Annotated in this window: 131 protein-coding genes, 1 other RNA gene, 8 pseudogenes and 1 riboswitch (2 of these 141 cut by a window edge); of the genes and pseudogenes, 43 read left to right on the top strand and 97 right to left on the bottom strand. The window is 44.2% G+C overall.

All coding sequences use genetic code 11. The features are described from left to right. The 6 genes from AADZ70_RS05575 to cdaS form a co-directional block, all read right to left on the bottom strand. Nucleotides 1-1297 carry the 5' portion of a VWA domain-containing protein gene (locus tag AADZ70_RS05575; RefSeq protein ID WP_342007849.1) on the bottom strand. It extends 620 nt beyond the left edge of the window, so only the first 1297 of its 1917 coding nucleotides appear in the window; the start codon lies at nt 1295-1297; the stop codon falls past the left edge of the window. 10 nt (nt 1298-1307) lie between these two features. Further along, nucleotides 1308-2198 carry a MoxR family ATPase gene (locus AADZ70_RS05580; protein ID WP_342007850.1) on the bottom strand — a complete coding sequence of 297 codons (891 nt, stop codon included), beginning with the start codon at nt 2196-2198 and terminating at the stop codon, nt 1308-1310. 77 nt (nt 2199-2275) lie between these two features. Beyond that, nucleotides 2276-2866 carry a superoxide dismutase family protein gene (locus AADZ70_RS05585; RefSeq protein ID WP_342007851.1) on the bottom strand — a complete coding sequence of 197 codons (591 nt, stop codon included), beginning with the start codon at nt 2864-2866 and terminating at the stop codon, nt 2276-2278. A 79-nt stretch (nt 2867-2945) separates the two neighbouring features. Then, nucleotides 2946-4187, bottom strand: a complete 1242-nt coding sequence (locus AADZ70_RS05590; protein WP_342007852.1) for a LysM peptidoglycan-binding domain-containing protein — start codon at nt 4185-4187, stop codon at nt 2946-2948. 321 nt (nt 4188-4508) lie between these two features. Then, nucleotides 4509-5720, bottom strand: a complete 1212-nt coding sequence (locus AADZ70_RS05595; protein ID WP_342007853.1) for a macrolide family glycosyltransferase — start codon at nt 5718-5720, stop codon at nt 4509-4511. Between the two features lie 118 nt (nt 5721-5838). Beyond that, nucleotides 5839-6465 (bottom strand): sporulation-specific diadenylate cyclase CdaS, encoded by a 627-nt coding sequence (gene cdaS, locus AADZ70_RS05600; protein WP_016936614.1) that lies wholly within the window; start codon nt 6463-6465, stop codon nt 5839-5841. A 277-nt stretch (nt 6466-6742) separates the two neighbouring features. Here cdaS and AADZ70_RS05605 point away from each other — a divergent pair, with 277 nt between their 5' ends. Both AADZ70_RS05605 and AADZ70_RS05610 read left to right on the top strand, forming a co-directional pair. Beyond that, entirely contained in the window at nt 6743-8104 is a 1362-nt protein-coding gene (locus tag AADZ70_RS05605) for an MATE family efflux transporter (RefSeq protein WP_016936616.1), read from the top strand. Nucleotides 8105-8117: 13 nt separating this feature from the next. Continuing rightward, entirely contained in the window at nt 8118-8954 is an 837-nt protein-coding gene (locus AADZ70_RS05610) for an STAS domain-containing protein (RefSeq protein WP_016936617.1), read from the top strand. A gap of 38 nt (nt 8955-8992) precedes the next feature. On the opposite strand, the gene bshB2 is transcribed toward AADZ70_RS05610, so the two are convergent. The 4 genes from bshB2 to rarD all read right to left on the bottom strand — a co-directional run bounded on the left by bshB2 (nt 8993) and on the right by rarD (nt 11211). Further along, nucleotides 8993-9658: a bacillithiol biosynthesis deacetylase BshB2 gene (bshB2, locus tag AADZ70_RS05615; RefSeq protein ID WP_015417637.1), complete on the bottom strand. Its 666-nt coding sequence runs from the start codon at nt 9656-9658 to the stop codon at nt 8993-8995. A 17-nt stretch (nt 9659-9675) separates the two neighbouring features. Next, the gene (locus AADZ70_RS05620; RefSeq protein WP_016936618.1) at nt 9676-10026 is read right to left on the bottom strand and encodes a YojF family protein; all 351 of its coding nucleotides are present in this window, start codon (nt 10024-10026) and stop codon (nt 9676-9678) included. Next, entirely contained in the window at nt 10023-10301 is a 279-nt protein-coding gene (locus AADZ70_RS05625) for a hypothetical protein (protein ID WP_049628634.1), read from the bottom strand. Before AADZ70_RS05625 ends, AADZ70_RS05620 begins: the two co-directional genes overlap by 4 nt. A gap of 67 nt (nt 10302-10368) precedes the next feature. Continuing rightward, complete coding sequence (gene rarD / locus AADZ70_RS05630; RefSeq protein ID WP_231595088.1) at nt 10369-11211, bottom strand: EamA family transporter RarD; 843 nt, start codon at nt 11209-11211, stop codon at nt 10369-10371. A 151-nt stretch (nt 11212-11362) separates the two neighbouring features. Here rarD and AADZ70_RS05635 point away from each other — a divergent pair, with 151 nt between their 5' ends. Next, nucleotides 11363-11827, top strand: coding sequence for a hypothetical protein (locus AADZ70_RS05635; RefSeq protein WP_016936621.1), 465 nt, complete (start codon nt 11363-11365; stop codon nt 11825-11827). 34 nt (nt 11828-11861) lie between these two features. Here the strand turns inward: AADZ70_RS05635 and AADZ70_RS05640 are convergent, their stop codons facing one another. After that, the gene (locus AADZ70_RS05640; RefSeq protein ID WP_049628635.1) at nt 11862-12098 is read right to left on the bottom strand and encodes a hypothetical protein; all 237 of its coding nucleotides are present in this window, start codon (nt 12096-12098) and stop codon (nt 11862-11864) included. A gap of 82 nt (nt 12099-12180) precedes the next feature. Between AADZ70_RS05640 and AADZ70_RS05645 the strand changes: the two are divergent. Beyond that, nucleotides 12181-12537 (top strand): annotated as a pseudogene (locus tag AADZ70_RS05645) (hypothetical protein). 38 nt (nt 12538-12575) lie between these two features. Here the strand turns inward: AADZ70_RS05645 and AADZ70_RS05650 are convergent. Continuing rightward, complete coding sequence (locus tag AADZ70_RS05650; RefSeq protein WP_016936623.1) at nt 12576-12920, bottom strand: winged helix-turn-helix transcriptional regulator; 345 nt, start codon at nt 12918-12920, stop codon at nt 12576-12578. A 129-nt stretch (nt 12921-13049) separates the two neighbouring features. Between AADZ70_RS05650 and AADZ70_RS05655 the strand changes: the two genes are divergently transcribed. Then, nucleotides 13050-13658: a nitroreductase family protein gene (locus tag AADZ70_RS05655; protein ID WP_016936624.1), complete on the top strand. Its 609-nt coding sequence runs from the start codon at nt 13050-13052 to the stop codon at nt 13656-13658. Between the two features lie 44 nt (nt 13659-13702). On the opposite strand, the gene AADZ70_RS05660 is transcribed toward AADZ70_RS05655, so the two are convergent. Both AADZ70_RS05660 and AADZ70_RS05665 read right to left on the bottom strand, forming a co-directional pair. Beyond that, a complete protein-coding gene (locus AADZ70_RS05660) occupies nt 13703-14305 on the bottom strand; it encodes an alpha/beta hydrolase (RefSeq protein WP_342007854.1) in 603 nt (200 codons plus the stop codon). A 2-nt stretch (nt 14306-14307) separates the two neighbouring features. After that, nucleotides 14308-15231 carry a ring-cleaving dioxygenase gene (locus AADZ70_RS05665; protein WP_342007855.1) on the bottom strand — a complete coding sequence of 308 codons (924 nt, stop codon included), beginning with the start codon at nt 15229-15231 and terminating at the stop codon, nt 14308-14310. Between the two features lie 185 nt (nt 15232-15416). Here AADZ70_RS05665 and AADZ70_RS05670 point away from each other — a divergent pair, with 185 nt between their 5' ends. Then, complete coding sequence (locus tag AADZ70_RS05670; RefSeq protein WP_003153716.1) at nt 15417-15617, top strand: DUF3311 domain-containing protein; 201 nt, start codon at nt 15417-15419, stop codon at nt 15615-15617. After that, nucleotides 15617-17107: a sodium:solute symporter gene (locus AADZ70_RS05675; protein ID WP_049628638.1), complete on the top strand. Its 1491-nt coding sequence runs from the start codon at nt 15617-15619 to the stop codon at nt 17105-17107. Before AADZ70_RS05670 ends, AADZ70_RS05675 begins: the two co-directional genes overlap by 1 nt. Before the next feature lie 34 nt (nt 17108-17141). Here the strand turns inward: AADZ70_RS05675 and AADZ70_RS05680 are convergent, their stop codons facing one another. Beyond that, nucleotides 17142-18620, bottom strand: a complete 1479-nt coding sequence (locus tag AADZ70_RS05680; RefSeq protein ID WP_342008044.1) for a glycoside hydrolase family 30 beta sandwich domain-containing protein — start codon at nt 18618-18620, stop codon at nt 17142-17144. A 100-nt stretch (nt 18621-18720) separates the two neighbouring features. Next, nucleotides 18721-20163, bottom strand: a complete 1443-nt coding sequence (bglA, locus tag AADZ70_RS05685; protein WP_064778108.1) for a 6-phospho-beta-glucosidase BglA — start codon at nt 20161-20163, stop codon at nt 18721-18723. Nucleotides 20164-20404: 241 nt separating this feature from the next. Between bglA and AADZ70_RS05690 the strand changes: the two genes are divergently transcribed. Beyond that, entirely contained in the window at nt 20405-21130 is a 726-nt protein-coding gene (locus AADZ70_RS05690; RefSeq protein ID WP_016936631.1) for a GntR family transcriptional regulator, read from the top strand. A gap of 54 nt (nt 21131-21184) precedes the next feature. Here AADZ70_RS05690 and AADZ70_RS05695 read toward each other — a convergent pair whose 3' ends face one another. Next, nucleotides 21185-22591, bottom strand: coding sequence for a S41 family peptidase (locus AADZ70_RS05695; RefSeq protein ID WP_016936632.1), 1407 nt, complete (start codon nt 22589-22591; stop codon nt 21185-21187). Between the two features lie 146 nt (nt 22592-22737). Here AADZ70_RS05695 and AADZ70_RS05700 point away from each other — a divergent pair, with 146 nt between their 5' ends. Further along, nucleotides 22738-23439, top strand: a complete 702-nt coding sequence (locus AADZ70_RS05700) for a class I SAM-dependent methyltransferase (RefSeq protein ID WP_045926155.1) — start codon at nt 22738-22740, stop codon at nt 23437-23439. Nucleotides 23440-23531: 92 nt separating this feature from the next. Continuing rightward, a complete protein-coding gene (locus AADZ70_RS05705) occupies nt 23532-23786 on the top strand; it encodes a hypothetical protein (protein WP_016936634.1) in 255 nt (84 codons plus the stop codon). Nucleotides 23787-23830: 44 nt separating this feature from the next. Here AADZ70_RS05705 and AADZ70_RS05710 read toward each other — a convergent pair whose 3' ends face one another. Both AADZ70_RS05710 and deoD read right to left on the bottom strand, forming a co-directional pair. Continuing rightward, entirely contained in the window at nt 23831-24649 is an 819-nt protein-coding gene (locus AADZ70_RS05710) for a M15 family metallopeptidase (RefSeq protein WP_045926154.1), read from the bottom strand. 83 nt (nt 24650-24732) lie between these two features. Continuing rightward, entirely contained in the window at nt 24733-25431 is a 699-nt protein-coding gene (deoD, locus tag AADZ70_RS05715) for a purine-nucleoside phosphorylase (protein ID WP_047474591.1), read from the bottom strand. Between the two features lie 136 nt (nt 25432-25567). Here deoD and AADZ70_RS05720 point away from each other — a divergent pair, with 136 nt between their 5' ends. Next, nucleotides 25568-25693 carry a hypothetical protein gene (locus AADZ70_RS05720; protein WP_003153701.1) on the top strand — a complete coding sequence of 42 codons (126 nt, stop codon included), beginning with the start codon at nt 25568-25570 and terminating at the stop codon, nt 25691-25693. 40 nt (nt 25694-25733) lie between these two features. On the opposite strand, the gene AADZ70_RS05725 is transcribed toward AADZ70_RS05720, so the two are convergent. From AADZ70_RS05725 to AADZ70_RS05735, 3 genes are all read right to left on the bottom strand, one after another. Next, entirely contained in the window at nt 25734-26054 is a 321-nt protein-coding gene (locus tag AADZ70_RS05725; RefSeq protein ID WP_003153700.1) for a YodL domain-containing protein, read from the bottom strand. A 59-nt stretch (nt 26055-26113) separates the two neighbouring features. Beyond that, entirely contained in the window at nt 26114-26725 is a 612-nt protein-coding gene (locus AADZ70_RS05730) for a phosphatase PAP2 family protein (RefSeq protein WP_095241682.1), read from the bottom strand. A gap of 74 nt (nt 26726-26799) precedes the next feature. Continuing rightward, on the bottom strand, nt 26800-26973 hold the full coding sequence (locus tag AADZ70_RS05735) for a YozD family protein (RefSeq protein ID WP_013352563.1): 174 nt from the start codon (nt 26971-26973) through the stop codon (nt 26800-26802). Between the two features lie 119 nt (nt 26974-27092). Between AADZ70_RS05735 and AADZ70_RS05740 the strand changes: the two genes are divergently transcribed. After that, nucleotides 27093-27236: a hypothetical protein gene (locus AADZ70_RS05740; protein ID WP_014418137.1), complete on the top strand. Its 144-nt coding sequence runs from the start codon at nt 27093-27095 to the stop codon at nt 27234-27236. Here AADZ70_RS05740 and AADZ70_RS05745 read toward each other — a convergent pair. The 14 genes from AADZ70_RS05745 to cgeC all read right to left on the bottom strand — a co-directional run bounded on the left by AADZ70_RS05745 (nt 27233) and on the right by cgeC (nt 38349). Continuing rightward, nucleotides 27233-27913, bottom strand: coding sequence for a hypothetical protein (locus tag AADZ70_RS05745; RefSeq protein ID WP_016936639.1), 681 nt, complete (start codon nt 27911-27913; stop codon nt 27233-27235). The two genes, AADZ70_RS05740 and AADZ70_RS05745, sit on opposite strands and share 4 nt — an antisense overlap. Before the next feature lie 147 nt (nt 27914-28060). After that, nucleotides 28061-28285 (bottom strand): YozE family protein, encoded by a 225-nt coding sequence (locus AADZ70_RS05750; protein ID WP_016936640.1) that lies wholly within the window; start codon nt 28283-28285, stop codon nt 28061-28063. 74 nt (nt 28286-28359) lie between these two features. Beyond that, nucleotides 28360-28638 carry a YokU family protein gene (locus AADZ70_RS05755; RefSeq protein ID WP_016936641.1) on the bottom strand — a complete coding sequence of 93 codons (279 nt, stop codon included), beginning with the start codon at nt 28636-28638 and terminating at the stop codon, nt 28360-28362. After that, nucleotides 28635-30056, bottom strand: a complete 1422-nt coding sequence (gene ablA, locus AADZ70_RS05760) for a lysine 2,3-aminomutase (RefSeq protein ID WP_016936642.1) — start codon at nt 30054-30056, stop codon at nt 28635-28637. Before ablA ends, AADZ70_RS05755 begins: the two co-directional genes overlap by 4 nt. Before the next feature lie 12 nt (nt 30057-30068). Further along, the gene (gene ablB / locus AADZ70_RS05765; RefSeq protein ID WP_342008045.1) at nt 30069-30911 is read right to left on the bottom strand and encodes a putative beta-lysine N-acetyltransferase; all 843 of its coding nucleotides are present in this window, start codon (nt 30909-30911) and stop codon (nt 30069-30071) included. Continuing rightward, a complete protein-coding gene (locus AADZ70_RS05770) occupies nt 30889-32196 on the bottom strand; it encodes a peptidase (protein WP_342008046.1) in 1308 nt (435 codons plus the stop codon). Before AADZ70_RS05770 ends, ablB begins: the two co-directional genes overlap by 23 nt. Beyond that, on the bottom strand, nt 32162-32857 hold the full coding sequence (locus AADZ70_RS05775; protein ID WP_326351966.1) for a 3-oxoacid CoA-transferase subunit B: 696 nt from the start codon (nt 32855-32857) through the stop codon (nt 32162-32164). Before AADZ70_RS05775 ends, AADZ70_RS05770 begins: the two co-directional genes overlap by 35 nt. Then, nucleotides 32842-33531, bottom strand: coding sequence for a CoA transferase subunit A (locus AADZ70_RS05780; RefSeq protein WP_342007856.1), 690 nt, complete (start codon nt 33529-33531; stop codon nt 32842-32844). The genes AADZ70_RS05775 and AADZ70_RS05780 overlap by 16 nt, the downstream gene beginning before the upstream one ends. Nucleotides 33532-33537: 6 nt before the next feature. After that, nucleotides 33538-34869 carry an aspartate aminotransferase family protein gene (locus AADZ70_RS05785; protein WP_342007857.1) on the bottom strand — a complete coding sequence of 444 codons (1332 nt, stop codon included), beginning with the start codon at nt 34867-34869 and terminating at the stop codon, nt 33538-33540. A gap of 231 nt (nt 34870-35100) precedes the next feature. Beyond that, the gene (locus AADZ70_RS05790; protein WP_316936458.1) at nt 35101-35511 is read right to left on the bottom strand and encodes a GyrI-like domain-containing protein; all 411 of its coding nucleotides are present in this window, start codon (nt 35509-35511) and stop codon (nt 35101-35103) included. A 171-nt stretch (nt 35512-35682) separates the two neighbouring features. Beyond that, on the bottom strand, nt 35683-35820 hold the full coding sequence (locus AADZ70_RS05795) for a YjcZ family sporulation protein (protein ID WP_016936649.1): 138 nt from the start codon (nt 35818-35820) through the stop codon (nt 35683-35685). Nucleotides 35821-35896: 76 nt separating this feature from the next. Further along, complete coding sequence (locus AADZ70_RS05800; RefSeq protein WP_016936650.1) at nt 35897-36676, bottom strand: GNAT family N-acetyltransferase; 780 nt, start codon at nt 36674-36676, stop codon at nt 35897-35899. A 38-nt stretch (nt 36677-36714) separates the two neighbouring features. Then, complete coding sequence (locus AADZ70_RS05805; protein ID WP_188154155.1) at nt 36715-37986, bottom strand: glycosyltransferase family 2 protein; 1272 nt, start codon at nt 37984-37986, stop codon at nt 36715-36717. Nucleotides 37987-38049: 63 nt separating this feature from the next. Beyond that, a complete protein-coding gene (gene cgeC, locus AADZ70_RS05810) occupies nt 38050-38349 on the bottom strand; it encodes a spore maturation protein CgeC (protein WP_016936652.1) in 300 nt (99 codons plus the stop codon). A gap of 208 nt (nt 38350-38557) precedes the next feature. Here cgeC and AADZ70_RS05815 point away from each other — a divergent pair, with 208 nt between their 5' ends. Together AADZ70_RS05815 and AADZ70_RS05820 are read left to right on the top strand one after the other, a co-directional pair. After that, nucleotides 38558-38989, top strand: a complete 432-nt coding sequence (locus tag AADZ70_RS05815; RefSeq protein ID WP_016936653.1) for a hypothetical protein — start codon at nt 38558-38560, stop codon at nt 38987-38989. A 6-nt stretch (nt 38990-38995) separates the two neighbouring features. Next, nucleotides 38996-39952 (top strand): DUF3880 domain-containing protein, encoded by a 957-nt coding sequence (locus tag AADZ70_RS05820; RefSeq protein WP_064778491.1) that lies wholly within the window; start codon nt 38996-38998, stop codon nt 39950-39952. A 49-nt stretch (nt 39953-40001) separates the two neighbouring features. On the opposite strand, the gene phyC is transcribed toward AADZ70_RS05820, so the two are convergent. After that, complete coding sequence (phyC, locus tag AADZ70_RS05825) at nt 40002-41153, bottom strand: 3-phytase (protein ID WP_342007858.1); 1152 nt, start codon at nt 41151-41153, stop codon at nt 40002-40004. A 318-nt stretch (nt 41154-41471) separates the two neighbouring features. Between phyC and AADZ70_RS05830 the strand changes: the two genes are divergently transcribed. Continuing rightward, nucleotides 41472-41897, top strand: coding sequence for an SDR family NAD(P)-dependent oxidoreductase (locus AADZ70_RS05830; RefSeq protein WP_016936656.1), 426 nt, complete (start codon nt 41472-41474; stop codon nt 41895-41897). A gap of 33 nt (nt 41898-41930) precedes the next feature. Here AADZ70_RS05830 and sprB read toward each other — a convergent pair whose 3' ends face one another. Both sprB and AADZ70_RS05840 read right to left on the bottom strand, forming a co-directional pair. Next, a complete protein-coding gene (gene sprB, locus AADZ70_RS05835; RefSeq protein WP_016936657.1) occupies nt 41931-42107 on the bottom strand; it encodes a recombination directionality factor SprB in 177 nt (58 codons plus the stop codon). Nucleotides 42108-42109: 2 nt separating this feature from the next. Continuing rightward, nucleotides 42110-42229: pseudogene (locus tag AADZ70_RS05840) on the bottom strand (hypothetical protein); the annotation flags it as partial. Between the two features lie 127 nt (nt 42230-42356). Between AADZ70_RS05840 and AADZ70_RS05845 the strand changes: the two are divergent. Further along, nucleotides 42357-42446: pseudogene (locus AADZ70_RS05845) on the top strand (ATP-dependent DNA ligase); the annotation flags it as partial. A 124-nt stretch (nt 42447-42570) separates the two neighbouring features. Here the strand turns inward: AADZ70_RS05845 and AADZ70_RS05850 are convergent. Further along, complete coding sequence (locus AADZ70_RS05850) at nt 42571-43971, bottom strand: MFS transporter (protein WP_342007859.1); 1401 nt, start codon at nt 43969-43971, stop codon at nt 42571-42573. A 129-nt stretch (nt 43972-44100) separates the two neighbouring features. Then, a complete protein-coding gene (locus AADZ70_RS05855) occupies nt 44101-44673 on the bottom strand; it encodes a cysteine hydrolase (protein ID WP_342007860.1) in 573 nt (190 codons plus the stop codon). Nucleotides 44674-44787: 114 nt separating this feature from the next. On the opposite strand from AADZ70_RS05855, the gene AADZ70_RS05860 reads away from it, so the two are divergent. Next, nucleotides 44788-45396 carry a TetR/AcrR family transcriptional regulator gene (locus AADZ70_RS05860; protein WP_064778497.1) on the top strand — a complete coding sequence of 203 codons (609 nt, stop codon included), beginning with the start codon at nt 44788-44790 and terminating at the stop codon, nt 45394-45396. A 133-nt stretch (nt 45397-45529) separates the two neighbouring features. Here the strand turns inward: AADZ70_RS05860 and AADZ70_RS05865 are convergent, their stop codons facing one another. Continuing rightward, on the bottom strand, nt 45530-46366 hold the full coding sequence (locus tag AADZ70_RS05865; protein WP_342007861.1) for an SDR family oxidoreductase: 837 nt from the start codon (nt 46364-46366) through the stop codon (nt 45530-45532). 95 nt (nt 46367-46461) lie between these two features. Here AADZ70_RS05865 and AADZ70_RS05870 point away from each other — a divergent pair, with 95 nt between their 5' ends. Beyond that, on the top strand, nt 46462-46842 hold the full coding sequence (locus tag AADZ70_RS05870) for a MerR family transcriptional regulator (RefSeq protein WP_342007862.1): 381 nt from the start codon (nt 46462-46464) through the stop codon (nt 46840-46842). Nucleotides 46843-47106: 264 nt separating this feature from the next. Here the strand turns inward: AADZ70_RS05870 and AADZ70_RS05875 are convergent, their stop codons facing one another. Further along, the gene (locus AADZ70_RS05875) at nt 47107-47421 is read right to left on the bottom strand and encodes a hypothetical protein (protein WP_342007863.1); all 315 of its coding nucleotides are present in this window, start codon (nt 47419-47421) and stop codon (nt 47107-47109) included. Nucleotides 47422-47653: 232 nt separating this feature from the next. On the opposite strand from AADZ70_RS05875, the gene AADZ70_RS05880 reads away from it, so the two are divergent. Beyond that, nucleotides 47654-48028, top strand: coding sequence for a YoqO family protein (locus tag AADZ70_RS05880; RefSeq protein ID WP_342007864.1), 375 nt, complete (start codon nt 47654-47656; stop codon nt 48026-48028). Nucleotides 48029-48313: 285 nt separating this feature from the next. On the opposite strand, the gene AADZ70_RS05885 is transcribed toward AADZ70_RS05880, so the two are convergent. The 3 genes from AADZ70_RS05885 to AADZ70_RS05895 are packed head-to-tail and all read right to left on the bottom strand — an operon-like array spanning nt 48314 to nt 51048. Continuing rightward, a complete protein-coding gene (locus AADZ70_RS05885; protein ID WP_342007865.1) occupies nt 48314-48772 on the bottom strand; it encodes an SMI1/KNR4 family protein in 459 nt (152 codons plus the stop codon). 2 nt (nt 48773-48774) lie between these two features. Beyond that, entirely contained in the window at nt 48775-50583 is a 1809-nt protein-coding gene (locus tag AADZ70_RS05890) for a T7SS effector LXG polymorphic toxin (protein WP_342007866.1), read from the bottom strand. A gap of 30 nt (nt 50584-50613) precedes the next feature. Continuing rightward, nucleotides 50614-51048: an SMI1/KNR4 family protein gene (locus tag AADZ70_RS05895; protein ID WP_342008047.1), complete on the bottom strand. Its 435-nt coding sequence runs from the start codon at nt 51046-51048 to the stop codon at nt 50614-50616. A 261-nt stretch (nt 51049-51309) separates the two neighbouring features. Here AADZ70_RS05895 and AADZ70_RS05900 point away from each other — a divergent pair, with 261 nt between their 5' ends. Further along, the gene (locus AADZ70_RS05900) at nt 51310-52275 is read left to right on the top strand and encodes a thermonuclease family protein (RefSeq protein ID WP_342007867.1); all 966 of its coding nucleotides are present in this window, start codon (nt 51310-51312) and stop codon (nt 52273-52275) included. A gap of 125 nt (nt 52276-52400) precedes the next feature. On the opposite strand, the gene AADZ70_RS05905 is transcribed toward AADZ70_RS05900, so the two are convergent. Further along, nucleotides 52401-52721: a hypothetical protein gene (locus tag AADZ70_RS05905; RefSeq protein ID WP_016936670.1), complete on the bottom strand. Its 321-nt coding sequence runs from the start codon at nt 52719-52721 to the stop codon at nt 52401-52403. Between the two features lie 23 nt (nt 52722-52744). Then, entirely contained in the window at nt 52745-53371 is a 627-nt protein-coding gene (locus AADZ70_RS05910; protein ID WP_016936671.1) for a hypothetical protein, read from the bottom strand. Between the two features lie 720 nt (nt 53372-54091). Here AADZ70_RS05910 and AADZ70_RS05915 point away from each other — a divergent pair. Together AADZ70_RS05915 and AADZ70_RS05920 are read left to right on the top strand one after the other, a co-directional pair. Continuing rightward, a complete protein-coding gene (locus AADZ70_RS05915) occupies nt 54092-55759 on the top strand; it encodes a recombinase family protein (protein ID WP_016936672.1) in 1668 nt (555 codons plus the stop codon). Beyond that, nucleotides 55752-56372: pseudogene (locus AADZ70_RS05920) on the top strand (polysaccharide biosynthesis protein); the annotation flags it as partial. The gene AADZ70_RS05915 and the pseudogene AADZ70_RS05920, both read left to right, overlap by 8 nt. A 41-nt stretch (nt 56373-56413) precedes the next feature. Here the strand turns inward: AADZ70_RS05920 and msrB are convergent. Next, entirely contained in the window at nt 56414-56848 is a 435-nt protein-coding gene (msrB, locus tag AADZ70_RS05925) for a peptide-methionine (R)-S-oxide reductase MsrB (protein ID WP_016936674.1), read from the bottom strand. A gap of 1 nt (nt 56849) precedes the next feature. After that, nucleotides 56850-57383 (bottom strand): peptide-methionine (S)-S-oxide reductase MsrA, encoded by a 534-nt coding sequence (gene msrA / locus AADZ70_RS05930; RefSeq protein WP_016936675.1) that lies wholly within the window; start codon nt 57381-57383, stop codon nt 56850-56852. 133 nt (nt 57384-57516) lie between these two features. Between msrA and AADZ70_RS05935 the strand changes: the two genes are divergently transcribed. Further along, nucleotides 57517-57942 carry a MarR family transcriptional regulator gene (locus AADZ70_RS05935; protein ID WP_013352592.1) on the top strand — a complete coding sequence of 142 codons (426 nt, stop codon included), beginning with the start codon at nt 57517-57519 and terminating at the stop codon, nt 57940-57942. 51 nt (nt 57943-57993) lie between these two features. Here the strand turns inward: AADZ70_RS05935 and AADZ70_RS05940 are convergent, their stop codons facing one another. The 5 genes from AADZ70_RS05940 to ilvA all read right to left on the bottom strand — a co-directional run bounded on the left by AADZ70_RS05940 (nt 57994) and on the right by ilvA (nt 61692). Further along, nucleotides 57994-58557, bottom strand: coding sequence for a DUF2140 family protein (locus AADZ70_RS05940; protein WP_016936676.1), 564 nt, complete (start codon nt 58555-58557; stop codon nt 57994-57996). Between the two features lie 9 nt (nt 58558-58566). Next, entirely contained in the window at nt 58567-59322 is a 756-nt protein-coding gene (locus AADZ70_RS05945; RefSeq protein ID WP_016936677.1) for an SGNH/GDSL hydrolase family protein, read from the bottom strand. A 77-nt stretch (nt 59323-59399) separates the two neighbouring features. Further along, the gene (locus AADZ70_RS05950; RefSeq protein ID WP_029575231.1) at nt 59400-59981 is read right to left on the bottom strand and encodes an SCO family protein; all 582 of its coding nucleotides are present in this window, start codon (nt 59979-59981) and stop codon (nt 59400-59402) included. A gap of 98 nt (nt 59982-60079) precedes the next feature. Next, on the bottom strand, nt 60080-60331 hold the full coding sequence (locus AADZ70_RS05955; RefSeq protein WP_016936679.1) for a DUF2535 family protein: 252 nt from the start codon (nt 60329-60331) through the stop codon (nt 60080-60082). Nucleotides 60332-60423: 92 nt separating this feature from the next. Beyond that, nucleotides 60424-61692: a threonine ammonia-lyase IlvA gene (ilvA, locus tag AADZ70_RS05960; protein ID WP_016936680.1), complete on the bottom strand. Its 1269-nt coding sequence runs from the start codon at nt 61690-61692 to the stop codon at nt 60424-60426. 184 nt (nt 61693-61876) lie between these two features. Between ilvA and AADZ70_RS05965 the strand changes: the two genes are divergently transcribed. Then, nucleotides 61877-62863 carry a sigma 54-interacting transcriptional regulator gene (locus tag AADZ70_RS05965; protein WP_016936681.1) on the top strand — a complete coding sequence of 329 codons (987 nt, stop codon included), beginning with the start codon at nt 61877-61879 and terminating at the stop codon, nt 62861-62863. 15 nt (nt 62864-62878) lie between these two features. Then, a complete protein-coding gene (locus AADZ70_RS05970; RefSeq protein ID WP_016936682.1) occupies nt 62879-63517 on the top strand; it encodes a hemolysin III family protein in 639 nt (212 codons plus the stop codon). Between the two features lie 41 nt (nt 63518-63558). Here AADZ70_RS05970 and AADZ70_RS05975 read toward each other — a convergent pair whose 3' ends face one another. The 9 genes from AADZ70_RS05975 to AADZ70_RS06015 form a co-directional block, all read right to left on the bottom strand. After that, entirely contained in the window at nt 63559-64179 is a 621-nt protein-coding gene (locus AADZ70_RS05975; protein ID WP_188154162.1) for a lysophospholipid acyltransferase family protein, read from the bottom strand. A gap of 15 nt (nt 64180-64194) precedes the next feature. Further along, nucleotides 64195-64680 (bottom strand): dihydrofolate reductase, encoded by a 486-nt coding sequence (locus tag AADZ70_RS05980; protein WP_095241690.1) that lies wholly within the window; start codon nt 64678-64680, stop codon nt 64195-64197. Continuing rightward, nucleotides 64677-65471, bottom strand: a complete 795-nt coding sequence (locus AADZ70_RS05985; protein ID WP_016936685.1) for a thymidylate synthase — start codon at nt 65469-65471, stop codon at nt 64677-64679. Before AADZ70_RS05985 ends, AADZ70_RS05980 begins: the two co-directional genes overlap by 4 nt. 99 nt (nt 65472-65570) lie before the next feature. Beyond that, nucleotides 65571-66179, bottom strand: a complete 609-nt coding sequence (locus tag AADZ70_RS05990; RefSeq protein WP_188154163.1) for a YpjP family protein — start codon at nt 66177-66179, stop codon at nt 65571-65573. A gap of 263 nt (nt 66180-66442) precedes the next feature. Then, on the bottom strand, nt 66443-67213 hold the full coding sequence (locus tag AADZ70_RS05995) for a class I SAM-dependent methyltransferase (RefSeq protein ID WP_342007868.1): 771 nt from the start codon (nt 67211-67213) through the stop codon (nt 66443-66445). Nucleotides 67214-67252: 39 nt separating this feature from the next. Next, nucleotides 67253-67687, bottom strand: a complete 435-nt coding sequence (locus AADZ70_RS06000; RefSeq protein WP_003153619.1) for a BrxA/BrxB family bacilliredoxin — start codon at nt 67685-67687, stop codon at nt 67253-67255. Nucleotides 67688-67768: 81 nt separating this feature from the next. Further along, the gene (gene ilvD / locus AADZ70_RS06005) at nt 67769-69445 is read right to left on the bottom strand and encodes a dihydroxy-acid dehydratase (RefSeq protein ID WP_016936688.1); all 1677 of its coding nucleotides are present in this window, start codon (nt 69443-69445) and stop codon (nt 67769-67771) included. Between the two features lie 258 nt (nt 69446-69703). After that, complete coding sequence (locus AADZ70_RS06010) at nt 69704-70837, bottom strand: conserved virulence factor C family protein (RefSeq protein WP_016936689.1); 1134 nt, start codon at nt 70835-70837, stop codon at nt 69704-69706. A 28-nt stretch (nt 70838-70865) separates the two neighbouring features. Next, nucleotides 70866-71042: a hypothetical protein gene (locus AADZ70_RS06015; protein WP_342007869.1), complete on the bottom strand. Its 177-nt coding sequence runs from the start codon at nt 71040-71042 to the stop codon at nt 70866-70868. A 1313-nt stretch (nt 71043-72355) separates the two neighbouring features. Between AADZ70_RS06015 and AADZ70_RS06020 the strand changes: the two are divergent. From AADZ70_RS06020 to cspD, 4 genes and pseudogenes are all read left to right on the top strand, one after another. Beyond that, nucleotides 72356-73012: pseudogene (locus AADZ70_RS06020) on the top strand (homoserine O-succinyltransferase); the annotation flags it as partial. 224 nt (nt 73013-73236) lie between these two features. Continuing rightward, nucleotides 73237-74379, top strand: coding sequence for a diglucosyl diacylglycerol synthase (locus AADZ70_RS06025; RefSeq protein ID WP_264818615.1), 1143 nt, complete (start codon nt 73237-73239; stop codon nt 74377-74379). A gap of 87 nt (nt 74380-74466) precedes the next feature. Further along, nucleotides 74467-74578 (top strand): annotated as a pseudogene (locus AADZ70_RS06030) (hypothetical protein); the annotation flags it as partial. 15 nt (nt 74579-74593) lie between these two features. Next, a complete protein-coding gene (gene cspD / locus AADZ70_RS06035) occupies nt 74594-74794 on the top strand; it encodes a cold-shock protein CspD (RefSeq protein WP_003153604.1) in 201 nt (66 codons plus the stop codon). Between the two features lie 51 nt (nt 74795-74845). Here cspD and AADZ70_RS06040 read toward each other — a convergent pair whose 3' ends face one another. Next, the gene (locus tag AADZ70_RS06040) at nt 74846-75028 is read right to left on the bottom strand and encodes a hypothetical protein (protein WP_012117812.1); all 183 of its coding nucleotides are present in this window, start codon (nt 75026-75028) and stop codon (nt 74846-74848) included. Between the two features lie 159 nt (nt 75029-75187). On the opposite strand from AADZ70_RS06040, the gene AADZ70_RS06045 reads away from it, so the two are divergent. Then, entirely contained in the window at nt 75188-75445 is a 258-nt protein-coding gene (locus AADZ70_RS06045) for a DUF2564 family protein (protein ID WP_016936693.1), read from the top strand. 26 nt (nt 75446-75471) lie between these two features. Here the strand turns inward: AADZ70_RS06045 and AADZ70_RS06050 are convergent, their stop codons facing one another. Continuing rightward, on the bottom strand, nt 75472-75654 hold the full coding sequence (locus tag AADZ70_RS06050; RefSeq protein WP_099745046.1) for a zinc-finger domain-containing protein: 183 nt from the start codon (nt 75652-75654) through the stop codon (nt 75472-75474). A gap of 2 nt (nt 75655-75656) precedes the next feature. Next, nucleotides 75657-76331, bottom strand: coding sequence for a ribonuclease H family protein (locus AADZ70_RS06055; RefSeq protein WP_064779102.1), 675 nt, complete (start codon nt 76329-76331; stop codon nt 75657-75659). Nucleotides 76332-76412: 81 nt separating this feature from the next. On the opposite strand from AADZ70_RS06055, the gene AADZ70_RS06060 reads away from it, so the two are divergent. Genes AADZ70_RS06060 through sspL form a run of 3 tightly spaced genes read left to right on the top strand, consistent with a single transcriptional unit; the run spans nt 76413 to nt 77671 of the window. Next, a complete protein-coding gene (locus AADZ70_RS06060) occupies nt 76413-77093 on the top strand; it encodes a queuosine precursor transporter (protein ID WP_016936695.1) in 681 nt (226 codons plus the stop codon). Nucleotides 77094-77099: 6 nt separating this feature from the next. Continuing rightward, complete coding sequence (locus AADZ70_RS06065; RefSeq protein ID WP_029575232.1) at nt 77100-77492, top strand: reverse transcriptase-like protein; 393 nt, start codon at nt 77100-77102, stop codon at nt 77490-77492. A gap of 50 nt (nt 77493-77542) precedes the next feature. After that, nucleotides 77543-77671 (top strand): small, acid-soluble spore protein L, encoded by a 129-nt coding sequence (sspL, locus tag AADZ70_RS06070; RefSeq protein WP_064779101.1) that lies wholly within the window; start codon nt 77543-77545, stop codon nt 77669-77671. Nucleotides 77672-77676: 5 nt separating this feature from the next. On the opposite strand, the gene AADZ70_RS06075 is transcribed toward sspL, so the two are convergent. The 7 genes from AADZ70_RS06075 to AADZ70_RS06105 form a co-directional block, all read right to left on the bottom strand. Beyond that, entirely contained in the window at nt 77677-78564 is an 888-nt protein-coding gene (locus AADZ70_RS06075) for a 5'-3' exonuclease (protein WP_016936697.1), read from the bottom strand. Between the two features lie 95 nt (nt 78565-78659). Continuing rightward, nucleotides 78660-78803, bottom strand: a complete 144-nt coding sequence (locus AADZ70_RS06080) for a hypothetical protein (RefSeq protein ID WP_003153570.1) — start codon at nt 78801-78803, stop codon at nt 78660-78662. A gap of 76 nt (nt 78804-78879) precedes the next feature. Further along, nucleotides 78880-79137 carry a YpbS family protein gene (locus AADZ70_RS06085; protein WP_016936698.1) on the bottom strand — a complete coding sequence of 86 codons (258 nt, stop codon included), beginning with the start codon at nt 79135-79137 and terminating at the stop codon, nt 78880-78882. 67 nt (nt 79138-79204) lie between these two features. Next, on the bottom strand, nt 79205-82786 hold the full coding sequence (locus AADZ70_RS06090; RefSeq protein WP_342007870.1) for a dynamin family protein: 3582 nt from the start codon (nt 82784-82786) through the stop codon (nt 79205-79207). Nucleotides 82787-82968: 182 nt separating this feature from the next. Continuing rightward, nucleotides 82969-83064, bottom strand: coding sequence for a Fur-regulated basic protein FbpC (gene fbpC, locus AADZ70_RS06095; protein WP_095241696.1), 96 nt, complete (start codon nt 83062-83064; stop codon nt 82969-82971). 71 nt (nt 83065-83135) lie between these two features. After that, nucleotides 83136-83642 (bottom strand): isoprenylcysteine carboxyl methyltransferase family protein, encoded by a 507-nt coding sequence (locus AADZ70_RS06100; protein ID WP_064779099.1) that lies wholly within the window; start codon nt 83640-83642, stop codon nt 83136-83138. Continuing rightward, nucleotides 83642-84742: a 3-oxoacyl-[acyl-carrier-protein] synthase III C-terminal domain-containing protein gene (locus AADZ70_RS06105; RefSeq protein WP_342007871.1), complete on the bottom strand. Its 1101-nt coding sequence runs from the start codon at nt 84740-84742 to the stop codon at nt 83642-83644. Before AADZ70_RS06105 ends, AADZ70_RS06100 begins: the two co-directional genes overlap by 1 nt. A gap of 165 nt (nt 84743-84907) precedes the next feature. On the opposite strand from AADZ70_RS06105, the gene AADZ70_RS06110 reads away from it, so the two are divergent. Beyond that, nucleotides 84908-85516: a GNAT family protein gene (locus AADZ70_RS06110; protein WP_342007872.1), complete on the top strand. Its 609-nt coding sequence runs from the start codon at nt 84908-84910 to the stop codon at nt 85514-85516. Between the two features lie 27 nt (nt 85517-85543). On the opposite strand, the gene AADZ70_RS06115 is transcribed toward AADZ70_RS06110, so the two are convergent. Next, entirely contained in the window at nt 85544-85852 is a 309-nt protein-coding gene (locus AADZ70_RS06115) for an MGMT family protein (protein WP_016939045.1), read from the bottom strand. A gap of 230 nt (nt 85853-86082) precedes the next feature. Between AADZ70_RS06115 and AADZ70_RS06120 the strand changes: the two genes are divergently transcribed. Both AADZ70_RS06120 and AADZ70_RS06125 read left to right on the top strand, forming a co-directional pair. Further along, the gene (locus AADZ70_RS06120) at nt 86083-86352 is read left to right on the top strand and encodes a hypothetical protein (RefSeq protein WP_060962487.1); all 270 of its coding nucleotides are present in this window, start codon (nt 86083-86085) and stop codon (nt 86350-86352) included. Between the two features lie 514 nt (nt 86353-86866). Beyond that, nucleotides 86867-87450, top strand: a pseudogene (locus AADZ70_RS06125) (YetF domain-containing protein). 121 nt (nt 87451-87571) lie between these two features. Here AADZ70_RS06125 and AADZ70_RS06130 read toward each other — a convergent pair. Then, nucleotides 87572-88138, bottom strand: coding sequence for a cysteine hydrolase family protein (locus AADZ70_RS06130; protein ID WP_342007873.1), 567 nt, complete (start codon nt 88136-88138; stop codon nt 87572-87574). A 343-nt stretch (nt 88139-88481) separates the two neighbouring features. On the opposite strand from AADZ70_RS06130, the gene AADZ70_RS06135 reads away from it, so the two are divergent. Then, nucleotides 88482-88769 carry an LCI fold-containing protein gene (locus AADZ70_RS06135; protein ID WP_269774898.1) on the top strand — a complete coding sequence of 96 codons (288 nt, stop codon included), beginning with the start codon at nt 88482-88484 and terminating at the stop codon, nt 88767-88769. A 582-nt stretch (nt 88770-89351) separates the two neighbouring features. Here the strand turns inward: AADZ70_RS06135 and pbuX are convergent. The 5 genes from pbuX to AADZ70_RS06160 all read right to left on the bottom strand — a co-directional run bounded on the left by pbuX (nt 89352) and on the right by AADZ70_RS06160 (nt 95394). Continuing rightward, nucleotides 89352-90656, bottom strand: coding sequence for a xanthine permease PbuX (gene pbuX / locus AADZ70_RS06140; protein ID WP_342007874.1), 1305 nt, complete (start codon nt 90654-90656; stop codon nt 89352-89354). Continuing rightward, the gene (gene xpt, locus AADZ70_RS06145) at nt 90653-91237 is read right to left on the bottom strand and encodes a xanthine phosphoribosyltransferase (protein WP_060964925.1); all 585 of its coding nucleotides are present in this window, start codon (nt 91235-91237) and stop codon (nt 90653-90655) included. The genes pbuX and xpt overlap by 4 nt, the downstream gene beginning before the upstream one ends. 98 nt (nt 91238-91335) lie before the next feature. After that, nucleotides 91336-91435: riboswitch (purine riboswitch) on the bottom strand. Between the two features lie 123 nt (nt 91436-91558). Then, complete coding sequence (locus tag AADZ70_RS06150; protein WP_342007875.1) at nt 91559-93061, bottom strand: carboxypeptidase M32; 1503 nt, start codon at nt 93059-93061, stop codon at nt 91559-91561. Nucleotides 93062-93180: 119 nt separating this feature from the next. Next, entirely contained in the window at nt 93181-95100 is a 1920-nt protein-coding gene (locus AADZ70_RS06155; RefSeq protein WP_045927221.1) for an ATP-dependent DNA helicase, read from the bottom strand. A gap of 102 nt (nt 95101-95202) precedes the next feature. Beyond that, nucleotides 95203-95394, bottom strand: a complete 192-nt coding sequence (locus AADZ70_RS06160) for a hypothetical protein (RefSeq protein WP_049628671.1) — start codon at nt 95392-95394, stop codon at nt 95203-95205. A 164-nt stretch (nt 95395-95558) separates the two neighbouring features. Here AADZ70_RS06160 and AADZ70_RS06165 point away from each other — a divergent pair, with 164 nt between their 5' ends. After that, nucleotides 95559-95711 carry a YpzG family protein gene (locus AADZ70_RS06165; protein WP_003153548.1) on the top strand — a complete coding sequence of 51 codons (153 nt, stop codon included), beginning with the start codon at nt 95559-95561 and terminating at the stop codon, nt 95709-95711. 39 nt (nt 95712-95750) lie between these two features. Here the strand turns inward: AADZ70_RS06165 and AADZ70_RS06170 are convergent, their stop codons facing one another. The 9 genes and pseudogenes from AADZ70_RS06170 to AADZ70_RS06210 form a co-directional block, all read right to left on the bottom strand. Beyond that, nucleotides 95751-96917: a class I SAM-dependent RNA methyltransferase gene (locus AADZ70_RS06170; protein WP_316099219.1), complete on the bottom strand. Its 1167-nt coding sequence runs from the start codon at nt 96915-96917 to the stop codon at nt 95751-95753. Between the two features lie 97 nt (nt 96918-97014). After that, an RNA gene (gene rnpB / locus AADZ70_RS06175) (RNase P RNA component class B) lies at nt 97015-97396 on the bottom strand. 55 nt (nt 97397-97451) lie between these two features. After that, nucleotides 97452-97751 carry a cell division regulator GpsB gene (gpsB, locus tag AADZ70_RS06180; RefSeq protein ID WP_003153541.1) on the bottom strand — a complete coding sequence of 100 codons (300 nt, stop codon included), beginning with the start codon at nt 97749-97751 and terminating at the stop codon, nt 97452-97454. Nucleotides 97752-97830: 79 nt separating this feature from the next. Then, on the bottom strand, nt 97831-98379 hold the full coding sequence (locus tag AADZ70_RS06185; RefSeq protein WP_029575374.1) for a DUF1273 domain-containing protein: 549 nt from the start codon (nt 98377-98379) through the stop codon (nt 97831-97833). Nucleotides 98380-98467: 88 nt separating this feature from the next. Continuing rightward, complete coding sequence (gene cotD / locus AADZ70_RS06190; RefSeq protein ID WP_076982573.1) at nt 98468-98710, bottom strand: spore coat protein CotD; 243 nt, start codon at nt 98708-98710, stop codon at nt 98468-98470. An 83-nt stretch (nt 98711-98793) separates the two neighbouring features. Beyond that, nucleotides 98794-98901, bottom strand: a pseudogene (locus tag AADZ70_RS06195) (hypothetical protein); the annotation flags it as partial. Between the two features lie 121 nt (nt 98902-99022). Next, on the bottom strand, nt 99023-100261 hold the full coding sequence (locus AADZ70_RS06200) for a ribonuclease H-like domain-containing protein (RefSeq protein ID WP_342007876.1): 1239 nt from the start codon (nt 100259-100261) through the stop codon (nt 99023-99025). A gap of 19 nt (nt 100262-100280) precedes the next feature. Continuing rightward, nucleotides 100281-102527 (bottom strand): DEAD/DEAH box helicase, encoded by a 2247-nt coding sequence (locus tag AADZ70_RS06205; RefSeq protein WP_342007877.1) that lies wholly within the window; start codon nt 102525-102527, stop codon nt 100281-100283. Between the two features lie 98 nt (nt 102528-102625). Then, nucleotides 102626-103132, bottom strand: a complete 507-nt coding sequence (locus tag AADZ70_RS06210) for a PTS glucose transporter subunit IIA (RefSeq protein WP_016939058.1) — start codon at nt 103130-103132, stop codon at nt 102626-102628. Nucleotides 103133-103269: 137 nt separating this feature from the next. On the opposite strand from AADZ70_RS06210, the gene AADZ70_RS06215 reads away from it, so the two are divergent. Further along, on the top strand, nt 103270-103683 hold the full coding sequence (locus AADZ70_RS06215; RefSeq protein ID WP_045927220.1) for an Hsp20/alpha crystallin family protein: 414 nt from the start codon (nt 103270-103272) through the stop codon (nt 103681-103683). Between the two features lie 29 nt (nt 103684-103712). On the opposite strand, the gene AADZ70_RS06220 is transcribed toward AADZ70_RS06215, so the two are convergent. After that, nucleotides 103713-104186: a YppG family protein gene (locus tag AADZ70_RS06220; protein ID WP_064779092.1), complete on the bottom strand. Its 474-nt coding sequence runs from the start codon at nt 104184-104186 to the stop codon at nt 103713-103715. Nucleotides 104187-104373: 187 nt separating this feature from the next. On the opposite strand from AADZ70_RS06220, the gene AADZ70_RS06225 reads away from it, so the two are divergent. Then, nucleotides 104374-104556, top strand: a complete 183-nt coding sequence (locus tag AADZ70_RS06225; protein WP_003153532.1) for a YppF family protein — start codon at nt 104374-104376, stop codon at nt 104554-104556. A 37-nt stretch (nt 104557-104593) separates the two neighbouring features. Here AADZ70_RS06225 and AADZ70_RS06230 read toward each other — a convergent pair whose 3' ends face one another. Together AADZ70_RS06230 and AADZ70_RS06235 are read right to left on the bottom strand one after the other, a co-directional pair. Further along, nucleotides 104594-104962 carry a YppE family protein gene (locus AADZ70_RS06230; RefSeq protein WP_045927218.1) on the bottom strand — a complete coding sequence of 123 codons (369 nt, stop codon included), beginning with the start codon at nt 104960-104962 and terminating at the stop codon, nt 104594-104596. A gap of 45 nt (nt 104963-105007) precedes the next feature. Further along, complete coding sequence (locus AADZ70_RS06235) at nt 105008-105253, bottom strand: DUF5446 family protein (protein ID WP_016939062.1); 246 nt, start codon at nt 105251-105253, stop codon at nt 105008-105010. A 204-nt stretch (nt 105254-105457) separates the two neighbouring features. Between AADZ70_RS06235 and sspM the strand changes: the two genes are divergently transcribed. Continuing rightward, nucleotides 105458-105562: an acid-soluble spore protein SspM gene (sspM, locus tag AADZ70_RS06240; protein ID WP_016939063.1), complete on the top strand. Its 105-nt coding sequence runs from the start codon at nt 105458-105460 to the stop codon at nt 105560-105562. Nucleotides 105563-105600: 38 nt separating this feature from the next. Here sspM and AADZ70_RS06245 read toward each other — a convergent pair whose 3' ends face one another. Then, the gene (locus AADZ70_RS06245; protein WP_342007878.1) at nt 105601-106563 is read right to left on the bottom strand and encodes a DUF2515 domain-containing protein; all 963 of its coding nucleotides are present in this window, start codon (nt 106561-106563) and stop codon (nt 105601-105603) included. Between the two features lie 41 nt (nt 106564-106604). Between AADZ70_RS06245 and recU the strand changes: the two genes are divergently transcribed. Next, nucleotides 106605-107213 carry a Holliday junction resolvase RecU gene (gene recU, locus AADZ70_RS06250; RefSeq protein WP_029575375.1) on the top strand — a complete coding sequence of 203 codons (609 nt, stop codon included), beginning with the start codon at nt 106605-106607 and terminating at the stop codon, nt 107211-107213. Between the two features lie 38 nt (nt 107214-107251). After that, the gene (locus AADZ70_RS06255) at nt 107252-110032 is read left to right on the top strand and encodes a PBP1A family penicillin-binding protein (protein ID WP_342007879.1); all 2781 of its coding nucleotides are present in this window, start codon (nt 107252-107254) and stop codon (nt 110030-110032) included. Nucleotides 110033-110109: 77 nt separating this feature from the next. Here AADZ70_RS06255 and AADZ70_RS06260 read toward each other — a convergent pair whose 3' ends face one another. The 3 genes in view from AADZ70_RS06260 to dnaD are tightly spaced (at most 18 nt apart) and all read right to left on the bottom strand, a layout consistent with a single transcriptional unit that may run on beyond the window. Beyond that, complete coding sequence (locus tag AADZ70_RS06260) at nt 110110-110601, bottom strand: YpoC family protein (protein ID WP_342007880.1); 492 nt, start codon at nt 110599-110601, stop codon at nt 110110-110112. Continuing rightward, the gene (nth, locus tag AADZ70_RS06265; RefSeq protein ID WP_016939068.1) at nt 110598-111257 is read right to left on the bottom strand and encodes an endonuclease III; all 660 of its coding nucleotides are present in this window, start codon (nt 111255-111257) and stop codon (nt 110598-110600) included. The genes AADZ70_RS06260 and nth overlap by 4 nt, the downstream gene beginning before the upstream one ends. An 18-nt stretch (nt 111258-111275) precedes the next feature. Next, nucleotides 111276-111812, bottom strand: the 3' portion of a protein-coding gene (dnaD, locus tag AADZ70_RS06270) for a DNA replication protein DnaD (protein ID WP_016939069.1). It continues 162 nt past the right edge of the window; the window shows 537 of its 699 coding nt (coding positions 163-699); its start codon lies off the right edge, out of view; it ends in the stop codon at nt 111276-111278.

Genomic DNA, 111812 nt, shown 5'->3' on the forward strand with positions numbered 1-111812 from the left:
TATAGAAAAGGCGCGGATTCCGTTCCGTAAAGTAGCGGAGCAGCTTGCGGTTCAGCCTGCCTGCATGAAGATCGGTCCGCGGGAGCGTTTTTTTGTGCTCAAGTGTTTTTTGTATCATCTGCTTCAGGCGCTTTTGATATGATTCTATCGTTTTCGCCTGCTCTTTATAAGACTGTTCATCTTCCAGAGACGCTTTGTGCGGTGTTTGGTAAACCGGGAAGGCAAATTTGTTTTCTTTTCCGTCAGCCAGTCCCGCTCCCCCGTGTTCATCCTGTCTGGATTCAAGCGCTTCCAGCTGGGAATAATCCTCTCTTTTCGTCTGGCGTGCTGAGCCTTGAACGGAGCCGAGCGCCTGATCACCGTCATCGCCTTCTCTGGCGGCGTCATTCCCAAGGTCTGATTTCGCGCCGTGTTCAATATCAAATTGAAGGAAACTTTTTGACGGCGCTTCAGTTTCCCGGTGCCACGTATTCATTTTCTCTTCATGGATATCTTCATCTCCGTCGGAAGACTCAGGAAGCGTGATATCGTCGCTTAATGACGGCGCTCTTTTGATGCTTTCGAATAAAGGCTCTTCAGCCGCTTTCTCGTAATCAAGTTCCGGCAGAAAGAAATAGGTGTTCAGCATATCTTTCTCCAGCACTTCATCAAGGCCTTCCATGAGGTCTTCTGTTATTTTTGCGATCTGTTGCGTAGATTCGGCCTCATACACCCGGATGAGCTGGCGTTCAATATACGGTATCATCATATCAATATCTTCCTGCATGGAGGGAATGCCTTCAAGCGGAGACTCAGCCGTCAGTTTGACAAACATCGCGCAATACAAAGCGTCGGTGAAAATACTCCGTTCCAAGTTCAATGTCAGCTGTGTTGTGAAGTATTTCCTGTACATTTCTCTCCGCTTCTGAAATACAGGTTTCGTTCCCGGCCGCTCTTTTTTGATCAGCTCTTCAATTCTGATATCTTCAAGCAGCATGAACAGCTGCTTTGCAAAGCTTTGGCGGGTGAAGTGCCGGCGGACATCATTTAAAAACCCTGCAAATTCACGGAATGAGCTGCTGCGTGTTCCGACAGCACGCAAATACACATCGCTTTTCAAGCCGGCTTCCATATCCCCGGCTGATCTGTCTTTCCAAAAGTGGCTCATGTAAATTTTCTTTTCAAAGGGATTGTAGTAAGACTGCACACCGTATTCTACTTCCACTTCACTGCTTCTGGTCAGTGTTTTGGCCAGATCAGTCAGCATCATGAACAAAAATGAATCGATCGTGCTGTCGTTAAATTTGATAAACTTCATTGTATATCCCTCATTCGAACAGCGTTTCTGCAATATTTCTGACAGCGGCTTTCTCTCTGTCGTCATCAAGCTTTTCCACGATGCCTCTTTCAATCGCCCGTTTCGGCGGAATATACGCAGCCAAGTCGCACGTATCAATGAGAGCCCTGATTGACGCGGCTTCCTCTGACACTTGTCCGTTATGCGCTTGTGCGATTAAATCAGAAGACAATGTCATGAAACGCTCAATTAATTTCTCATCTTTTAAGACAGACTGAGAGGTCAGAACCTGCTTCAGAAGGCTTCCTTTAATATACGGAACATCAATAATGACAAAGCGGTTTTTAAGGGCTTCGTTCAGCGGCACGGTGCCGACGTAGCCTTCATTAATGGCGGCGATGACACCGAATCCTTCGCTCGCCTTAATTACTTCTCCTGTAAACGGATTCGTCATCATTTTTCTATAATCAAGCACGCCGTTTAAAATCGGAAGGGTTTCAGGCTTTGCCATATTGATTTCGTCAATGTATAAAAAATGCCCCTCGTTCATTGCCGTTGTTACCGGTCCGGGAACGAATTCAATTGTCGCCTGTCCGTGTTCATTTTCAATCGTTTTATAACCGACAAGCGCTTCTGCATCAAGGTCTACGGAGCAGTTGACGCTGTGCATCGGTTTATGAAAATAGTTCGAAAGCGTTTCCGCCAATTTTGTTTTCCCTGAACCCGTAGGTCCTTTTAATAAGATATTTTTTCCCATTGTCAAAGCGATGATCGCATCGAATATAATCGCTTTATCTTCGGCCTCATAGCCCGATGATCCGATTAAATTCTGAAATTCTTGGGAAACGGGATGATTCTGATAAGCTTGCAGTTTGTTTTGTATATCTTGGGGCAGTGATAAGTGCTGTAATTCTGAAGTCATAGGTGATGTTTCCTTTCCATTCATATTCCATAACCGAGTATACTAAAAAAGCCCTTGTATACTCAATACAAAAGGGCTCATTCCCTGCGGGCGCTTTTTGTCAGAGGAGCGCAGGCGATTCTGGCTCCGGAATTTCCGCTCGGGTTTGTTAAATAATCATCCGTATGTTCATGAATGACGAACGTGCTCCCGTCCCGGTCAAGCAGGCTGAGTCTGCTTCCTTCTTTTAAAGAAGTCTGCGGCGCGTTCATTATGACATCCACTTTACCGTCAGCCCCCACTTCAAGATTGGGGAGATCCCCGGCGTGATGCCCCATCGGATTGTTGAAGCCGTGCTCTTTGTTCAAAGGGTTGAACGGGCCGCCGGCTGATTCGAAATCAGGTGTCTGGCACACCCCTTTATCATAAATATGAAACCCGAGAGAAGCGCCCGGCGGCAGATGTCCTGCTGATATATGGATGTCTGACCCTTCCTCATCAGAATCTTTCACTTCAATATATCCGATGTTTTTACCTTTTTGATTGATGAGTCCGGCATGCTCGCGGTATGCTGACGCTTCCAATGCGCGGCTTTCTTCATGTTTTTTAGGAGGAACTGGAGCGTTCCTGCCTCCGCAGCCGCCAAGCGTGATTGATGCGAGCATGAGAAAAAGCAAGAGACGGTTCATGCTTTCTCCCCCTTATTTTTATCAATCAGTCTTGTCAAAACATAAATATGGTAAACAAAAAAAGCCCCGAAAGGCTTTTTTAAAAATAACTGCGCGCTCCTAAATAAGCTTTTTTCCAATATGGATTGCTTAAGTTTGAAATTTCAACCCCGGAGGAACTTGCGTGAATGAAATCTCCTCCGCCCAAATATATTCCCATATGAGAAGGACCTGATTTATATGTCGTAAAGAAGACGAAGTCTCCTGCTGACGGCTGGCTGATTTGTTTCATTGTATTCCAGTATCCGGCGGTGCTCAGACGGGAAACAGAGCTTACCTTATTTAAAAGGTAATAGATATAGCCGCTGCAATCGAATCCCGCAGGCGTATTGCCTCCCCATCGGTAAGGCACGCCGACATATTTTTTTGCTTCGCCTATCATTCTGTCAATCTTCGACCCTGTCACCGGAGGTTCGGGAGTATGAGGTTTGTTTGGCTTTGCCGGCTTGTTTTCCGGCTGGCGCCCAGGGTCTTCTGTTTTTTCCGTCCCGTTTATCACGAGAACTTGTCCGATTTGCAGCACATCCGTTGTCAGTTTATTTTTTTCTCTGATGAGCTGGGCGGTGATGCCGAAACGATTGGCAATTTTCCAGAGGGAATCGCCTGCTTTTACTTTGTATGTGGACGGCTTCTCAGAAGGGTTTGGATGAGATGGCGGTGTCGTGCCGCTGTTTCCGTTATGTGGAGAGCCTTTGGTTTTTAACACTTGGTTCGGATACAGCAAGTCTGACGTTAATTGATTCAGCTTTTTCAGTTCAGCGATGGTGATGCCGATTTGATTGGCGATTTTCCACAGCGAATCACCCGGTTTTACAGTGTAAGTCCCTGATGCGGCTTTATCAGGTTTGGTCTGTTTGCCGCCTCTGTCCGTGCCGGGGGCAGACCCTTTAATTTTCAGTTTTTGGCCCGGATAGATGACATCTGAGCTCAAACGGTTCAGGCTTCTCAGCTCCGAAACACTCATGCGGTATTTTTTTGCGATCACCCATAAGGAATCTCCGTATGTAACCGTGTAAGCGCCCGTGCTTCGTTTTTCCTTTTGATTTGTTTTATGTGTGCTGCTGCCGTCTGGAATGTTCAGCCGCTGTCCGGGGTAAAGTATCGTTGATTTCAATTTGTTTTCCGCCTGGAGGGCTGAAATGCTTGTATGATATTGCCGGGAAAGCTTCCAAAGAGAATCGCCGCTTTTTACTTGAATGGTTTTTGCTTCAGCGGGATGCACGGCGAAGGTTGAAGTCATTACTGCAGATACAGCCAGACCGGCTGCGATTTTTTTCTTCATATAACGAAAAACCTCCTATTTATCATTGCTGAAAGGGGCGTTCCTTTTCTTCAAACGCCGCCTGTTATACAGGATTCATGCAGAAGTCGACATCATTTCCGTTTCATTTACACCTTAAATCATCACTAATGCCACACATTTTACATAAATAGAGACCATTTCACAAAAGACTTTGGAATCATTTTCATAACATGGCTTATTTCCGCGACATTCCACCTTTCTTGTCTGTTTTTCATACAATTCTCTTTGCGGCAGGAAAAATCCTCCCGAAAAGCAAGCAAAAAAAGCCCGCTTCCTTTAAAGGAAGCAGGTAATGAGCGATTACAGCACCCGGGTCACGGCAGTTTTCACGTCTTCTAATATCAATTCCGCTGCACGCTGTGCTCCGCCGGCCGCTTTCAGGGATTCTCCGATTTCATCAGCTTTTTTCTGGTATTCAGGATTTTCACTCAATTCTTTTATTGCTTCAGTAAGCAATTCCACTGTCACATTTTCTTTTTTAAACATCTTGCCCGCTCCCGTTTTTTCCACTTGGCTTCCGACGGCGAACTGATCTGCGCCCATCGGAATGACGATCATCGGGGTTTTGTAGTAAAGGCCTTCGCTCGTACTGTTCATTCCGCCGTGCGTGATAAATAAGTCCGCTCTCTTTAAAATCTCAAGCTGCGGAACATAAGGCTTTACAATGACATTCTCCGGAATTTCATCCAGTTCAGCCGGGTCAAGATGTTTGCCGATTGACATGACGGCTTTCCCGTTAAAGCTTCTGGCTGCTTTTAAGCATTTATTAAACAATTCTTTCTGGTTGTTAAAAATAGTTCCCATTGAAATAAACAGGACGTTATCCCCTTCAAGCTGTTCAAACGGGAAATCATGGGACGCCTCCCTGTCGGTTATGGACGGACCGACAAAGAGATAAGAATCTCCGAACTCTTCTTCTTTCGGCTGAAACGCTCTTGAAGTAAACACGATGGTTTTTCTGCCGTCATTTGAGAAAATATCATACGGCGTATTAATGTCTGTGCTGAATTCTTCGTTGAGCTGGCTGACCGCTTCGGTATAAGCCGGATAATGGGATGATTCCTCTGATACAAGGTTTATATTTGAGAAGACTTCTTTAATAAATGCTTCATTCATCGCAAATGTCGTACAAAGTGAATATGCCGGCAGTTTCAGCATGTTTCTCACAAGCCTGCCTGCCAGAAAATGATGATCGTATATGATGTAGTCATAGGATTCATCTTTTACATCCTCAAGAATGCGGAGTGCGGCTTTTTTGGAAGTCTCAATCATTAATAGTAAAAACTCTGTAGCGTCCCGCTGTTCATCACCCGTTGCGTTTTTTCCGAATTCATCTTTTCGGAAATCCTCATATTCACGGAATTCCGCTCCGCTTGACACGATTTTATTCTCATATTCCTTCACGCCGTAATATACGACATGTTCCCCTCTTGCCTTCAATTCCTTTACGACGCCTAAAGACGGATTGATATGGCCTTCTCCCGGAAAGCCGATCATCAATACATGTGCCATCTTCCCACTCCCTATTCTTTTAAATTTTATGTATATTTAAACGATAACACCAATACAGAAAAAGGTAAAGATGTTCACCTTATTAATATTAAATGGGTACAATATTCCCATTTTCTTATTATTTCGTATGAAGCGCCCGCGGCGAAACAAGCGGATACAGCCCGCCGTCTTTAGCAAAGGACATTTTCCCCGTTTCTTCTGAAACAACGAGCACGAGCGCATCAGTCACGGCCGAAAGACCCATCGCGGCCCTGTGGCGTGTCCCGTATTTGACGCCGACATTTTTTGTTGTGAGCGGAAGCACATTGGCCGCCGATATAACCCGGTTTTCTCTGACCAATACGGCTCCGTCGTGAAGCGGATTACCGGGGTAAAAAATACTCTCAATTAAAGCTGAACTGATTTCAGCATGCAGACTTGTCCCTTTTTGTATCATTCCGTCCAGCGGATCTGCCCGTTCAATCACAATCAGCGCTCCGTGCTTCTCTTCTGCCAGGTGCTGCACGGCTCTCGCCAGCTCTGTATAAGAAGGCGTGAAATGTTCGATATATGTCTGCAGGTAAAATGACGAAGCGACAGCCTGCATTTCCTGAAACGTATGTCCAAGTTCATCTAGTTCGCAAAGCAGGCATTGATCTTTTTCATCCAATGTCCGCAGTATCATTGCGGCATCCTCCGTAATTTGTTTCAGATACGTTTGGACGGCAGCGGTAAACGCACTTTCCGTCATTTGAGTGTGGCGCATGTCACATCAGCTCCTTTTCCTTATTTTCTGCATCGCGCGCATGGATATGCGCCTCAATGCGCACGATAATCAAGAAAGGAGGCGGGATTTGTATGGAACTCACAAGGCTGCTGCAGTATATCTGCACCTTTTTAGGCGTCATTTCACTTTCATTCATTTATGCCAAAATGTTTAAAAAGCCGAAACCGGATAAAAAAGAGTAGGCCGGGTTTCATTGCTTTTTATACATAAAATGTTATAATTTCTCTCGTTAAAATAAAGAAACGGGGAACCTAACTTGAGAGAAACGAACACGATCGGCCAAAAGGTCAGACAGCTGTTACATATCTTCATTCCGATTTTGATAACACAGGTCGGTCTTTCTTTGATTACCTTTTTGGACACGGTGATGTCAGGGAAAGTGAGCGCCGCGGATTTAGCCGGCGTTGCAATCGGTTCAAGCCTGTGGACACCGGTTTATACGGGACTGGCAGGAATTTTGATGGCCGTTACGCCCGTTGTGTCGCAGCTGTTAGGAGCAGGCAGACAAAAGGAAGCGCCGTTTTCCGTCATTCAGGCCGTTTACGTAGCGGCCATTCTCAGTGCGGCGGTCATCCTTATCGGCTTTTTCACTGTTGATGTGATTTTGGGACATTTGGGCCTGGAACCTCGTGTCCGGACGATCGCCAAACACTTTTTAGGGTTTTTATCCCTTGGCATTTTCCCTTTGTTTGTGTACGCCGTTTTGCGCTCGTTTATCGATGCACTGGGCAAAACGAGAGTCACTATGCTTATTACGCTCTGCTCACTGCCCATCAATTTTGTCTTGAATTATGTGTTTATTTTCGGGAAATTCAACATGCCGGCATTGGGAGGAGTCGGTGCGGGGCTTGCTTCCGCCCTGACTTACTGGTGTATTTGCGTTATCAGCTTTTTTATCGTCTCAAGATTTGAGCCGTTTGCCGGGTACTCTGTATTTCGGAAACTGTACCGGTTTTCTCCGTCTGAATGCAGAAAGCTTTTGAAAATCGGTTTGCCTATCGGTTTTGCCGTATTTTTTGAAACGAGCATTTTTGCGGCTGTCACACTGCTTATGAGCCATTTCCAGACGGTGACGATTGCAGCCCACCAAGCGGCAATGAATTTTGCTTCCCTCTTGTATATGCTGCCGCTCAGCGTATCCATGGCGCTGACCATATTAGTCGGCTTTGAAGCAGGGGCAAAGCGCTACAGGGATGCCCGGTCATACAGCTATATCGGCATTGTGATGGCCCTTTGTTTTGCTTTATGCACGGCTGCTTTCATTTTGCTGTTCAGACCGCAAATCGCCGGAATGTATACATCAGAACCGGACGTGCTTATGTTGACGCAGCACTTTTTAATCTATGCTTTGTTTTTCCAGCTTTCTGATGCCGTGGCAGCTCCGATACAAGGCGCTCTGAGAGGATATAAGGATGTCAATTATACACTCGGTGCGGCTTTTGTTTCGTATTGGATCATCGGGCTTCCTCTCGGTTACGCAGTCGGCACTTATACGAGCCTCGGGGCATACGGCTACTGGATCGGTTTAATTGCGGGACTCGCCGCAGGTGCTGTCGGATTATTCTTCAGACTGCTCAAGCTGCAAAAGCGTGATGTGAAAAAAATGATGATTTCATAGAGGAGGAACAGAAATGCCAACACATAAACTGCTGTACGATTATTTAACCGAACGGGCGGAGGAAATCAGTCAGACATGGTTTGATACCCTTCATGATACGGATCCTGATTCTGTTTATGCTTCTTCTGACCCGGCGGTAATCACGAATCTGAAAAAACAAAATCTGACGTTTAATTATCAAATCAATCGGATTTTTTCTGAGAAGAAGGAAGTTTATACAGCGGCATTGGAGAAGTGGGCGTTCGAAGCCGCACAGGATAAAGAACATTTAAAAACTCCTATCCATTACATCATTCGCGAGTTTATCAGAGTTCGTGATTTGTATGTCGGCCATGTAAAGCAGTTTACCAAACTGCATTCAGACACCGTCACAGAAGAAGATGCTGAAGATATATTCCATACGCTGATTAAATCATTTGATGTGGTCATTCATATTTTCATAGAAGAGATGTATAAAAACACACACATTCAGCTTGAAGCGCAAAAGGAGTTGATCACTGAGCTGAGTTCGCCTGTCATAGTGCTGTTTGACAATGTCGGACTGCTGCCGCTGATCGGGGATATTGACACGGCAAGAGCCAAAATGATCTTAGAAAATACGCTGCACCAATGTTCTGAGAAACGGATCACGCAGCTGTACATTGATTTATCAGGCGTGGCCATGATTGATACGATGGTTGCCCAACAGCTTTTCACTTTAATTGAATCACTCGGAATGCTCGGCGTGAAAGCGACATTATCCGGAATCCGGCCTGAAATCGCCCAAACCGCGGTGCAGCTCGGCCTGAGTTTTTCAAATTTATCAATACGGTCTTCGCTTGCGGAAGCGATCGCTTCCGATCTGACATAAAAAAAGGATAAGGCTGAAACGCCTTATCCCTTTTTTTATCAGTCTTTCCACGGATATGTCCAATACACTTCTTCTTCAAACCAGGTTTGGAGAACCGGCTCGTTATTTTTTATTTTTTCTTCCAGCTCTCTCAGCATACCTTCTGTTTGAGTGCGGTGCGCTTTTAAGGCATTCATTTTAATATCGGCGACCTCTTTAATATCAAGAATGACATCAGGCTTGCCGACGGCTTCCTCCCTGTTGCGGGTGATGGCCATGCAAAGCGTGCGCGGGCGGTCCTCTTTTTTCTTTCTGTAAAGCGCTCTGATGACCGCTTCGCCGCATGCATCATGATCCGGATGGACGCCGTGTCCCGGATAGAATGTGACAATCAGACTCGGTTTTACATCGTCGATAATCTCTTCCATCATATCCGCGAGCCACTCGTCATCTTCAAATTCAAGTGTTTTATCACGAAGCCCGAGCATTCTCAGGTCAGTGATATCCATTGCTTTACATGCGTCTATCAGCTCTTGCTTTCTTAACAGCGGCAATGTTTCACGGTTTGCGAAAAAGGGATCCCCCATGTTTCTGCCCATTTCTCCAAGCGTTGCGCATGCATACGTAACGGGAATATCTTTTTGTCTGTGTAAAGCAATCAGCCCTGCCACTCCGTATGATTCATCATCAGGGTGAGGCAGGATGACGAGTACGTGTTCTTTCATGATTTTCACCCTTTTCTTTAAACTGTAAACGGCTTTTCGCTGATTTGAAGCGAAATCGCCAATTTTCCGCCCGGCAGATGCCCTGCCATTAACAGACGGTCTTCGTCATCTACTGTATATTCAGTCAGGCCTTCTGCATAAATCCAGCCCTCTTCAGTTTTCAAACCGACGCGGTACGGGCCGTTCCCTTTGATTTTCGCCTGATGGTACGTCACTTTTGCATTGCGTATATAGGCTACAACCGTCATGTTTTTCTCATTCAGATGCGCTGAATAAGAACCGGTCGTTGTTTCCAAATGGATATATACAGGACGATCGGCAAATCGTTCTAAAGAAGTTTGCACATCTTCTTTTATGATCGCTTTCATAGCTGCTCCCCTCTTTCTTCTTTTAAAAATTGCAATCGCTTCGTATGTAGTTCAACCAATTCATATTTCTCAATCGGCTGCAGCCGGGAATCTACAATTCGCTGCACCGCCAGAGCAAACTTTTCCTCGGGCGTCTTTCGGAGCCTCGGATGTGTTCTTTGATCAAGCAGTTCCAGATCAATTGCCTTCTCCGCTTCTTCAAGGGTTGAAGCCGGGAGTGTGCGATTGTTCCACAGCGCCTGATAGGCTTTTACGATGTGTTTATCAGTGCCCATTGTACAGCTCCTTTACATACTCGTAATGATTATACATAATTTAAGCTATCACTGGAAAGCGAAAGGCTTAGCGGCTTTTTAACGGCCGTTTCCATTTTATCTGTGAAAAGGTAAACAAGAGCAATGCTGCCCATATACAAATGAAGGTAAACGCTTTTTGCCCGGAAAACGGCTCATGATATACAAATACGCCGAGCATAAGGGTAATGGTGGGCGATATATATTGCAAAATGCCGACTTGATACAGCGGCAATCGCTTTGCCCCTTCTGCAAACAGTAACAGCGGCAGGGCTGTAAATACGCCTGCGAAAAAAAGGAGCGCCCATGTTTCTGCACCCAAGGACCCGGAAGTGCTCCCGTCAGCCGCATAACCTAAATAAATAAGAGCAGCCGGAGTAATCAGAAGCGTTTCCAAAGTCAGTCCGATTGTGCTGGACATGCGGGTTCTTTTTTTGCATAGGCCGTACAGGCCGAAACTGAACGCGAGCAGCAACGCGATATAAGGAACTGCACCATACTGAAACGCAGATATGATCACGGCCGCTCCGGCAATCGAAACGGCTGCTGTTTGCAGTCTGTTCAGCTTTTCTTTAAAAAATAGGATGCCCAAAAGAACGGAAACGAGCGGATTAATATAGTAACCGAGACTTGCTTCAAGCAAAAAGCCGTGGTTAACTGCCCATATGTACACAAACCAATTAATGGATATTAAAACAGAAGCGAAAAAAAGCGCCAGCAGGCCCCCTTCAGATTTTAAAAGACACAGTTCACGCCATCCGGTTTTCCATTTTTTAAGCACAGTTAAAAGCACACACATGAAAACAAACGACCATATAATTCTGTGAGCTAAAATGTCCAATGCGGGTATATGTTCAAGCAGCTTCCAATAGACCGGAAACAGTCCCCACATGGCAAATGAACAAGCGGTATAAATAATCCCTTTTCTTGCGGTATTCCCTTGCACGGCCTTCCCCTTCCTTTCTGTAAACAGATTATATTATATCACGGGAAGGTTATGGCGGGCATATACTATGTTGTCCGTTAAGAAAGGGTGAGATGCCGTGTTTGATTGGAACAGATATTTTCCCTTCCAAAATCAGTTCTCTAAGGAAACGTTTAAAAATGCAGATCCGAAAGATGTGGAGACATATGTCAACCGAGTAATGGAAAGTGTATTCGGCGCCGGTTATGCCGGGCAGTTCCCTTTTCGCGACCCGATGTCCCAAAAGGCCGAGCCGGTCGAAGCAGAACCGCCCAAGCCGGAAATTGACCTGTTTGAAACATCCGATCATGTTTTTGCGAAAATTCCCGCTGAGCAGGATGAACTCGACCGGATCAGGATTAAGCATACGTCACACAGCCTCGTGGTAGAGAACAGCAGTCTGGCGGAAGGAAAAAAAGAAATTGTTCTTCCGAGCCTCGTCAAACGGAAAGGAACAAAGGCAGTCTATAAAGACGGGATGATTGAAGTCATGTTTTCAAAACTGGAAGACTACAATTTATCGGAAGTGGAGATTTTAAGATAAAAAAACGGCCCGCGTGATGCAGGCCGTTTTTTCTTTAATAAAATGGCGGGTAACCGCCGACTCCCGGCCCGAAACCGCCATATGGGCCTCCGTATCCGTAACCGGCGAAACCGTACGGATACCGGGGTCTCGTAAAACCTGTGGCAATCACGCCTCCTAGAAGACCGCCTAAAAATCCGCCGAATAAAGGAGCGCCGAACAAAAAAGGACTTCTCACCGGAAATCCGGCAGGTCCGAAATTCCCGCGATACAACGCATGACGAGGGTACATGTTTTTCCTCCTTTATGTCTGCTTATTCTTAAAGGTATTCATAAAGTGCGGAAATTGATTGGGCGATAGATAAAAGTGATGGATGTTGGTTAGTGAGTTGTAATGCGGATTTAAAGGATTAGAGGAAAGTCCTGTTTGCAATGGCGTATATCATAAAACATTTGATATTTGCTCCTGCTGCGGGTTTGAGTTCGGCTACAGTGAAGACCATGATGTAAGATTAGGGTTTATTGTAACGCCTGATCATTTACTTGAAGCGGCATTTCAATTGTACCGGAAACAGTAGATTGAGAGAGGGATGAGATTATTTTCTCCAGATGATGTTCCGGCGGAATGTAAAAATGGTCATTCCCTTACATTCGATGCTTTATTGAGGCAATTAAAAGGCTTAAATCTCGATCTGAGCAATTTTGACATCAATGGTTTTGACAAATATTGACTATTTCATTAAGAAAAGGCTGCCTTGGGCAGCCTTTGTTATTCATGACATGATTCGTCTTTGACAGGTCCCCCGGGCTCGCAAAAACTGTCTGCCCATTTTTGCATTTCCTGAAAAACGGCTTGCAGGGCCATGCCTTTATCAGTCAGCTTATAAATGACTTTGACAGGCGTTTCAGGCAGCACCTGGCGCTCGACGATCTCATTTTGTTCCAGCTCTTTGAGCCGCTCCGCGAGCATTTTTTGGCTGATCGTCGGTATGGTTTCGGTCATATCTTTAAAACGTTTCGGCCCGTCTATCAGTACATGGATAATGAGGCCGTTCCAGCGCTTTCCCAAAAGAGAAAAAGCGGATTCCATTTTAGGACACATTGTATATCCCATGTGAGTTCATCCCTTCATCTATGAATTGACAAGTTTTCTGTAATCCATTAAAATTAGTTCTCAAGTTACATTTAGTAAGCTTCTAACTTTTCTATTATAATAACACGTTTATCCGAAGGAGGAAACAAGATGACATCCGTATTAGACGTTTTGAAAGAACGCGCATCCGTTAAAGAATACGATAAAGATGCGGTCATTACAAAAGAGGAATTAACAGAACTTCTGGACATTACAACGCAAGCCCCTTCCGCCTGGAACCTTCAGCATTGGCATTTCCAAGTATTCCACAGTGATGAGGCAAAAGCTGCCCTGCTTCCGGTTGCCTTTAATCAAAAACAGATTATTGACTCTTCAGCTGTCATTGCCGTATTAGGCGACTTAAAAGCAAACGAAAATGGTGAAGACGTTTATGCTGAACTGGCTGAGCAAGGCAATATTACAGAAGAAATCAAACAGACGCTGTTAAGCCAGATTAACGGTGCATACCAAAATGAACAGTTTGCCCGTGATTCAGCATTTTTAAACGCTTCTTTAGCGGCGATGCAGCTGATGATTGCTGCAAAAGCTAAAGGCTATGATACTTGCGCGATCGGCGGATTTAATAAAGAGCAATTCGTGAAGGAATTCGACGTGAGCGAACGTTTCGTTCCCGTCATGCTGATTTCAATCGGTAAAGCCGTTAAGCCTGCGCACAAAAGCAACCGGATCCCTGTATCACAAGTGTCAACTTGGCTGTAAGATGAAAAAAACCCTTAGTCCGCTTAAACGGACTAAGGGTTTTTTTATAGGAATCGCTCACTGTACCAGGTTCGTGCCTGCTCGGCTTCCTGCTGTGTGAGCTGATGGCCGCCCTCCTGCCAAACAAGAGAAACGGATGCACCAGCAGCAGTCAGATATTGATAAAGCTCCTCCGATTCTTCTTTTGTACAAAGCGGATCCCGCTTCCCCGCACCGATAAAAACAGGAAGCCCTGCCATATCAGGGAGCTTCACTCCGCGAATCGGCACCATCGGATGATGAAGAACCGCCCCTTTCAGTACGTCTTTATAATGAAACAAAAGACTTGCCGCAATGTTGGCGCCGTTTGAATAGCCGGCAGCAAGCACGTTTTCTCTGCTGAATCCGTACATTTGCGCCGCTTCATCAATAAAATTCTTTAATTCTTCCGTCCGTTCAATTAAATCTTTCTCGTCAAATACGCCTTCTTTCAGCCGCTTAAAAAAACGGGGCATGCCGTTTTCAAGCACTGATCCTCTGACCCCGAGCAAGCTTGCTTTCGGATCTATAAAACGTCCGAGCGACAGAAGATCGTGTTCATTTCCCCCCGTTCCGTGCAAAAGCAGCAGAACATTTTCTGACGTTCCCTGTTCAAATACATGTTTCATCATCATTCTCCTTTCTCCATTTTGGGAAGAATAGCGGTAATTTGACCGCGGTGCTCTTCCAGCCATTCCGGAAGTTTCAGCTCTGTACCGAGATTTTCAAAGGATTCATCCGTCATAAATCCCGGTTCATCGGTTGCCATTTCAAATAAAATGCCGCCGCTTTCTCTGAAATAGATTGATGTAAAGTAAGATCTGTCAAGAATGTCAGATGAAGCAAGATGAGAAGCAGCAAGAATATTCTTCCATTCCGCCTGCTCTTTTTTAGTGGTGCGGAAAGCGACATGATGAACTGTCCCGTAACCGCCGACACCTGCTTCTTTCGGCGCAAGGTCAACATCAATGATATGTCCGATCCGTGCCTCCGATTGCAGTCTGACAATCTGATTTTCTTCCCCTGTCTTTGAATAACCGAAGCGTTCCATTAGAAATTGAATGGTTGCTTCAGGACGGTACGAGTACAGTAGAACCCCCCTCATGCCTGTAATCGCTTCTTTTTCAGTAATGCCCGCAGGAGTCCATTCACTCTGTCCGCTTCTTTCATCTTCCATTATGGCAAGCGGCAGGTCTTCTGTATCATCAAAGAGAAGCACTTGTTCAGAATGCATAGTCTGCTCTTTTACAGGTATGCCGTTTTCTTCAAGCCGGCGCTGCCAAAACGCGAGTGCCCCTTTCGGCACAGAGAAATAAATTCTTCCGGCCTGCCCTTTTCCCACGGTGCCCGGGCGGCTGCCCTGAAAAGGGAAAAATGTAATAATCGTGCCGGGTTCTCCGTTTTGGTTGCCGAAATAAAAATGATACGTGGCCGGGTCATCAAAATTAACAGTTTTTTTAACGAGCCGCAAGCCTAATACTTCAGTATAAAACCGCAGATTTTCAGCAGGATCTTTCGCAAATGCGGTAACATGGTGCAATCCTTGAGTATTCATTGTATTCACTCCTAAATATCTTGACTTCGAGATATTAACTATTCTAATTTACTATGAATGAAGTTGCAACTAAAGTGTTTCGGTTAAAAAAGTAATAGAATTCTTTTTTTTCTGAAAAATATCTTGTGATCTTATCTGACAACTGCTATGATAAGGAGCATTATCAGGTTTCAGGAGGAAAGTAAATGGTCAGAAAAGCACTAATTTTCGTTCTTATTTTAATCCCTTTCAGCCAGCTGGCTCTTTTGTCAGTCGCTAATCGGGTTCATCCGATCATCATCGGGCTGCCGTTTTTTCATTTCTGGCTGCTTTTATGGATCGCAGTCACTCCATTATGTTCGTTTCTTATTTATAGACTGCAGAAGAAACAAGGAGGACTGGACTGATGCCCGCAAATATAACAGCATTGATCATTACAGCCGTCATCGTTTTAACCGTTGTCTGCATCGGCTTTATAGCCGGGAGAGACAAATCATCACGCACTTCTGTTGAAGAATGGTCTGTGGGGGGCAGACGGTTCGGCGGGCTGCTCGTCTGGTTTTTAGTCGGCGCGGACCTCTATACGGCTTATACGTTTTTAGGCTTGACAAGCACCGCCTACACAGGGGGAAGCGTAGCTTTTTTTGCAATTCCGTATTCTGTTTTGGCGTATTTTATTGCTTATTTCTTTCTGCCGAAGCTGTGGAAAGTGGCAAAAATCCATAAATTAACGACGCTTGCCGATTACGCCCGTGAGCGCTTTGACAGTAAGCTTTTGGCCAGTCTTGTCGCCATTGTCGGCGTTCTTATGCTCATTCCTTATATCTGTCTCCAGCTGAGCGGCATTCAGGATACGCTTCAAGTGGCCGGAACAGGTGTCATTAATGTTAATATGGTCGTTATCATCTCCTTTATTCTTGTAGCGCTGTATACCTTTTTCAGCGGAATTAAAGGGCCGACGTTTACGGCAATTATTAAAGACATTCTGGTATGGGTGATTATGCTGTTTATGGTCGTGTCGCTCCCGCTGATCCATTTTCACGGGTGGACACCGATGATTCACACCTTGGCGGAAAAAGCGCCGCAAATGCTGACGATCCCAGACTCGGGGCCGAAAGGAATTCCTTGGTTTATCACCGCTTCCATCGTATCTGCCTTGGCGCTCTTTATGTGGGCGCATGCGGCAACTGGTGTATTCACGGCAAAAAGCGCGGATGCCGTCCGCAAAAACAGCATGTTTCTTCCGCTTTATAATATTGTTTTGATTCTTGTTATTTTTCTCGGCTTTATCGCATTTCTTGTCCTGCCGGAAGATACTAATCCGCGGCTCGCTTTATTGAAGCTGATTCAAACGTCATACGGCGGGGTCGCCCAAGGCTTTGCTTATTCCACGATCGCTCTTGCGTCTTTGATTCCCTGCTCTATTATGGCGATCGGAGCATCAAACTTATTTGCGAATAACTTATATCGGGATTTGATTCACCCGAATGTGTCACCAAACAAGCTGACGATGATCACCCGTTCAATGGTATTTGTCGTCATCGGGCTCGCGCTTTTATTCGGCATGCTGTTCCCGACTGCGCTCGTTACGCTTCAGCTTCTCGGCGTTTCCGGCATGGTGCAGATCTTTCCGGCGATCGCCGTCAGTCTGTTTTGGAAGAATCAAACGAAAGAAGCGACAATTATCGGCCTTCTCGTCGGTCTTATCGTGACATTCACGGTAAATATCACCCAATCCGCCCACGGTATATATGAAGGCTTTTGGGGTTTGACCGCTAACATGGCAGCCGTTATTATCCTTAACCCGTTTTTTGTAAAAAAAGCGGCTTCAAACGCCGTCAAAGACGGCTTATTCAAAAAAGCGCCCTCTGATAAACTGAATCAAAAAGGCGCTTAACAAAAAAAGCCGGCACATCAATGTGCCGGCTTTTTTACTTTTTGTGCTGCCATTTGTAGGTGGCGACGGTTTTTGCCGGGATGACGGCTTCAAACTGCCGATTCCCTGAAACAACGTGGAATTTTTGGTCGGCGGATGTCTGGTTGATTACGACTGTTACAATAGATTGATCAGGATTAAGGAACGAGACATTCGTGACGCTATTTTTGGAGCCGTAATTACTTTCTATCCGTTTGGCTCCGCGCTCGACAAATTTTGAAAAATTGCCTGTCATATGATAGATCGGGATATTCCAATAGCGGTCAGGGTTTTTAGCATCCTGAATAAACAGCGTCGGGTCCGGGGTGCCTATCCAATGGTGCGTCTTGATTTGACTGTCGAGCATCGTCACCCACGCATTGTAGCTGGACGCGCCATTGCGGAAATACTGCGCGATCCGGTCCGCCCCTGCCGTCCCCCAGACGGACCGCTCCGTTAAGTGAATGGATTTATCGGGGTACCTTCTTCCGATTTCCGACATAACGGAAAGGTCTCCGTCATAATCATGGAAAGCAATGCCGTCTGCCGCCTGATTTCCTTTTTTATCATCTAAAATCGGCGGAATATAGTTCCACGCCCCGCTTGCATTGTGATCATAAATCCAAATTTTCGTGTCAATTACGTGTTTTTTCACTTCTTTTTTCACGGCTATCGCCAGTTTGCGCTGCTGAGACGGCGGCATGTACATGCTCGGATAGTCGATTTCCAGCAAAGGTTCATTTTGAAGGGTCATCGCATAAATCGGGATTCCCTGCTTTTCGTATGCTTCAATAAATTTGCGGAAATAAACGGCCAGCTCACCGATATATTGATTTTTCAGCTTTCCCCTTTTGAGGTTTTCATTCGTTTTCATCCATGCCGGCGGGCTCCACGGTGAGGCAATGATTTTCAGCTTCGGATTGATCGCCAGCGCTTCTTTGATTGTTGATGTAATGTGTAAATCAATATCCTTTTGAATCGAGAAATTTTTGAGTTGTGGATCTTTTTGGCCCTCAGGCATATCATCATATGTGTAAAATTCCTGTGCCGTAAAATCTGATGTCCCTATCGTTATGCGCATGACGTCCATGCCGATGCCTTCATTGGGATCAACCAGTTTTTTTAACACTTCTTTTCTTTTTCCGGGAGACATTTTCGATAAATTATGGATGGTCGATTCTTCCAAAGATGATCCTATGCCTAACACACTTTGATAACGGTGCGATGGATCAATATACACGGCAGCGGAGTCAGAAGGCTTCTTTTTTGTCAATGTCAGGGGTGTTTGTTCGTCTAAGGCATAATTCACTTCTTTTGGCCCGTCATACCACGTACGGGAAGCCGGATCTTTTTCCGAGCTGTACCACACCCTGACTTTATTTTTGTCCGGAGCATTCCGATCAGCCGCATGTGCTTCGGTTTCCAAGCTGCTTGAAAATAGAAAGGAAAGCAAAAGAAAAACAACCGTAATGGACAGACCTTTTTTAAAAAACATTATCATCATTCCCTTCCTGGTTTATGAATACGCTTTCAAATATACTGATAAAGAGAAGGCTTCACACAGTTTGTGAAGCCTTCTCTTTTAACATACACCTTTAGAATACATATGAGCCGTTTGTTTCAATCACTTTTTTATACCATTCAAATGAGTCTTTCTTGAATCGCTTCATTGACCCATTGCCTTCATTATCCCGATCAACATAAATCATACCGTAGCGTTTTTTCATTTCACCGGTTGTAAATGATACGATATCGATAATTCCCCATGGTGTATACCCCATTACATCCACACCATCATATGTGACCGCTTTTTCCAAAGCTTTTATATGTGACGCTAAATATTCAATTCTCGCTGTGTCATGGATTGAACCGTCCTCTTCTAACGTGTCAATAGCGCCGAATCCGTTTTCCACGATAAATAAAGGTATCTGGTAGCGGTCGTATAAGCGGTTTAATGTGTACCGTAAACCGGTCGGATCAATTGCCCAGCCCCAATCACTCGCTGTAATATAGGGATTTTCCACACCGTTTGGCAATCCTCCGTTTACGACATCCCCGGTATTATCGTTTATCACGTCACTTTTTACGGTAGTGGACATGTAATAACTGAATCCGAGATAATCCACCCTGCCGTTTTTCAAAATCTCTTCATCACCGTCTTCAAAGCGAATCCGGTAGCCCTCTCTTTCAAACTCTTTTAATGCATAACTCGGATAATATCCGCGAACCTGCACATCCGGGAAGAAAAAGCGCTGCCTCATCGTTTCCTCAGCCAGCATCACATCTTCCGGATTGGATGAGTAAGGATAAATCGGGACATGTGATACCATCGCTCCGATCCTGAAATCGGGGTTGATTTCCTTTCCCTTTGAAACAGCCAATGCACTTGCCAGCAATTCGTGGTGGCCGGCCTGGTACATGACTTCTTTTGCGTTTTCGTTTTCTTTGACGGCGACACCTGAGTTCGTCCATAAAAAGATCGGATTATTCACATCCATCTTGTTGTTGATTTCGTTAAACGTCATCCAATACTTCACTTTATGTTTATAGCGTTCAAAACACACTTCAGCGAACTTTACAAAAAAGCCGATTGTTTTTCTGCTTCTGAAACCCCCGTATTCCCTCGCCAAATGCAGCGGCATCTCAAAATGCGACAACGTAATCACCGGTTCAATCCCATACTTCAGCAATTCATCAAACACCCGGTCGTAAAAAGCCAATCCTTCCTCGTTAGGCTCCGTTTCATCACCTTTAGGAAAAATTCTGCTCCAGCCGATAGAGGTTCTTAAACATTTCAGTCCCAGCTCGCTGAATAATGCGATGTCCTCTTTATAACGATGATAAAAATCTATGGCTTCATGATTCGGGTAAAATTCCCGCTCTTCAATTGTATCTGTTATTTTCCGGGGCACACCATGCGCGCCCGCCGTCATAACGTCCACTACACTCGGCCCTTTACCGCCTTTGTTCCAGCCCCCTTCAAATTGATGGGCGGCTAGAGCGCCTCCCCATAAAAAGTCTTTTGGCAATGTTCCCATCATTCATGTCCTCCTTTTTTGACCGCCGCTTGTTACGCCGAATAGATCCGCTTTGCAAGATTGGAAGAATGCTTTGCATTTACATGAAAAGTCAGTTTTCTCATTATACATTAACATTATAATTGTACCGGTACAATTTATCAATGCATAAACAATCATATTTATTTCACAAAATGGCTTTTCAAAACGATTATGCTATAATTCTGAAAGAAGCGGGACAATAAATGAATGAGGAATGTATATGTTAAAATACCAGCAAATCGCGATGGATATTGAAAAATACATAGAAGAGCATCAGCTTCAGCAAGGGGATAAACTTCCTGTGCTGCAAACCTTAATGACCCAGTTTAACGTGAGCAAAAGCACGATCACAAAGTCCTTGGATCTATTAGAAAAAAAGGGAATTGTGTTTCAAGTCAGAGGAAGCGGCATTTTTGTCAGGCGGAATAAAAGAAAAGGGTATATCAGCCTGCTTTCTAATCAGGGATTTAAAGAATCGCTTGAAGATTTTAATGTCACCTCCAAATTATTGGCGCTGGAAGTGAGAAAGCCCACACCTGAGGCTGCGCAAAATCTGAATATGCCGTCTGACGGCGAGGTGTATTATGTCAAACGTATCCGGTATATTGACGGGAAGACATTATGTATCGAGGAGTCATTTTACAACAAATCGATTATTCCGTACTTGAATAAAGAGATCGTATCAGAATCAATATTTGATTATATTAGGGAAGGTCTCGGATTGAAGCGCGGTTTTTCGGATCTATATTTGTATGCGGGGATGTTAAATGAAGAAGAAGCGGAGTACTTAGGACTGTTTACAGGAGCGCCTAAGCTTTGCGTTGAAACGATTTTTCATTTAACCAACGGCCAGCCGTTCGACTTTTCAAAAGTCACCTATCACTATGAACAATCGCAGTTTTTCATTCAGGCGAACAGCTACCTTTTTGAACAGGAAACGACGTAAGCAGGATTGCAAACAGAAAACACCCAATGCGTGACAGACGCACTGGGTGTTTTTTTACTTCTTCATGTTCTGATTTAATGTTTCAACGGCTTTTTTCATTTGTGTATCGTTGTCTGCAAGCTGTTTTTGCAGATCTGTCATCAATTTTGCCGTTGTGTCTCCTGTTAAAATGCCTGTTTCTTTCAGTTTCTCTTTTGCCTGAAATTGTTTGACGGCTTGTTCAAATGCTTTGTCATATGTGCCGTTTACATTCACGCTGTATCCCAGCGCTTTCAGCATTTTTTGCGCATTGGTGACGTCCGTTCCGGAATCCCCGTATTTGTACGTTTTTTTTGCATCTAAAAACGGCAGGTTCGCATAATCAGGCAGCTTAACCTGATATTGCGGTTTGATGCCTTTTTTATGAATCCACTCTCCGTCCGCTGTCAGCCATTTTGCGATTGTCAGTTTAACGGTTGAACCGTCGCTGTAATCTTTTGCCGTCTGAACGGTCCCTTTTCCGAACGTTTTCTCTCCGATCAGCGGAATCCCCGATGATTCATGCAGCGCAGCTGACATGATTTCCGCGGCGCTCGCGGTGCCGTCATTGACGAGGACGACTGTCGGTTTTGTCACTTTTCGCTCTTTCGTTGCTTTCATGACCTCTTTCGTGCCGTCTTTGTATTCGACCTGCATAATATTTTTCCCTTTATCGATAAACATGTTGCTCATTTTGATGGCTTCATCCATCAGGCCGCCCGGGTTGCCTCTTAAATCCAGAATGTATCCTTTCGCTCCTTGTTTTTCGAGTTTGTCAATGGCTGAATTCAGCTCTTTTGCCGTCGATTCGGAGAAAGACGTGATTTGGATTTCGCCGATGTCTCCTTTTTTCATTTCAGAGTACACCGTTTCAACCGGAATGGTGTCACGTTTGATCGACAGGTTCAGATCGCCGACACCCGCTCTGTGCAGCACAAGCTTGACGCTTGTCCCTTTTTTGCCGCGGATTAACGCGACGGCTTCGTTTACATTCAGGCCTTTGACGCTTTTGCCGTCAACCTTCAAGATCTGATCATTCGGTTTAATCCCCGCTTTTTCCGCAGGAGATCCTTTGATCGGCGATACGATCAGAATGCTGCCGTCCTTTTCTTCCACTTGTGCGCCGATACCTTCAAACGAAGCGGAAATTGTTTCTTCAAATGACTTTCCTTCCTGAGGGTCCATATAAGAAGAATACGGATCATCCAGGGAACTGATCATGCCTTTTATCGCTCCGTCTACTAATTTGCTGTCATCTGTTTTTTGATAGTAATCACTTTTAATCTGCTCATAGGCTTTATTGAATTTCTCAAATTTGCTGTTCGTCAAAGCAGCCGAGCCTTGTCCGAAAATGGTCGTATTGCCCGTAATAAACAGCGTAAGCGCCGAGGCTGCGACCGCAGTGATCAATATGATAAAAAACAGTTTAAATTGCCGCTTCAAGAAAACACCACCTTTTTATTCTTACATTATTATCATAGACGAACGCTCATTCGTCAACTTCAAACGTGAGGCGCCCTTCTTTCCCGATTACCCAAACCTATGCTTTTCTCCCAACATATGCTGAGGAAGAAAGGAGGATTCGGACTTTGAGCAAATATTTAGAAATGCTGTCCTTATTCGGAGTCGGAGGGGCTCACCCCGGCGGACTCGCTTTTTCTAAAGCCGTTCTCGCAAAAGCGGCTCCTCCTTCTGGCGAGCCGATCCTTGACGCCGGCTGCGGAACGGGACAGACGGCCGCTTATCTCAGCCACCTGCTGTATCCCGTCACCTGTGTTGATAAGGATCCCCTTATGCTTGAAAAGGCAGCAAAGCGATTTGCCGCTGAAGGCTTAACCATTCAAAGCTATTTGGCGGAGCTTGAGCGGCTTCCGTTTACTGAAAATCAGTTTTCTGCCGTTCTCTCTGAATCAGTTCTCACCTTTTCAAAGCTTGATTCATCGCTGTCTGAAATACTGCGGGTCCTTAAACCAGGGGGCATGCTGATCGGCATTGAGGCAGCTTTGAAAAAACCCCTGCCGGAAAACGCTGTCACGCAGTTAAAAGACTTCTACGGTTTTACCGTATTGCAGGATGAAGCGGCATGGAAGCAGATACTGCTTCAGCAAGGCTTTCAAAAAGCGGATTTCATTCCCGCTTTCTATGAAAACAATGCGCAGGAACCGACTACAGAAATGGATTTATCGCCCGTTATCCAGCCGGTTCACTACGATACGCTGACGGCTCATTACGATCTTATGCAGAAGTACGGTGAATATATGGGACACTGCGCTTTTGTCGCTTACAAGTAAAACGGCGATTGTCCTCCTGTTTTCGTCCAACCTTTTTTACGCACTCTATCATAAGCTGACATAGAAAGATAGGTTGGATAGGAGGAGAAAAGATGCAAAACTATTATCATCTTTGCCGGCAGCACCATGGAAAAGTAGCAAGAATTACAGAACGAAACGGCAGAGTCCACGTCGGAAGAATCGTACGGGTGACAAAAAGTAAAGTGTATATCGCCCCTGTCGGCGGCCGTCACAGAGGGTACGGATTCGGTTATTGGGGAGGAGGCTGGGGAGGCTGGGGAGCAGCCTACGGTATCGGCCTTGGTTTAATTACCGGATTTGCGCTTGGAGGTTTGCTCTTCTGGTAATAAAGAAAGCCCGCTAAATTTATTCTTTAGCGGGCTTTTTCTTATTATACTTTCTTTACTTCATTAAAATATTCTTCAAGAGTTAACTGATGGTCATGGATGGCTTTTGCCGCTTTTTTGCCTACATAACGCAAATGCCATGGTTCATACTCATACTTTGTTACATTTTCTTTGCCTTTTGGATAGCGGATGATAAAGCCGTATTCATACGCATGGTCTTTCACCCATTTGCCGTCAGCCGTGTTTCCGAACGCTTCATTCAGCTCATATCCGTTGCTTTTGCTGGAAATATCCATGGCAAGCCCCGTCTGGTGTTCGCTTTGCCCGGGGTATGCGACAGCTTCTTTCGCTTTCTTTTCACCTTTCAGACTGACTTCATTATCGAAAATAACTTTTTGTCTGTCATAAGAGCGGTATCCAGAAACGGCAACCAGGTCATAGCCTTCTTTTTTCCCCGCGTTGAACAATTCCGCCAAAGCATCGGCGGCAGGTTTGCGGATATATCGTTTCTCAATTTTCTCAGTGAAAGAAAATTCAACTTTCGGGATGACGAGATCCTCCGGTTTATAATCTCCCGGCAGCGTGTATGTCTTATTCACGAGCGCAAGTGTATTTGTCGGGTTTTGAATGGTTTCAAGCCCGTTCACTTCTTTAATGTCATTAAAATATTTGCTCTCCAATACAAAATCGCTGTCTTCTGTCTTCGTTGTTTTTTTGCTTGATGTGTCATCTGATTGTTTTGTTTGAGCCGTTGTTTTTGTGTCCTTATGGCTGTCGCCGCCTGAAATGCTGCAGCCGGTGCCCACGATTGCGGTTACGCTGAGAGCAGCAGCAAGCGAGAACCATTTAGTGGATTTCTTCATTTTACCCTTACCTTTCTTTTTTCGAATCAGAGCGGTGCATAAAGAAGAGGGCTGCTTTTATCAGCATGACCCTCATCTCAAGTTTACGATACAGTATGCAGCGCCAGTTTTATCATATCATGAAAAGTCGTTTGACGCTCTTCTGCCGTTGTCTCTTCTCCCGTTAACACGTGATCGCTTACAGTCAGGATAGACAGCGCTTTTTTGCCGTATTTTGCGGCAAGCGTATATAAAGCAGTCGTTTCCATTTCTACGCCGAGGACGCCGTATCTCGCAAGCTTTTCGATTTGCGAGTCTTCATTGTAAAACTGATCGGCGGTGAATACGCTTCCGACGGCTACAGGAAGGTTATTTTTTTGCGCTTCCTGGTACGCTTTATGAAGAAGGTCGAAATCTGCGCAAGGCGCATAATCCACACTTCCGAAAGCGACTCGGTTCATCTGTGAATCGGTTGAAGACGTCATAGCCAAAATCACGTCGCGCACCTTCACGTCATTACGGATGGCTCCGCATGAACCGACTCTGATCAGGTTTTGAACATCATAGCTTTGAATCAGTTCATTCACATATATAGAGATAGACGGAACACCCATGCCGGTGCCTTGCACTGATATTTTTTTACCGTTATATGTACCCGTAAATCCGTACATTCCTCTGACTTCATTATAGCATTCCACATTTTCAAGGTAAGTTTCCGCAATAAATTTCGCTCTCAGCGGATCTCCCGGCAAAAGCACTGTATCCGCAATCTGACCTTTTTCTGCGTTTATATGTACACTCATTTCCATTTCCTCCTGCCTATTCAAACTCCCACCCATTGTACACTGAATAACGGTAAGAGACAATCATCAGCATTGATCAGAGCGATCTTGGGCAGAATATGCGGGATGACAGCCTAAGGAAAAGGAGTGAGCATAAATGGGCAAAAAACAGCGCAACCGGGTGACCGGCCAGAAAAAGAACAATCACGTACCCGTTTCAGACGTGATTGCAGCTGATGAAGCGCATGGAAAAGAGCATTCCGCCGCTAAACGGAAGCCTTAAAACAAAACGGAAGCCGGCTGAAAATTCAGCCGGCCCCGTCTTACCTCGGCTGGACGAGCAAACGGTTGATTTTGCTCCATCCCGCAGGGTTAAGCCTGTAGTAGGTCTTTCCTTTTCTTCCTTCGTCTATGAGTATGACATCTCCGGTCGCTATGAATCTGGCTTGATAGTCATTTGGAACCGTATCAGGCACATTAAAAACAGAAAATGCCCTTTCCAGTGCGTCTTGATGATTGTCAGCGGCCAGCTCTGTCCGATAGACGACCCTGTATCCCTTTTTCTCGCCGTAGCGGGGTGTTTGAAAAATCGTCACATCATAGGCACAAGTCTTTTTTTTAAACACGGGCAGCGATAACAGCATCAAGATCCCTCCCTCTTATTTCTTAATAGTATTAGCGTTTTTTCTTATTTTTCCTGTCTCTATTTTTGTCGAAACGGGTGATACTTTTCGTCAAAGAGCGCAAATAGAGAGACGAGGCAAAGTCCGAGACTGAATCCGGCAAGAACATCCGTCGGAAAATGCGCGCCTAAATAAATTCTGCTGAGCCCGATCAGGATGACAAGAACTCCGGTAAAAACGGAGACGGCCCGCTTTCTTTTCGTGAAGAAAGAAACGTGCTTGATTAAAAAGTAGGCGATGACGGGATACATCACTGCCGAATTCATGGAGTGGCCGCTCGGAAAGCTGTATGAGGTTTCATGGACGAGCGGCTCAAAAGCGGGTCTGGCTCTTTCGATCAATTCTTTTATTTTTATGTTTATTATTCGTTCAATGAGGAAGAGAAGCGGCAAAAACACAACATCAGGCGTTTTTTTGTACATATACAGGGCCGCTCCCGTCAAAAGAAGAAGCGGTAAAAGCACCGCAGTCGTGCCGAGCTCTGTTATCCATAACATCAATTCATTCAGCCAGGCAGCCCTGATCCTGACCGCCGCTTCTATCACCCTCTCGTCAAAAACCCGGACAGCATCGATCCGGATGGCTGCTGCGAGCAGAATAAACAATGCGAAAAGACCTGCTGGCTTGTACAACGTTTTCCCCCCATTTTTCATTCTCCCGAGCCGATTGAAAAAACCGAAGCTTTTTTCACTTCGGTTCCGCAGTTTCAGTCTTCATCAAGCTCTTCGTCTATCATACATTTTTCTAATAAATAATCAAAGGTGATGTCGGCTATTTCAAAGATCTCCTCTTCACTCGGTATGTACCCGCGCATAGCAAGCTGACTGTAAAAAAAATCGGCTATCTCTTCTGTGTCAATCACAAGATCTATTTCTTTCATGCAAACACCGCCTCCTTTTTTATGTTTTATGAAAAAAACCTTCAAATTATACCCGAAAGTTCTAATCGCTTTGTCTGCTCATATACTTTTAAAAAAACAAGCCCCCGGAGGGAGAAAAGATGATGACGAAAATGATGGCTTTTTTGGACGGAGATGGATTTGATATCGTATTGGAAAAAGTGCTGAAAGGAATGTCGTTTGTAATCTTTGCCGGCTGTCTGCCCTGGTTTTTATATGTCACCGTCCGTTTTTTTGCCGGCTAGCTGAAATGCTCCCGCAGGCTTTCCAGCACAAAATTCATCATATCTTTATATTCTTCGTCACCGAACATATCATAAAGAATCTTATAATCGTTATAAATATCAAGGAGCTCATCTACAATCGATACCGCCAGCACATGCAGGGTATCAAGATCATCAGCATCGCCTTCAAACTGAAGAAGAGCAGACGCGGCGGTATCCTCGCCGATCTCATGAGATGCTTCCCCAACATAGTGGACAAACAGCAGCTGATGCACAAACTGATCCATTTCATATTTTCTCAGAACCAGCGTGAGATCCTCTTCCTCCGTTTCAAGCCACTCTCCGTCTTTCAGCCGAGTCAGCTCATAAATAATATCCTCCCAGCCATCCTCTAAATATCTCCATATTTCAGTTCTGTGACCGATGATACGGAATAATTCTTTTCCGTAGTCCTTTACATATACGACGTCGCCGATCAGAAACTCATATTCAATATCCAATTTTTCCATATCAACAATTACGCCCTCATAATCTTTATAAAGCTGGATAGACGATTCAAAATAAAGCACTTCATTATGGTTGACTTCGTAAAGATAATGTTTATCAATTTGATGAACCTTCGTAATGGTGCCGACGGTTCCGTACATCACGACGACCACGATATCTCCCACTTGAAATTTCGGTTTATTTGGCTTCATGCTGTCTCCCCCTTGCCGCGGACTGTCATACGCTATCGTATGCCGGCCGTCATTATTTCGCATGGGCATGAAAACCACAGGAAATATCCATTTCTGCACCTGTTCAACATGTCAAAAAAACCGCACAATGTCATGTGCGGTTTTTCGTCAGGCGTGATGCACTTCGGTCTCATATTTTTCCCAAGCCTCATCAAATGTCGACATCGTTTCTAAATAATCTGCGCTCAGTTCTAAATACGAACTGAGCTCATGATAATCGCTTGACGTTTTCGGAAAGCCATGGTCTTCATATGCCTGATTCGCAAATCGGCTGATCGCGTCCTGCGGCTTAGGATGCCTGTATTTCATTAAATAGTGGTAAAAGGATTTCATGGGTTTCCCCTCCTGATGACTGTCTTTTGTTGTACTATTATACATTTCAAAAGTGAAATTACAACAAAAGAAGACTAGGAGAAGTCAAAATAATTCCGTTTCAATATCCGTTCTGTCTGCATCAGCTCTTGATATGTGAGTGTTTCCGGTAATTTTTTGGCGTCGACTAAAAAAAGCTGATTTTCGATTTCGCCTATGACCGCTTCCTCCTGATACGTCATCCCGCAGGAAGAACAAGCGAACGCGGGTGTGTCTGTAATTTCTATGGCCCTCGTACCGTCAGGAAGCTCCCAGTATACAGCCGACTGACAAGCTGACGCCTTCTGATTGCCGCACCACTCGCATGGCTTCACGGCGATTCACCTCCGACTTCCGAGCCTTCTTTTTGTTCTTTTTTCTGCTGTGCTATAAATTTCTTTTCTTTTAATTCATCTCTCTTTTCCCTCCGGTCTTTCAGCGTTTCATGATCAGGGTTAGACGTAAACGCTTTCCTCCTGCTGATTCTCGATACATTTTCCGGTGTGAAAGAGACCTCTTTATCCGCGAAAATAGCGCTTAGTCCGACCGGCTCGCGTTTGACCATCGTCCCCGGAAAAACAGATTCAAAATAGTCGTCGGCTTGATTCGGGATATAGTTTTCCGGTTCGGGATAAGATGTAATCACCCCTTCAAAGTTTCTGATCACAACTTTCTCCGGACTTTGGGAGAGCAAATAGTTCGGCTGCAGGGCAATTTTTCCGCCTCCGCCCGGGGCATCGACGACAAAAGTCGGCACGGCAAAACCCGTCGTATGCCCCCTCAGCCCTTCAATGATTTCCAGACCTTTTGACACGGGCGCTCTGAAATGACCGATTCCCTCTGACAAATCACATTGATAAATATAGTACGGGCGGACGCGGATTTTCACTAAATCATGCATGAGCTTTTTCATAATCGGCACCGAATCGTTAATGCCCGCCAAAATAACGGCCTGGTTTCCGACCGGAACACCTGCGTTGACAAGCTTTTCACACGCCGCAACCGATTCTTCCGTCAGTTCGATGCTCGTATTAAAATGAGTGTTCAGCCAGACCGGATGATATTTTTTCAGAATCTGACAAAGGTTATCCGTTATCCGCTGCGGAAAAACGACAGGCGCTCTCGTTCCGATCCGGATAATTTCGAGGTGAGGAATGTCGCGAAGGTTTTTCAAAATATATTCGAGAATCTGATCGTTAATTAAAAGTCCGTCACCGCCGGAAATGAGACAGTCACGTATTTCAGGCGTTTCCCGAATATAAGCGATCGCCGCATCAAGCTGTTTTTTCGGCACGCCCATCCCGATCTGCCCGGAAAAGCGCCTTCTGGTGCAGTACCGGCAGTACATCGAGCATTGGTTTGTCACGAGAAAAAGAACGCGGTCGGGATAGCGGTGCGTAAGGCCGGGCACCGGCGAATCTTCATCTTCAAACAGCGGATCTTCGAGGTCATATTTCGTTTTGTGCATTTCTTCTGACAGCGGCACGGACTGCATGCGGATCGGACATCTCGGGTTATCGGGATCCATTAAGGAAGCATAATAAGGCGTAATGTTCAGAGGAATCGTTTTTACAGACATTCTGACGCCTTCTTCTTCCTCTTCGGTCAAATGAATGACTTTTTTCAGGTCATCGACGGTTCTTACGGTATGAGTGAGCTGCCACAGCCAATCATTCCACTTTTCTTCCGGCACATCCTTCCATAATTCAATCTCCTTCCAATGACGCTTCGGCTGAAACCACTTATTTGTCAAACGAATTCCTCCTTATGAATGGCTGAAACGTAATGTCTTGCACCATATATTCATATTTTCGAGCCCTTCTGAAATCCGGCAGTTGTTCACAAGCCTGCCTCTGTAGCCGTATCCCGCATGATACAAAACGGCATTCATCCCGTAAGAAGCTGCACGGGCCAAGGAAAAAAGATGAATAATTCCCCGGCCCGAAAGTTCCTGCTCCAAGGCTTTAAACAGGTGTGCCGTTACGGAATTTCCTCTGTAATCTGACAGAACTGCGCAATCGGTCATTTCAGCGTGCCCCAATACGGGATTGAGATCCGCGCTTGCCGCGCCGATAAGACGTTCCTGATCGAAGGCGGCATAATAGATGGTGTTTTCTCTCATTGTTTTTTTTATATAAAGGGGGTTAAAGACAGGAGTCGGATAGGTGAGAAAAACATGTTTATATAAGTGCGATAAGCGGTCTGCATCATCTTCATCAGCTTTTCTGAATATGAGCTTGCTTTCTGTCTCGGTCAGTTTCCGCCGCTGTGTCTCATATAAACGGTCAACAGTCGAATCTTCCGATACAAATGAATCAGACTGTCTCCGTTTCTCTGATAAATAACGCACCATCACAGCAGCCTCATTCCCATTGTAATATCCGTCTATGACCCCCTCCTGAATAAAGAGATGCTCGACAAGTTCCGGCTCATCGCCGCGCTTGGCAAAGAAAATCACCTTTTGGGCCCCTTCTTGCTTCGCTTCTGCCAAAACAGCCGGGATAAGCACCTCTGGCTGTCCGTCATAACGAATGACCCTGATCCGCTCGTTGAAACGGTCTGCATCAATCTCGGCCGATCCGCTTTCAGCCCTCAGTTCCTTTATCAGCTTTGCCACCCCCATCTGCCACCCCGCACCATTCCATCATAAAAAGAGAAATGATTTTGACGGCATCAATTAACGCCCGGACTTCAATATATTCATTTGCCTGGTGCGCCGCTTTGACTTCTCCCGGCCCGAAAACAATGACCGGCGTCTGCCCCGCATGATGCAAAAGCCCCCCGTCCGTTCCCCACGGAGACGCTTCACGTATCGGTTTTTCCCCTTTCATTTTCTCAAAAGATGATTCCAAAGCGGAAATCAGCGGATGGTCATCCGGGAGATCGTTCGGAAGCCACTGAGCTCCAAACCATTCAACTTCCGCCGGATGATGTTTAAACCACTCATCCCGGTACTCCAAATCTTTGAGCCAGCTTGCGAGCTCTTCTTTTACGGCTTCAGGCGTTTCATCCGGAGCTATCCCGCACCTGCCTTCTATCACGACACGGTCAGCGACCGAAGATGGCCACGTTCCGCCTTGGACGGTGCCGATATTAATGGGAACCGGAATCGGAACATCCCGGTAAAGCGGGTCAGTGATGCGGGCGTTGCGGACGTGTTCCAGCTCTTTAAGCGCTGTGATGACATGCAGGCTTTTTTCAATCGCGCTCACCCCTTCATAGCGGGTGCCGCCGTGTGCGGACAATCCTCTTACCGTAATGCGGAACCACATAGACCCTTGCTGCTTCACAAACAGCTTTAAATTAGTCGGTTCCGGAATAAGCGCCCCGTCAGCCTTATAGCCTCTCATAACCGCCGAAAGCGTTCCTGCGCCGCCGCACTCTTCATCTACGACACTTTGAAACAGAACATCTCCTTTTAATGTAACCCCGCAGGCTTCAAGCGCTTCTAATGCAAACAAGAGAGCTGTATTGCCGCCTTTCATATCCGTTGAACCGCGTCCGTAAATTTTGCCGTTCTTTTCAACAGCGGTAAACGGTTCATACGTCCATGCAGCGGGATTTCCTTCCGGGACAACATCAATATGTCCGTTCAGTATCAATGATCTTCCGCCGCCGGCTCCTTTCTTTACGGCGGTGATATTCGGGCTTTCATGAAAGTCTTTGCGTTCCGATACAAAATAAGGATGCTCTTTCAATTGTTTGACATTCGGTTCCCACACATCAATATCCATGTCAAACTGTCTCAGTTTTTCTAAAACGACTGCCTGTGCGTTAAATTCATGTCCGAACGTGCTTTTTTCCCCGATCAGCCGTTTCAGCAGACTTACCGCTTTTGCCGCGTTTTCTTCCGCCCACTCAGTAATTTTCTTTTCTAATGGATCCATGGACAGGCCCCCTTTTAAGAAAACATTCTCCCAATCTGATTTCGGCATCCGTCGTTTGGATGACATCGTCTATCGTCGAACCATTCAGCAGTTCCTCAAGAACAAAAGTCCCTTCCTTTATGCTGATGACGGCTTTCTCTGTAATAATGAGGTCTGCACAGCCCGAAGCCGTAAGCGGCAATGAACAGCTTTCGACTAATTTCGGCCGGCCCTTCTGATCGGTGTGGCTCATGACGACAACCACTTTTTTCGCACCTTGGGCAAGCTCCATTGCCCCGCCCATTCCCGGCACTTTTTTCCCCGGGACGAGCCAGTTGGCGAGATCACCTGTCCGGCTGACCTGTAATGCGCCTAAAATGGTAATATCAATCAGCCCTTTTCTGATCATGGCAAAAGACAGAGCTGAATCAAAATATGAGGCTCCCTTTACCGTACTGACGGGAAATCCGGCGGCATTGCATAAGAGTTCATCTTCTGCTCCGGGCTCGGGACTTCCTCCTATCCCAAGAACGCCGTTTTCCGCCTGCAGCATCACCTCCATGCCGGCCGGCAGAAAGTTCGGCACTAAAGAAGGAATGCCGATCCCCAGGTTGACAATCATTCCTGAGGTAATTTCACTGGCGGCCCGCCTTGCGATACTCTCTCTTTCCGCTATTCCCAAGCCCATTTCCATTTCACTCCTTCACTTTGCACGACACCCTCCACAAAAACGCCCGGTGTTACAATATGCTCGCTGTCAAGTTCGCCGGCCTGCACAATCTCCGCCGCCTCAGCAAAGGTTCTTTCGGCCGCAGCCGCCATCAGAGGATTCATGTTGCGCGCCGTTTTGTCATATGTCAGATTCCCGAATTCATCAGCAGTATGTGCCGACACAAAAGCAAAATCAGCCGTCAGCGCTTTTTCAACTAAATAGGGCTTCCCGTCAATCGTTACAGTTTCTTTGTTCTCGCAAACGGTTGCGTTATCAATCCCGATATCCGTTAAAATACCGCCAAGCCCCGCTCCGCCTGCGCGAATCCGTTCGGCAAGCGTCCCTTGAGGCGAAAATTCCACCTCCAGCGTTCCGTCAGTCATTTGTCTGCCCGCTACAGGGTTTGAACCGATATGGGAAGCGATCAGCCGTTTCACCCGTTTATGAACGATAAGCGGGCCGATACCGATTTCCGGAAAGCCGGCATCGTTGCAGATGACGGTCAGCTCTTTAACGCCGCTTTCTAAAATCGCTTCGATTAATGACGGAGGAGAACCCACTCCCCCGAAACCGCCGAACATGATGACAGATTCGTCCTTGACATCGGCAATTGCTTCATGAACATCGATTTTTTTATGAAAAATAGACATGTCAGTTCAATCCCTCTTCATCATTTTTTCTGCTTCTTCTGTAGCTAGTGAAAATAGATCTGACAGTTCATCCAGCTCAGCATGGGAAGCCGTCAACGGCGGCGCGATGATGATGGCGTCTCCTTCGCCGCTGTCAATGCCGGGCTTTGCAGGGTAAATCAGCAGCCCCCGTTTTTTTGCTTCTGTTATCATTTTTTCTGTAAACGCCTGTTTTTTCGGAAAAACTTCCTTTGTCGTTTTATCTTTGACGAACTCCACCCCGATCAGAAGGCCTTTACCGCGAACATCCCCGATCACTCCGCTGCGCTCTTTGATATGTTCTAATTTCTGCCTCAGTATTGCGCCTTTTTCCTCTGCCTGCTGAAGCAGCCCATGTTTCTTGACATAGCGAAGCACCTCAAGCGCCGCTCTTGCACAGTATGGGTTGGCGCTGTACGTATGCCCGCTCATAATGACCCCGGAGCCCCGCTTGATCGTTTCAATGATGTCATCAGAGGCAACGGCTGCCGCAATCGGAGCGTAACCGGCGCCTAACCCTTTTCCAAGCACCGCGATATCAGGCACGATTCCCCAATGCTCAGAAGCAAGCATCCGTCCTGTTCTTCCAAGCCCCGTCATGACTTCATCCGCGATAAACAAAATACGGTGCTTGCGGCAGACATCCTCAAGCGCTTCATAGTAGCCTGCCGGCGGAGTGATGGCAGCCCCGGCTGCTCCGACAATCGGTTCTGCGACAAAACCGGCGATAAATGAGGCGCCGATCCGTTTAACAGCCGTTTCCAGCTCCTCTGCCGCAGCTTTTACAAATTCCTCTCCCTGCAGCTCAGAACGGTACATATTAGGCGCTGAAACGGCAGGAAACCGTTCAAGCAGCTGGGTAAAACGGTATCTTCGTTCATAAAACCCCGATAATGAAAGCGCTCCCAAAGTAATTCCGTGGTAACTGCCCCATCTTGATAAAAAGACGGATTTTTGGTATTGGCCTTTTTCCTGCCAATATTGAACGGCCATTTTCATCGCTGTTTCAACTGCCTCTGAGCCGCTGTTTACAAAAAATGACCAATTCAGCCCGCCCGGCAAATGATCAGCCAGAAATAAAGCCAGCTCCTCTGCCGGCGCACTGGTGAATTGCGAGCGATACACAAACGAAACGGAGTCAAGCTGCTCTTTTAAAGCTTGTATAATATCCTCCGTCCCGTGGCCGATATTGCAAGTGACCGCTCCCGATGCCCCGTCAAGATACTTGTTCCCCTCCAGATCATACACATATGATCCTTTTCCATGGCTGACTGTCGGATAGATCCCGTCAAGCTCCGGTTTGATTAAATAACTCCCCATATCTTTCCACCTCGAAAACCCATTTGCTTCATTGTATGAACAGATGAATAACGGCATTCTTATCCTTCAGAAAGTTTTTTTGCAGTAATTACCTTTCTGTAAAACAGGCTGCCGGAGATGTCCCGACAGCCTGAAGAGCGTTCTCAGTTCTGCTATTTATCTGCTCAGCTCAAAACCGCCGCCATTTTGATCGGAATCGGCATAAGCAGAAGGCGGAAATCCCCGTCTTCTTTACTGTATGGGGACCAATATTTCACACAAATGATCATTCACCTTTTGTAAGGTGTACCTTTCGATAATGGGCTGTTCTCTTACGATTAGATTATTTTTTTCAATCTCTGAAAAAACAGTTTTCCAAAATCCACTGACTGCCTCTTTCGTATGATCAAGCAAGAAAACAGCGTACCTGCCTCCGGAAAATGTACCGATCCGAGCCGGTTCAGGCACATGATCTTGATGAATAACAGCGCAAACATCATAGCGGCATTTCTCTTGAGGCGTACGATTCGGATGATCTTGCGGAATTCCTAAAATGACAGAATGATCAAGCAGTCCATTCAATTGCGCCCAATTTTTAAAAGACTCCATAAGTTCTTTATTTTGCTTTCCCCCATACTCCCCGACGTTTCGAAAATAAGCAATTCTTGATTCAGGTCATTCTTCAATCGTTATTTTCACATTTTCGCTCCCTTCTTCAGAAAAGTAATATGTATTAAAATGTTTTTCAAGCTGACTTTCAACATGAACATAACAAAAAGCCTGCAGAAAGTGATGTTCTCTGCAGGCTGATTTGCATGATAGGATTTTTTCAGTCTAACAAATAAAAGCCGCACCGACGATGATTAATAAAATAAACAATACCACGATCAGCACGAATGTACTGGTTCCGCCTCCGCAGCCGCCGTATCCAAAGCCATAACTGCCGCATCCCCCATATCCGTATCCGTACATACGAATCACCCTTTCTTCTTACGATATACGGCATTGTATGCGGGCCAACTCCCAATTGTTTTATGCGAATGCCCATCTATGTAAGAAAATAATGAAAAATTGTATGCACACGCCGAAATCTTTTGAAGCCGAGTTTCTCATAAAAGCGGTTTACACCGTCCATCCCGGACGCCACAAGGTATACGGTTTCCATGCCGTTCAGCTTCGCCGCAGCCATCAGTTCGTTCATCAATATCGTCCCGTAGCCTTTCCGCTGGAATTGATCCAGAATGGCAACTTCTTCAATTTTGGCGGTTTTATCCACTTTGTTGATGAAAAGCTCTCCGCAGCCGATCGGAATCGTTCTGGAGGCATCGCTGTAGCACACGACAAGCAAAACCGTCCCGTCCTTATACAAAGGATATTTCCGCTCAAGCTTTTGTTCGGCCGCCGCCTCGCCAATGTAAAGGGCATCATAAATGTTCATAATAGATGACCCGTCAGCAAGACTTTTTTCCGTTCCCCAAGCGGTGAGAGGATGTCCGGCCTGCCGGTCCCCATTTTCCAGCTTCCTTGCAAAAAACAGTTCATCCTCCACTACGTATCCCTGCTTTACCAATGTTTGTTTCAGAAGAAGCGGAAATGTGTGCTCCGGTGACGCTTTCACATGAATATAATTGGTTTGAAGCATGTTCGGAACAGACGCAAAAAACGGAAGCAGTCCGTCTAACGGAAATGTACGGTGCAGCTGAACAAAGTTATGTGAAAAAATCTGCGGCAGCAAAGGGTCTCTATACACAGTGTAATGCTCGAACCTCTGCATGCCGGAAGTAAGCTCAATATATTGTTTCTCGGTTTTAGCAAATTGATCGGTCATAAAAGCTCTCCTTTTCCTTACACATCCAACTGCATCTCTCATCCTTTTGTGATATTGAGATTTCTTATAATTTCATCGTACATCGGATAGAACGGCTTTCCAATTGGTAATTGTTTAATTTGTTGAAAGGAAATGGGTACCGCCTTCTGATTCGCAAAAAAGCGTTTCACTACATCCTGACTGATCGGATGGAGAACCCCTCTCAAATAAACATAAAATTCACGTTCAATGCGAAACAGCATTCTTCCGGGAATATGCTGAACACAGCCCGATCTCTCCCATCTGATCGGCGGACCGTCCGGCAGCGCTTGGATTTCATCCCGTTCTAAAGCCAGGATGCCGCGGCGTTTAAATTGGTAAAAGCGAAAGGCGTTAAGATCAATCAGCCTTTTCGTCCCGTCTTCCACAAAATAGATATGACACTGATCCGTGACGAGCTGAAAATTCGGAATACCGGCAGCGTTCTCTTCCTCGTATTGAAATAAAAAAGGATCCGGAATGACGACGGCTCTTCCTTCATATAGCGGTCGCCAGCGCTCATTGACAAGCTTTCTTTTATTCCGGTCAAGCTGATATACTTTCTGATCCGTCCCCTTTACAAAAGACCCGTCAACCAGCTCTGACGGAAGCGATTGATACGTATTCTGGAATGAGTGGGGTGTTTTATAGGTCGTATCCAACACTTCTTTTATCGGCAGAAATGATGTAAATGTGTTGAGCCTGCTCCAAAAAACAGAGTCTCCGTGATTCCAATGCATGACATCTTCGTCCCAAAAACTGCCGTACTTCTCCTTCACACACCGAAGCAATGATTTCCTGTGCATCACTGAACAGTGATCAACGAGAAAAGCAGCCTGGTCAAGCACGTCATCAGCAAAACGATAAAAGTGGAATTGCTCTGTTCCGCGCTCGTTTACATGCACCACCTTCTGACTGGAATAGACGGCATCAAATTCGGTGCATTGATTAAGCGTTTCCGCCATGCGGCTGAGTCTATCCGGATGATATACGGTGTCATCCGTCAGATAAGTGACGTATTCACCTTTAATCCGTGTAAGCGCATCATTAATCAAAACGGCATACCGGGTCGATTTCAGCCGTTCAGCCGGATTGATAAAACTGTTGTAATAGTATATGCGGTGATCTTTTATATACGTACTGATGGCCGCCGAGGTTTCTTCATTTGAATGATCATCCATTATAAACAGCTCCCAATTGCTGTAGGTCTGTTGCAACACACTTTCAATCGCCTGTTTCACGAGATCCGGTTTGTTGTAACTCGTTAAGATAATCGAGATCTTCTTTTCCATCCCATCACCCCTTCTGAACACATAAAAAACGGCTCCGAAAATGACAGAGCCTGATATCTGGTATTAAAAAGCACCCCAGCTGACGATGCTTGAAATCGCGACATTTGATCTCGTATTATTGAGAGGATTTTGAAAAACGGCCAAATCTGACAGCACTTCTTTGACAATCACGTTCTGCAATGTGCTGCCGTTAACCAGATTGACACGTGAAACAGGAACTCCAAGCTCTTTTGCCATCACAAGCTGACGCCGCAAATCTGATTGATCTCCTGACGGCTGACGCGATACCAAAAGAAGAAGCAGCAGTAAAAGATGAAATTCCTCATCAAAACCCCCGTGTTTTACAGTTTCTTGCGAATCCAAATTAATTCCTCTCCTTCTTTTTTTCATCTATACAACGTATGTCGCACGCTTGCAATCCGCATAGGCAGATAAAGCCTGATTCTAAATTCAGCGGTTTTATTAAATATGAAAAAAATACGGCAAAACGGCATTCGACTTATACCAATCACACCAATCAGGAATATGAATAAACGTGAGGTTGAAATAGTTAAAGGAGGTGTATGATCCCATGAGTGAGGATCGTTTAGAGCTCAAAAAGAAGCTATTGAAAACTCTTTTGAACCCTATATTTGACAACAGCGCTTTATCTAGCGGCACAGATGGAGGAGATAACGTGGAAAACAATATAAAAGATTTATTAGAATCGGCAATTGATGCAAAAGTGGATGAAGCAGCTGCGCAAGACAGTCTCAGCGCTCAATCTGTTTTAGGAAGCGGCATTTCATTAGCAGCGAGATGGATTTTTGCGAGAGTTCAGCCCGGCACTGTTATCAGCATTGTGATGGATTCAGGAGACATGATCGGTCCGGTTCAATTTGTTTTCTTTGACGAAGTTCACGGAATTGTTTATGTTACGCAGGAAAATTCCGTTACACCGGCAGGCTCTGCTACAACATTGCTTGACGTTGACAAAGTCGAAAGTGTCACCTTCACTTCGTAACAGCAGATGAACGTTCTATATATCCGTTCAGGATATAAAGGCATTTACACGTATTTTGACCGCTGGATCGAGGAAGGTTTTTTACAGTCTTCCGTCCGCTTTTTTTCTGTTTCTGAGCTTCAGGAAGATACAATCAGCAGCATACGGGCATTCAAACCTGACATCAGTCTGATGATGGCGGGCGACCGTATTCCGTCAGAATGGCTTCAATGGCTGAGAACAGAGCAGATTCCCGTCTATCTATGGCTGACGGAGGACCCTTTTTATTTTGATGTGAGCGCGAAAATCGCCCCGCTCGCCGATGCCGTTTTGACCATAGAACAAAACGCTCTTGATGCTTATCGGCAAATGGGCTTACAGCACGTATATTATGTCCCGATTCCCGTTAATCAGCGGATTTTTACGAAACAAGCGCCTGACGCTTCTCTTCACACCAATCTGCTTCTGATCGGATATCCGTATCCGAATCGCGTTGAACTCGTGAAAGCAGCGGCGAAGCTTCCGTATACGCTTCGTATCATCGGGAAGGGATGGCGCAGACATCTGCCTAAAACAATCGCCAGACAGAAAAATGTGCTCATAATGGATGAATGGATTGAACCTGAACATGCCGCATTGTATTACAACAGCGCAGACGTGGTCTTAAACCCGCACCGTTCTTACCGGTTTGCGCTCAATCAGAATGGACGCGGCATCCAAAATATCAGTTTAAATACGAGAAGCTTTGACATTGCGGCCTGTCAGACATTTCAGCTGACAGATCTATCTCCCGCGCCCCCTTTTTCATCCTTTGTTTCTTACAGCGGGCTTGCGGATTTTGCGGATAAGATTCTATTTTATATGACAAACCCAACTGAACGTGAACGAATTGCGGCACTTAATTATCAAGAGACAGTGCCGGCTTACACGTATGACCAGCTTCCGGCCGTGCTTACGGCTATTCGCTCCGATACTTTCTCATGAAACGCTCTTCACATGAAAAAGCAGCTTATCCAAGCTGCTTTTTGTATGTTTATTTTCCGCTTCTGTCGGTCAGTTTTCGCGGGTCAACCTGCTTATTGACCTGCGGGCGGAAGCCGATTTTATCAGCAATTCTTTCCCATGGCACTATTTTAAAATTTTGATTTGCCTTTTGACCGTGATCTATATTTTCCCCATCCTGTGCGACAAAAAGACCGAACGGATATTTTGGCCCCAGCCCGAAGCCCAGAACGTCAATTCCGTCCGTATCGCTTGTGCCGTCTGTTTCAGGCCCGTCTGTAATGCGAAAATCCGCCACATATTTGTTCTGTCCTTGTCTGTCATAAACGGTATAGCTGCTGTTTCCCTGACTTGATGCCAGCAGATAGCCTTTACCGTCAGCAGCGTAGTAAATCGTCAATCCTTCAATGTCAGGCGTTAAATGCCTGCCGTCGGCTCGGTCGATAACCGTTCCGTTACTGCCGCCGTCCGGCTCGGCGCTGAACTTCCAAATGGCTTCATCTTCTTCCGCGATATAAAGACTGCCGTATTCATCGTCTGCTGCCATCCCTTCCGTCTGAGAATTCATTTTAAATGCCCTTACCTTCTTGCCGGATATGTATCCATTTTTGTCCGCCTTTAATTCATATTGCTCAAATTCGCCCTCTTTCCCTGTCACCATCGCGTAATATTTTCCCGTTTTTTGACTGTGGTACAAGCTGAAACCGTATACTTCATCAATTGCTGATGCAATTGGATTTTTTGGATCTGTAATGCTTTGCAATGTGCCGTTCTTTCTGTCAATGGCGTAGATCTCAACTGTATTTTTCCCTTCAGACCGGTTGGATGCTGCCGCAATATCGACTTTTTTTCCGTTCAACGGAAAATCATAGCGGATATCGACATTGTTCAGTTTCCCGGTATTATAGGAATGAAGCATCTTACCATCGAGACTGTAAACGACTAAGCCTGATTTTTTATTGGTCGTAATCAATTTGCTGTTCTGAGGAGTTTTGGGGTCCAGCCAAATCGCAGGATCGTCCGCCGCATCACCGGCTGTATCAACAGGTTCCGTTTCCGCCGCCGCATTGACGGTAAAATGATAAGGATCAGACAGCTTATGCTTGGCCTCAGAAGAAACGGCACCGCATGTGAGCATCAGTCCGGCTGCCGCGGTTAACAAAAGTGTTTTTGAATGATTCATTTTACTTCCTCCTTTTTTAAACCTGCACTTCAATTGTAAAATACATACAGAATCATCAGTGTTAAGTTTTTGTGAAAATTGTAAGAAAGTGAAAATTCGTGTTGAGAGAAGAAAAAAAGACGGGAGCAGAATTACAAGTGAATATTTAGTACAATGATTTGTTAGTAATTCTTTTTCTATTAATTGGCTCAAGCGAAATGAAAGCGCATCAGATTAATGATTTTCTCTAATTTTTGAATTATTGGTTGCTTTCATTAACTCGCTGAAATTGTTCAACATATGATGCATGGTAGAGAAACGAGAGTTGGAGGATAAGCCATGCCTAAACAGCAAGCAGTAGAGCTAAAACCATTTTTTCACGATAAAACTGTTCTCGTCACCGGCGGGACAGGGTCAATCGGAAGCCAAATTGTTAAACGCCTTTTGCTCTTAACGCCTAAAGAAGTCATTGTATTCAGCAAAGATGACAGCAAACAATATGTGATGAAACAAAAATATGCGGATGAACAAAGACTGTCATTTGTGCTCGGCGATGTACGTGACTACAGAAGAGTAAACCAAGTGATGAAAGGTGTTGATATTGTCTTTCACGCCGCTGCGCTGAAGCAGGTTCCGACTTGTGAGGATCATCCGTTTGAAGCCATTCAAACCAACCTTATCGGCGGACAAAATGTCGCAGAAGCCGCTTTGCTGCAAGAGGTGGCGCATGTGATTAATATCAGTACCGATAAAGCCGTTTATTAGGATACTGACTACAAACAAATCAAAAAAAGAAGCTTACTCTGCACTCCTTTCCAAAGCAGCCTCCAATAAATGCTGAGCAAATTGTTTATAAAATTCATCTAAATCATTACTTGCTTCATCCTGATTTATATAGCGGATACCGTAATTATCTTTATGGACAACCTTTATTGTTTTCTTCTTTAATTCCTCATAACGTTGGTAAGGTTCCAAAGCTACACCCCCGCTTTCACAGGAGTATTATATGTATGTAATGGTTCGTCTCTTGACTGTTCTTTCTTTATCAAAGCCTCGCAAAGCTTGTTCAAATAATATGTATGGTTTACTTTTTTCTTTTCATCCTTGGTTAACTCGCCTAAAAACAACTCACCGAAGCTCATTGAATCCCATTAAGTACTACTGCCATATCGCTTTATATATCACCTTCGCTTAACTATTATGTTCTAAGTAGGCGGTGATATTTTGTTTGTATCGCCAATGTTATTACATTCACTCAAAGAGCCATTCGAGGAGGATAGTTATATTACCGAATTTCAGTTATTAATATCTAAATCGTAAAAAGCCACAAAAAATAACGGGTGAAACATATTATACATGTCTAATATGTTTCACCCGTTTAATTCTTGTTCAACAAATTGACTGATTGCTGACTATAGAAAAATATAAAAATTCCTTTTCACAAATTCATGTGTTTTTTTCCAACTTTGCTCAATGATCGATCGAATAGGGTAATAATTAGAATCAAACAAATGACTAAACTGAATATTGCTGCATTGTGGAGACCATTTGTAATAGCTTCGGATTTTAAAAACAATCCATTGGCAGCAGAAGCCAGCATAGCTCCCATGTACATAAAGGTTCTTAACAAACCTGCTGAAGCGCCGATTTGTTTGGAAGCAGCCTGAAAATAGACCGCATTTTGATTAGCCAAATTCAATATGCCTTGAGGTATTCCGAAAAGTATAGCAATGACAACAAGATAAATAAGACTGCTTGAATGATTTGTAAATAACAGCAGTGACATAGCAATAAACTGAACGATACTCCCTACAATCAATTTCATATGGATCGCAGGATTTTTTCCGGTTGTTTTAGAAATGATGATCGACGTTAAAAACATCGGCAATAACAACAGACCAGAATGTGAAGGGGACAGCCCCCTGCCTGTTTCTAACCATTGGGTATATCCATAAAGAAAACTGTATGATACGGTAGCTGAAAGCAAACCTCTGGTATACGTTAATAACAAGGGAGTATTCCCGCCTAATAATCGTAAATCCATAAAAGGATTTTTGATTCTCAACTCGAAGCCAGTAAAAATGACACCGGAGATGATTGCAATTATTAATAAATATACATTATGCCAATTCGGACTCATTAAGAAAAGGAGAGCAGAAATTAAGGTGATTCCAAAGAAAATAATACCAATAAAATCAATGGAAGTATTTTTCTCCTCTTTGCTAAGGGAATCTCCTAACCCCCTTGGAAACCGGTAGTAACCTAAGAACACACAGGCTAATGATAAAGGAATATTTACGATAAATATACTTTGCCAACCGCCAAATTCAATAAGCAGCCCCCCTAAGGTTGGTCCAACAACAGCAATCGTTTGGCTAGAGATCGCTAATAATGTAAGAATACTCGTTGAACTTTCCTCACCTGTTCGCTCTGCTTCACTACGGATAAGATACATAGAGGCAGGATAACCAGCGCAGGTTCCAAAACCAAGTAGAACTCTTGAGCAAACTAGCCACCATATATTAGGGGCAAAGATTGCGATTAAACTAGAGATACCTACTAATGATGTTGCAATTAAAAAAAGAAGTCTTGGACCAAAAATATCAATTAACTTTCCTACAACTGGCTGTCCAATTGCCGTAGCAAGATATAAAGCAGAAACAAGCCATGCTGTTTGAGAAGGCGGTACTCCAAACGCCTGACCAATTGGAATTAAAGCAACTGAAATGATCGAAGAGTTAATAGGATTGAGAATGGAACCTAAAACCATTGGAGTAACCAGTTTTTGATTAAAATGATTTTTATTTGCAGCCTTCCTGTTGCTACTAAATATAGACAAATTTGTTCCTTCCTTCATTTCATCTTGAAAGGTTTCGGGAACCATAAAAAACGGCTGTGTAAATCATAGAAAAACTGAAGGCAAATTAGTCGGGTCTATTTCACCATAACGGAAACAGACCCTCTTTGTTTAATTCAATGCAGCAATCCAAGATTGGACCGTTAACACATCGGCTTGACGTGGAAATACCTTTTCCATTAGAACTCGGTGAACCTCTGGATCTGGATCAAAACAAGCGTCATTTAACACTTTAATTTCAAAGTCTTTGTCCGCTGCTTCTCTTAAAGTGGATAAAACGACCCCACTTGTAGATATTCCACTGAGAACAAGTGACTCAATTTGTTGCGCCCGTAAGATCATTTCCAGATTACTTCCACTAAAAGCACTAACTCTATATTTCGTAATAACAGGTTCATTTGCTTCGGGTTGAACGGATTCATAAATTTGTGTTGCATGATCATCGACCGTCATTGCACCATACTTACTTATAGCTGAAAACGCCTTGTTTTTCATGCTGACCTCCGGATAACCCTCACTAAATCCGACCCTGACAAAAATAACTGGAATAGAATGTTTACGGGCGGCTTTTATTGCCTTTTGAAATGGCAGTAAAGCTTGTTCTAGATTTTCTCCTAAATGTGGTACGATTCCATTTTGTAGATCCATTACTAATAGTGCAGTTTTACCAAGTTGATTTAACATATGTTGTAATCTCCTTTTCCATAGGATAAAATAAGTGGAGAGCCCTCCATTTAATATTAAACGGAGATATCTCCACTTGTCAATTATGTTATCTTTTTTTGGAGTGATATTTGGATGGTTAATGATAAAAAAATATTCAATAGGCACACTGAACGTCGTGACGCAGCTGAGAATCGCCAACGTATTTTAGATGCTGCTTTTAGTTTATTTGAACAAAATGGTGTTGAAGAAGTTAGCATGAATCAGATTGCAACAGAAGCAAAAATCGGGCCTGGAACTCTTTATCGACGTTATAAAAACAAGGGAGAATTGTGCCTTGATCTAATTAGGGACAACGTAGTTCTACTATTTGAGGATATAGATGCGTATTTAGAGGAGCATAGAGAAGAGTCACCCCGGTTACGATTTAAAGGCGTACTAAGTTTATTTATCCAATTCAGAGAAAATAAAGCTCAATTGCTTAAAGGTGTTGAAGATGCTGCTCCAAGCAAAAGCCGCAATCCCCTATCAAAAGGTCCGATTTATAGTGAATTACACCAAATATTCGTCAATCTTTTTGAAGAAATATACGAAACCAGATTCCCGAAAGTGAACAATGTATTTAGATCGGATACGTTACTTCAAGCTTTAAGGAGTGATTTTTATTTATTTCAAAGAGAAGTTCGCGGTTATTCTCCTGAAATTATTTTGGAGCAAATCTACTCAACGTTTATATCTGATTAAGCAGTAATTGTGTTCGTCTTAGTTTCGGTCATTTACTCCGCCTCTATATTTTTTATGTTTTTTTTCAATGTAGCATATAATCCTTCGTAAGCCTTAACAAAACAGCCCTTTTCGTAATGAAAAGGGCTAAAGATTAATCCTTCTTTTTGAAATAGTGACCCTGCTCTAGGTCCGAGATAAGTGTTGGGTGCACAGGCCGCCATCCCAAGAGTTTTTGGGCCAGTGTGCTTGACTTCGGTAAATCAAGAGCGGCAATTAAGCCAAGAAAGCCAAAGTGTGCATCTGCCTCTTCATGTGAAATGCTGACTGCGCGCAAGTTCAGATGCTTACCGATGACGCTTGCTATGTCTCGAAATGCTATACCTTCATCTCCGACCCCTTGAAGCCGTGTTCCTGCTGGGGCCGATTCCAAGGCCAAACGGAATAGGCGTGCCGCATCAAGCCGATGTACGGCTGACCAACGGTTGGATCCATCGCCAATGTAAGCAGAGACACCCTTTTCACGGGAAATGTTGATCAGCCTCGGTACGAAGCCCTTATCGCCCACGCCGTGGACGGACGGCGGAAGCTCCACAATCGATGTCCGCACCCCACGCTCAGCCAGTGCGATCACCGCATTATCCGATGCCTTTCCGTTTGCATGAGCAGTGGTCACAAACGGCTTGTTGGAGTCTTCGAGCACCTCCCCAATCGCCTCAATTGCACGCAGGTCCGTTGCGAGCGAACCAGCGAAGTCCGAGAAGTCGTTCTTAAACGCCAGGTGAATGACACCATCCGCAGATGCGGCTCCGCTGCGAAGACTGTCGAGGTTGTCAAGGGCTCCATGGTGCACCTCAGCCCCAGCTTCCTTCAGTGCCATGGCACCATTGTCAGAACGTGTAAGGCCGACAACTTTATGACCAGCATCGATGAGTTCTCGGACGACAGCAGACCCGATGTAACCTGTTGCTCCTGTCACAAAAATACGCATAAAAATGCCCTCCTTGAGTTGTACTATTTATTGAACAAGTTGATTCTATACTATAGAGTTAACTCTGAGGCAAATTAAATCGAGGAGAGATTTTTATGAAGATTGGAGAATTATCAGAAAAGACAGGTTTATCAGTCCACACCATTCGTTTTTATGAAAAGGAAGGTTTATTAGACAGTCGGCATATACGGAGAGAGGAAAATAACTATCGTAACTATACAGAAAAAGCGATTGAACGTCTGAATCTGATAAAGAAGTTTCAAGGGGTGGGTTGTTCACTAACGGAAGTGAAGGAAATTTTGCAAGATCGTGATTCAAATACACGTACCAATCAACAAGTAATTGAATGGATTCGCCAAAAGATAATAGAAATCGAACGTAAGAAGGACGAAATGGAACAGATGCTTGGAACTCTTAACATGATGTTGGAATACAGAATCACAATGATGAATGACCCAGAAAAGACCAATTCCTAGTTAAAGCTTCGATATTCTGACTAAGTTGTGCATTGGTTTGACTTGTACATGTATTTAAAATCGTTTTTCACATAAATTTGCAAGGCTTCAATGGAAATTTCAGTATTGAAAGTTGATTTGCAAATTGGTATATAGTTTCAATGCAAGTAACGCAATAAAACTTGATATAACAAAAAAATACATGCCAAATTTGCATGCATTTCATATGTTTTTTATTTTTCCAAAACTGAACTAAGTTATTAAATACCAAGCTATGATGTTAATTTAAAAATCAACACGATTCTTTAACAGAGCCAAATTCTTATAGATCTTTTCACGAATTGGACTTTTGATAATGACCGGCTTGATTAATGCTTGTGCGCTACGATCACCTTTGCGAATTTTGTACGTGCTATTCGGAACAAATATACTTCCATAACGATAATCATCAATATTGAAATCGAAAAACTCGGCCTTTTCGTTTTTTTCCCAACCACCATAAACGAAATGGTGTACTGTATGTTCCTCACCAATTTTCTGTGCAATATTATCTACAACCACCGTCTTAAGCGTGATCCCAGTCAGCGGCCGAATCTGCATTTCGTATCCACTGGGATTTCACCACGTTCAATAATTGTGCCCTCGGCTGCGATTAGAACCAATCCTGTGTTCATAAGTAGGAATCTTTGCAATGTTAATGTTCATTTTGTCTCCTCTTAATAAATAGTTAAAATCACGATTTTAATTTAACTTTAATGTGTATCATCTTGAGAAAATCCCCTTTAATTGGTAAGCTGACACCAGATCATACTTATCCAAAGCAGGTGATATATTGAACAAAATAATCGGAATGACTGGGTTAATTATCTCCTTACTTGTGCATGAGTTTTCAGCAAGTGATTCATTGACTCAAAAGATCGCTATGGCTTGTCTATTTTTGTTCTTATTGGTTTATAATTTTGAACATACTAAGGAGTTCTCTAAAAAATCTCTGGTTATTATAGGCGCTTCCTTTATTGTACTAATGCTTGGAATTTATCAATTGCTCTTTTTTACTGGTGATTACTTTGAAAGTCGCGGTTTAAATTTTGGATTTATCCTTTTACTTGAAATTGTTTTAGTTATTGGATTAGTGACTGCTGCGCTTAGTTTAATTAAGCATATGGCAGACCGCTTAAGAAAAACACCTGATGGTAAAGAGCATTGACTCTTTGCCTTTTTTAGCTAACCATTTCTTTTTATGCCGTCTTCTATGTACATAATCAAACGCAATATCGACTTTTGCAGACTCTCTTCTGTCAATGATGAATTGATTCAGAACGATTCTTAATTCCTCATCATTCATACCGATGTGTTTTGCACTCCATCTTAATGAACTCTTCTTCATTTTTTACCAAAATTTCTCGATCATATTCATTTCCTCTCAGTAATATTTAATCATAAACACTTCTTATCGCTTCTCTAGACAGCCAGACTCTCTGATTAAGAGTTTTTAATCTTCCCAATCTTCATCGTCATCCCAGTTTTCTTTTGCTTCTTCTAGCTCTACCATAAGAAATTGCAGAAAGTTATCTGCAACCGTGTCTCCGTAACCAGCTTCATTTGCCCAAACAATAACTGGACATTCTCCGTTTTCCATCTTGTATGTATCAAGACAATAAGAAAATTCATCTACATACTCTATAACGACAATACCATCACTTAAATCATAATGAGTTCTATATTCTTCAGTAACTGTCACAACTCTTGCAGTAACTTTCCCATGACCAAGTATATTTACCCCGTAAATTCCACCTGATCCGTATTTAGTTAAAAACCACTTATAACTCTCGGGAAGTTTCACATTTAAACGATTTTGTATCTCTTTGATTTTTTCTTCACTTACTCCGCCTGTAAAATCATCATCTTCAGCGTTTTCTTTAATAAATTCTTCAATTTCATTATAAGTCATTGTTACATGTCTCCTTTCTCAAATTGGCTCGCTCTCCATTTCCAATATCTTCGTTGGAAGCTTTTATACTGATTCCGCAACTCCCTGTCATTTCTAAAACTTTCTCCACCTTTTTTCAATCCATGGAGAACTTTTTTATTATTTTGATGCACAGAAGCTGGAATTTCCACCATCGTTCCTGGCTCTTCTTGAATTAAATGGTGCAAGTTGATTTTTGTGCCGTCATTAGCAAAAGGAGCGTCACCTTTTTTCATAAGTTGTAAATTTGTTTTTCCGCTTTCAGCATCAACTTTGCTTATATCAATATCTTTCAATGTGTATACTCTTCGACTTACATCTTTAGTTTTACCCGAAACTTTTACCTTCCCTTTAACCTCAAAGGCACCATACTTTTCTTTATTTAACCAAGGAAGGTTTATTTCTTGACCGGTAAACGGCTTTCTCGTTCCATCCGGAATTTTCTTTGCATTGGTCAAAAGTTCATTTTTAAGATTTTGGCTGTCAACCACATTGTATGGTACGTTATCGGCCAGAGCAAGTTTATACTTCGGGTTATACGGAAGCAAATCTGGAAGTTTAACATCCTTAATTTTCTGACCTGCCTGTCCTGCCTTGTTTATGACCTTACCCGCCGCATCAGCTTTGTTAACGGCTCCTGCACCTTTCGTTCCGACGACAGCCACAGCCACTGAACCGACCGCATATGTCATCCATCTTGACCTGGAATACGCATCTCCATTTACCATATCTTTTTGATACGACTCTTCAATTGCCTCTGCAACAGCCTCATATGTTTTAACTGGATGAAGTACTGCATTCCCCAGTGCTGACAAGGTTTCTCCCGGATCGGTTATAAAGTCCCATAGACCGGTTACCGTTTCTTTCCCGACGTCATATAACCCAACGCCAGCTCCTTTTAAAATATCCCAAGTCACTTCTCCGGCTTCTTCCATCTGTTTTGCTTGTTCGAGCTGAATCACATACTGCTGCTGGGGAGGTTCAAGGTTCTCGTAACCGATTTTCTTCGCAATCTCTAAGTATTCATCCGGATCAGTTACTCTGTCAGCAAGTTTTTTCTTCAGATCCTTGATTTCCCGTTCTTTCGCTTCTTCCTTTTTAATCGTCAGATAAGCGTCGGAGTGTCTTTCAATCTCGCCTTTTTTCTTATGGATGTCGCTTTCGCGGAACGCCTTGGCATTGTAGTGAAGCGGCGTGGCGCTTTTTCCTTTGCCTGTGGCGTTTTGGAGCTGCTGAAAGTCGGCTTGGATGAACTGTTCGTTCGCTTCGGTTTCTGCGTATTCTCTGGTTAGATCGTGATCAAGCTTGCCGAGTTTATGTATCGTTTCGCTTCTTTTTTTATCAGCAGAATCCAGCTTTTGATCGACACCCTCTGTAGAGAAAACATCAAGATGAACAATATCACTTATCTCATTAAGAATATCCCTCATTTCATTGCACTGCTCCTGCATGATGGCTTTTGATTTATTATTCGCATGAATCAGCTCGTGTTCTAAAAAGGACTCTTCCACAAACGAATCGGATAGTCCCGCATCAGTTACTTTTCCAGAAATGCTGTTAAGAAAAGCAATCTTCATATCGATCAGATCAAGCCAGCTGTCTGTGACACCAGCGTGATCTTGGAAAAAGGCTTTAATGTTGTCAGCGCCTTTACCTGAAAACTCATTGTCATCTAAGTCAGCCATTCCCTGAAAAGCTTTCCTGAGATTGATAAATTGTTCTCTAATCTGATCATATTCTTTTGCTCGTTTCTCCGCTGCTGAGATTAACGAGGATGCTTCAAATACCTTCATTTACGTCTCCTTTCCGCTTAATCTTATTTTCTATTCTGAAACATATTTATAGTATTCTTGAGTTTTCGGGGTCACTTCCCAATATTTTGTTCCATTTGAAGACACCAACATGTCAAACCATATCTCAAAGTTAGAGTCTAAATATACCGCATCTTCAATGTCATCAATTGAATCTAGATACATCATATATCCTAATCCCTTATTTGATTTGTTTGTGTCAACAACATACCTGCCATCATAGTGGTATCCAATTAGGACATAGCCCTTAGGGAAGTCTTGAACTTCATTAAATTCAATTATCCCTTCTGTGCTAAGAAGCTCAACACCATTAAACATTTCCATTCCATTGTGATTAAATAGAAACTCTTTATAGTCATTAGGTAAAGTTACCCCAAGCTTTTTTTCTAAACTGCTAACTTCTAGAGGGCTGGCTGGGTCTCTGAATTGAAAAGCAGCATCTTCCATGACATGCCCTCCATGTTGGAACATAGGAAAAGTTCCGTATTTCGAAACAGCTTCCTTTATCCCATGAAGAGTCATGCGAATTAACTTTCCTTCTTCCATTTCAATTCCCTCCTCTAAGGTTATACTACCAAATTTCACCACACAACTGTATTTGATTGTCCTAAAATGCCAAAATAAATTTTACAATATTCGGTTTTATATTCATAATCAGGAAGGTTTGTCCGATATAGAGACAGAAAAAACAAATTTGGGGGAATTACATTGAAGAAATGGTTGTTAGGTATTAGCGCATTATCTCTAAGCTTTTCTTTGGCGGCATGTGGGTCTGATTCTGCTTCTACAGATAAAACAGATTCAGACAAAGCTAAAACAACGCAGCAAGAAGAAAAGAATGCAAAAGAGACAAAGACCGACACTCAATCAAACGACAAAAGTACTAATGACAAGAATGAAAAAGTCGAAAATGCTTCAAAGAAGGATTCGTCGGATAAAAAGACATCTGACAATAAGAAAAAGCTGGTCGATGTAACACTAAACAGAACGGTTGACGGAGACACGATTAAAGTTAACTATAAAGGCGAAGTCAAAACTGTTCGTTATTTACTTATTGACACGCCTAAAATTAAGAAGCCAAACTCTTGCGTACAACCATATGGTGAGGATGCTTCAGCAAGAAACAAACAGCTGGTGAACAATGGTAAGCTACAATTAGAATTTGATAAAGGTGACCGTACTGATAAGTATGGAAGAATGCTGGCTTACGTTTATGCAGATGGCAAATCAGTACAAGAAACACTGCTTAAAGAAGGATTAGCACGAGTAGCTTATGTGTATGAGCCAAACACGAAGTATTTAGACACATATAAGAAAGATGAGCAGGCTGCGAAAGATAAGGACTTGAAGATTTGGAGTAAAAATGGCTATGCAACTGATAAAGGATTTAATGGCTGCGTAACGAAACCGAAGCAATCAGTAAGTGTATCTAAGCCGGCTCAAAAGTCAGTTACAACACACCAATCCGAGACACATCAATCGAACTCAAGCAGTTCAGCATCAAGCAGCTCTTCTAACTCTGCACAAGCTTCCCCTTCTGCCGGGGGAACTGAACACTTTGCAAACTGCACAGAGCTGAGGAAGAAATATCCGCATGGTGTACCAAGCACTCACCCTGCTTATACATCTAAAATGGATCGGGATAATGACAACTTTGCATGTGAGAAGAATTAATTATTTTGAAGTCCTCTGGGGCTTCTTTTTTTATTTGGATACATTCAAAAACCACAGAGCGTGTGAGGGACTCTGTGGTCTATAGTGGCTGATTAAACCCCTATGATACATCAATTAGGATTTTATCAAAATTTTTCTTTTAAAGATAACATCATCTCCGTCTCAAATAATGCCTGCAGCAGTTCATCTATATTAATTTCCCCCTGCCTGTGATTATGCTTTTCATAAGTACGAATAATCTCTTCATATTCTGATCGATGCTCTCCTTTAAGAGAGCTAATTCCAAGCTCTTCACCATATCGGTTAATGAATAATTGCTTACTCATTTCTTTCGCTTTATCATTTTCATAATTACAAAATGCAGCTGACAACTGGACGAGAAAAGTTTCATCTTCAGAATTTAGGTTATTCTCGTTACACCAGTCTACAAAACGATTTCCAGTCATGTTATCACCTTTAATTTTAAAATTTAAAGAACAAGATAATCTGCAGCAAGGATGATATATTCTACTGCCATGCCAATTGTTTCAGCAACTCCTGCCCCAACAGCACCTTTAATTGCTGGTGGGATTTGTTTTCTTGCCATAGCAGCAACCTCTTTAGGAGCTCCGGTTATATCTTCGAGAACTTTACAAATTTTGTTTGTATTTTTAATAATCTTATTTACCGTAGATTTTCCGAACATTGTGCCTAATATGTCTTTTGCCCAAGCATTATTTGCCAGTCCTCTAATAACCTTAATCGCTTCTTTAGCGGCAGCGCTTTTAGCTCCCATAGTACTCATTTGATCTTGTGAACTACCATTTTCGAGACCTTTTAATTCTTCGGCCGCATTTAAAATACCTTTTTCTTTAACTGCCGGGACTGAGTATTCTTTAGCAAGTTTTTGAAGCTCGGTTGGATTATAAGTAAATTGCATGTCCTGTTTAGAAGTACTCGCTTTTTTCACTTCTGAGGCCGAAGCTCCAACAGTCGGGATGGCTATAACCGCTGCTAGCAACATAAAAAGAATTTTAGCAAATAGGCTTTTCAATTTGAACTCTCCTTTATCCCTAATTTTATTGTTTAACACATTGAACACCATACCATAAAACATTTATATTTTTTCCTGTTATTATTATATTCGTTTAAAAAAGGTAAGGCAGTCCTACGTTTGAAACCGTTCAGAAATCACTACGGTGAACAAATATTTATTCACAATTTAAGATATATTTACTACACAAAAAAGACTGTTCTCAAAAACAGTCTTAGATGCTTTTAGAATTAATGCATCCGTTAATATATCTAATTCTTATTCTGATTTTTAAACGCCAAGTGCTCAATTCCTTGATCCTTAAAAACTTGACGGATATAGGGAGGCGAATAGGCATATTTCCGGTCAACTTTTTTTAGACTCATTTTTTTATTGAAATGCAAATCGTATAGCAGATCAAAGTCCTTTGCTCTCACCTCTTTGACAATTCAGGGTAAGAAAGCTTGTCCACTTTTTTTGCCTTAAATAGATTCAGAATACTCCAGTCTGGGATATTAAGTTCCTTTGATATGTCCCCCACCGTTTTAAGTTCTTTGCTTATTTTATTTAGTGTTCAAGTTATAGTTTCTCTTAAGCGCTTCCATATAAGGATTAAATGAACAAAATAAAAACCCTGTTAATGACAGTCGGCGTTTAATTAAAAAATGAATACGATTAGAATGGATCTCAAAGAATACAGCCCTTACAATTTATTAGGCTATTTTCGTATTCAATGTCAGACAGAATATTGTACGAATACTTCTGTTTTTACAGTAAATACAATAAAGAGGAGGTGCTGATTTTTTGGAGTTAAAAAACATCGTTAATTCTTACAACATTACAAATATTTTGGGTTATCTTAGACGCTCTCGTCAGGATATGGAGCGAGAAAAAAGAACAGGCGAAGATACGCTAACTGAACAAAAAGAACTCATGAATAAAATACTGAAGTCGATTGAAATCCCCTATGAATTAAAAATGGAAATCGGGTCAGGAGAAAGCATTGAGGGTCGCCCTGTTTTTAAAGAATGTCTTAAAGACCTCGAGGAAGGCAAGTACCAGGCAATTGCTGTTAAAGAATTAACAAGACTCAGCCGCGGTAGCTACAGTGATGCTGGACAAATAGTTAACCTTCTTCAAAGCAAGCGATTGATTATCATTACACCATATAAAGTCTATGACCCTCGAAATCCTGCAGACATGCGTCAGATTCGTTTTGAATTATTTATGGCCAGAGAAGAATTTGAAATGACCAGAGAGCGTATGACAGGGGCTAAATACACATATGCGGCACAAGGGAAGTGGATTTCCGGACTAGCGCCTTTTGGATACAGGTTAAACAAAAAAACATCCAAACTAGTCCCCGTCGAGGAAGAAGCAAAAGTCGTTCAATTCATCTTTAACATCTTTTTAAATGGATTGAATGGAAAAGATTATAGTTATACAGCGATTGCTTCTCACTTAACAAAATTACAAATACCTACTCCATCAGGAAAAAAGCGCTGGAATCAATACACAATTAAAGCAATTCTGCAAAACGAAGCGTATATCGGAACTGTTAAATATAAGGTTAGAGAAAAAACAAAAGACGGTAAACGAACAATTAGACCTGAAAAGGAACAAATTGTAGTACCGGATGCACATGCCCCCATAATAGATCAAGAACAATTTCAACAATCACAAGAGAAAATTGCAAACAAAGTCCCCCTGCTGCCTAATAAAAATACATTGGAATTAAGTGAATTGGCAGGCGTATGCACTTGTTCCAAGTGCGGTGAACCATTATCTAAATACGAAACTAAGCGAACGCGTGAAAATAAAAACGGCACCAAAAGTGTCTATCACGTTAAATCACTCACTTGCAAAAAGAATAAATGTACGTATGTGAGATATAACGATGTTGAAAATGCCATTCTGGATTACCTCTCTTCTTTAAACAACTTAGATAATAAGACTTTAACAAAACATATCATTTCAATGATTTCTAAATACGAAGACGGAAATAATAATGTGAAAACAAAGAAGCAAATATGTGAACATCTTTCACAAAAAGAACAAGAATTAAAAAACAAAGAGAATTTTATCTTCGAGAAATATGAAAGCGGCATTTACACTGATGAACTTTTTTTGAAAAGAAAAGCTGTTTTAGATGAAGAATTTGCAGAACTCCAAATTGCCAAGAATGAGGTCAATGGAACTCAGGAAGCGCAAACAGAAATAGACAGTAATACAGTCAGAAACAACATCAATAAGATAATTGATCAATATCACATTGAATCAAGCACAGAGAAAAAGAACGCGCTATTAAGAATGGTCTTCAAAGATGTTATCGTTAATATGACACAAAAAAGAAAAGGGCCAATTCCAGCTCAGTTTGAAATCACCCCCATCCTAAGGTTTAATTTTTCGTTTTCGATCTCACCGTCACTGATAGTCCCTCAAAATGCAGTAAATATCTTAAAAAACCGATAAAGCCGTTTCTCCGGTAAACACAATGGGAGCTACGAAGCTGTTGTCCGAGAAGCTGTTTCATCAGGCTAATCATCATGTTCAAAACCGCGGTACGGTGTTTTGTTCGGTCCGCTTCGGCAATGTCCTCGGTTCACGCGGTTCTGTTATTCCTATATTATTTGAACAGCTGATGGATGGCGGCCCGCTCACCATTACGGATAAAAATATGACGAGGTTTTTTATGTCGATTGATGACGCAGCAATGCTTACCCTGCAATCTGCGGCGATTACAAAGGGCGGAGAAACGTTTATTTTTAAAATGGAGTCCCTGAGGCTTGAAGAACTGCTTCACGGGTTTGAGGAATATGCGATCCGGCACGGACTGCCGCGCCCCGCCGCTGTTGAAGTAGGAAAACGCCCCGGGGAGAAACTTCACGAAGAACTGACCTCTCCTCATGAAACGGAATCTTTATATGAATGGGGCAATCTTTACGCGATATTGCCGGACCCCGCCAAACACCCTGAATTCAGGAAGGTCAATCTCCCCAGATATCAATCCGATCAAGCGCCGCTCATCACAACAGACACAGTCGTAAAGATAATTGAACGATTACATGAAGAAAAAAAAGCATAGAAAAAAGGCCTGTCTAAATCGGCAGGCCTCATTGCTGAGCTCTATTTCTCAAATAAATGCTGATAGGTTTCATAGCCTTCTTCCTTCAGCTTATCCTTCGGAATAAAACGGAGTGCCGCAGAGTTAATGCAATAACGGAGACCGGTCGGCCCAGGGCCGTCATTAAAAACGTGGCCCAAGTGGGAGTCCGCTGTTTTGCTTCTCACTTCCGTCCGGACCATCCCGTGGCTCGTGTCCAGTTTTTCGTCAACCTCTTCTTCCTCAATCGGTTTGGTAAAACTCGGCCATCCGCAATGAGAATCGAATTTATCCAGAGAAGTAAACAGGGGTTTTCCTGAAATGATATCAACATAAAGCCCCTCTTCTTTGTGATCCCAAAATTCATTTTGAAATGGCGGCTCTGTTCCGTTGTTTTGCGTGACTTCGTATTGCATGCGGTTTAATGATTTGATTTTTTCTTCTTTATTTAGAGCCATCCTATCTGTCCCTCCAATGTTCATCCAGAAATCCTTGACGTCCGGAGCCTACACGGTAGCGCCCGTAGTGATCAGGATTTTTCTTATAAAAATGCTGATGATAGCCTTCCGCTTCATAAAAAGGCTCAGCCTTTAAAATGTCTGTCACGATCGGCTTTTTAAAGATGCCGCTGTCTTCAAGCCGTTTTTTTGAGGCTTCAGCTATCTCTTTTTGTTCATCATTATGGTAATAAATCGCCGCCCGATATGAACTGCCGCGGTCCGCAAACTGGCCGCCTGCGTCAGTCGGGTCGATCTGCTGCCAAAACAGCTCGACAAGCTTTTCATACGGGAAAATGTCTGGTTGAAATGTGATTTGAACGGCTTCCCTGTGGCCGGTCGTTTCACTGCACACTTCTTCGTAAGTCGGATTCTCAGTATGGCCTCCTGTATAGCCGGACACCACTCTTTCAATTCCAGGCTGTTCGTCAAACGGCTTCACCATGCACCAAAAACAGCCGCCTGCAAATGTGGCGATTTCTTTTTTTTCTGACATACGGGTGCCCTCCTTTGTTCATACGTGGTATTATTATATTATAGCATGTATAAACAGAATAAAAATAATTCTGCTTTCTTCAGGGGAAGCATAAGCCGAATACCGCGCTGACTACATATTGGAGGTTCATGATTTGAAAGTAAGAACACAAATGATGTATGATATGGAAGCTTTGCTTCGAAAAGTGTTTAAACAAATCAGAAATGAAGTTAATGAAATTCTAGATAAAGAGCTGTCCAGGAACGAATTCACCATTTTACGGATTCTCAGTGAACAAGGCCCTAAAAAAGTTACGGAATTCGCTCCCATTCTTGAGGTCTCCGCAAGCCACATTACCGCAGTGACCGACGCTTTAGTAGAAAAGGAATGGATCACCCGCATCCGTTCTAAAGAGGACAGACGAATTATCAGAATCCATATTACGGAAGACGGGGAGAAAATTGTCGATCATTTCAACCAGAAAAAAACTGAATACTTTTTTAAACGGTTTGACTGCTACTCTGATGAAGAGCTCGCAACGTTAATCAAACTGTTCAGCAAGCTGGATAAAAAACGCTGAAACGTAAAAAACACAAATCCCAGAAAGGATCTGTGTTTTTTTTATGAAAACTTATTGCTTCGGATGATAATAGGAAAATTCAATTTCATCCGTGTCGAGATTGATTTTATCAGCCTTAACATACATACCGTTGTCTAATGGCATTTCCGACAGACGGACCTCAATGCTTTTATCACTTGGATGAACGTGCACAAATGACGGCAGTTCGTAAAAGCTGTCCATATAATTCAGCACAAAGCTGATCGGAAGACTTAATTCACCTAATGAAAACTTCGTCACTTTCAGAACCACATCTCCGTTCTTTTGTACGGACGGTTCAAATGTGACAACCGCATTAATGGATGTTGAGAACGCCTTGATTTTACCGGCTACGTGCACGTCGTTATTGATGTCCACTTTGTAGTCAAGCTGATTCGATGCCTTCTCTTTTAAGTACGAATTCACAAACCTGGCAAGTGATTCTTTGGAGCTGGTGATATGAAAGCCGTACTCGCTTTTTGTCTCATCTTGTATTTTCGCCTGTTCTCCCGGCATAACCATCAATGTCACGATTACCGCGGCGGCAATCACATTGAGTGCAAGAAGAATAAAAAACAGCGATTTCCATTTCTTCATCATTTCACCCTATTCTGCTGGTAACCCTTGTTTTTCAATAGTGCCGTACAATCGATCGGCGATGAGTGCATACCCTTTTGCATTCGGATGAAAATCATCATCCTTTGAAATGCGGCTGCTGCCGCTTTTTTGACTGAACAAGTCTTCAACATTCACCGCGGCGGCGTGAGGATCTTTTTTCAGCTCTTTTGCGGCGATCTGGTTCCAATCAGTCACAACCCCGTTAATCTCTTTTAACTCAGGCAGCGTAAATGTGAACGGATTGTACATGCTGACATACACCAGCTCAGCGTTTTGATTGTATTTGCGTATTTTTGAAATGATCGCCTTGAACCGTTTTTCAAAAGGTTTCTCTTCCTTTTGGAACGGCTGAACCGTCAGCTGCATAACGTTCTGGCGGAGCACCTTCATTAAATCATTACCGCCGATGGTAAAAAAGATATAATCGGCGCCCTTCAATGATTTCTGCACTTTTTTATCATCAAGCTTTTTAAGCAGGTCAGACGTCTTGTCGCCCTGCACCGCATAATTTTTAATATCTACCGTTTTCACATGTCCCTTTTTCTTAAGGGAATCCGCCACCTTGCCGACGTATCCTGAACCGTCAGAATCTCCTACTCCTTCAGTCAATGAATCTCCGACCGCAGCTATGACAATATGATCTTTCGTTTTCGGTTCTTCAGCATCAGAACCGGTGCGCTGGACAGAACAAGCTGATAAAAGCAAGGCCAGTCCGGCGATCAATGAGAACATTCGCAGCTTCAATCTGGTTGCTCCTTCCCCGTCTACTAGTGGAAAGTGTAACATGTTTTTTCAGATTTGAAAATGTCTAATCTGCCAGTTTACTTGAGCTTCTCAGCCGCTTTGACATCTGAGAGGATGTCATCATACGGAACTTTCTGCACGCCGTCATAATCTTTAAGCACCTTGCCGTCAGGTCCGACTAAATAAAAAGAAGTTTTATGTATGACCTGATCTTCCCCCTTCGGCTTGTTGACGATTGCTTTAAAGCTGTTCAGCGCAAAATCTTCAATGTCCTTTTGGCTGTAACCGGTCAGAAAATCCCAGTTGCGAAGTGAGAGCGGATATTTGGAAGCAAATGCTTTCAGCTGTTTAGGCGTATCATTTTCAGGATCTACACTGAACGACACAATCCGCACATCCGGGTTCTCAGCCTTCAGTCTTTTTTGCAGTTCAGTCATATGGGCTGTCATCGGCGGACAGACGGAATTACAATTTGTAAACATAAAATCCGCAATCCAGACATGCCCCTTCAGGCTTTTCAGTGACACTGTTTTTCCGTCTTGGTTCTGATATGAAAACGGCTCAATCTGATAGTTCAGCGGGTCTTTTATCGTCTTCCCCCCGCAGGCGCACAAGAGCAGCAAACAGATGACGGCAGCGAAGCTTTTCATTTTTTTCATTTCCATTCCCCCCATGGATAAAACGCTTACAGCATTCATCATAAAAAAATCCCCGCACCCTCCCTTATCAAAAGGAGGGCGCTAAGGAATGCGCGCCGTCATGCGTTATGTTTTAATATCTCTTGGTTGAAAACGGCCTCGTAATCTTTCCACTTCATACGGCGCTTAACATATTGTCGGAATGAATACACTGTTCTCACACTTCGTGAAGCAAAAACTTCTCTCAAATAAAGCTCAAGGTGCCGATGAATTTGAAAAAAATAATGTTCACCTTTCGTGACAACCGGTATTTCTGTCACTTTCACCTGAATCCCGTCCTGTCGTTTGAACTCTAGGCTTTTGAGTAACAAGATATCAATCCTTCTTTTTCGATTGTTTTCTTTTTATTATATACAATCTGAGAAAGCGTGTCTGTCATTTTGCGCGGCCGTTCTAAAAAAAGTCAGATTAACAGGTGGAACAGGTCCTGATCTTTATTCACTTCTACGTAATGAAATCCTTTTTGGTCCATCCGGGCAATGAGCGCGCCGTAATCTTCCCGATGTTTCAGCTCAATACCGACCAATGCAGGTCCGCTGCTTTTATTATTTTTTTTCGTATATTCAAATCGGGTGATGTCATCATCAGGCCCGAGCACTTCATCAAGGTATTCGCGAAGCGCTCCCGCCCTTTGCGGGAAATTAACGATAAAATAGTGCTGCAGCCCCTCATAAATCATGGAGCGTTCCTTCATCTCCTGCATTCTGCCGATGTCGTTATTCCCTCCGCTGACCACACAGATGACGTTTTTTCCTTTAATCTCTTCCTTGTACAGATCAAGTGCCGACACGGACAATGCTCCCGCCGGCTCAGCTACGATGGCGCATTGATTGTATAATTCGAGAATTGTGCTGCACACTTTTCCTTCCGGGACAAGAAGAATGTCATCAACTACGGTTTCAAGCGTCTGAAAAGTTTCCGCGCCGATTTTTTTTACAGCCGCCCCGTCAACAAATTTATCGATTTTCTCAAGTTCAATGACTTGTCCGGCTTTTTTCGATTCAAAATATGTAGCTGCGCCCTTCGGCTCCACCGCTATGATTTTTGTTTCCGGCGAAATGTTTTTCATGTACGTGCCGAGACCGGAAAGGAGTCCTCCTCCCCCTACACTCGCAAAGAGGAAATGCGGCTCAACGTCAATGTCATTTAAAATTTCAATGGCAGCCGTTCCCTGCCCCGCCATGACGTCCGGATCGTCAAACGGATGAATAAACGTGCGGTTTTCCTTTTCACAGCATTCCGCAGAACTCTTATATGCATCATCGAAAGTGTCACCCGTCAATATGATTTCAACAAATTCTTTTCCGAACAGCTCCACTTGAGATACCTTTTGTCTCGGTGTGGTTGACGGCATAAAAATCTTGCCGTGAATGCCGAGATGTTTGCATGAGAACGCAACCCCCTGCGCGTGGTTTCCCGCACTGGCGCAGACAATTCCGTTTTCAGTCTGCTCTTTTGAGAGCTGTCTCATTTTATTATAAGCCCCTCTGAGCTTAAATGATCTGACCACCTGAAGGTCTTCTCTTTTCAAATAGATATTGCAGTCATATCTCTCAGAAAGTCTGTCATTCCTCTGCAAAGGCGTATGTATCACAACGTCCTTTACGTTTTGGTGCGCTTTTAAAATGTCTTTTACCTGGATGAGAGAGTCTTCTTTAAGTAACGGTTTCATTTACAGAGTCCTTTCTTATTTAAATCCCTATTTAATATGCCATTATAACATGAATATTCAAATAATAAGATAATTATTTGAATTTCGTAAATAAAATTAAATAAACCGATTCATAAGAAAAAGATATTTTCAAAGGTGAAAACATGTTATACTTAAACCAATTAGAACCAAAAGGAGCCAATTCATGACTGTAATTGAACAATCTGATCCCTTTCATCAGCTAGCCGGCGAACATAAATCCTTTTTAGAAACGAAACGATTGGCCGCCAAATTCGCCTTATCGGATCTGCCGGTCTTCATCACGGGTGAAGTCGGAACCGGAAAAAAACAAATGGCCGCAGCGATCCACCATAAATCCCGCAGAAACAGCGAACTATTTATTACCGTTCACTGCAGCCAAAGCGAAGAGCGGCTCAATCATGAACTGTTCTGTGCTGAAGGTGCATTAAATAGGGCCCGCCGCGGAACATTATTCTTATATGAAATCGGAGACATGCCGCTGTCGGTACAGGCCAGCCTTCTTTCGGAGCTTGATGCCGGGCTTTCCGCCCGCATCATTGCAAGCAGCACGGCTGATCTTGCCGATACGGAAAACACGTTCAGCAAAGATTTATTTTACAGGCTTCACGTGTTATGCCTTCAGCTCCCTGCTCTATCTGAACGAAAAGGCGACATACCGCTCCTTCTTCAGCATATGCTGGCAGCCTCTGGGCAGCAATTGCATCTCGATCCGTCCGTTTATCCGCTGTTTGAGCGGCACACCTTTAACGGCAACATCAGAGAGCTTCAAAACGCGGCGCATTATATGGCTGCGGCAGCCTCCGGCGGTACGATTTATCCCGAGGATGTCCCGCCGTATATCAAAAACAGCCAGAAAGCGAAAACCGCCAAGAAAAAAGAAAAGCGCCTGACATTGATGGAGAAAGAAGAATTTTTGTTTATTTTGGAATCAATCAAAGGCTTAAATGCCAAAGGCGAACCCGCCAGCAGACGGAGCATATCCGAATTAAGTGAGAACGGCACAATGACATTGACGCCTCAGCAGGTCAGAAACAGGCTTGATTACTTAGAAAAGATGAACTATGTCACAAAAGGCCGGGGACGCGCAGGAACAAAAATCACAATAGAAGGGTTAGGCTTTTTGCAGTCACTGCAAAAACAAATCCTTTAAAAGGAGGACATTTGATTGTTCACGATTAAAGAAGAAATCGCAAATGCCATCACACACGGAATCGGTGTATTGCTGTCGATTCCGGCGCTGATTTTTCTCATTATCTTCGCGGTAAAATACGGATCGCCGACAGACATCGCCAGCTTCTCGATTTTCGGCGCCTCAATGCTGCTTCTGTATCTCAGCTCGACTCTCCTGCACAGCATTCAGCATAAAAAAACGAAAGACATTCTTGAGATTGTGGATCACTCCGCGATTTACGTCTTGATAGCGGGGACATATACGCCATTTTTATTAGGGCCGCTTAAAGGCGCACTCGGCCTGACTCTTTTAATTATCGTTTGGTCGCTTGCCCTCGGAGGCATCGTGTTTAAAATCTTTTTCGTGAAGCGGTTTATCATTTTTTCAACGCTTGTCTATTTAATGATGGGCTGGCTGATTATCGTCGCCATTAAACCGCTGTACGCTTCGCTGTCAGGCCCGGGATTCGGCCTTCTTCTTCTCGGCGGCTTATTATATTCCGCCGGCACCGTTTTTTATATTTGGAGAAAGATCCCGTTTCATCACGCCATTTGGCACAGCTTTGTTTTAGGCGGCAGCGCCTCAATGTTTTTCTGTATTTTATTTTATTGTGTCAAAGTTCCCTTTATCTGAAATAAAAAAGCACAGCCTCTCGTAAAGAGACTGTGCTTTTTTTATGCACGGAGCCGTTTTTGAACGGCCGGATAATAAGCGGGCTTGACATGCAATTCAATGTCAGCCGGTTTCAGCCGTTTCAAGAATCTGCCCCGAAGCAGCCGGTCTGTTCCCGTTGTGCTGACCGGAACAATCGGAAGATCAAAACGCAGGGCCAGTTCCTCCGGATTGATTTTGCCGTCTTCAGAAAGAATCAGGCTTTGTCCTTTTTGCAGGCTGACTTCCGCCTCCTGACGCACGTCCCGGCTTTCTCCGTCACAAATGACACCCATCAGTCTCAGCCAATTCCCCAGAAACGGCATCCGAAAAGCTTTCTTGCCGGCGATAAAACCAGCCGGATCTTCAAGATGTCCCGCAAGCAGCACAAGATCACCCACACCTAATCTGGGATGCACATACAATACAGGTCCGTCCGGTATCGGCCGATCATGATGAATGCTGATTACCGATCCCGACAAGTCAATGCAGCCTCTCATAAACGCTTTGGGCTGTTCGTACACCCGTTTCATCTGTTTTTGAAAAGAAAGCCGCGGGTCAAGCTCTTTTAGATTGATATATTCCTGAATATTTTTCATGAACATAAATACAACGTACATCACAAGGCAGCCGTACCGAATCAATTCTTGTCCCCCTGCTTATTTCTTTTTCTCGTATACAAGGTACTCATAATCGTAAGGGTTTTTTTCATCTTTTACTCCCTGTCTGCGAGATGTCAATTCCCATTCAGTTTCATTAAACTCCGGAAAAAAACGGTCACCTTCAAAGACATGATGAATTTTAGTCATGTAGAGTCTGTCCGCATATGGAAAGAGCGCACTGTACAGCTGGGCGCCGCCGATTACAAAGCATTCTTCATTCCCCGGGATCAATTTGAGCACTTCCTCAGCCGAGGAAGCGACCGTACAGCCTTGAAATAAGGATTCGTCCCGTGAAGTTACAACGATGTTACGCCGATTCGGAAGCGGACGTCCGATTGATTCAAACGTTTTCCGCCCCATCACAATGGTATGTCCCGTCGTCACTTTTTTGAAATATGCGAGATCGTCCGGAAGGTGCCAAGGCAGATCGTTATCTTTTCCGATCAGCCGGTTTTCATCCATCGCAAAAATAAACGAAATCATACGCTGACAGCTCCTTTTATATGCGGATGCGGGTCATAATCCTCAATGATAAAGTCTTCAAACGTAAAATCAAAAATAGAATCAACGTTGCGCGCAAACCGCAGTTTCGGCAGCGGGCGGACATCTCTTGTCAGCTGCAAATTCACCTGTTCCACATGGTTTTGATAAATGTGGACGTCTCCGAACGTGTGAACAAACTCACCCGGTTCAAGACCCGTCACATGCGCGATCATCATTGTTAAAAGCGCATAAGACGCGATATTAAACGGCACGCCGAGAAAGACATCCGCCGACCGCTGGTAAAGCTGGCACGACAGTTTTCCGTCAGCGACATAAAACTGAAACAGGCAGTGGCAAGGAGGAAGCGCCATATGATCAATTTCGCCGACATTCCACGCACTGACGATTAAACGCCGGGAATTCGGATTGGTCTTGATGTCATGAACCAGCCGGGAGATTTGATCAATCGTCTCGCCGTCCGCTCCGCGCCATGAGCGCCATTGAGAGCCGTAAACCGGTCCAAGCTCTCCGTTTTCATCGGCCCATTCGTTCCAGATGCGTACTCCGTTTTCCTGAAGATAGCGGACATTCGTGTCTCCTTTTAAAAACCAAAGCAGCTCGTGCGCGATTGATTTAAAATGGAGCTTTTTCGTCGTAAGCATCGGGAAACCTTCCTGAAGGTTAAACCGCATTTGGTAGCCGAACGTGCTGATCGTGCCCGTTCCCGTACGGTCTCCTTTTTTTTCTCCGTTTTCTAACACATGACGGCACAAATCTTTATATTGTTTCATCTTTTTCATCCTTTTAACGTAGTCTTTTAGTAGTGTAACACAATAAAAAATCATTTCTGCAAAATTTCTCAGAAATGATTTTTTTATTTCTTCACGTTATTACACGCTCATCCAGTCAGGCGGCGTATTCCGGTCCCAATAAATGCTGCCGAGCTCATGGTGTGATTGGAATCCGTCTTCAGCGGTATGGTAATGAAAATTAAACCAGTAGCCGTCTTGCGGAGGATGATCCCGGCGGACGTGGAATCTTAAAAGATCTTCACCCGTCAGCCTGTTATACACATGAAAAATTTTTTCGGTTTTTCCGGCCGACGGCTTGCTGGAAATGACCACATCCTGATACGCTTCATCATCTCGAAACTTGGCTAAATGTCCTGTGATCACATCTTCGATTTTCGGCAGAATTTCACTTCTGTAATCATCTTCAATGACCGGAGAGATTTTGCTGCCGAATTTTAAAAATGCTTGATTTTCAGCATCACCGAGAAGCTGCTGCTGATACGATTGAAACGGTAATTCAGGCTCCCGCCCTGCCTTCTCTTCCCCCGGCAGGGAGTGTTCATCATAAAAAGCGGTGTAATCATTCTGCTCAAGACTGCTCGACTGTCCTGAAGGCTTGTCTGTCATCAGAGCAGCCGGAGGAGACACGAGCCCGAACGTTACAATGGTAAACAGAACCACAAGGGTCTTTTTCATCCACAATTTCATGATAGATAGTTCCCCTCTGTTTTATTGTCCTCTTGTCCCTATATTCTAGCATAGATCAAAGCGCGGCGTCATGTCCGGAAGCGCCTGATCATACAATATGGGAAATTGGTAACTGTGACCGAGCGGCTAAACCGCTTACAATAAGAAAGAGAAAAAGGAGGGGATGAGATGATTAACGCTTTATTTGCGACTGTATCACTTCTCACGCTGCTTTATTTTGTCGTCATGGAAATCACTGATTAACGAAAGAAAAGCTCATGATATCATGAGCTTACATGAATGACACCGAAGTGGAAAAGCGCCGTTTTTCTTTTCAGCACCTTGAAGCCGTATCGTTCAAACCGCGGGCTTTTCCAATGGTCTTTAAGCACTACGCATTTTTTCGCCGCCCGAACGGCTTGCGTGATGCACTCTTCGTTAAAACCTTCTTCTGCCAGCGCACGGAGCGGCGCAATGCCGTCTGACGTTTCAACAGGTTCGTGAAACATCGGGTCAAAATAGATGACATCTACCGATGAATCAGGAAGCTCCCGCAAATAATCGGCGCAGTCGGCATGCTTGACTTGAATGCGTTTCATGGCGGCTTGCAGAGGTTCAATACCGGTTTCCCACGTTTGAAGGCCTGTTTTAACAAGCAATGAGACAAGCTCATTTTTCTCCAGGCCGATTACTTGTCCGCTTTTTCCGACAGCCATGCTTGCCAAAATCGCATCGGATGCCAGGCCGAGCGTGCAATCTAAAAAGGAGTCCCCTTCGCGTAAACCAGCTGCTTTTAACATCGGCTCGGCTTCCCCTCTCAATAACCGCTTTGCCCGGAACATCGCTGTATTCGGGTGAAAAAAGAACTTTTCCCCTTGCTTCGTGTAAAGTTCGAACCGTTCCTTTCCAATGACCAAAAGATCGTTTGCCGCTCGTTCCAGCATTTTTTCAATGGGCTGTTTATTGCGGCTGCAATAAGTGTCACCCAGCCTGTCACTGAGTGACTGTGCTGTGTGTATCGTATATTCGCTAGGTCTGTAACTGGTTGTGATCATTTATTTCTCCAAAAAGAAAATGCCCGGAATTCGGGCATTTCAGCAGTGTGCATCGAAGGCATCTGTCAGATTTTTCATAATTTCCTCCATGTCATGCCCTTCGATTTCGTGGCGGGGAATAAAGTGAACGACCTCTTTCCCTTTTAACAGCGCCATTGATGGCGAGGAAGGTTCCTGCCCCGTAAAATATTCACGCATTTTTGCAGTCGCATCTTTATCTTGACCGGCAAATACGGTAACCGTATGATCAGGCGCTTTTTCATGCTGTAAAACAGCCTGAGTCGCAGCCGGACGGGCAAGACCCGCGGCACAGCCGCACACGGAGTTGACAACGACCAATGTCGTGCCCTCAGCTTGTTCCATAAAGCTTTCCACTTCTTCCGCCGTCGTTAATTCCTGAAAACCCGCGCCCGTCAGCTCGCGGCGCATCGGCACGACCAGCTGGCGCATATATTCTTCATAAGCCATTGACATAAAAAAGCCCCCTCTAAAATCCTTATATGATGTCAAGGATACTATAGAGGGAGCCGGAATTCAATTGTTCAGGCCGCTGATTTAAATTTTCATGATTCCGCCCGTATTGGCGCTTGTCACGAGTTTGGAATACCGGGCAAGATATCCTGTTTTGACTTTCGGCTCAAAGCCTTTCCAATTCGCCTTACGTTTTTCCCATTCTTCTTCAGGCACTTGCACATCCAAAATCCGTTTTTCTATGTCAACGATAACATGGTCTCCGTTTTCGACGAATGCGAGCGGGCCGCCCTCAGCCGCTTCAGGGGATACGTGGCCGATTGAAAGGCCGCGGGACGCCCCTGAAAAACGTCCGTCTGTAATAAGCGCCACTTTGGGGCCGAGTCCCATTCCGACAATCTGAGAAGTCGGAGCGAGCATCTCCGGCATGCCAGGGCCTCCTTTTGGACCTTCATAACGGATAATGACAACGTCTCCTTCTTTTACTTTGCGGTTTATAATCCCTTCAAGCGCGGCATCCTGGGAATCAAAGACGACAGCGGGGCCTTCGTGTCTTGTAATCCCGTCTTGTACGCCGCCTGTTTTGATAATGGCGCCATCCGGAGCCAGATTCCCAAACAGCACGGCCAAACCGCCTTTTTCGGTAAATGGATTGTCAAGCGGATGAATCACGTCATAATCCTTTACTTCATGACCTGCTATTGTTTCTCCGAGTGTCCGGCCTGTCACAGTCAGCGCGTCAAGATGAAGCGCGCCTTCTTTTTTCGCCAATTCATTAAGGGCCGCAGAGACTCCGCCCGCTTCGTGCAGGTCTTCAATGAAGACGTCTGAGGCCGGCGCCAATTTCGATAAGTGAGGTACTCGTTCTGCCACTTCGTTAATGCGTTCTAATGAGTACTCGACTCCCGCTTCATTGGCAAGCGCAAGCGTATGAAGCACTGTGTTGGTTGAGCCGCCGAGAGCCATGTCTAACGCAAACGCGTTGTCAATCGCTTTTTCGGTGACGATATCGCGCGGCTTAATGTCCTTTTTGATGGTTTCCATCAATTGAGCCGCTGATTTTCTCACAAACTCTCTTCTTTCCGGAGAAGCCGCAAGAATTGTTCCGTTGCCCGGAAGCGCCAGACCGAGCGCTTCAGACAGACAGTTCATCGAGTTTGCCGTAAACATGCCTGAACAAGATCCGCACGTCGGACAGCCGAACTGTTCCAGCTCCTGCAGTTCGCCTTCACCGATTTTCCCGGCTTGATAGGCGCCGACGCCTTCAAATACTGAAGAAAGCGAGATCTTGCGGCCGTCGCTTGTGCGGCCGGCTGCCATCGGCCCTCCGCTTACGAAAATGGTCGGGATATTAATCCGCATAGCCGCCATCAGCATTCCCGGCGTAATTTTGTCACAGTTCGGAATGCAGACCATTCCGTCAAACCAGTGCGCCGAGACGACCGTTTCAACTGAATCGGCAATGATTTCACGGCTCGGCAGCGAATATCTCATGCCGATATGCCCCATTGCGATTCCGTCATCTACTCCGATGGTGTTAAATTCAAAAGGCACTCCGCCCGCTTCCCTGATTGCTTCTTTTACGATTTTTCCAAATTCCTGCAGATGAACATGTCCGGGAACGATATCGATGTATGAATTGCAGACCGCGATAAACGGCTTGCCGAAGTCTTCTTCTTTTACGCCGGCAGCGCGAAGCAGGCTGCGGTGCGGCGCTCTGTCAATTCCCTGTGTGATCATGTTGCTGCGTAATTCTGCCATGGTGATCCCCCTACTGTTTTTAGACTGTGCGTTATTTTTAAAATTTTCAGTTTATTTAAGGGCGTATTCTGTATATATCTCCAGTTACAGCGTTTCCGCCCTGTCCGCTTTCGTATTCTTTTTGTATATCGATAAAAACCCTCCAACAATTAATATTGTACTTACTATATAGAGTTTTGAATCATTTTTCAACAATATTCTAAATAATTTTTATAAAAAGTGAATTCAAATAAAAAAGGTGCATGGCGCACCTTTTTATTACTGCTGTTCTTTTTTTCTGCTTTCAGTCATTTGTTTCCAGACTGAACCTTTCGCCTCTTCTCCGTGCTCAATCCGTTCAATCGCCATTTTGACCTGCAGGCTGACTTCGAATTCCGGATCGTCTTCCGCCGCTTTTAATGCTTCCAGCGCTGTTTCATCGCCGACTTCATATAAAAACATGGCCGCGCGCCAGCGCACGAGCTTGCTTGAGTCACTGAGCGATTTTATCATTGCCGGGATGGCGCTCGCATCGCCGATATCTGACAGGCAGTCACCCGCCGTCCTTCTGACCGTCACCGTTTTGTCTTCAAGCGCTTTGTATAGCAGCGGAAGCACAGACGGCTTTTCGATCATTCCTAAATAGACGACGGCTTGTCTTCTGATCGAGGTCTTCGGATCATGAAGCGCTTTTTCCAATACAGGTAAATCGTCTTCATCCGGGTCCATTTGCTCAAGATGGGCATAGCGCTGTTTCCAGTCTTCATCATCGAGCATATCCGGTGTCACTTTATAAGCTTTCCGCTGCACTGCCGGCTTGGCCTCACCTTTTTGCTGTGCGGCCGCTTCGGTCAAGCGTTTGAGCCGCTCATCACTGTAAGCAGCCTGAAGCTCTTCTGTGACATCGTGTCCGATTTCGGTAAAATCTCCGAAGCGGACGCCTTGTTCTTTCCAGGAGCGCTCAAATACGACATTTGAGGCTTCTGAACGCAGCTTTAATATGGCTTCTTGAAAACGTTCCGGAAGGCCGAACCGTTCTTCACGTTCGCCGTCTGTCAATTTGACCTGCATCGGGATTCCGCTGAACATTTGGACGAAAACCTTCACCTCTCCGAATGATTCCTGTTCAGAACGGCTCTCAGACTGCTCCGTTTGTTCCATTCCGAAGGCTGATCGGACTTGCGGCAGAATTTCCTTCCAGTCAAAACGGGCGTTTCTCTCCACAGCCAAAAAATCAGCAACATGATAAACGCCTTTTACTCCCTCAATCTTTAAAATATCACGTACGACGGCCGGAGCATCTTCTGCCTGATCCGGCTTGTAATTGTTGCTTTTGCCTGCCGGAAGCTCTTCAGTCAAGATCACTTTCATCGTGTTCGGACTCGGCGTCGGTTCTATTGATTTAATCTTCATATTGGTCCTCCTATGCACAATCTGACACTTATTCTAACACAGCCTGCACAAGCGTTCTATTGCCCCGCTTAGCTTTTTGCCATGCAGCCTCTTTTTGAATGCAGGCGGCAAACTGCAATAGAAATTGATGCCGCTCCCCTGCCAATCCGGCCCCTGTTTTTGTATTCATTAAGCCGATACCCGCAGCGCCGATCGCATCCTCCATACCACCATCCCCCCAAAACAAACCATCCCTCTTTAAAAACCTCTTAACATATCCCCCATCCCCACTATCACCACACCCCCAAATCCATTCTACATCTCTCATAATCCCCTCTATAACATACATCCTCTACCTTCAAACAAATTAACACACCCAACTCCCATCCCCCTCTCTTCCTCCAACCTTATCTCAAAAACAAAATCCAACCCCCCTTCCTATAATCTCACTTTCACCACTCTACATTCCTAAAAACCAATCACTATAAAAACAAAACTAACTATTCACCACCAAACACTCTCACCCCTCCAAATACATACACACCTCACCAAACTTTAATCTCTAAATTCTCTTATCACATCTAAACTTACCCCACAACTATCCCAACCACTCCCTCAAATATCTCTCACCCCAACTCCAACACTACCACCACATATCCCCTCTCCACCCACCTCCTAAATACCAATCCACCAAACCTCCCCATTCATATCTCCTACAAAATCCCCATCAAACTCCAATCCCCACTAAACTTCACAATCAACACCCAATCAATCCTTCCCACACCACAAACCTCACATTACATACACCACTCTCACATCCTCATAATCTCATTCCTATCCTCAAACTTACTCATACAACCCCATCACATCCATACCTCTACTCATACAATCATCTAACATTACTACCTAAACATACCTACTCAATACCAATCTCAACCAACACACACCAAACAAAACCATAAAAACCCACTTCCCTCAAAACCCAACCACCTTACCCCAAAAAAACTCTTCCCCCCTTACAAATTACACACCCTCTTCTCTCAAACATACAAATTAAACACCCATACAAACATCTACACAATTAAACAACTCTTCATTCAATCCCCATTCAACCCACACACACCATCCTCCCAAACTTTTCCACTTCTTATTACATAATCACAACCACACCCCCACCATCCCTACCTCTTATAATCCTATCCCCACAATACCATTCATCCCTTTTCAAAAACATTCACATTCCTCTCATATCAAACACAATCATCCCCCCCCCCACCCCCCTTCCCCTACACTTATAAAAATTCAATAAACCCTAACAAACTAACAAATCTCCCAACACCACCCCCACACCAACCCCTCCCTTTTTCCCTACCCTTTTTTTTCACAAATCCCCCCTTATTTTTTTTTTTTTTTTTTTTTTGAAAAAAGGTGTAGCGAGTGGGGTGGTAAATTATCCCCCCCCCCCCCCACCCCCCCCCCCCCCCCCCCCCCCCCCCCCCCCCCCCCCCCCCCCCCCCCCCCCCCCCCCTGGGGGGGGCGCATTTGGATGAATTTTATACGGAATTTTCCAGCATCCGCCACAAACGGTTTGACGGAATGATTATTACCGGCGCTCCGATTGAGCACCTGCCGTTTGAAGATGTTTCTTACTGGGAAGAATTAAAGGAAATTATGGAGTGGAGCAAAACGAACGTCACTTCAACGCTCCATATCTGCTGGGGAGCTCAAGCCGGTTTATACCACCATTACGGCATTGAAAAAACGGAGCTGCCGAAAAAAATCTTCGGAGTGTTTGAGCATACCGTTCTTAAAAAACACGAGAGATTGGTAAGAGGCTTTGACGAGCTATACTATGTGCCCCACTCACGGCATACAGATATTAATACGGAGCAGCTGAAATCGGCTTCAGATCTGGATGTGCTGAGCGTTTCAGAAGAAGCCGGTGTCTGTTTAATCGTTTCTAAAGACGAAAAGCAGATTTTCTTAACGGGTCACCCGGAATACGATACTGATACGCTTCTTCAGGAGTATGAGAGGGATATAGAAAGAAAGCTTTCAAACGTAGAAGCTCCTAAGCACTATTTTGCACCCGGCGGGAAAGAACCTGTAAACCGCTGGAAGGCTCATGCGACGTTATTGTTTATGAATTGGCTGAATTATTATGTATATCAGGAAACCCCGTATGAATGGGATTAATTTTTGTTTTGAGTGATACGGTGACAAAAATATGATAAAATACTCTTGATTCAGTATGGGTATAACAGAACTTTAAAATACTGGAACATATCAATTAAATTTAGTTTAAATATGTTGCCGCGCTTATTATAAAATGATGTACTTGTGTTATGTTTATCTATAGACAATAACTCCTTACGATGCATGAAGCTTGCTTGTTGTTGATTACATTGAGGTGAATTTACTTGAATACCAATAAAAAAGTATTAATTTTGACTGCAAATTACGGAAACGGACATGTTCAAGTGGCCAAAACGCTCTACGAACAATGTCTGCGTCTCGGCTTAGATGTGACGGTTTCCAATTTGTATCAAGAGTCAAATCCGATTGTTTCAGAGGTTACTCAATACCTTTATTTAAAAAGCTTCTCAATCGGGAAACAGTTTTATCGTTTGTTTTATTACGGAGTTGACAAAATCTATAATAAACGCAAATTCAATATTTATTTTAAAATGGGAAATAAACGTCTGGGCCAGCTCGTCGAAGAGCATAAGCCGGACATTATAATCAATACATTTCCGATGATTGTCGTACCGGAATACAGACGGAGAACCGGAAAAGTGATCCCAACGTTCAACGTTATGACCGATTTCTGCCTTCACAAAATCTGGGTTCATGAAAATGTGGATAAATACTATGTCGCCACGGATTACGTGAAGGAAAAACTGATTGAAATCGGCACTCATCCGAACAACGTAAAGATCACAGGCATTCCCATCAGGCCTCAATTCGAGGAAACGATGCCGAAAGAGCCGATTTATAAAAAATACAATCTTTCTCCCGACAAAAAAGTGCTTCTTATTATGGCGGGAGCGCATGGTGTGCTGAAAAACGTAAAAGAACTGTGCGAAAACCTCGTTCATGACGATCAGGTCCAGGTTGTAGTGGTATGCGGCAAAAACGGCTCGCTGAAAGAATCACTCAGCAGCTTGGAAAGCGGCAACACCGACCGGCTGAAAGTGCTCGGCTATGTAGAAAGAATCGACGAGCTGTTCCGGATTACAGACTGCATGATTACAAAACCGGGCGGCATCACGCTGACGGAAGCGACAGCGATCGGCGTACCGGTTATTTTGTACAAACCCGTGCCAGGACAGGAAAAGGAAAATGCCATTTTCTTTGAAGACCGCGGTGCGGCTGTCGTGGTCAACCGCCACGAAGAAATTTTAGAGTCTGTCACCTCCCTTCTTGCGGATGAGGAAAAGCTGAACCGGATGAAGGACAATATTAAAAGCCTTCACCTCCCCAACTCTTCTGAAGTCATTTTGCAGGACATTATAAAAGAATCTGAACTGATGGCCGGGAAGACAGATATGGCAATGTCATAACAAAAAGCACACGAATGATTCGTGTGCTTTTTGTTCGGATAGGTGTTGCCGCTGGAAAAATAAAGATAAAAAATAGAGAGCGGCCGCTTGACGCCCGCTCCCATTTGGTGTATAGTTGAACCATCATTTAACAACGTTTACATACGTACGGTTGGATGATGACAAAATTTTTTTTAGCACGAAGGTGCTACAGTACTAGGAGGAATTAAGCAATATGCAAAACGGTAAAGTAAAATGGTTCAATAACGAAAAAGGATTCGGCTTCATCGAAGTTGAAGGCGGAGACGATGTATTTGTTCACTTCACTGCTATCGAAGGAGAAGGATACAAATCATTAGAAGAAGGACAAGAAGTTTCTTTTGAAATTGTCGAAGGTAATCGTGGACCTCAAGCTTCTAATGTTGTAAAACTCTAAACTCAATACATGTTGATCAGATGACAAATAGAGGAGAGGCGTATGCCTCTCCTATTTGATTGCCGTCTGAATCTCGATTGCTACAAGATTCTGCTTGCACCGCTGCTCAATTTCTTCAATTTGTTTCTCCATTGACGGCATTCCTTTTTTCGCCATTTCCGCTAAACTTCCCAAATCACCGTATATTTCTTTAAATGTCTGCTGAAGGATTGTTTTTAAATCTTTATCATTCACGGCTGGTTTTTCCCTTCTCTCCCAAGATACCCTGAATAATAGTAAATAAGCCCTAATTATCAGGTTCAATAGTTATATCGGCTTATTTTCTATATTTTTTTCTATTTTCCATACATATTTCTAAAAAAAATCTCCAAACTATTTGCGGAGGTGTTTTTTATGGACTCTGAATTTTTTCCAAACGGACTGACGGATAAACGCCAGCTTGAATTAGCGGTGGAAACGGCCCAGAAAACAACAGGCGCGGCTACTCGGGGTCAAAATTCAACTTTGGTTGAATCTGCTTACCAGGCGATTCAGGATGCGAGAACGATGTCACAATCCAGTGAACTGCAGGCACTCGATCAAGATTTCCTGCAAAAGCAGCGAATGCTTTTGGACGATTGCCAGCATCAGCTCGATGAATTCAAAAAATAAAACCGCAAAAGCTGCGGTTTTATTTTTTATTGATTTGTCAGCACCTTGCCGTAGGTTTTCAGTTTCTCCCCCACCGTGCATTGATTAATGCAGAAAGAATGGGCGTGCGTTTTTCCGAACTCCTTACGGAAATGCTTTTTAACAAAGCAGTCTTTGCAATATTCATCCTGAAGCTCTGTCAATTCTTTATAAATGTTTTTTTTATCCAATATCAGTCATCTCCGTTACCTTCTAGTATTATGCGGCTTTCAATCTGCCGGCCGTCCGAAAGAATTTTTCTGGCAAGGTCATCCGCTTCTTGATTTTCCTTTCGGTTTACGGCTTCATATGTCGGTGTCAGCTTTAAAGATTCGAGCAACGCTTCAATTTTATCGAGCCAGTCGTTTTGCGTATCATCATAGCACGGCCAGCTGCCGTCAAGCTGATGCAAAACGACGAGGGAATCCCCTTTTATCGTGATTGAATTTCTGCTTGCGCCAAGTTCCTGCACTTCCTTAAGCGCTTCGTACAACGCGGCATATTCCGCCTCATTGTTCGTCTGAAGCGTTAAGCTTTTGTTTTTCCGTATGCGGTGGCGCTTGCCGCCGAGAGAATAATACACGACAATTCCTAGTCCGGCTAAGCCGCTTTTTTTGTCAAAGCCGCCGTCGAAATACACCGTAATGTCGTCAGGTTCGTGCGCAAGCTCTTCCGTAAGTTTTTCCAGCTCTTTTAGCGTCCAGCTTGCGCCTTTTTCATCCTCAAAATAAATGTCTTTTATATATGGAAAGCGGCTGACTTCTCTTGCAAGCATGCGCGCTTTCGGAATGGTCAGCCAATCTTCAGAAAAAAACGCGACTGGTCCTGTTCCTTTTGCTTCTATTTCGATATACGGCTTAAGATTCATTGAAATCACCTTACCATTCATTAGTTGACGGGCGTGTGCTATAATCAAACCATTCTCAAATTGAAAGGAAGTCAGCAGGTTTTGTTTAATGATGTGTTATGGATTTTATTTGCGATCATTCATTTTATCATTGTTCTTTTGTTTTATAAAGGATTTGGCAAAACGGGCCTATTTGTATGGATCGGTTTCGCCACGGTGTGCGCCAACTTGCAGGTCGTCAAAACAGTTGAGCTGTTCGGTCTTACGGCGACACTCGGAAATATCATGTACGGCACCGTTTTCTTCGCAACGGATGTGCTGAACGAAAAATACGGTCCCCGGGAAGCGCGCAAAGCCGTTTGGCTCGGCTTTTCCACTTTGCTCGCATTGACATGCGCCATGCAGGGGGCTCTTTTATATAAACCGGCTGCGTCAGATATCGCGCAGCCTGCCCTTGAGACGATTTTCGGTTTTCTGCCGCGTGTTGCGCTCGGGAGCCTCTTGGCTTTTATTTTCAGCCAAACGATAGATGTTTATGTATATTCCGCCATTCGGCGAATCTTTCCTTCAGATCGGCTTCTCTGGCTCAGAAACAGCGGAAGCACGGCGCTCAGCCAATTGCTGGATACATTAATCTTCACTGCCGTGGCCTTTATCGGTGTTTATTCTGCGGGAGTATGGTTCAGCATTTTTATTTCAACTTATCTGATTAAATTTGCGGTATCACTCATTTCTGTCCCATATGCATATGCGGCAAAACGAATGACACCGAACGGAGAGTGACGGATGATGCCCGCTGAAATTTATGTAGACGGTGCAAGCGCCGGAAACCCGGGTCCGTCCGGTATCGGTATTTTTATTAAGCATGACGGGAAATCAGAATCTTTCTCAATTCCGATCGGCGACCATTCAAATCAGGAAGCTGAATTTCTCGCTTTAATTGAAGGAATGAAGCTGTGTGCCGCCCGCGGATATGATTCCGTGTCATTCCGGACGGATTCAGATATCGTGGAGCGGGCCGCGGAACTTGAAGCGGTTAAAAACAAGGCTTTCCAGCCGTTTGTGGATGAAATCGTCCGATTAAAGGCCGGGTTTCCATTGTTTTTTATTAAGTGGATTCCCGGCAGACAGAACCAAACAGCCGATCAGCTCGCAAAAAAAGCGGTTCGGCTGAATAAATAACTGGAATGAAATTGCGTCACACTGTTCATCCTAAAATTGAGGTGAACAGTATGAGAAAAGAAAATAAAGGCCGGCTGACCGGAGGCGTGAATCCTCAGGGAAATATGGAGGGAAATGCGCACAAAGACCCGAAATCAGCCCTTGAAAACAACGCAAAAACAAGCAATACAAAACGCTAGAGGGATCAGCTGATCTCTCTGGCGTTCAGCTTTTCGAGCATCCTTTCAATTCCTTTTATCTGATGGCGTCTGAGCATTAAGGATGCTTCTTCCATCTTCAATGAAAAAATCGCTTCTTCAAGCGTACAGACTAACGGCACTTCGCAATGTATTTCAGCAAGCTGCCTTGACAGCTCCAATTCTTTTAAGCTTTGCTGAATTTTCGTTTGCTGGCCCTTCGGCAGTAAAGCGAGACTTTCTAATAACCGTTCTATGTTTTCGTATTCACGGATCAGCTTGTACGCCGTTTTTTCTCCGATTCCTTTAACGCCGGGATAGTTGTCGCTTGTATCTCCCATCAGCGCCTTTATGTCAATCAGCGCCTTTGGCGGAACCCCCGTTTCTTCTCTGAATATCTCATCTGTATATACTTTATAATTGCCGATTCCCTTTTGCAGCAGGGCCACCTGAACTTGTTCATTCAGCAATTGAAGCAGATCCTTATCGCCCGTTACAATCGTAATTTCCGCTTCACCGGAAAATAAGGCAGACAGCGTACCGATACAGTCATCCGCTTCATAGCCTTTTATGCCAATGTTTAAAAACCCGAGCTCACGCGCTGCTTCTTTCGCTAAATCAAATTGCGGAATGAGCTCAAGAGGCGGCTCGCTCCGGTTGGCCTTATAATCCTGAAACAAGTCATTGCGGTACGTTTTGCTTCCCATATCCCAGCAGCAGACGACATGTGTGGGCTGAAAAGTATCAACCGCCGTAATGAGATGCTTTAAAAATCCGTTGACTCCATTTGTCGGAATTCCGTTTTCATTTATCATAAAATTGCGATGCACGGCCGTCGCGAAAAACGAACGGAATAAAAGCGCCATGCCGTCAACGAGCAGTAATTTGTTATTCATATATCGAAACTCCTTTTTTATTCAATGTTCCTATTTTACCATAGGAAGGCCGTAAAAAAACAGCATCCTCCTGTTTGGAAGATGCTGCCGTCACGTTACTCGCCGTGTCTTTTATTGCTTGCCATCAGCTTTTCAGCTTCACGGCCGGCATAGGAATCAAATTTCTGTCCGAAGCCGTTTTTCTTTTTGGCGTTGTTATTCTGCTGTGCATTTCTGTTTCCCAGTTTTGTTCTGCCCATTGTCATATCCCCCCTTAGAGAAGATACGGATAGTATGCGCAGCAAGCGCTGCCGCCACACACGGCAGGTTCAACCATTACTGTCTGCTGACGAATTCTTTCACCATTTCTTCACTTACGAATCGCCTTTGCGGCACTATTCCCTTTTCAGCCAGCTGGTTCATTTTTGCGGTGATGCCGTTGATGGCATCTGTCGTGAACGGTTCATTCCGTCTGCATTTTACAATGGCTTCTTCAATCGCCTGTTCACGCTGATAGTCAAGCTGCACAAATGTTTTGACGTGCTGATGCTGTTTTGCGGAATGTGCTGAAATTGCTTTATGGACTTCTGACATAAAAGGTTTCATCTCGCTTTTTTCATTTTAGTCTACCACGACTGTTATATACCCGCCAACCCGATTTTTAAATTTTCAGGATTTCATCTTTCTTTTTCCATGCTTTTTCAGCCTCGTAAAGGCGTTCAATTTCTCCGGCACCGGTATTTTCCGCAAGCCCCCGTAAATAAGTGTCACGCTGCTCGCGGATCTGGGACAGACTTTGAACCGCCATTTTTTCCTGAAGCCGGCGCACCTGCTCAGTATAGCGCGCTGAAAGGCTTTCTTTCTCCTGCTCGAGCCACTTTTCTGTCACTTTTTGCAGGCTGAGCCTGAGCCCCTCCACAAATGCCGCTTTTCCGTTCTGTTCAAAAAACTGTTTCGGCGATTTCACGTCTTTTACGTGATGTGTGAATGCTGAGACGTCAATGACCGGCGCGACCTCTTTCAGCTGAACGGCAAATTCGTTTTCAGCGCTGACATAAATGGAAAAATTCCCGTCTTCCATGAGCTTCTTCCGGCAGTTCTCCATCCACTCCCCAGTCATATGGCGCTCAATAAACCCGGTCATCCGGATATCGAGCGTCTTCAGCTCTTGAATGTATTCAAAACGGAATTCCTTAAGCGCCTCCTTCAGCGCCGCTGATATATTTCGTTTCCAATCGCCATTTTGAAGACCCGGATGGAAGGCGGTTTTCAGCATATCATTCGCATAAAATGACAGACGATGTTTAATGTGATAGAGCTGTTCTTCCGTATCTTTCATCACTTTTCGGATGATGACCTCAGACGTACGGCGCTTTGAAACATCAGCGATTGCTTTTTCATAAGAAGATTCCAGACGCTGTTTCTTTTTTTCTTTTTCTTCTGCCGACTGGTGAAGAGATTCATGAAGCTGTTCCACCATATCGCACAATTTGTCCGCCTCTGTTTGCAGCTGCGCGCAGCTGGCCCTCATTACATCTTCCTCAATAAAGTGCGCAAGTCCGGTTCTTACATCAGCGAACCCGTTATAGAAAGCTTTATTCTTCCCCGCAAGCTCTTCTTTACTTGAAACATGATATAATTTTGGCCGGTTAATTCCTTCTTTTGAAAGTTCAGAGCGGACATAGTCTTTGACGGTTTCCAGCTCGCTTTCCGTTTTGGCAAGATCGGCGGCGTTAATGACAAAAAACATTTTATCCATGCCGAATGATTCTTTGACGAGGCCGAGTTTCTTCAGAAAAGACCTGTCTCCTTTTGAAAAAGAATGCTGATAGTACGTCATATAAAAGAACGCGTCAGCATCTTTTATATATTGAAAGGCAAGCTCTGTATGGCGCTTGTTTATACTGCTTGCTCCCGGCGTATCAACAATGGTAATGCCTTTTTGCGTGAGAGGCGAATCATAATATACGGTGACTTCCTTCACGCAGCAGGCCGTTTTTTCTTCAGCTGCGTACGGTTTTAAATCTTCAATCGGAACCGTCAGTGTCAGCCTCTGACGGATCTGTTCTTCGTACGTATTAAACGCCTGAAGCATCGTTTGAATCACCGGCGTAAGATCATCAGGCACTTTTCCCTTTTTAATGGCATAATTCCACCTCTCGTTCAGTGACCGCCCTTTTATGTCAGCATCTTTCAGCTCTGTCAGCTGAAGCATTTCAGCGTCCAGCTCCTCTTCCGTTTTAAAAACGATTTCCGCAGATTTATGCGGTTTGCCGTCTTGCGGTTTCGTTATTTTGTTGATCGTGGCCGTTGTCGGCGTCGGTGATGAAGGAAGCACGTATTCCCCGACCAGCGCATTGGCGAACGATGATTTTCCCGAGCTGAAACCTCCGAATAACGCCAATGTAAATTGACGGTTTTCAAGCCGATCAATCCTGCTTCGAAAGGCTTCTGCCTGTTTTCCTAATAGGCTTGATGAGTCAAGAATCCCCGCCAGTTCATAGAACCGATCCACTTGCTCTTTTATAGAAAGTTCCTTCACCGCAATTTTCTCGGGCTGGTTTACTTCATGCAGTACAGTCTCTATTGGTTTCTCTTTTTGGACGGGCGCTTTCGCAAGGCGTTTTTTTCGCGTATACCAGTCGCTGCTCCCCCTATCATAGGCTGATTCTTCTTTCCACAAAGCGCGGACGCGGGCAGCTTTTTCTTCGGCATTGCGCTCTTCTTCTGCCGATTGCGCAAGTTCATCTCTTATTGCGCTTTCTTTCTCAAGCCGTTTTTTCAGGCTCTCTATAAGCGGTCCGTTTTTTGCCTGCACAAAAGCAGTCAATTCCTCAATGAGCTCTGCTGTCTGCCTTTTCGCTTCTCTTCGGATCATGTCGGCGAGATCTTTCGAATAGGTTAATACGTATTCAGCTGAAAAGGCCGCTCCCTGCTTTAGAGCCTGTGCAGTGATATCATCAGAAAGCGTTGTGCGGTACGCCTGTATTTTCTTGATCAGTTCATCAGATTCCGCTTCATAACGCTTGGCCGCTTTCGTAAATGTGTCGATAATATGCCAATCCGCTTCCCCTTCCGTTCTTTTTTTAATATCAGCAAAAAATTCAGCCTGCCTTCTCTCTTTTTCCGCTGCCGTTTTCGCTTTTGAAAAGAATAATCCTGTTTTGAACGAGGGTTGCTGTGATTCAATATAAGCAGATGCAAGCTCCCTCATCTCAAACGGTGTCAGATTAGCGTTCTGCAAGATGTTCTGCACGTCTTTTCTGATGTCTTTCTCTGCTGTTTCAGCCTGTTGAACGGCATTTTCAAGTTCAGCTTCGACAGAACGGACGAGTGTTTCCTGTTTCTCAAACCTCTCCCCGCTGCCGCTCTTCGCATCTTTTACGAGCATGTCTGTATGCTCCTTGACCAAGTGTTCGACTTTTTTCTCCGTTAAGGGCCATAGGTTTGTTTTTGCCTGCCGTTTCAGCTGCTGCAGATGTTTCTTCAGCTTTTCAATGCCGTTTAACGGATGATCAGGCTCGGTGACAGATGTAAAGAAAAGCGATTCCTTCGGTATTCCGAGGCCTTCGAGCATCTCTTCCACCTGTCTCTGGTACTCACCAAACTTCGTTTCGGTTTCATCATGCCTGTCAATTTGGTTGACGATCAAAAACAGATTCGGAATACGGTCCTTGACGGAGCTGAGAAACAGCATATTTTCTTCTGAATGAACATGATTATAATGGACGACGTAAAATAAAGCATCAGCCTGGTGAAGAATTGATGCGGCTGATAAAAAATGCGCTTCGTCGGTTGAATCAATCCCCGGTGTGTCAATGTAGGCCGCATGGGGCTCTGACTCCTCAAAGCCGGCATAGACTTCCACCGTCTCAATCTGCTCACCGTCTTTACAAAATTGCTGCACTCGTTCTTTATCGTAACTTCCTTCTATTTCTGCATAAGCCCCGTCAGTCGTATGAAGCACGACTTTATCCGCACCGTGCCGGATGACAACGAGGTTGGCGCTTGTAGGAATCGGACTTGTCGGCAGTATGTCCTCACCGAGCAATGTGTTTAATAAAGAGGATTTTCCGGCCGAATAATGCCCGGTAAATGCGATATAAACCTCTTCATCAGCCGCTTTTTTCATAATGGCCGCGAGCTGATCGGCCCGTTTTTCATCATGGTGATCCAAAAATTGTGCGTATAAAGCTCCCGTTCTGCTGAATATCTCCCTGTTACGGCGTTCTTCTTCTGTCATGTGTCTTTACCCCTTTGTGTCTGTCGCATCAAATGACGTTTTCATTTTTAGAAAGCTCTGAAAAAAACCTCTCCCCCATTTTACACAAGAATGGCTTACTTTTCTTCAGGAAACGCAAAAAAGCCGCCGATATCGGCAGCTGATAAAGAAAAAACACCCGCGGCAGGAAAAACCGCAGATGCTTAAGAGGACATTGATTTATTCGAAACTTTTTTCAAAACAAAACCAATTAAAACACTGTATGTACAAACGGCTGCTAGTAAAAATAACATGGTCATTTTCCGCACCACCTTGAATGAGAATCATTTTCATACTTACATCTTATCACGAGTGAGAATGATTTTCAATCCTATTTTGCGGTGTTTTCTTCTAAAGCCTTCTCTTCGGCGCGAATTCTTACAGTGAGCATGCATGCATTCAAGATTGAAAAAAGAAACAATGTCCAGTACGCTCTGTATAACAGCGGCAGCAAGATAAATTCTAAAATGACGACCGCATAGTTCGGGTGCTTCATCCACCTGTACGGCCCTTTTTTGACAAGCTCCGCATCCGGCACGACAAGGATTTTCGTATTCCAATATTGCCCTAATGATAAAAGCGCCCAATACCTGATCCCCTGCACAAAGAAAATGATACATATAATGGCGGCCCACCTTGGAGAAGGCGCTTTATGAAATGCCGCCACCTCGGCTGTAAGAGAGACAAAAAAGAGCACGTGCATCAGGACGAGAAAGGGATAATGCCCTTCTCCGTATTCGACGGCGCCTTGCTTTTTCACTTTCCGCTCATTGCGCCGGGCTACGATCATCTCCGCAATCCGCTGGACGGCAAGCAGCATGATAAACAGCCAAAACATTAAGATGCCCCCTTTTCCCAGCTGAACAGCAAAAGCTCGGACGAAAATCCCGGCCCGAGAGCGCCGATCAGCCCTTTTTCGTTTTCTTTCTGCCGTCCGTGCAGCAGCTGTTCTTTTATGACATGAAAAATAGTTGCAGAAGACATATTCCCATGTTTTTGCAGCACCTTCTGAGATGCAGCAAGCTGTCCGGTGTCCATTGAAAGACTCGTTAAATAGGCGTCAATGACCTTTTTCCCGCCGGGATGGGCAAGAAAGGTTTTAATGTCGTGAGACAGGATTCCCTGTTCTTGTAAAAATACATCAACATTGTCTTTCAGCCAATGCGAAACAAGGGTGGGAATGTCTCTTGAAAAAATGACTTGAAACCCGCTGTCGGTGAATTCCCAGCCCATCACATCTTCCGCATCGGGCATCATCACCGATTGAGTGGCGAATATCCGCGGAACGAGCGGCTGTTTGACGTCTTTTCGGTTCGCCTTCTCCCCTCCGATCAGCACGGCGGCAATTCCGTCCGCAAACAGGGAGGTTCCGATTAAGTTGCTTTTTGACTTGTCCTCCGGCTGAAACGTTAAGCTGCAAAGCTCAGCCGCGATGACAAGCACGTAAGCTTCAGGGTAGGCGCGGCAGTATTCGTACGCCCTGGACAGGCCGGCCGCCCCGCCTGCGCATCCTAGTCCCCAGATCGGAATCCGTTTTGTTTTTGGAGAAAACGGAAGCTGATTCATCACTTTCGCTTCAATGCTCGGTGTCGAAAGCCCGGTGCTGGAAATAAAAAAGATCGCATCCACTTTTTCATATGGAATCGGGTTTGTTAAACATCGGGAGTTTGTCAAACAATCAACCGCCGCATCCACACTGTGCTTAACGGTTTCTTCCGTATACAGCCGGTTTTTTTCTGAAAAACCCCGTGCCGTTTTATACCATTCAATCGGCCGGACAAACTGTCTTGATTCAATTTCGCCATTTTGAAAAGCTTTTAACAGCCGGTCAATATCCTTAAATGAATTGGCAAACATCCCTCTCGCAAAATCCGCCGCCGTTTCTTGCGAGACATGATATTCCGGAATGCTGGTTCCGACCGATAACACATATGCCATGCCCATCACCTCTTCACATAAAGGTTTCCGCTTTTTTCCTGAATGTATGCATAAGTTTGAACCGAGGATTTCACTGACATGCCATTTTAATTTAAAATTGACCCTTTTGAATGATAAGCCGTTCGACTATACTTGACCCATTCATGAAAAAAGGTTGTGATTGGGATGCTGACACCTGTAATTCTTAAAGGGTCACTCGTTCAGTTAGAGCCGCTGGCGATTGATCACTCTCAGGCACTTTGCGAAGCAGCTTCAGAAAATAGGACGACTTATGGTTACACCCATGTTCCTGACGGCATCGAAGAAACAAAGCGTTATATTGAGCGTGCGCTTTCCGATTATGAAAAAGGAATTGCATTGCCTTTTGCAGTACGGAGCCTTGAAACAGACCGAATCGTCGGAAGCACGAGATTTATGGATGTGGAGGTGTTTACGCGGCCGGCGGAGGCAGCTCCGGAAGTGTGTGAGGTCGGCAGCACGTGGTATACCTCTTCCGTACAGCGGACCGGTGTCAATACGGAGTGTAAACTTTTGATGCTGACCCATGCGTTTGACGTGTGGCAGGCTGTCAGGGTGACACTGAAAACCGACGTTCGCAATCAGCGCTCACGGACTGCGATTTTGAGGATCGGTGCCCAATTTGAAGGAATCCGCCGCGCGCATCTTCGGGCTGTCGACGGCGGCCTCAGAAATACCGCCTACTACTCCATCCTCCGGGAGGAATGGCCTTATATCCGGCAAAACCTTTCTGACCGGCTCGGAGCATATAACTGAAAAACCTGCCGTTATACGGCAGGTTTTTTACATATTCGGATCATAGACGTATAAATTGAGATCGATCCGTCCGTCTGACGTGACCTCTACCCCCTCAGCCTCAAGGGACAGCTTCTGTACAGAAAACATCTCTTCATCTTTCAATCCGATTTCCCCCTTCGCATTGATGACCCTGTGCCAAGGGAGACGATGCTTTTTACTCATGGAGTGAAGAATCCTCACAACCTGCCTCGCTCCCCGCGGACTTCCCGCAAGACCGGCAATTTGCCCATACGTCATCACTTTTCCTTCAGGTATCTGTTTAATAATGGCTAACGCCCGCTCCGTAAATGTCATGCAACCCCTCATTTCGACTAAAAATGATTTCCCTAGTATCATACAACGTTTTGACGTCATATGATGATGCTTTACTTCGGAGACCTAAGATAAGATGGTACGAGTTAATGGAACTCAAAGGGGAAAATACTTCCTTATGTTCACAAAAAGTTAACATAAGTTTATATGGACAAATTTTACATGCAGTTATATAATACAGTTGTATCAAATAAAAAAAGGGAGTGTTTTAAATGAAATTTAAAAAAGTTTTAACCGGTTCAGCTCTATCACTTGCTTTACTTGTTTCTGCTGCTCCAGCTTTTGCAGCAAGCCCGACTGCAGATGGCGGGAGTCATAAAACTGCAGCTCCTCAGGCTGTGTTAAAAACGATATATATCAAAGCTAATACACGTGGAGAACTTCTTAATGTAACAGTATTTGCCGGAGTTAAATACTATTTAAAAGATGCCAAGCAGAACAGTGATGGCACATGGACTGGTGAATACCAAGGTTGGTTTTAAGATTATCTAAGGGATAAGAGATTTTTCTCTTATCCCTTTTTTCATAGTTGTTTTCCCTACTAACCTCTTAAAAACCATGATCAACGAAAAGCGTCATGCGGCGAGCCCAAGCAACCGTATTTCAAGCTCTGTCTCAGCAGCAGACCGTTGTTCCTCATTGCGTTTTAGTAAGATGTCTCAGTATGCATCCTTTTTTGTTCCCAACCTTGCTGCTTTTCCTAGGACTTAATTGTGTTAATTGACAACTCGTATTTCTTGGCAAGGTTCTTCTATTTTATGCCTTACGCACTCCTTATACTCCTTGGTGTGCTTTTCAGCTATCAATATTCACCGCCGCCTCTTGTATTGGAGATTCCGAAATGAATTCACCCTAGCAGAATAGTTTCTCTAGTTAGGAAAACACCTAAAATGAATAAAATTAAATGTAAGGGCAATAATTCTTCGTGAGCAAGTACCCCATAAAACCTCTTACTTGCTCTTTTATTTTTGATAAAACACAATCCAGGGTGATAACATGAGATTTGCTTGGGAAGAATTAATTATAATTGTATTCGGAAAGATTTTACTGAGAATTTCAGGGAGAAAATCCATTGCACAAATGACCATCGCACAGACAATGGTGATGATTTCAATCGGTACGATTATCGTTCATCCCATTTTAGAAACTAGTTTATTAAAAACATTAATTGATGCGTCTATCCTTTTTAGTGCTTTGATTTTGATGGAATGGATTCAAGTAAAAGTAAACTGGATTGAATTTTTTTAACCGGAAAATCTAAATTCGTTATAGAAGACGGCCAACTTAATATAGAAAACTTAAAGAAGTTGAGATTGACAGCAGATCAACTCGAAATGCGTTTAAGGCTTCTTGGCATTTCAAATATAAACACAATTAAATATGCCACTTTAGAAGCTAATGGACAATTAGGCTACGAATTAAAAGATGACTGTAAGCCTTTAACCATCAAAGATCTTAAAAATGTGATCGATCCAAAATTCCTTAACAAAGAGCCTCAACCAGAAAAAGATGATCAAGCCAATATATTCGAGGAAATCAAAAGACACCAGACTCAGCACAAGCCGAAAAATCTTGAATGATTCGCATATACGAACAAAAAAGCATCTGCTTTAGATGCTTTTTTTTCAATCGCTATTGCTAATAAAAACAAAGTGATGAACAATTAAAAAATGCCCTCCTATTGGAGAAGCCGCCCGCCCATCAGTGAATTTTAATAAAATCATTGATTAATTGATCAGTCGTTAATATTGTGGCAAATTCATCATGCAATGTAGCCAGAGATATATTGTGAATAGCTGCCGCATCATAATATGTACCATGTTGGTCTCTCATACCGAAGGCTGCTGTTGCATCTGAAATGAGATATGTATCAAATCCTAGGTTCCCGCTCATTCTTGCAGTTGTTGATACACAGTGAGGCGTAGTCAAACCAGTTATTACGACAGTTGTTATACCATTTGATGTTAAGAACTCTTCCAGATTAGTACCAATAAAGCTGCTGTTTACTTTCTTCGTTATGATGACTTCTTCATCCCTCGGCTTAACGATTTCCTTTATCACAACTCCCTCACTTTTCGGATAAAATAAAGAACCGGGTTTATCAGAAATGTGTTGGATGTATATGACTGTCCATCCTTTTTCTCTCCATAATTTCAGTATTCTGCTGATATTTTCTTCTGCCTTTACGTTATTTCGTTCTCCCCATTTTTTATCGTCGAAAGCTTTTTGTACATCCACAATGATTAAAGCTTTTTTCGTCTCTTCCAAAAGATAACCCCCCACATTGAAAATTCGTATTTATTATAACATTTTAAATTAAGATTTTACTTTTGTATAATAAACTTCATATAGACTCTTAGCCGTTGGAATTTTTAAAGCACTCACTTAAAGGCTGCAGCTCAAATGTTTTATCTGAGGTTTACTAAAACCGGTTTATAGAGAAAAACAGCTATAAGTTAAGTCTGTCCGCCATTTTACTTTCTGGATTAACACAAGCACCATCTAATTCTACTATCGTTCACAAATAATTAACATTTATTTACAAGGAAATTAATTACTTTTTGTTGTATTTATTATATGCAATACAAAAAACCTTAAGGAGTGTTTCAAAATGAAATTGAAAAAAGTTTTAACTGGTTCTGCCTTGTCTCTTGCTTTATTAGTTTCTGCTGCTCCTGCTTTTGCTGCCGGTCCAAACAGCGCAAGTGTACATTCTGAAAAGAACAGTGTTGCTTCAAGTGATTTCAAAGCTAAAATTTACACAAAAGAAGAGACGAATAACACCGGTATCTTTATAAACACTCACACTGATGCTGATGGAATCACTTGGTACCTAAAAAGAATTAAGAAAAACGACAATGGGACTTGGACAGCCTATTATGAAGGTCGTAAGTATTAACAATTTTTAACAGGGAGCTTTATGCTCCCTTAATCACTTTATACCCCCTTAGCACCCATATTGCAACCACATAACGATCTTTGCCAATATCAATATTATGTTTGCTGTAATCGCTGGCAGGGCAATGGTATTTTGATTATCACCGTATCTCCTATTTTAGCCTACAACCTTATACAAAATTAATCCTATCTAACACTTACACCGAAATTTTAGAAGCTTGTCCTAACCATGTCGCATTGTTTATCTCAGTAGAGATGCCAAAAAGAACCACAACTTCCCTAAATTTTAGTCCCCCAAAAAAGATATTTATTTTAAATTAATAGAGCAGACTCGATTATAAAAAACATGCGACTCCTCACATATCAGTATGTTAGCTCCAAGCAGGTGTCGATATTGCGACTGTGATGAAAAGAGTCGGCCACGATGATGTGAAAACAACAATGAAAATCTATACCCATGTTACAAATAAAATGAAAGAGGAGGCCTCGCAAAAAGTTCAGCAAACTTTCGGAAGCATCCTCGATCTCGGGATTTCATAAAGAAATGTTATTAAAATGTTATTTTTTTAAGAAAAACGGATAACTAACCCTCTTGAACCCTTGTCACATCAAGGGTTTTTTTCGTTTTAGGAATCATATTATAAACAATATTCAAAAGGACGGCGGTAAAGCTGCCGGCAACGATTCCGTTTGTGGTCAAAAGATTTAAGTAAGACGGCAGGTGTTTAAACATATCGGGAACGACGGTTACGCCGAGTCCCAATCCGACGGAACACGCGACGATCAGAAGATTTTCCTGCTTTTTGGAGTCAATTTGGCTGAGCATTTTAATGCCGTAGGAAATGACCATGCCGAACATGGCCACCATCGCTCCGCCCAGTACCGAAGATGGGATGATAGTCGTGAAAGCTGCGATTTTCGGAAAAAGGCCGAAAATCATTAAAAGTGCGCCCGTAACACCGATGACCGCGTTTTTCTTAATTCCCGTCAGCTGCACGAGACCGACGTTTTGGGAATAGGCCGTGTACGGAAATGCGTTGAAAATGCCGCTGATGAATACCGCAAGGCCTTCCGCGCGGTAGCCTTTTGCTAAATCACGTTCAGACAGGCGCCGGTTTGTCAGATCACCTAAAGCGAAATAGACGCCGGTTGATTCCACAAGGCTGACAATGGCAACGATGGACATCGTAATAATCGGTGCCGCATGAAATGTCGGCGTCCCAAAGTAAAACGGTTTAATCATTTGAATTGCGTCAGCGTTCGCCACATTGTCAAATTGCACTTTGCCCATAAAATAAGCGATGGCCGTCCCGATAACAATGCCGATTAAAATCGAAATGGATTTCAAAAATCCTTTTGTAAACCGATAAAGCAGCACGATGATAACAAGCACCGTAAATCCGAGGGCAAGGTTAGCCGGATCACCGAAATCCTTGCTGCCTTCCCCGCCGGCAATATGATTCATTGCAACCGGCATCAAGGTCATCCCGATGATTGTCACGACAGATCCGGTTACAACGGGCGGAAAAAAGGCGACAAGCTTGCCGAAGAAAAAAGACAGCAGAATGACAAGCAGACCCGATGCCAAAATGCTCCCGTAAATGGCAGAAATCCCGTATTCCTTGCCGATGGAAATAATCGGCGCCACAGCTGTAAACGTACAGCCGAGCACAACGGGCAGGCCGATGCCGAAACATTTATTTCTCCACACTTGAAGCAGCGTTGCCGCCCCGCACATAAAAATGTCAATTGAAACGAGGTATGTCAGCTGTTCTGCATTCAGTCCCAGCGCCGCTCCTACAATTAAGGGAACGACAACGGCGCCTGCATACATGGCAAGGACATGCTGGATACCGAGGGAAAGAGTTTTGGCATAGCTGTTTTTCATGAACGGACCTCCTGTACAAATGTCACTTTTCCGTCTTTAAGCGATTGAATTCTCGCCAGTGATTCGACACGGCATCCTTTTTTCACTAGTCCGTCTCTTCCCGGCTGAAATGACTTTTCAATGACAATGCCGATCCCGCAAACTGCTGCGCCTGCTTGTTTTACGATGGATAAAAGCCCTTCTGCCGCCTGTCCGTTCGCTAAAAAGTCGTCAATGATTAACACGCGGTCATCTTTAGAAAGATGACTGCCTGAGACGGCAATCTGACTTTCTGTTTTTTTCGTAAAAGAATAAACGGACGCCGTCAGCAGATCATCCGTTAACGTGAGAGACTTCCTTTTTCTTGCAAAAATGACAGGAACGCCGAGTTCAAGGCCGGCCATCACCGCAGGCGCAATGCCCGAAGATTCAATTGTGACGATTTTTGTGATACCGTCTTTTTCAAAACGGCGCGCAAATTCCCGGCCGATTTGCTGCATAAGAACAGGATCAATTTGATGGTTTAAAAAAGAATCCACTTTCAGCACTTGGTCAGAAAGAACGATTCCGTCTTCTTCTATTTTTCGTTTTAATGCTTCCACAATGATTACCCCCGCTTATAGAAAATAAAAAAGCATTGCCCGCTCTCAATAAAAAGAGCAAGCAATGCCGAATGTCTACACGTAACGGCCGAATAAAAGCCGTTCCATTGCTCACTCATAGTCGGACATTTACGGTGACCGGTAGAAACTTGCGTGCCATATCCACGCGATTATATGAGTGTTCATATGATATTAATCAAATTATAACAAGACCCGCTTATTTTGCATAGAGAAATTTAAACAATTACGAACTTTTTCCAGAGAATCCGCCTTCATTATTCGTCTTTTAGAAAAACACCCGGTATACACCAGGTGTTTCGTTTATAGAAATAAATTCGAATATTTGCCGACAAGATACTCAATGAGGTATTGAACGTTCAGCTCTTCTCCCGTTGCATCTTTAATGATGTCAAGCGGCAGTTTGCGTCTTCCGTGCTGATGAACCTTTTCTGTCAGCCATTGTTTGATCGGCTCAAAATCGCCCCGTTCGATTAATTGATCAAATTCAGGCAGATCGTCAAGCATGGTATTCTTCAGCTGAGCCGCATACATATATCCGAGCGCATAGGAAGGGAAATAACCGAAATCTCCGCCAGCCCAATGAACGTCCTGCAAAATACCTTTTGCATCAGACGGCGGCGTAATGCCTAAATAATTATGATATTTTTGATTCCACAATGCAGGAAGTTCCTCCACTGACACTTCATTACTGAAAATCGCTTTTTCAATTTCATAACGGATAATAATGTGAAGCGGGTACGTCAGCTCATCCGCTTCAATTCGGATAAAGGACGGTTTCGCCTCGTTGACGGCGCGTACAAAATCCTCTCTTTTTACATCTTGAAATTGATCAGGCGAAGCCTCAATCATTTTTTTATAATATGCGGTCCAGAAATGTTGATTTCTGCCGATAAAATTTTCATAAAATAACGATTGGGATTCATGAATTCCCATGGATGCACCGTCAGATAAATTTGTCCCGCTCAGCGCTTCGTCAATATTCTGCTCGTAGATTGCATGCCCGCATTCATGAATCGTTCCGAAAATCGCGGTGCGGAAATCGTTTTCGTCATATCTGGTCGTCACCCGCACATCGCCGCGGTTGATTGTCGTCATAAACGGATGCACCGTCTCATCCAGGCGGCCGCCGTCAAACTCATACCCGAGTTCTTTTAAGAAGTACAAGGAGAGATCTCTTTGTTTTTCTTTCGGAAACGTTTTTGTTATAAAAGCGGTGTCCGGTTTATTGCCGGATGCCGTTACTTTTTTGACTAAGGGAATGATCGCTTCCTTCAATTCAGAAAACAGCTGATCCAGCACCTTTACCGTAACACCCGGTTCGAAAATATCGAGCAATGCGTTGTACGGATGATCCTCATAGCCCCAATAAGAAATAAACCGCTTATTAAAATCAATCAGCTTCTCAAGGTAAGGAGCAAACATGGAGAAATCGGAGGCCGCCCTTGCTTCCTCCCAAGCCGTTTCAGCTTTTGATGTCAAAATGACGTATTCTTTATACTCTTCTTCAGGAATTTTTTTATTTTGGTCATAATCTTTTTTTGCCAGTTCCGCCGCTTTCACTGTATCTTCAGAGAGCTCTTTTGCATGCGCGAGAAGGATGTCAATCAGCTCTTTCATCCGGTCGGATGTCTGGATTTGAAAAACGTCAGCCGACAGCTGTCCGATGCTTTCCGCACGGTCATCGGAGCCTTTTTTCGGGGCTCCCGTCCTTGAATCCCAATGCATAAGCGCAATGGCTTCTTCATAATGGGATACTCTTTTTAACAGATCAAAAAACTCTTTTTCATATGTATGTATATCCATATCCGTTCCCTCCCTTTTCACTATCAATTACAGGCTAATGGAACGCTGTGATAAAGTCAACTTGTTGGTTTTCCAGAATTTAAAAAAGCCGCAGGATAAAAATCCTGCAGCATTTGTTTTTATACGATTTTCGGTGTAACAGGCAAGACCTTTTTGACCTCGGACAAGACCCGTTCACTTTCTCCGCCCGCATAAATAGATATGGTTCCGCTGTCCTGATTGGAGCGGATCAGGCGGCCGATTCCCTGCCGGACTCTCAGCAGCATGTACGGCAGATCAACCTCTTCAAATGGATCTTTTTTCGCCCCATTCCGCTTTGCGGTAAACACGGGATCATGAGGCGGATACGGCAATGCCCAAATGGTCACATTTCGAAGCGAGTCACCCGGAATGTCAAGACCTTCCCATAGGTGGACGGAACAAAGCACGGATTTTTCATCCCGCTGGAATTTTTCGACCAGATTACTGATCTCTTCGTCACCTTCGTAATATATCGGATACGGCAGCTCCCATGCGGCAGCCTGTTCTTTAAATTCCTTCATGTCTTCAAAGGAAGGGAAAAGAACGAGGGTGCGGCCTTCATTCTCCTTAATCGTATCAATCGTTCGGGCCGTTTTCTGCTCAGACGTCATATCACCGTGAAGAGAAACTGACATTTGCTCCTCGTAATCGTACGGTGACTCAACAGTAAATGATAAAGGATCGCGGATTCCGAGACTGTCTGCAATATAATCAAATGAACCGCCCTCAGAAAGAGTGGCTGATGAGAAAATATAAGGGATCTTTTTAGAGAAGACCTTTTCTCCAAGCACTTCGGCTACAGTTCTCGGCATAACGACAAATGTTGAGTCCGTATCCTGCGTTTCAAGCCAGCTGATGGCGTCCTTTTGATACAGTGAAAGGGAATATGCCATTTGTTCGACGTATTCTTCTACGACTGAAAGCTCGTACTTATCGATCGTATACATTTCCGATTCAAATACGAGCGCTTCGCCGATTTTATCGAGCAGACGGCACAGTTCATCAGCCGCACGCTTCACGCGCTGGTCGTTTTGGATGTCCAATCGGTGAGAACCGGCAATTTCCTTCGATTCCTCTGAAAGCACATAGAAAAACTCATCGTTTGCAGCAAGGGAATCTTCAATCAGTTCGGCAAATTCTTCCCTGATGTCATTTTGAAGCAAGCGCTCTAAAAACAGCTCAAGCGTCGATTGCTTCACGCGATAGGTTAACGCTTTTTGCGCGGCGAATTCCAGAAGATGCCCTTCATCAAACACGACGGCGCTGTGATCCGGCAAAAGCGGCAGCTGCCCTTCCCTCTTGCGTGATTCTTCCGTCCATACATGTTCCATGTAAAAATCATGGGAGCAAACGATCAGGTCCGTTGATTTTCTGTAATGATCTCTTGAAAGTGTTAAACCGCATCTATGTCTCATATCACATGTTAAACAATCCTGGAAGGAATCATAGCTTACGCTTGACCACTCTTCATTCGTCAGATCAGCGTACTGCTTGCGGTCTCCGTACGGATAAAAGCGCTGCATCGCTTGTGACTCGTGCACGAATGAAGGCAGCGACTCATAAAGATCCAGCCACTTTTCATCATCAGAACGCTGCATCGTTTTTTCAAGCTTTTTCAGACACAGGTACTGCTCGTGGGATTTTGACAGCCGAGTATCAATCTGTAAATCCAAATGCTCTGTCAGCTTGGAAATGTCGCCTTCTTTTTTGACAAGCTGTTCAATTAACGTTTCATCGGCGCATGCAATAATCGCCGGTTTCCCCGTATATCTGGCATAGCTGATGGCAAACAGCAGATACACCAGCGTTTTCCCCGTACCGACTCCTGCCTCAGCGAACATGACCTTTTTTTCTTTAAATGCCCGTTCAAGCTGAAACGCCATAAATACCTGCTCATCCCGAAGGTCAAAGCCTTTTTCGGGAAGGATATCGTAAAACACGTCACCAATCCAATTGTTCAATTCTTCGTAAAAATTCTTTTCTTTTGTTAAAGCAAAAGGCAAACGTGATGTTGTCACCCAACTCCAACCCCTAACTATTCGGCATTCAGACCATCTATAATATCATTTAACCCTTTTCAATACAACAAAAAAACTTGGCCGCGCCAAGTTTTTTGATTTTCATTTCCGATTAAAGATATGCAAACATAAAAACGGATGGTCTGTTGAATGTGTATGTTTTACTGCATTTTCAAGATCTTCCTGTGCGTGAGTCATGGCGGAAGGATCGAACTCCGCTCCAACTTCCTGCAGCTGGGAAGAAGTTGCGGCCAGCGCCTTTTGTATCTTACTGAAGTGCTCGCTGTTCAGCATAAAATAGATCACCTCTCAAATAGAAATAATCATCATTCTATGCCGATGCTTCACTTTCTATACATGCTTCCTGAATGATTGGCACATGACCTGCACAAACTACAACAGATATTCGATCGAATATCCATCTTCACAAATTTATTCTATCCGGGAGTGATGGTTACATGAGTTATAAAGATCGATTAGATCAGCATTCTGAATTGTTTCATCACAATTGGACGCGGCCGAAACGCTCTAAATCGCAGGTGAACGGCCACACCGAAATGTCCCAGACCAACATTATTTTACGGAGCAATGCAAAAGCGCACCGCTGGTAATGGCAGAATAAATGTAAAGATGCCGGAGAAGACGCTGTTTCAGGCGTCTTCTCTTTGTTGCGGCTTTTTCCGCTGCGGCCTCACTTTAGCCCAGTACTGATAATAATCCGTTTTGATAAAACCGTTAAAGAGCTTGCGCTTTTTTGTCGCTTTTCTTCCGTAAACCTCTTCAAATTGTTCATTTGACGTTAACATGTAGATAGACCAAGTATCAAGAGATTCAAATGCCCGGCCCATTTCTTTATACATCCGCTCGACTTCCTTTTTTTCGCCGAGCCGTTCGCCGTACGGAGGGTTTCCGACGATTACGCCGAATTCGAGTTTCGTCGTAAAATCCTGCACCCGCATTTGCTTGCATTCAATCAGGTCTCCAAGCCCCGCTTCTTCTGCGTTTTCTTTGGCGATGTTGACCATCCGGTGATCCACATCACTGGCAAAAATCTGCAGCGGCTGATCATAGTTCGCCTTTTCTTCCGCTTCAAGACGCGCTTTGTCCCACAGTTCTTTTCCGATCCATTCCCAGTCTTCCGACACAAAATCTCGGTTAAACCCGGGAGCAATGTTTTGCCCGATTAAAGCGGCTTCAATCGCTATCGTGCCGGAACCGCAGAACGGATCGACGAACGGACGGTCAGGCGTCCAGTTCGTTAACAGAACTAAAGCGGCAGCAAGCGTTTCTTTTATCGGAGCTCCGCCCTGGTCAACCCTGTATCCCCGTTTGTGAAGGCCTGTTCCCGATGAATCCAGCGTGATGACGGCTTTATCTTTTAAAAGCGAAATCTCCACCTTGTACTCGGGACCCGTTTCTTCAATCCATTCATTTTGGTTTCTTGATTGCAGTTTCAGCTTTTCCGCTATCGCCTTTTTGACGATCCGCTGGCAGTCAGGCACACTGGCAAGCACTGATTTCACGGACTTTCCGATAACGGGAAATTTTGCGTTTTCCGGAATGTATGCGCGCCAGTCAATCGCTTTTGTTTTTTCAAACAGCTCATCAAACGTTTTTGCCTGAAACTCGGCGACCTGTACTTTGATGCGGTCAGCCGTCCGCAGCCATAAGTTAGCGCGGCAGATCGCGAGCGCGTCCCCTTCAAATATGACTTTTCCGTTGTCTACTTTGCATTCATAGCCTAAATCACGCACTTCTTTGGCGACAATCGCTTCAATTCCCATCGGCGCCGTCGCGATTAGTGTGTACTTCTTCATCGTATCACCCTGTCTCTTTTCAGCTTTCATTTCATTCAAGATAAAAGCTCCCCTTTAAAGGAGAGCTCTAATTTGTCATATCAATAAATGTTTAACGTTCTGTAAGCCATGTTTTGTTCCATCGTACTGCAATCGGCTCATCACCTCGTACTCAGGCGGCAATCATCTATCTACAGAAAGCATTCTGTCCTTCTATCTGTTCAGTTCCTTCAAGAAGGTTCCCCTACCAAAATTTGGGTTTCTCGCTCGAGGGGTTTACCGCGTTCCACTCTCAACATTTCTGATGAGACTTCGTCACTGTGGCACTTTCAAGGATACTCAGCCATATCCGGAGACTTAGGCTTTTTTCCTGCCGTCAGCCTATCAAGGCTGCCCTAGCTTATTTCTTCGCTAGGCACGAACACTACGGGCATCTCAGCACCGTGCGAGCATGGACTTTCCTCTACAGATTCAAAGATCTGCAGCGATTACCCGAACGTTAAGAACACTTGTTCATTATAAAGCAACTTGTCTCATTTGACAAGTGCATCTGTCTTATTCGTCGTAAAGCTTGCTGCCGAATACATGTTTCTCAAGGTTGGACAGCCTTTTCAGAATGTCAAAGTTGGTCGTATTCGACTGCACCGGCTGTTTTTTGCTTGCTTCTTCAAGCTGTTTTTTCAGCTGCAGATTTTCCTGCTGAAGTTCTTCAATTTCTTGATGGAAGGTTTCATAATCCTTAATAATCATATCTAAAAATTTGTCAACGTCTTCTTGTCTGTAACCTCTAACGCCTGTTTTAAATTCTTTTTCCAAAATGTCTTTCGCAGAAAGCTTTACTTTATCAGCAAGCATCTTTTTCACCTCGTATCGTGAATCATCATGTTATATTTTATTCAGAAACACGTCCCGTTGTCAAATGTTCTCTGACATGTTATGTAAAGAAGTCTTCTTCTTCAACGGCAGCCCGGAGATCGTCCATCGTAATCGAATAAATCGGATAACCGTCTTTTTCACGGCGTTTTTCCGCCTGCTGCAGCATATATTTCGGCGATCCTTCCATTTCAGGATCATATAAAAGCAAAAGCGCATCTGACTTTTCAATAAAAAACGCGTTTTTCTGCCGGAATTGAAGCGGGCTTTCATATGGCCGATGCGTCAGGCTCTCCTCATAATCTGCCTGTGCAAGCACAGATTCATACATTTCTTTATTCGGTTCCTTCCACTTTTCTTCCTGGCCGTAGAACGGCGTGATTACAGCAACCTTTAATTCCGGATACTCTTCCCTGAGATCGTACGCCGTTTCTGCCGCCCATAGTTCCGTCCCCAGCTGTCCGGATATGAGAATCCATTCCAAGCCTTCGTCAAGAAAGCTTCTGAGTCTGGCTTCTATCGCCTTTTTTATATAAACAAGCGCCCGGTCATCATGTTTAAAGATACCGAGTTCAAACGGCTTGTACCCTGTTACGGCTAATACTTTCAATTGATCACCTGCTTTAAAAAATGGGGCTCCCATCGGGCCCCATTTTGATTTGCTGATATCCTTACCGACCATGCTTAAACGTTCAATACTAATGATCGCAGCAAGGGCTTCCGCACTGAAAATGCTGGTGAGTTGTCGGGTCAACATTTGAAAAAGTGTGCGGAAAGTAATGAACGTGCTCAAAGTTGTGGTGATTTACGTTAGTTGTATGTTGCGGATGAATATGCGGCACAACCGTGTTAGTAAAACAATGGTGTTCACAGCAATTAGTCGGATGAACAATCGGCGGCATTACGTTTGGTCTGCAGCAATGATGATGATGATGGAACATGCTAAATCCCCTCTCCATTAACTTTTATTACACTGTTAGGTTATGAAGATAAGCGGGTGCATGTTCTAATTCAATCACCCAATTTAGAAGTGCATCAGCAGACTGTCTTTAAAATTCGAAAATACAAACGCAATCAAAAAAACCACGACAAAGAACAAGTAAAAAACACCTTTATACATACCAACTCTCCCCTATAAATAACTAACGCTATTTTACAGGATGCGGCACCATTCTACAACAAAATCGATGCTGATTCAGAAAAAAATATTTTTGGCGAAACAGCTCGGCTTTTGCGCTTTCCCGGGCAATATTTCAAGAGGAATATTTCCTCTTCAGCCGGGCAATTCTCACATGGAGTTTCTCGGCTTCTTTTTCCGATATTTCTCCGTCTTTTGCGGCCAGCTGCGCGGCCTGCAGAGCTTTTTTGAAATCTTTTGCATGATGCTCAAAATAGATCGCCAGCTCAACCGCTGATTGATGTCTGCATATGTGAAGATCAGAGCCCGTCAGTTTCTCCCAAAGGGGCACGGCGTCTTGCCTGCGGTTTTGTTTTTTATAGAGCATCGCTAAATCAAAAAGGGCCCGATCCGAATTTTCAAAGGCTTTGCCTCGCAGCGCTTCCAGCTGTGAAACAGCCCGATCGGTTTCTTTATGGGCGATAAACCACTTCGCCATGGCGTAGGCTTCCTGATGTTCCGACGTCTGATCAGCGGATGCAAAAATCTTTTTTGACATATGGATGTATAGAGCAATAAGGGAGAGCACGTCTTGTTCATTATGCAGGAGCACTCCCTTTAAAAGATCGGGATCCTCCGCCTTTAAAAATTGGAAATACAGCATCGGCGCCAAATACCCGGGCGTGTCTTCACCCCTTTTAAAGGCAAGCTCTTCATTTTCAACTGCCGAAAGCGATACACGCTCCAGCTTATGTTTCCAAAGCCGTCTCGCCCCGTGCAGAAGATCAAAGTGGCCGAATTCAGGAAGTTTCGGAAGTCTGTCCCGCAGCAATGTGTGTCTTGTTTTGACCTGAGGCCAATCAAAGGCTTTGCCGTTATACGTAACAAGGGACGTAATGTCAACCTCACTTAAAAAGCTTTGGTAAAGAGCCGCCTCGTTCCCCGGCTTGGGAAGCAGATGCTGTTTGACTGTGACACGGTCTTCATATACCCTCGCATGACCGAGCAAAAAAATCATATTGCCGGCCCCGCCGCCGAGTCCGGTCGTTTCAGTATCAAAGAAAAACAGCTGGCTCTTTTCGTATCCTTCGGCTGATAAAGTATGCGTCAAACCGCCTTTATTCCATAACGCCATGACGTCATCAAGTTCACTGAAGCTGTACCGTCCGTGGCGGTGCGAAAGCGGATAAACGGTTTCGCGGATAAGACAGTATTCATCTTCAAAGAAGAAAGGCTTAACTCCGAATGCCTCCCATTCTTCTTTAAACGGGACTTGAATATCCGGGTCCGAAAGCGAAGAAGCAGCAGGCTTTATTTCAGCTTCCGGAATATTCAGGTGGTTTTTCATCCGCTTTAATTTATTTTTCAAGGACATCTTTCGTCCCCCTTTTCTTTTACACGTAATTCAAGAGCCGGAGAATCGCTTTCTTTGCATCTATTCCCTCTATTTCGGAGCCGATGCAGGAAGGACATCCGTCTTGACATGGACATTGTCTGATCAGACGCATAGCCCCTTCATTGATTTCATCAAATCGTTTATATACTTCATCAGCAAGTCCGATTCCGCCCGGATAATGATCATACAAAAAGATTGTCGGCAGTCCCGTATGAGCCGCTTTGATCTGCGGCACGACATGCACGTCATTTCGGTCGCACATGACGTATACAGGCACGATATGCTGCAGGACGTGAGCAATGCCTAAAAGCAGCTGCTCAAGCGTTTTTTCGCCGATCTCAGAATCCGTCTCTTTTAATTCAAGCCAGGCTGCACTTGTATGCAGCTCTTCTTCAGGAAGATGAATCGGTCCTGATCCTATATTTTCAAATGTCGTCATTTTTATTTTTTTAAATATCGTTGGAAGGGCATTCACGGTCACGTCCCCGAAATGGATGGCCGTTTTCCTTCTGCTGTCCGTTCTGTCGATTTCCAGCACTTTCAGCTGCACCGCTAAATTGGCATCCGTATAATATTCGACATCGACTTTTCGCACGTATGCTTTTTTGTGCTCCCAATCAAGCTTTTCAACCTGATACTGCACCCCTTCATGAAGATAAATCGCTTCATCGTGAAGAAGCGTCATCGCGCTGAAGCGGTCCATTTCTCCGATAATTTTCACATCGGCCGTCTCTGATTGGTCCACGATGACCACGTTTTCCTGCGAAGCCGAACGAAGACTGATGTTTGAAGCGGGAAATGAATCGCTCGCCCAGTGATATCGTTCACGATTTTCATGAAGCACCCCTTCTTCTTCTAAATACTCGAGAATGTCTTTTGCCTCATTTTCTCCGAATGTTTCCTCGGCTCTGAAAGGCAGCTCATACGCCGCGCATTTCAGATGATCGACCAGTATAATGAGGTTATCAGGATTAATCCGTGCAGATTCAGGCGAGCGTTTAAAGAAATAATCAGGGTGGCGCACAATATATTGGTCAATCGGATCAGAGTTCGCGACCATCACAATCAGCGCCTCCCCCTGCCGCCGTCCGGCCCGGCCCGCCTGCTGCCACGCGCTCGCAACACTGCCCGGGTATCCCGTCATCACGCAGACCTGAAGCTGGCCGATATCAACGCCGAGCTCCAGCGCATTTGTGCTGACAACACCGAGAATACTGCCGTCTCTTAATCCCCGCTCTATTTCTCTTCTTTCTTTCGGAAGATATCCGCCGCGATAGCCTCTGACAGACTTCGCGCCGATTTCTTTTTTTACGATTTCCTGAATGTGGCTTAAAATAATTTCAACCCTGACGCGGCTTCTTGCAAAAACAATCGTCTGGATCTTATTTTTCAGAAATGTTTTGGCTAGCTCGTTCACTTCCACGGTGGCGCTTTTCCGAATATGCAGCGGTTTATTCACAATCGGCGGATTGTAGAAAGCAAAGTGCTTTCTTCCGCTCGGAGCGCCGTTGTCGTCAATCAGCCTGACAGGATTTCCCGTCAGCTGCTCCGCCAATTCCCTCGGATTGGCGATTGTTGCGGATGTGCAGATAAATGACGGCGTGCTTCCGTAAAAGGCGCAGATTCTCATTAAGCGGCGGATGACGTTTGCCACATGGCTGCCGAATACGCCGCGGTACGTATGTAATTCATCAATGACGATATATTTCAGGTTTTCAAACAGACTCACCCATTTTGTATGATGGGGAAGAATGGCTGAATGAAGCATATCGGGATTTGTAATCACAATGTGTCCGGCCTTTCTGACCTTCTGCCTGATGGCCGGAGAGGTATCGCCGTCGTAAGTAAAACTTTTGATGTCCATGCCCATCTCATCTATGATTTCGTTCAGTTCGCTTTTTTGATCCTGTGCAAGCGCCTTTGTCGGAAATAAATAAAGCGCGCGGCTTGTGGAATCTTCCGCAATAGACTGGAGAACCGGAAGATTATAGCACAAAGTTTTTCCGGAGGCCGTCGGTGTGACGGCCACGATGCTTTCTCCGTTTTGAACCGTCTGAAAAGCGGAGTATTGATGGGTAAAGAGCCGTTCGATTCCCCTTTTTTCGAGAGCCGCCCGGATCTTCGGGTCCACTTGATCGGGCATTGGCATGGTTTTGGCCTCCCGCGGTTCCTCTTCATGCCAATGCACAATATTTTCGTGATCTTTTAATTCCTGAATCAGTTCGCTCAGTGATTTTTTCTTCATCGTTCACACCTCTTTATGAGGTACAGTTTACCGAATATTTGTTTGCCTGGCTAGATGAAAATACTTTACAAGAAAAAAAGCAGGGAATCAGCCCCTGCCTACTTCATTTTTATTGTAAAAAGCTCTGTTTGTCCTTTTTTCGCTTCATTTGCGCCTGCAAATTGCAAAGGCTCCGCGGCATCGCCGTTCATAATGACCATAGGGATGACGGTGCTGCTTGCTTTTTCTTTTATTAAATCCAGATCGCAGGTTAAAAGCAGGTCGCCTGTCTTGATTTTGTCCCCTTCTTTTACGTGTGCTTCAAAGCCTTCTCCGTTCATGTTGACGGTATCCAAACCGACATGTATCAAAAGTTCCGCTCCGGAAAGGGTGCGGATGCCGACTGCGTGTTTTGTATGAAACAGCTGAATCACTTCTCCCTCAGCCGGTGAAACAATATCTCCGTTTGCAGGTTCGATGGCGATCCCGTCCCCCATCATTTTTTGTGAAAATACGGGATCCGGCACTGAAGCCAAATCCATTACCGCTCCGTCAGCCGGAGAAAAAATCACTTCCTCGGCCGGCTTTTTCCGGCTGTCTCCCAATCCGAATAATTTTTTCAGCAATGTGTTGTGCTCCCCTTCCTAAATGTGAGTCCGTTACCAGTTTATTCTCCACTATTTAACCATACTTTCTTTTTTCCTTCAATTCTTAACCATACGGGATAACAGCGCATAGTCTGTTGTAAAAAGGCGGTGATCCTATGGAACAAAATGAAGACGATAAACGTTATTTGGAAAGAAATGAAGACATCCTCAGCCATGCGATGGATCAATTTTTTCACTCAGGCCCCTTCTCAGAATTGATGCAGGGTTTTCAGCATCTTGTCAATTCTGCTTTTACTGAAGCACAAGTAACGATTGACGTCAGAGAAGAGCCCTCGGGCCTTGCGGTTGACATCAGCGTCCCTCCGACGTTCCGTGACGGGGATATGCTGGTGGAAACGAAAGGGTGCTACCTCCACGTAACAATCCGGCACGATCACAAGCAAGCCCATTCATCCCACGTGTCTTCAAGCATGACAAGAACCGTCGTCCTCCCTTATGAGGTGCGGGAAGAAGATATGGAAACATCCTGGAATGAGCACACGCTTACCATCTTTTTACCTAAAAAATAAGCATGAATGATAGACATCATTCATGCTTTTTATTTAAAGATACTGGTAAATCCTTTCACCAGCGATCCGACCTGGTTTACGGCGCTTACCATCTGCCCCGTTGTATCTATCATTTTATTAAAGTCAAACTGTCCATTTGTCTTTTTAAACTGTGAGAGTATCCCTGAGAATTGGGAAGGCTGCTGCTGATTCGGTCTGGGAACGGGGTAAGGATTCACAAATCCCGGCGGCCCCCCGGGCATGCCTGCCTGAGGCGGGGCGGGAGTGTACGGCTGCTGCATATGACCGTATTCCTGATTCGGATAAAATTGCGGCGGAAACTGCCCTTGCTGATGATACGGCGGCTGCTGCAATGGCTGCTGTATTTGCTGCGGATACGGCTGCGGCTGTAATGGCTGCATCTGCTGCTGATTCGGCTGCTGCAGCGGCTGTATCTGCTGCGGATAGACATATCCCGCCGGCTGCTGGTACATATTTTGATACGGCTGCGCTCTCCATTGCATATGACATTCCCCCTGTGCCTCTCGCTTAGTTTCTTCTATATATGTATGAATCCCGCCTTGGTTATGTGCTTTCGGAAAGCCTCATCTTTGTCAAATGCTGTCGAAAGTCTTAATTTTTTAAAAACAGAAAAAAGTCGAATCGTTATGTTAACATAATCTCAACATACATGAGAGGGGATGCACCATTATGAACGTATCATACTTAAGAAAACGTTTTGCAGAAGTGAAAAAATATGAAACAGATTGTGCAGATAAACTGATGGACTTTGCCAAGTTCCTCTATATTCAAGGCCATCTCACCGCAACCGAATTTCGTAACAGTATGAAGGTTCTCGAAGCAAGTGGAGCAGAAAACCCGGCGTATGAATAACATACCCGACCCCTTTATATAAAAGAAGGCAGCTGTTTCAGCTGCCTTCTTTTTCAATTTCATCTCTCAATATACGAAGCGTATATAAAACAGATTCAGTTAGATCCTTGTATCTTTTTTTATGAATATGATGAACATATGATTGGAGGATCAGCTCTCCGAAATTTTCTGAAACGGCCTGAATTTGGGCGTGATGAACGTATTTCGGACGGTTTTCCTGAATAAACGCAAGCGCTGCTTCAGTCCAAATCGCGCAAAGCCGGTCTTTTTTTTCAACATCGGGTTTAATCACATCAAAAAAATCATATGAACGGCCGGTTTCTTTTCCTTCCTGATATCTTCTGTCGGCTTCAAGAGCCGCCTCTATCATTTGTACTGTCAGTTTCAATAACGACTGTGTCTGCAAACGGACTCACCTCAGTACATATCGTACCAAAGTTTTCACATAAAATCAGCTGATCCGGCAGGCTCTCGGCAAATCCTTTTTACGACGGTCAGTCAAAAACAGATCATCAATACAAACATGAAGCTCGCGGGCCTCTTCTTCAATGCGGGCAAGCCGGTCCTGCCTGATTTCTTCAGCTTCCGCCTGACAGGACTTAACTGCCTGTGTAAGCGTCTTTTCAGCGGCAGAAATCCGGACTTCGATATCAGAAAGCAGACGGAGAATATCAGCCTTACTCGTGTAAACAGACATTCATGTTCCTCCCTTTTGTCACTTGCGTCTCTCCTGATATAATTCTCGTTTTCATACCGCTCTCCTCCGCACCTGACAAAACTAGAAGCAGTTCGGCAAACAAACAGATATTAACCTAAAAGACGGACTTTTCGACAAAAAAGTGCCGCAAACTTTGTATGAACCGGCACGTTAATGCAAACGATACAGTTGAGGAGGTGCCGTATGAAAACGAGACCGAAAAATGCAGGTAAACAGCAAAAAAACGAATCAAAAACGACTGATACGCTTGATAAAAAATTAGGCGGCCCAAACCGCCCTTCTACGTAAGACACCGCCCGAAACCTCAGCGAACGGTTTCGGGCTTTTTATTTTTTAAGCCACTCTTTAACCGCGAAAAGCGCGTGGAGTTCCCGCCTTTTCTGTAAATACCAGTCCGTCAGTTCAAGCTGTTTCGGCATTTTCTCCTGTAAAAAAGCCCCTTTCCTTAACCTTTTTTGAAACCAATCCGCCTTTTTGCCGTCTAATGAGTGGGCAACAATCGGATAAGTTGTCCTCAGCATCGGTGACGTTCTTTTTTTGATGCCGATCATTTTCTCCATATCAAAGCGCGAGCCGGTATGAGGAACGGTATCGAGAAAACGGTAAAAAGAAGCGTGAAGATCAGGACTGAACAAAAGACGGGCAAGCTGTTTTCCGAGCGTAATTCTTTCTTCTGTTTTTGAAAACCGTTTGACGGAAATTCCGTATAAACATCCGTCAAATGAGGGGAATATCACTGTGTTAAAGTGAAACCAATCACTTAAATAAAAAGGAATCGTACCAAAAACATTCTTTTTAAACGAAGGATTTTGTATAATAGGTGCTTGGATAGTGTTTTGTTCATTTATAATAAGAGCATACATGAGCCGTTCCGTATCCCCGTCACGCCAAAAGCGGAGCCATTCTTCCTGCATGAAAGCCGAGACGCGGAAATGCGGAAGATGACAGAAAAGAGGTTCGCCGATCTGTTTTGACCACTGGTAGATCAGAAGCTGAGGATAGGCATCAGAAAAAATCAGCCAATTCGCCCTCTCATACGAAAGGAAAAACCAGTTTTTCTGCCTGCTGTCAAGACCCTCCTGATAAAGGACGCCTCTTAAATCAGTCATCGACCAGCCCGCATTGCGGGACACAAAAGATGCCAAAAGCGTCCATTTGATTTCAGGATGGCGGTCATAATATGCTTTATAGGCATTTGTCCTAGAAATGTTATCGGCATTTCTTATTTTCGTCTCTTTTTCGATCTGATGAAGAATGGCTGTTACGGTCTGTCGTTTATGCACGTTCATTCACTTCCGTCACTATGAGTTTGATAAGGAGGATGGAAAAAGTGATTCGGTATCCGAATGGAAAAACTTTTCAGCCGAACAAAACGGTTTCATCCCAAAACAGCCAGAAACGGTCCCATTCATACAGTAATCGCGGCATGACCCTCGAAGACGACCTGAATGAAACGAATAAGTATTATCTGGCTAACCAAATTGCGGTTATTCACAAAAAGCCGACTCCCGTCCAGATTGTAAACGTCCATTATCCGAAAAGAAGCGCCGCAGTCATTAAGGAAGCTTATTTTAAGCAGTCTTCGACAACCGATTACAATGGGATTTATAAAGGGCGCTACATTGATTTCGAAGCAAAAGAAACAAAAAACAAAACGGCATTTCCCCTGCAGAATTTTCATGACCATCAAATTGAGCACATGAAGCAGGTGGTCAGGCAAGACGGCATTTGTTTTGTTATTATATCCGCTTTCGAAAAGGTTTATTTCCTCGAGGCCGACAAGCTGTTTGTCTTTTGGGAGAGAAAGGAGAACAACGGCAGAAAGTCGATTCGCAAAGACGAATTAGAAGATGCTTCCTTTCCGATTTCCCTTGGATACTCACCGAGAATTGATTATATTAGTATTATTGAACAGCTTTATTTTTCGCAGGGACAGTAGACTGAGCGAAAGGTTGATTAACGAAAGGTTGAGATGTTATGTCAGATCAATTTAAGAGCCGTGAAGAACGCCGCAAGGCTAGGCAGACGAAAAGCCCCAAGTCTTCTTCACCGAAAAAAGGAAAGAAACAGCGTAAAGGCGGTTTATTCAAAAAGATTGTGCTGTCTTTGGTTATTCTGTTTGTCCTTGGCATAGTCGGCGGAGCCGCGGCATTTGCCGTTTTAGTTTCCGGTGCGCCGTCTTTGGACGAAGCCAAGCTGAAAACGCCTTACTCTTCAACAATTTACGATAAAAACGGCAAAGAAATCGCGGAAGTGGGCGGCGAAAAACGAACCTACGTCCCGATTAAAGATATACCCGATGTTGTGAAAGAAGCATTTATCGCAACAGAGGACGCCCGTTTTTATAAGCACCACGGAATAGACCCGATCCGGATCGGCGGCGCCTTGGTCGCCAACTTTACGGATGGTTTCGGTTCAGAGGGAGGAAGCACGATCACCCAGCAGGTTGTGAAAAACTCGCTTTTGACCCATCAGAAAACGATTAAACGGAAAGCACAGGAAGTGTGGCTTTCACTGCAGTTGGAGCGCCATTATTCTAAAGATGAAATCTTAGAAATGTATTTAAACAGAATTTATTTCTCACCGCGCGCCTATGGCGTCGGCAAAGCGGCTGAAGAATTCTTCGGCGTAAAAGATTTGAGCAAGCTTACGGTTGAACAGGCGGCAACGCTTGCCGGAATGCCGCAAAGCCCGACGGGATATAACCCGGTTAAAAATCCGAAGGCTTCCGAAAAACGCCGGAACATCGTTCTCAGCTTAATGGAAAAACAAGGATTCATTTCAAATTCTGAATACCAAAAAGCGAAGAAAGTGACCATGAAAGATGAAGGCGTCGTCAGCCAAAAGGAATACGATAAAAAGGACACAAATAAATACAGCGCTTTTGTCGAAGAAGTCATGAAAGAAATTGAGACAAAAGAAAAGAAAGACGTCGATATTTCAACTGACGGATTAAAAATTTACACGACCCTTGATACAAAAGCACAAGATTATCTTGATCAATTGATGAACGGAGACACGGCCGGCTTTACCGAAGGCATGCAGGGCGGCGTCACCCTCCTTGATACGACAAACGGAGAAATCCGCGCCATCGGAGCAGGACGAAATAGAACTACCGGGGGATTTAACTACGCGACAGACACTCGACGCCAGCCAGGTTCAACGATAAAACCGATTCTTGATTACGGGCCGGTCATTGAAAATAAAAAATGGTCGACGTATGAGCAGATTAATGATTCTGCATATACGTACTCTAACGGCACACCGATCCATGATTGGGACAATGATTACAAAGGACAGATATCTATGCGTCAAGCTCTCGCAGACTCACGTAATATTCCGGCTCTGAAGGCATACCAAGCAGCCGGTAAAGATAATGCGGTCGACTTTGCGAACGACTTAGGACTAGGATTAAACAAAGACAGTGTTACGGAATCTTATTCGATCGGCGGTTTTGGAGCTGATAATCCGGGCGTTTCCCCTCTGACCATGGCAGGCGCCTACAGTGCGTTCGGAAATAACGGAACGTACAATGAACCGCACGCTGTCACATCGATTGAATTCAATGACGGCACTAAGCTTGATTTAACACCGAAACCGAAGAGTGCTATGAGCGATTACACAGCGTTCATGATTACCGATATGCTTAAAACAGTGGTGCAATCAGGAACGGGTAAACTGGCTCAAGTACCGAACGTGGAAGTCGCCGGTAAAACGGGTACGACAAACTTTACTAAAGATGATATTCAAAAATATAACATTGCTCCAGGCGGAGTCCCAGACTCATGGTTTGTCGGCTACACCCCTCAATATACAGCGGCGGTTTGGACCGGTGTTGAGTCTGGCAACAAAGCAGGCAAAAAATCACTGTCATCGACAGACCAGCAAGTCGCAAAACGGATTTTCCAAAAGCTGATCTCATACGTTGATGACGGTAAAGGAAGCTTCAAGCAGCCTGACAGCGTCGTAAAAGAAACAGTTGAGAAAGGCTCGAATCCTGCCGCTTTAGCCGGACCTAATACGCCGGATGATAAAAAAGTGACGGAGTACTTCGTGAAAGGAACGGAGCCTACTGCCGTTTCTAAAACGTACGCAAAAGAAAAAGCCGATAAACCGACTGGCTTGCAAGTGAAATACGACAAAGATAAAAAATCATTAACTTTAAGCTGGGATTATGACGGCGATGCAACTTTCAATGTCAAACAATCCGTTGACGGCGGAAGCTACAGTGACATTCAAAACAGTTCGGCAAAAGAAGCCGTCGTCTCAAATGTCACCCCTGGGTCCACATACAGCTTCCAGGTGACAGCGGAAAATGATGACGGAAAAAGCGATACGGCATCAGCATCTTTCAAAGTTCCGAAAGATGAAGAAGACAATGCAGATAAAGATAAAGCGACTGACGATGAACAGAAACCTGATGATAAGGATAAAGACAAGACCCAAACCGATGATTCGAAAACAGACGATAATCAAACAGATACGTCAGACGGATCGGATCAATCACCAACCGATGACCCGAATAAAAATCCGGACCAATCCGATCAGGATCAAACGGATAATAACAATCCGAATCAGCCTGGTAACGGGACGGATAACAATGGACAGCAAGATAACGGCTCTGATAATGGTTCCGATACCGGTTCAGACGGTTCGAAAAAACCTGACAGCGGCCAGAAGGACAAAAACCAAGATTCATCTTCAAATGTCAACGGGCAGTCCAATTCGTCAACCATCCAGTCAAATCCCGCTCATTAGCGGACGGAATCCTTCACCTCAAACAGGTGAAGGATTTTTTTCATACAAAAAAACCTCCTTTTCTTATAAGGAGGTTTTTATAATTTGTTCATAGCTTCATATTTATGATATTGTTTTGTCATCTCCGTCATCAATTCGTCCAGCTGAATAAATGAGTGAAATTGAGTCGGTTTTGTTAAAATAAACGCCACTCTCTCCGCCCAATTAATCGGCTCCGCGGGAAAATGCTTGGTTTCAAGCACAGACCAATCAAGTGATGTGACCCGCTCCCCTGCCGTCCAATGAAACGCGGCAATCAGACAGGCAATCCCCTTCAGCATATCATTTTGATCACACCTGGATTTTCTTGTTTGAAAAACGGGAAGCAGCGCTTCTTTCGTTTCGTTCCAAATCTGAAAAAGAAACGGAACATATTCGCTCCTTTCCGTCCACGGCTTCACTTTTGGCTGACTGCTGAAATCCATATACAGCGGATGCCGGCGCAAAGCCGCTTTGACCTCTAAGCTATCCAGATCCGTAAGACTGCGCAAGTATGTTTCATAGCCTGCCAGAATATTAATCGCCGTCACCGTTTCACCAGCCCTTTTTTGTCACGCTTTTGCCCTTCCCTGCATAACGAAAGCAAAGGACATTCCGCACAGCGGGGAGATTGCGCTTTACAATGATACCGCCCGAAAAATATTAATCTGTGATGTGTGACAGACCAATCCTCTTTGGGCACTTTTTTCATTAATGTTTTCTCTACTTCCAATACAGAGTCCTTCCAGCGGCAGATGCCTAGCCTTTTCGAGACACGTTCCACATGAGTGTCCACAGCGATTGCCGGTACGCCGAAAGCAACGGATACGACCACATTTGCCGTTTTCCGTCCGACACCCGGCAGCTTCACAAGCTCATCCCGGTCTTTCGGCACTTCTCCGCCGTACTCTTCGATGATCATTTTGCTCAGTTTTTGAATATTTTTGGCTTTATTTCGGTACAGGCCGATTGATTTAATATCCTGCTGTAGTTCTTCCAGCGGAACGGCAAGATAATCTTCAGGCCGTTTATATTTTTGAAATAGCGTTTTTGTCACTCTGTTAACGAGAGCATCCGTACATTGCGCAGATAAAGCGACTGCCACAACCAGTTCGAAAGGATTTGAATGGACAAGTTCACATTCTGCGTGCGGAAACATATCACCGATTTTATCAAGACAATATTCAATCTGCTTTAAATTTAACACGTTTCTCCCCTTCTCAAGTTACTGTTCCAGCCAATTGTAAAAAGGCACCTGTCTCGTATACTCTTTTTGCGGTTCATTTTGTTTCGTCTGAACACGCCGGAATTTTTGGCTGTGCGCCTTCGCCTGCTCAACCGTTTTGAAGCCGTTCTTTTTCCATTCAAATAAAATCCGGTCAATATAGCGAAAACTGAGCTTTCCTGATAAGACAGCTTCTTTTAGCGCATGTTTAATCAGAATTGCATCATGCTGATCCTGGTCCTGCCATATGGCCAGCGTCTCACATTCAAGCGGAGACAGCGGTCTTCCAAACTCTTCTTCAAAGATGGTGTACAGGCTTTTTTGTTCTCTTTCTGACGTTCTTTCCTGCGTTTCATTTTGTGAATGCTGCATGTAATCATACAGCTTCGCCCATAAAGGCTGCAGAGAATATTTTTCGAACTTTATGCCGTTATGGTCTTCACATTCTTCAATAAACAGAAAACCTTTTTGAATGAACATTCTCAGGCAGCTTGTACATTCTTCCGCAGAAATGGACATCCCTGACTGCAGTTCAAA

The organism is Bacillus sp. YBsi01 (assembly GCF_038406745.1).
Lineage (GTDB): Bacteria > Bacillota > Bacilli > Bacillales > Bacillaceae > Bacillus > Bacillus siamensis.

Bases quoted from the DNA above. Each gene is read 5' to 3' on its own strand.
- AADZ70_RS05580 (WP_342007850.1), bottom strand. From the start codon at position 2,198: ATGACTTCAGAATTACAGCACTTATCACTGCCCCAAGATATACAAAAC.
- AADZ70_RS05585 (WP_342007851.1), bottom strand. From the start codon at position 2,866: ATGAACCGTCTCTTGCTTTTTCTCATGCTCGCATCAATCACGCTTGGC.
- AADZ70_RS05590 (WP_342007852.1), bottom strand. From the start codon at position 4,187: ATGAAGAAAAAAATCGCAGCCGGTCTGGCTGTATCTGCAGTAATGACT.
- AADZ70_RS05595 (WP_342007853.1), bottom strand. From the start codon at position 5,720: ATGGCACATGTATTGATGATCGGCTTTCCGGGAGAAGGCCATATCAAT.
- cdaS (WP_016936614.1), bottom strand. From the start codon at position 6,465: ATGCGCCACACTCAAATGACGGAAAGTGCGTTTACCGCTGCCGTCCAA.
- AADZ70_RS05610 (WP_016936617.1), top strand. From the start codon at position 8,118: ATGCCAACACATAAACTGCTGTACGATTATTTAACCGAACGGGCGGAG.
- bshB2 (WP_015417637.1), bottom strand. From the start codon at position 9,658: ATGAAAGAACACGTACTCGTCATCCTGCCTCACCCTGATGATGAATCA.
- AADZ70_RS05620 (WP_016936618.1), bottom strand. From the start codon at position 10,026: ATGAAAGCGATCATAAAAGAAGATGTGCAAACTTCTTTAGAACGATTT.
- AADZ70_RS05625 (WP_049628634.1), bottom strand. From the start codon at position 10,301: ATGGGCACTGATAAACACATCGTAAAAGCCTATCAGGCGCTGTGGAAC.
- rarD (WP_231595088.1), bottom strand. From the start codon at position 11,211: ATGTGGGGACTGTTTCCGGTCTATTGGAAGCTGCTTGAACATATACCC.
- AADZ70_RS05640 (WP_049628635.1), bottom strand. From the start codon at position 12,098: ATGTACCCTCGTCATGCGTTGTATCGCGGGAATTTCGGACCTGCCGGA.
- AADZ70_RS05650 (WP_016936623.1), bottom strand. From the start codon at position 12,920: ATGGGATATACAATGTGTCCTAAAATGGAATCCGCTTTTTCTCTTTTG.
- AADZ70_RS05655 (WP_016936624.1), top strand. From the start codon at position 13,050: ATGACATCCGTATTAGACGTTTTGAAAGAACGCGCATCCGTTAAAGAA.
- AADZ70_RS05660 (WP_342007854.1), bottom strand. From the start codon at position 14,305: ATGAAACATGTATTTGAACAGGGAACGTCAGAAAATGTTCTGCTGCTT.
- AADZ70_RS05665 (WP_342007855.1), bottom strand. From the start codon at position 15,231: ATGAATACTCAAGGATTGCACCATGTTACCGCATTTGCGAAAGATCCT.
- AADZ70_RS05670 (WP_003153716.1), top strand. From the start codon at position 15,417: ATGGTCAGAAAAGCACTAATTTTCGTTCTTATTTTAATCCCTTTCAGC.
- AADZ70_RS05675 (WP_049628638.1), top strand. From the start codon at position 15,617: ATGCCCGCAAATATAACAGCATTGATCATTACAGCCGTCATCGTTTTA.
- AADZ70_RS05680 (WP_342008044.1), bottom strand. From the start codon at position 18,620: ATGTTTTTTAAAAAAGGTCTGTCCATTACGGTTGTTTTTCTTTTGCTT.
- bglA (WP_064778108.1), bottom strand. From the start codon at position 20,163: ATGGGAACATTGCCAAAAGACTTTTTATGGGGAGGCGCTCTAGCCGCC.
- AADZ70_RS05690 (WP_016936631.1), top strand. From the start codon at position 20,405: ATGTTAAAATACCAGCAAATCGCGATGGATATTGAAAAATACATAGAA.
- AADZ70_RS05705 (WP_016936634.1), top strand. From the start codon at position 23,532: ATGCAAAACTATTATCATCTTTGCCGGCAGCACCATGGAAAAGTAGCA.
- AADZ70_RS05710 (WP_045926154.1), bottom strand. From the start codon at position 24,649: ATGAAGAAATCCACTAAATGGTTCTCGCTTGCTGCTGCTCTCAGCGTA.
- deoD (WP_047474591.1), bottom strand. From the start codon at position 25,431: ATGAGTGTACATATAAACGCAGAAAAAGGTCAGATTGCGGATACAGTG.
- AADZ70_RS05720 (WP_003153701.1), top strand. From the start codon at position 25,568: ATGGGCAAAAAACAGCGCAACCGGGTGACCGGCCAGAAAAAGAACAAT.
- AADZ70_RS05725 (WP_003153700.1), bottom strand. From the start codon at position 26,054: ATGCTGTTATCGCTGCCCGTGTTTAAAAAAAAGACTTGTGCCTATGAT.
- AADZ70_RS05735 (WP_013352563.1), bottom strand. From the start codon at position 26,973: ATGAAAGAAATAGATCTTGTGATTGACACAGAAGAGATAGCCGATTTT.
- AADZ70_RS05740 (WP_014418137.1), top strand. From the start codon at position 27,093: ATGATGACGAAAATGATGGCTTTTTTGGACGGAGATGGATTTGATATC.
- AADZ70_RS05745 (WP_016936639.1), bottom strand. From the start codon at position 27,913: ATGAAGCCAAATAAACCGAAATTTCAAGTGGGAGATATCGTGGTCGTC.
- AADZ70_RS05750 (WP_016936640.1), bottom strand. From the start codon at position 28,285: ATGAAATCCTTTTACCACTATTTAATGAAATACAGGCATCCTAAGCCG.
- AADZ70_RS05775 (WP_326351966.1), bottom strand. From the start codon at position 32,857: ATGGGCTTGGGAATAGCGGAAAGAGAGAGTATCGCAAGGCGGGCCGCC.
- AADZ70_RS05780 (WP_342007856.1), bottom strand. From the start codon at position 33,531: ATGTCTATTTTTCATAAAAAAATCGATGTTCATGAAGCAATTGCCGAT.
- AADZ70_RS05785 (WP_342007857.1), bottom strand. From the start codon at position 34,869: ATGGGGAGTTATTTAATCAAACCGGAGCTTGACGGGATCTATCCGACA.
- AADZ70_RS05795 (WP_016936649.1), bottom strand. From the start codon at position 35,820: ATGTACGGATACGGATATGGGGGATGCGGCAGTTATGGCTTTGGATAC.
- AADZ70_RS05800 (WP_016936650.1), bottom strand. From the start codon at position 36,676: ATGACCGATCAATTTGCTAAAACCGAGAAACAATATATTGAGCTTACT.
- AADZ70_RS05805 (WP_188154155.1), bottom strand. From the start codon at position 37,986: ATGGAAAAGAAGATCTCGATTATCTTAACGAGTTACAACAAACCGGAT.
- AADZ70_RS05815 (WP_016936653.1), top strand. From the start codon at position 38,558: ATGAGTGAGGATCGTTTAGAGCTCAAAAAGAAGCTATTGAAAACTCTT.
- AADZ70_RS05820 (WP_064778491.1), top strand. From the start codon at position 38,996: ATGAACGTTCTATATATCCGTTCAGGATATAAAGGCATTTACACGTAT.
- phyC (WP_342007858.1), bottom strand. From the start codon at position 41,153: ATGAATCATTCAAAAACACTTTTGTTAACCGCGGCAGCCGGACTGATG.
- AADZ70_RS05830 (WP_016936656.1), top strand. From the start codon at position 41,472: ATGCCTAAACAGCAAGCAGTAGAGCTAAAACCATTTTTTCACGATAAA.
- AADZ70_RS05855 (WP_342007860.1), bottom strand. From the start codon at position 44,673: ATGTTAAATCAACTTGGTAAAACTGCACTATTAGTAATGGATCTACAA.
- AADZ70_RS05860 (WP_064778497.1), top strand. From the start codon at position 44,788: ATGGTTAATGATAAAAAAATATTCAATAGGCACACTGAACGTCGTGAC.
- AADZ70_RS05865 (WP_342007861.1), bottom strand. From the start codon at position 46,366: ATGCGTATTTTTGTGACAGGAGCAACAGGTTACATCGGGTCTGCTGTC.
- AADZ70_RS05870 (WP_342007862.1), top strand. From the start codon at position 46,462: ATGAAGATTGGAGAATTATCAGAAAAGACAGGTTTATCAGTCCACACC.
- AADZ70_RS05875 (WP_342007863.1), bottom strand. From the start codon at position 47,421: ATGCAGATTCGGCCGCTGACTGGGATCACGCTTAAGACGGTGGTTGTA.
- AADZ70_RS05885 (WP_342007865.1), bottom strand. From the start codon at position 48,772: ATGACTTATAATGAAATTGAAGAATTTATTAAAGAAAACGCTGAAGAT.
- AADZ70_RS05890 (WP_342007866.1), bottom strand. From the start codon at position 50,583: ATGAAGGTATTTGAAGCATCCTCGTTAATCTCAGCAGCGGAGAAACGA.
- AADZ70_RS05895 (WP_342008047.1), bottom strand. From the start codon at position 51,048: ATGGAAGATGCTGCTTTTCAATTCAGAGACCCAGCCAGCCCTCTAGAA.
- AADZ70_RS05905 (WP_016936670.1), bottom strand. From the start codon at position 52,721: ATGACTGGAAATCGTTTTGTAGACTGGTGTAACGAGAATAACCTAAAT.
- AADZ70_RS05910 (WP_016936671.1), bottom strand. From the start codon at position 53,371: ATGTTTTATGGTATGGTGTTCAATGTGTTAAACAATAAAATTAGGGAT.
- msrB (WP_016936674.1), bottom strand. From the start codon at position 56,848: ATGGCTCTAAATAAAGAAGAAAAAATCAAATCATTAAACCGCATGCAA.
- msrA (WP_016936675.1), bottom strand. From the start codon at position 57,383: ATGTCAGAAAAAAAAGAAATCGCCACATTTGCAGGCGGCTGTTTTTGG.
- AADZ70_RS05940 (WP_016936676.1), bottom strand. From the start codon at position 58,557: ATGAAGAAATGGAAATCGCTGTTTTTTATTCTTCTTGCACTCAATGTG.
- AADZ70_RS05950 (WP_029575231.1), bottom strand. From the start codon at position 59,981: ATGAAAAAAATGAAAAGCTTCGCTGCCGTCATCTGTTTGCTGCTCTTG.
- ilvA (WP_016936680.1), bottom strand. From the start codon at position 61,692: ATGAAACCGTTACTTAAAGAAGACTCTCTCATCCAGGTAAAAGACATT.
- AADZ70_RS05965 (WP_016936681.1), top strand. From the start codon at position 61,877: ATGACTGTAATTGAACAATCTGATCCCTTTCATCAGCTAGCCGGCGAA.
- AADZ70_RS05980 (WP_095241690.1), bottom strand. From the start codon at position 64,680: ATGATTTCGTTTATTTTTGCGATGGATGAAAACCGGCTGATCGGAAAA.
- AADZ70_RS05985 (WP_016936685.1), bottom strand. From the start codon at position 65,471: ATGAAACAATATAAAGATTTGTGCCGTCATGTGTTAGAAAACGGAGAA.
- AADZ70_RS05990 (WP_188154163.1), bottom strand. From the start codon at position 66,179: ATGAAATTGTGGATGAAAAAGACCCTTGTGGTTCTGTTTACCATTGTA.
- AADZ70_RS05995 (WP_342007868.1), bottom strand. From the start codon at position 67,213: ATGATCACAACCAGTTACAGACCTAGCGAATATACGATACACACAGCA.
- AADZ70_RS06000 (WP_003153619.1), bottom strand. From the start codon at position 67,687: ATGTCAATGGCTTATGAAGAATATATGCGCCAGCTGGTCGTGCCGATG.
- ilvD (WP_016936688.1), bottom strand. From the start codon at position 69,445: ATGGCAGAATTACGCAGCAACATGATCACACAGGGAATTGACAGAGCG.
- AADZ70_RS06010 (WP_016936689.1), bottom strand. From the start codon at position 70,837: ATGAAGATTAAATCAATAGAACCGACGCCGAGTCCGAACACGATGAAA.
- AADZ70_RS06015 (WP_342007869.1), bottom strand. From the start codon at position 71,042: ATGGAGGATGCGATCGGCGCTGCGGGTATCGGCTTAATGAATACAAAA.
- cspD (WP_003153604.1), top strand. From the start codon at position 74,594: ATGCAAAACGGTAAAGTAAAATGGTTCAATAACGAAAAAGGATTCGGC.
- AADZ70_RS06045 (WP_016936693.1), top strand. From the start codon at position 75,188: ATGGACTCTGAATTTTTTCCAAACGGACTGACGGATAAACGCCAGCTT.
- AADZ70_RS06055 (WP_064779102.1), bottom strand. From the start codon at position 76,331: ATGAATCTTAAGCCGTATATCGAAATAGAAGCAAAAGGAACAGGACCA.
- AADZ70_RS06065 (WP_029575232.1), top strand. From the start codon at position 77,100: ATGCCCGCTGAAATTTATGTAGACGGTGCAAGCGCCGGAAACCCGGGT.
- sspL (WP_064779101.1), top strand. From the start codon at position 77,543: ATGAGAAAAGAAAATAAAGGCCGGCTGACCGGAGGCGTGAATCCTCAG.
- AADZ70_RS06075 (WP_016936697.1), bottom strand. From the start codon at position 78,564: ATGAATAACAAATTACTGCTCGTTGACGGCATGGCGCTTTTATTCCGT.
- AADZ70_RS06080 (WP_003153570.1), bottom strand. From the start codon at position 78,803: ATGGGCAGAACAAAACTGGGAAACAGAAATGCACAGCAGAATAACAAC.
- AADZ70_RS06085 (WP_016936698.1), bottom strand. From the start codon at position 79,137: ATGTCAGAAGTCCATAAAGCAATTTCAGCACATTCCGCAAAACAGCAT.
- AADZ70_RS06090 (WP_342007870.1), bottom strand. From the start codon at position 82,786: ATGACAGAAGAAGAACGCCGTAACAGGGAGATATTCAGCAGAACGGGA.
- fbpC (WP_095241696.1), bottom strand. From the start codon at position 83,064: ATGACCATGTTATTTTTACTAGCAGCCGTTTGTACATACAGTGTTTTA.
- AADZ70_RS06100 (WP_064779099.1), bottom strand. From the start codon at position 83,642: ATGTTTTGGCTGTTTATCATGCTGCTTGCCGTCCAGCGGATTGCGGAG.
- AADZ70_RS06105 (WP_342007871.1), bottom strand. From the start codon at position 84,742: ATGGCATATGTGTTATCGGTCGGAACCAGCATTCCGGAATATCATGTC.
- AADZ70_RS06110 (WP_342007872.1), top strand. From the start codon at position 84,908: ATGCTGACACCTGTAATTCTTAAAGGGTCACTCGTTCAGTTAGAGCCG.
- AADZ70_RS06115 (WP_016939045.1), bottom strand. From the start codon at position 85,852: ATGACATTTACGGAGCGGGCGTTAGCCATTATTAAACAGATACCTGAA.
- AADZ70_RS06120 (WP_060962487.1), top strand. From the start codon at position 86,083: ATGAAATTTAAAAAAGTTTTAACCGGTTCAGCTCTATCACTTGCTTTA.
- AADZ70_RS06135 (WP_269774898.1), top strand. From the start codon at position 88,482: ATGAAATTGAAAAAAGTTTTAACTGGTTCTGCCTTGTCTCTTGCTTTA.
- pbuX (WP_342007874.1), bottom strand. From the start codon at position 90,656: ATGAAAAACAGCTATGCCAAAACTCTTTCCCTCGGTATCCAGCATGTC.
- AADZ70_RS06150 (WP_342007875.1), bottom strand. From the start codon at position 93,061: ATGGATATACATACATATGAAAAAGAGTTTTTTGATCTGTTAAAAAGA.
- AADZ70_RS06160 (WP_049628671.1), bottom strand. From the start codon at position 95,394: ATGCTGAACAGCGAGCACTTCAGTAAGATACAAAAGGCGCTGGCCGCA.
- AADZ70_RS06165 (WP_003153548.1), top strand. From the start codon at position 95,559: ATGAGTTATAAAGATCGATTAGATCAGCATTCTGAATTGTTTCATCAC.
- AADZ70_RS06170 (WP_316099219.1), bottom strand. From the start codon at position 96,917: ATGAAGAAGTACACACTAATCGCGACGGCGCCGATGGGAATTGAAGCG.
- gpsB (WP_003153541.1), bottom strand. From the start codon at position 97,751: ATGCTTGCTGATAAAGTAAAGCTTTCTGCGAAAGACATTTTGGAAAAA.
- cotD (WP_076982573.1), bottom strand. From the start codon at position 98,710: ATGTTCCATCATCATCATCATTGCTGCAGACCAAACGTAATGCCGCCG.
- AADZ70_RS06200 (WP_342007876.1), bottom strand. From the start codon at position 100,261: ATGTCCTTGAAAAATAAATTAAAGCGGATGAAAAACCACCTGAATATT.
- AADZ70_RS06205 (WP_342007877.1), bottom strand. From the start codon at position 102,527: ATGAAGAAAAAATCACTGAGCGAACTGATTCAGGAATTAAAAGATCAC.
- AADZ70_RS06215 (WP_045927220.1), top strand. From the start codon at position 103,270: ATGGAACAAAATGAAGACGATAAACGTTATTTGGAAAGAAATGAAGAC.
- AADZ70_RS06220 (WP_064779092.1), bottom strand. From the start codon at position 104,186: ATGCAATGGAGAGCGCAGCCGTATCAAAATATGTACCAGCAGCCGGCG.
- AADZ70_RS06225 (WP_003153532.1), top strand. From the start codon at position 104,374: ATGAACGTATCATACTTAAGAAAACGTTTTGCAGAAGTGAAAAAATAT.
- AADZ70_RS06235 (WP_016939062.1), bottom strand. From the start codon at position 105,253: ATGTCTGTTTACACGAGTAAGGCTGATATTCTCCGTCTGCTTTCTGAT.
- sspM (WP_016939063.1), top strand. From the start codon at position 105,458: ATGAAAACGAGACCGAAAAATGCAGGTAAACAGCAAAAAAACGAATCA.
- AADZ70_RS06245 (WP_342007878.1), bottom strand. From the start codon at position 106,563: ATGAACGTGCATAAACGACAGACCGTAACAGCCATTCTTCATCAGATC.
- AADZ70_RS06255 (WP_342007879.1), top strand. From the start codon at position 107,252: ATGTCAGATCAATTTAAGAGCCGTGAAGAACGCCGCAAGGCTAGGCAG.